This window comes from Streptomyces sp. NPDC002156, from assembly GCF_053593675.1.
This window is the reverse complement of record NZ_JBSFDA010000009.1, coordinates 1-115,343: the sequence shown is the minus strand read 5'-3', so window position 1 is coordinate 115,343 and position 115,343 is coordinate 1. Positions and strand designations below refer to the sequence as shown.

General features: G+C 70.5%; 86 protein-coding genes, 1 tRNA gene, 1 rRNA gene and 1 pseudogene (1 of these 89 running past the window's edge). 31 read left to right on the top strand and 58 right to left on the bottom strand.

Going from position 1 to position 115,343, the window contains the following annotated elements:
- Positions 1-1,182 carry the 5' portion of a M16 family metallopeptidase gene (locus ACWCRB_RS06920; protein WP_450995020.1) on the bottom strand. 213 nt of this gene lie to the left of the window's left edge, so only the first 1,182 of its 1,395 coding nucleotides appear in the window; it begins with the start codon at positions 1,180-1,182; its stop codon lies beyond the left edge, outside the window.
- 314 nt (positions 1,183-1,496) lie between these two features.
- Here ACWCRB_RS06920 and ACWCRB_RS06915 point away from each other — a divergent pair, with 314 nt between their 5' ends.
- A complete protein-coding gene (locus ACWCRB_RS06915; protein WP_450995019.1) occupies positions 1,497-3,953 on the top strand; it encodes a DNA gyrase/topoisomerase IV subunit A in 2,457 nt (818 codons plus the stop codon).
- 16 nt (positions 3,954-3,969) lie between these two features.
- Here ACWCRB_RS06915 and ACWCRB_RS06910 read toward each other — a convergent pair whose 3' ends face one another.
- Entirely contained in the window at positions 3,970-5,067 is a 1,098-nt protein-coding gene (locus ACWCRB_RS06910; RefSeq protein ID WP_450995018.1) for a CobW family GTP-binding protein, read from the bottom strand.
- Between the two features lie 320 nt (positions 5,068-5,387).
- Between ACWCRB_RS06910 and ACWCRB_RS06905 the strand changes: the two genes are divergently transcribed.
- Together ACWCRB_RS06905 and ACWCRB_RS06900 are read left to right on the top strand one after the other, a co-directional pair.
- Positions 5,388-5,951: a DUF6082 family protein gene (locus ACWCRB_RS06905; RefSeq protein WP_369029346.1), complete on the top strand. Its 564-nt coding sequence runs from the start codon at positions 5,388-5,390 to the stop codon at positions 5,949-5,951.
- 224 nt (positions 5,952-6,175) lie between these two features.
- Entirely contained in the window at positions 6,176-6,415 is a 240-nt protein-coding gene (locus ACWCRB_RS06900; RefSeq protein ID WP_235474378.1) for a hypothetical protein, read from the top strand.
- A gap of 56 nt (positions 6,416-6,471) precedes the next feature.
- Here ACWCRB_RS06900 and ACWCRB_RS06895 read toward each other — a convergent pair whose 3' ends face one another.
- Complete coding sequence (locus ACWCRB_RS06895; RefSeq protein ID WP_450995017.1) at positions 6,472-7,647, bottom strand: citrate synthase; 1,176 nt, start codon at positions 7,645-7,647, stop codon at positions 6,472-6,474.
- Positions 7,648-7,745: 98 nt separating this feature from the next.
- On the opposite strand from ACWCRB_RS06895, the gene ACWCRB_RS06890 reads away from it, so the two are divergent.
- From ACWCRB_RS06890 to ACWCRB_RS06870, 5 genes are all read left to right on the top strand, one after another.
- Positions 7,746-9,002 (top strand): citrate synthase, encoded by a 1,257-nt coding sequence (locus tag ACWCRB_RS06890; protein WP_450995016.1) that lies wholly within the window; start codon positions 7,746-7,748, stop codon positions 9,000-9,002.
- A 115-nt stretch (positions 9,003-9,117) separates the two neighbouring features.
- Positions 9,118-10,056 carry a sucrase ferredoxin gene (locus tag ACWCRB_RS06885; RefSeq protein ID WP_450995015.1) on the top strand — a complete coding sequence of 313 codons (939 nt, stop codon included), beginning with the start codon at positions 9,118-9,120 and terminating at the stop codon, positions 10,054-10,056.
- Positions 10,057-10,176: 120 nt separating this feature from the next.
- Positions 10,177-11,892: an ATP-binding protein gene (locus tag ACWCRB_RS06880; protein ID WP_450995014.1), complete on the top strand. Its 1,716-nt coding sequence runs from the start codon at positions 10,177-10,179 to the stop codon at positions 11,890-11,892.
- On the top strand, positions 11,889-12,569 hold the full coding sequence (locus ACWCRB_RS06875; protein ID WP_235474383.1) for a response regulator: 681 nt from the start codon (positions 11,889-11,891) through the stop codon (positions 12,567-12,569). Before ACWCRB_RS06880 ends, ACWCRB_RS06875 begins: the two co-directional genes overlap by 4 nt.
- A 100-nt stretch (positions 12,570-12,669) precedes the next feature.
- On the top strand, positions 12,670-13,362 hold the full coding sequence (locus ACWCRB_RS06870; RefSeq protein WP_450995013.1) for a response regulator: 693 nt from the start codon (positions 12,670-12,672) through the stop codon (positions 13,360-13,362).
- A gap of 67 nt (positions 13,363-13,429) precedes the next feature.
- On the opposite strand, the gene ACWCRB_RS06865 is transcribed toward ACWCRB_RS06870, so the two are convergent.
- The 3 genes from ACWCRB_RS06865 to ACWCRB_RS06855 form a co-directional block, all read right to left on the bottom strand.
- Positions 13,430-15,022 (bottom strand): solute symporter family protein, encoded by a 1,593-nt coding sequence (locus ACWCRB_RS06865; protein WP_450995012.1) that lies wholly within the window; start codon positions 15,020-15,022, stop codon positions 13,430-13,432.
- A complete protein-coding gene (locus ACWCRB_RS06860; protein ID WP_450995011.1) occupies positions 15,019-15,585 on the bottom strand; it encodes a DUF485 domain-containing protein in 567 nt (188 codons plus the stop codon). Before ACWCRB_RS06860 ends, ACWCRB_RS06865 begins: the two co-directional genes overlap by 4 nt.
- Positions 15,586-15,722: 137 nt before the next feature.
- Positions 15,723-17,843 carry a DNA gyrase/topoisomerase IV subunit B gene (locus ACWCRB_RS06855; protein WP_450995010.1) on the bottom strand — a complete coding sequence of 707 codons (2,121 nt, stop codon included), beginning with the start codon at positions 17,841-17,843 and terminating at the stop codon, positions 15,723-15,725.
- 451 nt (positions 17,844-18,294) lie between these two features.
- Here ACWCRB_RS06855 and ACWCRB_RS06850 point away from each other — a divergent pair, with 451 nt between their 5' ends.
- Positions 18,295-18,525, top strand: a complete 231-nt coding sequence (locus tag ACWCRB_RS06850) for a DUF7455 domain-containing protein (protein ID WP_055532400.1) — start codon at positions 18,295-18,297, stop codon at positions 18,523-18,525.
- 183 nt (positions 18,526-18,708) lie between these two features.
- Here the strand turns inward: ACWCRB_RS06850 and ACWCRB_RS06845 are convergent, their stop codons facing one another.
- The 7 genes from ACWCRB_RS06845 to ACWCRB_RS06815 all read right to left on the bottom strand — a co-directional run bounded on the left by ACWCRB_RS06845 (position 18,709) and on the right by ACWCRB_RS06815 (position 30,235).
- A complete protein-coding gene (locus ACWCRB_RS06845) occupies positions 18,709-19,575 on the bottom strand; it encodes a serine protease (protein ID WP_450995009.1) in 867 nt (288 codons plus the stop codon).
- A gap of 224 nt (positions 19,576-19,799) precedes the next feature.
- A complete protein-coding gene (locus ACWCRB_RS06840) occupies positions 19,800-21,335 on the bottom strand; it encodes an RNA polymerase sigma factor (RefSeq protein WP_268828133.1) in 1,536 nt (511 codons plus the stop codon).
- Between the two features lie 556 nt (positions 21,336-21,891).
- Complete coding sequence (locus ACWCRB_RS06835; protein ID WP_235474389.1) at positions 21,892-22,779, bottom strand: FadR/GntR family transcriptional regulator; 888 nt, start codon at positions 22,777-22,779, stop codon at positions 21,892-21,894.
- A 162-nt stretch (positions 22,780-22,941) separates the two neighbouring features.
- On the bottom strand, positions 22,942-24,936 hold the full coding sequence (locus ACWCRB_RS06830) for an ABC transporter ATP-binding protein (RefSeq protein ID WP_450995008.1): 1,995 nt from the start codon (positions 24,934-24,936) through the stop codon (positions 22,942-22,944).
- 81 nt (positions 24,937-25,017) lie between these two features.
- Entirely contained in the window at positions 25,018-25,776 is a 759-nt protein-coding gene (locus tag ACWCRB_RS06825; protein WP_235474391.1) for an NUDIX hydrolase, read from the bottom strand.
- 131 nt (positions 25,777-25,907) lie between these two features.
- On the bottom strand, positions 25,908-28,118 hold the full coding sequence (locus ACWCRB_RS06820) for a glycogen debranching N-terminal domain-containing protein (protein ID WP_450995007.1): 2,211 nt from the start codon (positions 28,116-28,118) through the stop codon (positions 25,908-25,910).
- Between the two features lie 542 nt (positions 28,119-28,660).
- Entirely contained in the window at positions 28,661-30,235 is a 1,575-nt protein-coding gene (locus ACWCRB_RS06815; RefSeq protein ID WP_450995006.1) for a DUF4192 domain-containing protein, read from the bottom strand.
- Positions 30,236-30,467: 232 nt separating this feature from the next.
- Between ACWCRB_RS06815 and ACWCRB_RS06810 the strand changes: the two genes are divergently transcribed.
- Entirely contained in the window at positions 30,468-32,633 is a 2,166-nt protein-coding gene (locus ACWCRB_RS06810; RefSeq protein WP_450995005.1) for a RecQ family ATP-dependent DNA helicase, read from the top strand.
- A 279-nt stretch (positions 32,634-32,912) separates the two neighbouring features.
- Positions 32,913-33,554: a hypothetical protein gene (locus ACWCRB_RS06805; RefSeq protein ID WP_369029330.1), complete on the top strand. Its 642-nt coding sequence runs from the start codon at positions 32,913-32,915 to the stop codon at positions 33,552-33,554.
- 429 nt (positions 33,555-33,983) lie between these two features.
- On the opposite strand, the gene ACWCRB_RS06800 is transcribed toward ACWCRB_RS06805, so the two are convergent.
- The 3 genes from ACWCRB_RS06800 to ACWCRB_RS06790 all read right to left on the bottom strand — a co-directional run bounded on the left by ACWCRB_RS06800 (position 33,984) and on the right by ACWCRB_RS06790 (position 36,127).
- Complete coding sequence (locus ACWCRB_RS06800; protein ID WP_450995004.1) at positions 33,984-34,673, bottom strand: hypothetical protein; 690 nt, start codon at positions 34,671-34,673, stop codon at positions 33,984-33,986.
- 68 nt (positions 34,674-34,741) lie between these two features.
- Positions 34,742-35,443 (bottom strand): ribonuclease HII, encoded by a 702-nt coding sequence (locus tag ACWCRB_RS06795; RefSeq protein ID WP_450995003.1) that lies wholly within the window; start codon positions 35,441-35,443, stop codon positions 34,742-34,744.
- A 60-nt stretch (positions 35,444-35,503) separates the two neighbouring features.
- Positions 35,504-36,127: a TetR/AcrR family transcriptional regulator gene (locus tag ACWCRB_RS06790; protein ID WP_235474398.1), complete on the bottom strand. Its 624-nt coding sequence runs from the start codon at positions 36,125-36,127 to the stop codon at positions 35,504-35,506.
- A 226-nt stretch (positions 36,128-36,353) separates the two neighbouring features.
- On the opposite strand from ACWCRB_RS06790, the gene ACWCRB_RS06785 reads away from it, so the two are divergent.
- Positions 36,354-37,910: an MFS transporter gene (locus ACWCRB_RS06785; RefSeq protein WP_450995002.1), complete on the top strand. Its 1,557-nt coding sequence runs from the start codon at positions 36,354-36,356 to the stop codon at positions 37,908-37,910.
- A gap of 804 nt (positions 37,911-38,714) precedes the next feature.
- On the opposite strand, the gene ACWCRB_RS06780 is transcribed toward ACWCRB_RS06785, so the two are convergent.
- The 3 genes from ACWCRB_RS06780 to ACWCRB_RS06770 form a co-directional block, all read right to left on the bottom strand.
- Positions 38,715-39,644 carry an ADP-ribosylglycohydrolase family protein gene (locus ACWCRB_RS06780; RefSeq protein ID WP_450995001.1) on the bottom strand — a complete coding sequence of 310 codons (930 nt, stop codon included), beginning with the start codon at positions 39,642-39,644 and terminating at the stop codon, positions 38,715-38,717.
- 12 nt (positions 39,645-39,656) lie between these two features.
- Positions 39,657-40,316 carry a histidine phosphatase family protein gene (locus ACWCRB_RS06775; RefSeq protein WP_235474401.1) on the bottom strand — a complete coding sequence of 220 codons (660 nt, stop codon included), beginning with the start codon at positions 40,314-40,316 and terminating at the stop codon, positions 39,657-39,659.
- Between the two features lie 126 nt (positions 40,317-40,442).
- Positions 40,443-41,048 carry a YdbC family protein gene (locus tag ACWCRB_RS06770; RefSeq protein WP_235474402.1) on the bottom strand — a complete coding sequence of 202 codons (606 nt, stop codon included), beginning with the start codon at positions 41,046-41,048 and terminating at the stop codon, positions 40,443-40,445.
- 154 nt (positions 41,049-41,202) lie between these two features.
- On the opposite strand from ACWCRB_RS06770, the gene ACWCRB_RS06765 reads away from it, so the two are divergent.
- Positions 41,203-41,736 carry a TerD family protein gene (locus tag ACWCRB_RS06765; protein WP_450995000.1) on the top strand — a complete coding sequence of 178 codons (534 nt, stop codon included), beginning with the start codon at positions 41,203-41,205 and terminating at the stop codon, positions 41,734-41,736.
- Here the strand turns inward: ACWCRB_RS06765 and ACWCRB_RS06760 are convergent.
- The 3 genes from ACWCRB_RS06760 to nrdR all read right to left on the bottom strand — a co-directional run bounded on the left by ACWCRB_RS06760 (position 41,727) and on the right by nrdR (position 46,045).
- Positions 41,727-42,257: a DUF2785 domain-containing protein gene (locus tag ACWCRB_RS06760; RefSeq protein WP_450994999.1), complete on the bottom strand. Its 531-nt coding sequence runs from the start codon at positions 42,255-42,257 to the stop codon at positions 41,727-41,729. The genes ACWCRB_RS06765 and ACWCRB_RS06760 overlap by 10 nt on opposite strands.
- Before the next feature lie 167 nt (positions 42,258-42,424).
- A complete protein-coding gene (locus tag ACWCRB_RS06755; protein WP_450994998.1) occupies positions 42,425-45,322 on the bottom strand; it encodes a vitamin B12-dependent ribonucleotide reductase in 2,898 nt (965 codons plus the stop codon).
- 171 nt (positions 45,323-45,493) lie between these two features.
- Positions 45,494-46,045 (bottom strand): transcriptional regulator NrdR, encoded by a 552-nt coding sequence (nrdR, locus tag ACWCRB_RS06750; RefSeq protein WP_450994997.1) that lies wholly within the window; start codon positions 46,043-46,045, stop codon positions 45,494-45,496.
- Between the two features lie 510 nt (positions 46,046-46,555).
- Between nrdR and lexA the strand changes: the two genes are divergently transcribed.
- The gene (gene lexA, locus ACWCRB_RS06745) at positions 46,556-47,335 is read left to right on the top strand and encodes a transcriptional repressor LexA (RefSeq protein WP_053743545.1); all 780 of its coding nucleotides are present in this window, start codon (positions 46,556-46,558) and stop codon (positions 47,333-47,335) included.
- A gap of 150 nt (positions 47,336-47,485) precedes the next feature.
- Here lexA and ACWCRB_RS06740 read toward each other — a convergent pair whose 3' ends face one another.
- The 4 genes from ACWCRB_RS06740 to ACWCRB_RS06725 form a co-directional block, all read right to left on the bottom strand.
- Entirely contained in the window at positions 47,486-49,477 is a 1,992-nt protein-coding gene (locus tag ACWCRB_RS06740; protein WP_450994996.1) for an ATP-dependent DNA helicase, read from the bottom strand.
- Between the two features lie 63 nt (positions 49,478-49,540).
- Positions 49,541-50,224 (bottom strand): GNAT family N-acetyltransferase, encoded by a 684-nt coding sequence (locus ACWCRB_RS06735; RefSeq protein WP_450994995.1) that lies wholly within the window; start codon positions 50,222-50,224, stop codon positions 49,541-49,543.
- 73 nt (positions 50,225-50,297) lie between these two features.
- Positions 50,298-52,235, bottom strand: a complete 1,938-nt coding sequence (locus ACWCRB_RS06730; RefSeq protein WP_450994994.1) for an IucA/IucC family protein — start codon at positions 52,233-52,235, stop codon at positions 50,298-50,300.
- A gap of 70 nt (positions 52,236-52,305) precedes the next feature.
- Positions 52,306-53,799: a diaminobutyrate--2-oxoglutarate transaminase family protein gene (locus ACWCRB_RS06725; RefSeq protein WP_450994993.1), complete on the bottom strand. Its 1,494-nt coding sequence runs from the start codon at positions 53,797-53,799 to the stop codon at positions 52,306-52,308.
- A 358-nt stretch (positions 53,800-54,157) separates the two neighbouring features.
- Between ACWCRB_RS06725 and ACWCRB_RS06720 the strand changes: the two genes are divergently transcribed.
- Positions 54,158-55,387, top strand: coding sequence for a trypsin-like serine peptidase (locus ACWCRB_RS06720; protein WP_450994992.1), 1,230 nt, complete (start codon positions 54,158-54,160; stop codon positions 55,385-55,387).
- A gap of 113 nt (positions 55,388-55,500) precedes the next feature.
- Here ACWCRB_RS06720 and hflX read toward each other — a convergent pair whose 3' ends face one another.
- From hflX to miaA, 6 genes are all read right to left on the bottom strand, one after another.
- Positions 55,501-56,997, bottom strand: coding sequence for a GTPase HflX (hflX, locus tag ACWCRB_RS06715; RefSeq protein ID WP_450994991.1), 1,497 nt, complete (start codon positions 56,995-56,997; stop codon positions 55,501-55,503).
- 178 nt (positions 56,998-57,175) lie between these two features.
- Entirely contained in the window at positions 57,176-58,630 is a 1,455-nt protein-coding gene (locus tag ACWCRB_RS06710; protein ID WP_450994990.1) for a M1 family metallopeptidase, read from the bottom strand.
- Positions 58,631-58,699: 69 nt separating this feature from the next.
- A complete protein-coding gene (locus ACWCRB_RS06705; RefSeq protein WP_450994989.1) occupies positions 58,700-60,937 on the bottom strand; it encodes a RelA/SpoT family protein in 2,238 nt (745 codons plus the stop codon).
- Positions 60,938-61,234: 297 nt separating this feature from the next.
- Positions 61,235-62,104 carry a diaminopimelate epimerase gene (dapF, locus tag ACWCRB_RS06700; RefSeq protein WP_450994988.1) on the bottom strand — a complete coding sequence of 290 codons (870 nt, stop codon included), beginning with the start codon at positions 62,102-62,104 and terminating at the stop codon, positions 61,235-61,237.
- Between the two features lie 107 nt (positions 62,105-62,211).
- On the bottom strand, positions 62,212-62,703 hold the full coding sequence (locus ACWCRB_RS06695; RefSeq protein WP_450995028.1) for a hypothetical protein: 492 nt from the start codon (positions 62,701-62,703) through the stop codon (positions 62,212-62,214).
- Between the two features lie 108 nt (positions 62,704-62,811).
- Positions 62,812-63,750 carry a tRNA (adenosine(37)-N6)-dimethylallyltransferase MiaA gene (gene miaA / locus ACWCRB_RS06690; RefSeq protein WP_450994987.1) on the bottom strand — a complete coding sequence of 313 codons (939 nt, stop codon included), beginning with the start codon at positions 63,748-63,750 and terminating at the stop codon, positions 62,812-62,814.
- Positions 63,751-63,931: 181 nt separating this feature from the next.
- On the opposite strand from miaA, the gene ACWCRB_RS06685 reads away from it, so the two are divergent.
- Both ACWCRB_RS06685 and ACWCRB_RS06680 read left to right on the top strand, forming a co-directional pair.
- Entirely contained in the window at positions 63,932-64,207 is a 276-nt protein-coding gene (locus ACWCRB_RS06685; protein ID WP_450994986.1) for a hypothetical protein, read from the top strand.
- A 23-nt stretch (positions 64,208-64,230) separates the two neighbouring features.
- The gene (locus tag ACWCRB_RS06680) at positions 64,231-64,503 is read left to right on the top strand and encodes an antitoxin (RefSeq protein WP_450994985.1); all 273 of its coding nucleotides are present in this window, start codon (positions 64,231-64,233) and stop codon (positions 64,501-64,503) included.
- A gap of 84 nt (positions 64,504-64,587) precedes the next feature.
- Here ACWCRB_RS06680 and ACWCRB_RS06675 read toward each other — a convergent pair whose 3' ends face one another.
- From ACWCRB_RS06675 to ACWCRB_RS06650, 6 genes are all read right to left on the bottom strand, one after another.
- Entirely contained in the window at positions 64,588-65,298 is a 711-nt protein-coding gene (locus ACWCRB_RS06675; RefSeq protein ID WP_450994984.1) for a class III extradiol dioxygenase subunit B-like domain-containing protein, read from the bottom strand.
- A gap of 34 nt (positions 65,299-65,332) precedes the next feature.
- Positions 65,333-65,602 (bottom strand): hypothetical protein, encoded by a 270-nt coding sequence (locus ACWCRB_RS06670; protein WP_235474419.1) that lies wholly within the window; start codon positions 65,600-65,602, stop codon positions 65,333-65,335.
- A gap of 36 nt (positions 65,603-65,638) precedes the next feature.
- Positions 65,639-67,156 carry a tRNA (N6-isopentenyl adenosine(37)-C2)-methylthiotransferase MiaB gene (gene miaB, locus ACWCRB_RS06665; protein ID WP_450994983.1) on the bottom strand — a complete coding sequence of 506 codons (1,518 nt, stop codon included), beginning with the start codon at positions 67,154-67,156 and terminating at the stop codon, positions 65,639-65,641.
- A gap of 40 nt (positions 67,157-67,196) precedes the next feature.
- Positions 67,197-69,440, bottom strand: coding sequence for a protein kinase domain-containing protein (locus tag ACWCRB_RS06660; RefSeq protein ID WP_450994982.1), 2,244 nt, complete (start codon positions 69,438-69,440; stop codon positions 67,197-67,199).
- A 98-nt stretch (positions 69,441-69,538) separates the two neighbouring features.
- On the bottom strand, positions 69,539-71,725 hold the full coding sequence (locus ACWCRB_RS06655) for a protein kinase domain-containing protein (protein ID WP_450994981.1): 2,187 nt from the start codon (positions 71,723-71,725) through the stop codon (positions 69,539-69,541).
- 293 nt (positions 71,726-72,018) lie between these two features.
- Positions 72,019-72,441, bottom strand: coding sequence for a pyrophosphohydrolase domain-containing protein (locus tag ACWCRB_RS06650; RefSeq protein ID WP_450994980.1), 423 nt, complete (start codon positions 72,439-72,441; stop codon positions 72,019-72,021).
- Positions 72,442-72,571: 130 nt separating this feature from the next.
- Here ACWCRB_RS06650 and ACWCRB_RS06645 point away from each other — a divergent pair, with 130 nt between their 5' ends.
- Positions 72,572-73,570 (top strand): TAXI family TRAP transporter solute-binding subunit, encoded by a 999-nt coding sequence (locus ACWCRB_RS06645; RefSeq protein ID WP_450994979.1) that lies wholly within the window; start codon positions 72,572-72,574, stop codon positions 73,568-73,570.
- Positions 73,571-73,610: 40 nt separating this feature from the next.
- Here ACWCRB_RS06645 and ACWCRB_RS06640 read toward each other — a convergent pair whose 3' ends face one another.
- Positions 73,611-75,023: an ATP-binding protein gene (locus ACWCRB_RS06640; RefSeq protein ID WP_450994978.1), complete on the bottom strand. Its 1,413-nt coding sequence runs from the start codon at positions 75,021-75,023 to the stop codon at positions 73,611-73,613.
- 9 nt (positions 75,024-75,032) lie between these two features.
- Positions 75,033-75,719 (bottom strand): response regulator transcription factor, encoded by a 687-nt coding sequence (locus ACWCRB_RS06635; RefSeq protein WP_235474433.1) that lies wholly within the window; start codon positions 75,717-75,719, stop codon positions 75,033-75,035.
- Between the two features lie 292 nt (positions 75,720-76,011).
- Between ACWCRB_RS06635 and ACWCRB_RS06630 the strand changes: the two genes are divergently transcribed.
- From ACWCRB_RS06630 to ACWCRB_RS06595, 8 genes are all read left to right on the top strand, one after another.
- Positions 76,012-76,773 carry an amino acid ABC transporter ATP-binding protein gene (locus ACWCRB_RS06630; protein ID WP_450995027.1) on the top strand — a complete coding sequence of 254 codons (762 nt, stop codon included), beginning with the start codon at positions 76,012-76,014 and terminating at the stop codon, positions 76,771-76,773.
- Between the two features lie 105 nt (positions 76,774-76,878).
- Complete coding sequence (locus ACWCRB_RS06625) at positions 76,879-77,721, top strand: glutamate ABC transporter substrate-binding protein (RefSeq protein WP_450994977.1); 843 nt, start codon at positions 76,879-76,881, stop codon at positions 77,719-77,721.
- Between the two features lie 96 nt (positions 77,722-77,817).
- Positions 77,818-78,492 carry an amino acid ABC transporter permease gene (locus ACWCRB_RS06620; protein WP_450995026.1) on the top strand — a complete coding sequence of 225 codons (675 nt, stop codon included), beginning with the start codon at positions 77,818-77,820 and terminating at the stop codon, positions 78,490-78,492.
- Positions 78,489-79,376 (top strand): amino acid ABC transporter permease, encoded by an 888-nt coding sequence (locus ACWCRB_RS06615; protein WP_450994976.1) that lies wholly within the window; start codon positions 78,489-78,491, stop codon positions 79,374-79,376. The genes ACWCRB_RS06620 and ACWCRB_RS06615 overlap by 4 nt, the downstream gene beginning before the upstream one ends.
- A gap of 198 nt (positions 79,377-79,574) precedes the next feature.
- Positions 79,575-81,311 carry an FAD-dependent monooxygenase gene (locus ACWCRB_RS06610; RefSeq protein WP_450994975.1) on the top strand — a complete coding sequence of 579 codons (1,737 nt, stop codon included), beginning with the start codon at positions 79,575-79,577 and terminating at the stop codon, positions 81,309-81,311.
- 135 nt (positions 81,312-81,446) lie between these two features.
- A complete protein-coding gene (locus tag ACWCRB_RS06605) occupies positions 81,447-81,539 on the top strand; it encodes a putative leader peptide (RefSeq protein ID WP_348640150.1) in 93 nt (30 codons plus the stop codon).
- 79 nt (positions 81,540-81,618) lie between these two features.
- Positions 81,619-82,164 (top strand): cupin domain-containing protein, encoded by a 546-nt coding sequence (locus ACWCRB_RS06600; RefSeq protein WP_369029295.1) that lies wholly within the window; start codon positions 81,619-81,621, stop codon positions 82,162-82,164.
- A complete protein-coding gene (locus ACWCRB_RS06595) occupies positions 82,155-82,553 on the top strand; it encodes a rhodanese-like domain-containing protein (RefSeq protein ID WP_450995025.1) in 399 nt (132 codons plus the stop codon). Before ACWCRB_RS06600 ends, ACWCRB_RS06595 begins: the two co-directional genes overlap by 10 nt.
- A gap of 152 nt (positions 82,554-82,705) precedes the next feature.
- Here ACWCRB_RS06595 and recX read toward each other — a convergent pair whose 3' ends face one another.
- The 4 genes from recX to ACWCRB_RS06575 form a co-directional block, all read right to left on the bottom strand.
- The gene (recX, locus tag ACWCRB_RS06590; protein ID WP_450994974.1) at positions 82,706-83,662 is read right to left on the bottom strand and encodes a recombination regulator RecX; all 957 of its coding nucleotides are present in this window, start codon (positions 83,660-83,662) and stop codon (positions 82,706-82,708) included.
- Between the two features lie 3 nt (positions 83,663-83,665).
- Positions 83,666-84,811, bottom strand: coding sequence for a recombinase RecA (recA, locus tag ACWCRB_RS06585; RefSeq protein WP_369029293.1), 1,146 nt, complete (start codon positions 84,809-84,811; stop codon positions 83,666-83,668).
- 379 nt (positions 84,812-85,190) lie between these two features.
- A complete protein-coding gene (locus ACWCRB_RS06580; protein ID WP_450994973.1) occupies positions 85,191-86,501 on the bottom strand; it encodes an AI-2E family transporter in 1,311 nt (436 codons plus the stop codon).
- An 82-nt stretch (positions 86,502-86,583) separates the two neighbouring features.
- A complete protein-coding gene (locus ACWCRB_RS06575; RefSeq protein ID WP_235474444.1) occupies positions 86,584-86,778 on the bottom strand; it encodes a DUF3046 domain-containing protein in 195 nt (64 codons plus the stop codon).
- Between the two features lie 80 nt (positions 86,779-86,858).
- Here ACWCRB_RS06575 and ACWCRB_RS06570 point away from each other — a divergent pair, with 80 nt between their 5' ends.
- Entirely contained in the window at positions 86,859-87,803 is a 945-nt protein-coding gene (locus ACWCRB_RS06570) for a hypothetical protein (RefSeq protein ID WP_450994972.1), read from the top strand.
- 26 nt (positions 87,804-87,829) lie between these two features.
- On the opposite strand, the gene ACWCRB_RS06565 is transcribed toward ACWCRB_RS06570, so the two are convergent.
- The 3 genes and pseudogenes from ACWCRB_RS06565 to ACWCRB_RS06555 all read right to left on the bottom strand — a co-directional run.
- On the bottom strand, positions 87,830-88,138 hold the full coding sequence (locus ACWCRB_RS06565; protein ID WP_450994971.1) for an AzlD domain-containing protein: 309 nt from the start codon (positions 88,136-88,138) through the stop codon (positions 87,830-87,832).
- Positions 88,135-88,872 (bottom strand): AzlC family ABC transporter permease, encoded by a 738-nt coding sequence (locus ACWCRB_RS06560; RefSeq protein ID WP_450994970.1) that lies wholly within the window; start codon positions 88,870-88,872, stop codon positions 88,135-88,137. The genes ACWCRB_RS06565 and ACWCRB_RS06560 overlap by 4 nt, the downstream gene beginning before the upstream one ends.
- A 65-nt stretch (positions 88,873-88,937) precedes the next feature.
- Positions 88,938-89,735 (bottom strand): annotated as a pseudogene (locus ACWCRB_RS06555) (AraC family ligand binding domain-containing protein); the annotation flags it as partial.
- Between the two features lie 328 nt (positions 89,736-90,063).
- Here ACWCRB_RS06555 and ACWCRB_RS06550 point away from each other — a divergent pair.
- The 3 genes from ACWCRB_RS06550 to ACWCRB_RS06540 all read left to right on the top strand — a co-directional run bounded on the left by ACWCRB_RS06550 (position 90,064) and on the right by ACWCRB_RS06540 (position 96,623).
- Positions 90,064-94,914: an ATP-dependent helicase gene (locus ACWCRB_RS06550; protein ID WP_450994969.1), complete on the top strand. Its 4,851-nt coding sequence runs from the start codon at positions 90,064-90,066 to the stop codon at positions 94,912-94,914.
- Between the two features lie 39 nt (positions 94,915-94,953).
- Positions 94,954-95,793, top strand: a complete 840-nt coding sequence (locus tag ACWCRB_RS06545) for an Fpg/Nei family DNA glycosylase (protein WP_450994968.1) — start codon at positions 94,954-94,956, stop codon at positions 95,791-95,793.
- Between the two features lie 65 nt (positions 95,794-95,858).
- On the top strand, positions 95,859-96,623 hold the full coding sequence (locus tag ACWCRB_RS06540) for an SDR family NAD(P)-dependent oxidoreductase (RefSeq protein WP_450994967.1): 765 nt from the start codon (positions 95,859-95,861) through the stop codon (positions 96,621-96,623).
- 557 nt (positions 96,624-97,180) lie between these two features.
- On the opposite strand, the gene ACWCRB_RS06535 is transcribed toward ACWCRB_RS06540, so the two are convergent.
- The 8 genes from ACWCRB_RS06535 to ACWCRB_RS06500 form a co-directional block, all read right to left on the bottom strand.
- The gene (locus ACWCRB_RS06535) at positions 97,181-97,555 is read right to left on the bottom strand and encodes a helix-turn-helix domain-containing protein (RefSeq protein WP_235474452.1); all 375 of its coding nucleotides are present in this window, start codon (positions 97,553-97,555) and stop codon (positions 97,181-97,183) included.
- 109 nt (positions 97,556-97,664) lie between these two features.
- Positions 97,665-98,210, bottom strand: coding sequence for a CinA family protein (locus ACWCRB_RS06530; RefSeq protein WP_450994966.1), 546 nt, complete (start codon positions 98,208-98,210; stop codon positions 97,665-97,667).
- Positions 98,207-99,049: a CDP-diacylglycerol--glycerol-3-phosphate 3-phosphatidyltransferase gene (gene pgsA, locus ACWCRB_RS06525; RefSeq protein ID WP_450994965.1), complete on the bottom strand. Its 843-nt coding sequence runs from the start codon at positions 99,047-99,049 to the stop codon at positions 98,207-98,209. Before pgsA ends, ACWCRB_RS06530 begins: the two co-directional genes overlap by 4 nt.
- On the bottom strand, positions 99,046-100,605 hold the full coding sequence (rimO, locus tag ACWCRB_RS06520; RefSeq protein ID WP_450994964.1) for a 30S ribosomal protein S12 methylthiotransferase RimO: 1,560 nt from the start codon (positions 100,603-100,605) through the stop codon (positions 99,046-99,048). Before rimO ends, pgsA begins: the two co-directional genes overlap by 4 nt.
- Positions 100,606-100,704: 99 nt before the next feature.
- A complete protein-coding gene (locus ACWCRB_RS06515; RefSeq protein WP_450994963.1) occupies positions 100,705-101,559 on the bottom strand; it encodes a helix-turn-helix domain-containing protein in 855 nt (284 codons plus the stop codon).
- A gap of 269 nt (positions 101,560-101,828) precedes the next feature.
- Positions 101,829-104,552: a DNA translocase FtsK gene (locus tag ACWCRB_RS06510; protein ID WP_450994962.1), complete on the bottom strand. Its 2,724-nt coding sequence runs from the start codon at positions 104,550-104,552 to the stop codon at positions 101,829-101,831.
- A 167-nt stretch (positions 104,553-104,719) separates the two neighbouring features.
- A complete protein-coding gene (locus tag ACWCRB_RS06505) occupies positions 104,720-105,406 on the bottom strand; it encodes a response regulator (RefSeq protein WP_235474458.1) in 687 nt (228 codons plus the stop codon).
- A 307-nt stretch (positions 105,407-105,713) separates the two neighbouring features.
- Complete coding sequence (locus tag ACWCRB_RS06500; RefSeq protein ID WP_450994961.1) at positions 105,714-111,188, bottom strand: HAMP domain-containing protein; 5,475 nt, start codon at positions 111,186-111,188, stop codon at positions 105,714-105,716.
- A gap of 316 nt (positions 111,189-111,504) precedes the next feature.
- Between ACWCRB_RS06500 and ACWCRB_RS06495 the strand changes: the two genes are divergently transcribed.
- Complete coding sequence (locus ACWCRB_RS06495; RefSeq protein WP_450995024.1) at positions 111,505-114,255, top strand: SpoIIE family protein phosphatase; 2,751 nt, start codon at positions 111,505-111,507, stop codon at positions 114,253-114,255.
- A 47-nt stretch (positions 114,256-114,302) separates the two neighbouring features.
- Here the strand turns inward: ACWCRB_RS06495 and ACWCRB_RS06490 are convergent.
- The 3 genes from ACWCRB_RS06490 to rrf all read right to left on the bottom strand — a co-directional run.
- Positions 114,303-114,378, bottom strand: a tRNA-Thr gene (locus ACWCRB_RS06490).
- A gap of 83 nt (positions 114,379-114,461) precedes the next feature.
- Positions 114,462-115,124, bottom strand: a complete 663-nt coding sequence (locus ACWCRB_RS06485; RefSeq protein WP_450995023.1) for a DegT/DnrJ/EryC1/StrS family aminotransferase — start codon at positions 115,122-115,124, stop codon at positions 114,462-114,464.
- A 114-nt stretch (positions 115,125-115,238) separates the two neighbouring features.
- A 5S ribosomal RNA gene (rrf, locus tag ACWCRB_RS06480) occupies positions 115,239-115,343 on the bottom strand; the annotation flags it as partial.

The following is a 115,343-nucleotide window of genomic DNA, read 5'->3' as shown; positions in this document are numbered from 1 at the left end:
CGGGTCGCCGAACAGCACGGCGAAGCGGCACAGTTCGTCGGCGCGGCCCGCGACCGTGCCGAGGCGGTCCAGCCACTCGCGCTCCAACTGGGCCTGGGCGCGCTCCATTTCCTCGGCCGTGGGGCCCTCGGCGGCGAACCGCGCGAGCTCCTCGTCGACGGCGGCCTCGATGACCGGCACCTCGACGTCCGCGGAGGTCTTCACGTCCAGCCAGCCCAGGGAGGGCGCTCCGGCCAGCCGCAGCAGGCCGAAGCCGGCCGCCACCGCCGTACGGTCCCGCCGTACGAGCCGGTTGTAGAGGCGGGAGGACTCGCCGCCGCCGAGGACGGTGAGCGCCAGGTCGGCCGCGTCGCACGCGCGCGTGCCGTCCTCCGGGAGGCGGTAGGCGGCCATCAACGCGCGCGCGGGGACCTCTTCGACGACGACCTCGCGCAGCTGCTCGCCGATGACGTCGGGGAGGGCGCCGGAGCGCGGCGCGGGCTTGCCGTCGTGCCCGGCGATGGAGCCGAAGTACTTCTCGACCCAGGCGAGCGTCTCCTCGGGGTCGATGTCCCCGACGACCGACAGGACGGCGTTGTTGGGCGCGTAGTACGTGCGGAAGAAGGCGCGGGCGTCCTCCAGGGTCGCCGCGTCCAGGTCCGCCATCGAGCCGATCGGCGTGTGGTGGTAGGGGTGGCCCTCCGGGTAGGCGAGGGCGGTCAGCTTCTCGAACGCCGTCCCGTAGGGGACGTTGTCGTAGCGCTGCCGGCGTTCGTTCTTGACGACGTCCCGCTGGTTCTCCATGGACTCGTCGTCGAGGGCCGCGAGCAGCGAGCCCATGCGGTCGGCCTCCAGCCAGAGGGCGAGCTCCAGCTGGTGGGTGGGCATGGTCTCGAAGTAGTTGGTGCGCTCGAAGCTGGTGGTGCCGTTGAGCGAGCCGCCCGCGCCCTGGACCAGTTCGAAGTGGCCGTTGCCCTTCACCTGGCCCGAGCCCTGGAACATCAGGTGCTCGAAAAGGTGAGCCAGGCCCGTACGGCCCTTGACTTCGTGGCGTGACCCGACGTCGTACCAGAGGCACACCGCCGCGACCGGGGTCAGGTGGTCCTCGGAGAGCACCACGCGCAGCCCGTTGGCGAGGCGGTGCTCTGTCGCTGTCAGGCCGCCGGAGCCTGCCTCGGCTGTGGCCGTGTGACCCATGGGCATGTACGTCCCTTCGATCGCGGATGCGGTTGTTGCAACCGCTGATTTCCTGCCGGTCCTGCCACTGTATGCAAGCGTGCGGAGTGCTGGCGAAGTTCCCGGCGGACGTACGCCGACAGCGAGATTCCGCAGCGTCGGGGCGGTACGTTTCAGCAACGGCGCCCACCGCCCAACACCGCCGCAGGGACGGGCCTTGGTCCGCGTTGTCAGTGCGGCAGTCCACAATGGTCCGCGTCAGATCCCGTTCACGTCCCAGCAAGACACCGACTCAAGCACCCCGTAAGCGAACGACCAGGAAACAGAAGGAGCCGGCAGCGATGGCCCGCCGCAGCACGAAGACCCCGCCGCCCGATGACTTCGAGGAGCGGATCCTCGACATCGACGTCGTCGACGAGATGCAGGGCTCCTTCCTCGAGTACGCGTACTCGGTCATCTACTCCCGAGCCCTCCCCGACGCCCGTGACGGCCTCAAACCCGTGCACCGTCGCATCGTCTACCAGATGAACGAGATGGGCCTGCGCCCCGACCGCGGCTATGTGAAGTGCGCCCGTGTCGTCGGCGAGGTCATGGGTAAGCTGCACCCGCACGGCGACTCGTCGATCTACGACGCCCTGGTGCGGCTCGCCCAGCCCTTCTCCATGCGTGTGCCGCTGGTCGACGGCCATGGCAACTTCGGTTCGCTGGGCAACGACGACCCGCCGGCCGCCATGCGGTACACCGAGGCCCGGATGGCCGACGCGACGTCCCTGATGACGGAGTCGATCGAAGAGGACACGGTCGACTTCGCGCCGAACTACGACGGCCAGGAGCAGGAACCGGTGGCGCTGCCCGCCGCCTTCCCGAACCTGCTGGTGAACGGCGCGTCGGGTATCGCGGTCGGTATGGCCACGAACATGCCGCCGCACAACCTGGGCGAGGTCATCTCGGCCGCCCGGCACCTGATCCGCTATCCGAACGCGGACCTCGACACCCTGATGCGGCACGTCCCGGGCCCCGACCTGCCCACCGGCGGCCGGATCGTCGGCCTCGCCGGCATCAGGGACGCGTACGAGACGGGCCGCGGCACGTTCAAGATCCGCGCCACGGTGTCGGTGGAGAACGTGACGCCGCGACGCATGGGCCTGGTCGTCACCGAACTGCCCTTCACCGTCGGCCCGGAGAAGGTGATCGCCAAGATCAAGGACCTGGTCGGCGCGAAGAAGCTCCAGGGCATCGCCGACGTCAAGGACCTCACCGACCGCAACCACGGCCTGCGTCTGGTCATCGAGATCAAGAACGGCTTCGTGCCGGAAGCCGTCCTGGAACAGCTCTACAAGCTGACGCCGATGGAGGAGTCCTTCGGCATCAACAACGTGGCGCTGGTGGACGGCCAGCCCCTAACGCTCGGCCTCAAGGAACTCCTGGAGGTCTATCTCGACCACCGCTTCGAGGTCGTGCGGCGGCGCTCGGAGTTCCGTCGCGGCAAGCGCCGCGACCGGCTGCACCTGGTCGAGGGCCTGCTCACCGCGCTGGTGGACATCGACGAGGTCATCCGGCTGATCCGCTCCAGCGACAACTCCGCACAGGCGAAGGAACGCCTGATGGAGCGCTTCGGCCTGTCCGAGATCCAGACGCAGTACATCCTGGACACCCCGCTGCGCCGGCTGACCCGGTTCGACCGCATCGAGCTGGAGTCCGAGAAGGACCGGCTGGCCGCCGAGATCGCGGAGCTGACCCGGATCCTGGAGTCGGACGCAGAACTCCGCAAGCTGGTCTCGACCGAACTGGCCTCGGTGGCCAAGAAGTTCGGCACCGACCGGCGTACGGTCCTGCTGGAGTCGGCCGGTGCCGCCACCGCCGCCGCGGTTCCGCTCCAGGTGGCCGACGACCCGTGCCGGGTGCTGCTGTCCTCGACGGACCTGCTGGCGCGTACGGCGAACGGCGAGCCGTTCCCGGCGGACGAGGACGGCCGACGGACGAAGCACGACCTGATCGTCTCCGCGGTCCCGGCGACGGCGCGGGGCGAGGTGGGCGCGGTGACGTCGGCCGGCCGCCTGCTGCGCATCAACGTCATCGACCTGCCCCAGCTCCCCGACACGATGTCGGCGCCCAACCTCTCGGGCGGCGCCCCCCTGTCGGAGTTCCTCTCCCTGGAGGACGGCGAGAAGGTGGTCTGTCTGACGACGCTCGACGAGTCGTCCCCGGGCCTCGCGATCGGCACAGAACAGGGCGTCGTCAAGCGGGTGGTCCCCGACTATCCCTCCAACAAGGAGGAGTTGGAGGTCATCACGCTCAAGGAGGGCGACCGGATCGTCGGCGCCGCCGAGCTGCGTACGGGCGAGGAGGACCTGGTCTTCATCACGGACGACGCCCAGTTGCTGCGTTTCCAGGCCGCCCATGTCCGTCCCCAGGGCCGCCCGGCCGGCGGTATGGCCGGCATCAAGCTGACGGACGGCGCCAAGGTGATCTCGTTCACGGCGGTGGACCCGGCGGTGGACGCGGTCGTCTTCACGGTCGCGGGCTCGCGCGGCACGCTGGACGACTCGGTGCAGACGACGGCGAAGCTGACCCCGTTCGACCAGTACCCGCGCAAGGGCCGCGCCACCGGCGGTGTCCGCTGCCAGCGGTTCCTGAAGGGCGAGGACTGTCTGTCCGTGGCCTGGGCGGGCCCGGCACCGGCGCGCGCGTCCCAGAAGAACGGCATGCCGGCGGAACTCCCCGAGATGGACCCGCGCCGCGACGGCTCGGGCGTGTCGCTGCCGAAGACGGTGGGCGTGGTGACGGGCCCGCTGTAGACGGGCCCGGCGCAGGTCAGCCGATCTCTTCGGAGCCTTCCGGGCTCGACTCCTGTACGTATCTCAGGACGCCCCACATGCTGTGTTCGTCGGCATGTGGGGCGTCGTCCATACAGGCCTCCAACTCCTTGCCGAGGGCGGGCAGTCCGATGCCGGACCCGATGAGGACGAGCCGGCTGAGCCGGTCCTCGCCGTCGGCCCAGGGCTCGGGATAGAACCGCAGGAACGGCCCGACGGCGTGCACGGCGTACCGGTTGCGCGGGTCGTGCGGCCCGAAGTCGACGTACCCCTTGATGCGGTAGAGCCCTGCGGGCCGGCTGTCGAGAAACTCCATCAGCCGACGCGGGTCGAGAGGCGCCGAGGAGCTGAAGGAGAGACTGTCGTAGGCGGCGTGCAGATGCCCGGAGTGGCCCTGCTCCTCGTCCTCGCCGTCCTCCCCGTCCTCCCCGTGATCGTGCAGGTCGTCGAAGGACAGCTGCCCGATACGCTCCTCGGTGGGCCGGCAGTCGAAGAGGAACTCGGGGTCCACGCGCCCGTAGTCGGCGGGGACGACAGCGGCGCGGTCGACCAGCCCGCGGACGGTCCTCAAGACCCGCTCGCCGCCGTCGGCGACCTGGCCGACCTTGTTGACGACGACGAGATCGGCGAGGGCGAGATGGCGGTCGATCTCGGGATGCCTCGCCCGCGTGTCGTCGAACTCCACGGCGTCGACGACCTCGACGAGCCCTCCGTACACGACCCGGGGATTCTCACTGGCGAGCACCATGCGCACGAGTTCCTGCGGCTCGGCGAGTCCACTGGCCTCGATGACGATGACGTCGATCCGGGTCGAGGGTTGAGCGAGTCGATCAAGATAGACATCAAGTTCACTCGCATCAACGGCGCAGCACAGACACCCGTTCCCCAGGGAGACGGTGGAGTCCCCCAGGGCCCCCGCGACGGCCATGGCGTCGATCTCGATGGCCCCGAAGTCATTGACGAGGGCCCCGATACGGCTGCCACCGCTGCGGTGCAGGAGGTGGTTGAGGAGGGTGGTCTTGCCGGAGCCGAGGAAGCCGGCGAGAACGATGACGGGGATCTGGTGACTGCTCGGACCCGGACCCGGCTGACTCAATCTGCGACCTCTCTCACGCGGACGCGCACACCGGCTCACGGCCGCGCGCACGTACGGGGAACGAATGCCGCCCCAGGATACGAGCCGGAGGAATCGTCCCTGAGTGAACGATTGTTAGCAGCCGGGGCGGGGCACACGTCTGACATGGCGCCGGAGTGTGCGACCCTCGCTTCCTTCCGTGCGCCTCCTCTCCGCCTCCCCCGCCGATCAGAGCCGCTCGGCACTCTGGAGGCGGCAAGCGCCGCCCATCGCTCGCCGGTCCCCCTCCGTCGACCCGCATTCCGACGACCGGCGGACGGCCGCCTGATTCGGGGGTTGACATGACCATACGGAAGAGCGTGATGCGGGGACTCGGCCCTGCCCTGGCAGCGGGCCTCGGCCTGATGACGGGCGCCCTCGCCACCCTGGCCGCGCAACGTCACGAGCTCGACTCACTGCGCATGCGGCTCGAATCCCTGGAACAGGTGGCGCTCACGCAACGCCACACCAACCTGGCACACCAACAGCGCCTCCACTGGGAACTGCTGAGCAAGGCCATCGACAGTCCCGATCTGGCCGAGGTGCTCGACATCTTCGAAGTACCGGCTTCCCCGCAGAAACGGAAGCAGTACCTCTTCGCCAACGCCCTGTACACCAATGCCCTTTTCTACTACCGCATCGGCAACCTGAGTCGCGAGGAGTTCTTCGGGCACCTACGCGGCCACCTCCAGAACCCCGTATTCAGGGAGTACTGGTACGCCACGCGAGGGCAGCGGGCGACCATCCCGGACGATTCGGACGAGGCCGAGTTGGGGCACATGATCGACGACCTCCTGCGCCAACTGGAGGATGCGGACATCGACGAGTGGTGGGTGGTCGGCGATCCCCCGGGCTCCGACGAGTAGCGCACGCCAGAAATCACACCCACGGGCCATAACGAACGGGTCAAGTTCCCAGTTGTCCCAGGCGGCACTGGGGTTGACTCACACGTGATCGCGCAGGGCAACTCCACAAGACCGTCGCCCACGCCGCCGGATATCGACGCGCACGCCCCACAGGGCCGCCTTCGTCCCGCAGCAGTCGTGCGCAGACTTCTTTCCGCCCGCGAGACGTGAAAAGGAAATCAACAGTGAGCAAGATTGTCCGTCGGATCGGTGTGCCTCCTGTCGACCGGGGGAGTACAGGGGGCGGAAATTGCCCCGATATCTTCGAGTTGTCCGACGGAAGTTTCGCTGTCATCGGCACCGATGCCACCGAATCACTCGACCCCGACCTTCCTTCCGATGCGTCTCGCGCCGACTACGAAAGAATCGTAGTCATTACTCGCGAAACTCTTATTCGCGCCAAGGCCGACATTCCAGATCTCTGAGCACCGACCGGACGAGGTGACCCGGCCCGCTCGACGCGGCGCCGGGTCGCAGGCGTTCAGGCGACGGCCGGCACCGCCACCGGCGCCACAGGCCCCACATACCGCGCCGCCGGCCGAATGATCTTCGAGTCCTCCGCCTGTTCCAGGATGTTGGCGCTCCAGCCCACCACCCGAGCCGCCGCGAACGTCGGCGTGAACATCTCGCGTGGCAGACCGCACAGTTCCATGACCACGCCCGCGTAGAACTCGACGTTCGTGTGCAGTTCCCGGCCCGGCTTCAGTTCGGCCAGGATCGCCTCCACCCGCCGTTCGACCTCGACCGCCAGGTCCACCAGCGGGCCGCCGAACCGCTCGGCGATGCCCCGGAGCATGCGGGATCGGGGGTCCTCGGTGCGGTAGACCGGGTGGCCGAAGCCCATGATGCGGTCACCGACGAGGACCCGTTCGCGGATCCAGCCGTCGATGCGGTCCGCCGTGCCGATCGCGTCCAGGGTGTCCAGCGCACGGCTCGGGGCACCGCCGTGCAGCGGACCCGACAGGGCTCCCACCGCCCCCACCAGAGCCGCCGCCACATCCGCCCCGGTCGACGCGATGACCCTCGCCGTGAATGTTGATGCATTGAATCCGTGATCAATGGTTGAGATCAAGTATTGCTCGATCGCCCTGGCGTGCAACGGGTCCGGCTCCGACCCCGTCAACATGTACAAGTAGTTGGCCGCATACGGGAGGTCGATCCGGGGCTCCACCGGGTCGAGCCCCCGCCCCAGCCGATACAGCGCCGTCAGCACGGTCGGTACGGCTGCCGAGGCGACCAGGGCGTCCGCCCGCCGCTGCTCCGCGTCGATGTCGTACACGGGCCGGAAGCTCTTCGCCGCACCGAGCAGCGACAGCGCCGTACGCATTCCGGCCAGCGGTCCGGACCGGCCGCTCGCCGCCGCGATCGCGGGCAGCGCCGCCCGTACCTCGTCGGGCAGCCGCCGCAGCGCCGCGGTCTCGGCGGTGAAGGCGGCGAGGCGGTCCGCATCCGGCAGATCGCCGTGGACCAGGAGGTGCCAGACGTCCTCGAAGCCGCGGGTCTGCGCAAGTTCGACGGCGGAGTACTCGCGGTAGTGGTAAAAGCCCTCACGCCCCCGGACGTCACCAATTCGAGTGTCGGTGACGACGACGCCCGCGAGCCCTCGCGGTACGTCGACAGCAGTGGTCGCCGCTGCAGCGGCCTGATTGATCGGCATGTTTCCTCCCTGAACTTGATTCGACTGTCCATGATTGACTAAAACGATGTCAATATTGATTGAATCAATGCTCAATCCATACGGATACGGTGACCTTCATGCGCGATCAAGAACCCGCCCCCGACCCCTCCGGCCGGCGGCTGAGCACCAAGGAGACCGCCGAGCTGCTCGGCGTGAAGCCCGAGACCGTGTACGCGTACGTGAGCCGCGGTCAGCTCAGCAGCCGACGTGATCCCAGTGGCCGCGGCAGCACCTTCGACGCCAAGGAGGTGGAGGCGCTCGCCCGTCGCAACAAGCGGGAAAGCGCCGGGAGTTCGGGCTCCGGCGGTGAGCTGTCGGTACGGACCCGGCTCACCCTCATCGACAAGGACCGGTACTACTTCCGGGGCGTCGACGCCGCCGAACTGGCCTCGCGTCACTCCTACGAAGAGGTCGCCGAGTGGCTGTGGACCGGCACCCTGCGCCCCGGGGTCACCTTCACCGCCCCCAAGGCCTCCGTCGCCGCCGCCCGCCGCTCCGTCAACGCGCTGCCCGAGCACAGCGACCCGGTCGACCGGCTCCGCGTCGCCGCGATCGCCGCGGCGGCGGCCGACCCGCTCCGCTTCGACCTCTCCGCGGACACCGTCCTGGGCACCGCCCGCACCCTCATCCCCACCCTGGTCGCCGCCCTGCCGACACTCTCGCCGGGCCACCGCGACGAGGGCCCGCTGGCCCACCGCCTCTGGACCCGGCTCGCCTTCCGGGTCCCCGACGAAGCGTCACTGCGCACCCTGGACACGGCTCTCGGCCTGCTCGTCGACCACGACCTGGCCGCCTCGACCCTCGCCGTGCGCGTCGCCGCGTCCGCCCGCGCGCACCCCTACGCGGCCGTCTCGGCCGGCCTCGGCGTCCTCGAAGGCCCGCTCCACGGCGCCGCCAGCGGCCTGGCCCACAAGATGCTCCTGGCGGTGCTCGACGAGGGCGACGCGGCTCCCGTGGTCGCGGACGAACTGCGCGCGGGCCGCCGCGTCCCCGGGCTCGGCCACCGGCTCTACCCCGGCGAGGACCCACGCGCGCGTGCCCTCTTCACCCTCCTGGAGGAGATGCCCCAGGCCGAGCCCGCTCTTGCCGCCGCCCGCGACGTCGTGACCACCGCCGCCCGCCACACCCCGCTGCACGCCAACGTGGACCTCGCCCTGGCCGTGTTCACGGTCGCCTGCGGCATGGGCGCGTCGGCAGGCGAGACGATCTTCGCCGTGGCCCGTACGGCGGGCTGGATCGCGCACGCCCTGGAGGAGTACGACGAGCGCCCCCTGCGGATGCGCCCGTCCGGAACCTACGTGGGCGAGCGCCCTCCGCAACCGCTCCCGGAGTAGCCCGACCCCGCCCAAAGCCACCCCCAGCCACCGCCAACCACCCTCAACCGCCCTGAACCACCCATTCCGCGCGGCTGGAAGTCGTCCCATTCCAAGTCAGGTTAGGCTCACCTCTGTGAGTAGGTGCACGACCGTCTCCCGGGACCTCGACGAGCCCATCGCGGGAACCGCGGCGACCGCGAGGACGTGGCTGCTGCTGGAGCAGCCCGGCCCCTGGGGTGCCCAGGCGCTCACCATGAGCCACCTGGACCCCGCGCTCGGCCGCGCCCTGGAGCAGGCCGCCGAAGGCACCGGCGTACGGATCGCGCTGATCCGCCGCCCCGGCCGCCACGCCGACTTCGGGACGCCCGCCGTACGGCAGGTGTACGCGGCCCACACCACGCCCGGAAACGCCTGGCTGCACGGCGCCACGACCCGTACCCCCGAACAGCTGCTCGACCTCGACTTCGCCGCGCTCGGCACGGGTGACCCACGGTCCTTCGACGCCGCGCTCCAGGGGCGGCCGCACACCGGCGATCCTCTCGCGCTCGTCTGCACCAACGGCAAGCGCGACCGCTGCTGCGCGTTGCTCGGCCGTCCTCTCGCGGCCGAACTGGCCGCCTCCGGGGTCGAGGGCGCCTGGGAGGTCACGCACCTCGGCGGACATCGTTTCTCCCCGACGCTGCTCGTCCTGCCGTACGGCTACGCCTACGGCCGCGCCCAGGCGCCGCACGTCAAGGAGATCCTCCAGGGCGTGCGCGAAGGGCGGGTCGTCGTGGAGGGCTGCCGCGGCGGCTCCGCCTGGGAGCGGCCCGGACAAGCCGCGGAACTCGCCGTCCGCTCGGCGGCGCGCGAGGACACGGCGGACGCGCTGAGCGTCGTACGGACGGACGGCTCGGCCCCGCGCTGGGACGTGACCGTCGCGCACACGGACGGGCGCCAATGGAGCGTCGCGGTGGCCCAGAGCGCCTCCGCGCCGCCTCGTCCGGAGAGCTGCGGGTCGGCGCTGGGTTCGCCGGCGCGGATGGATGTGGTGTCGGTGCGCGAACTGGAGCCGACGGCTCCCACACGCTGATCGCGCAACGCGGAAGACAGCCGTCGTCCACCCGTCAAGCACCCCGTACACGTATTGATCAAGGGATCCACGTCACACCCCACTACGGCACAGCCCACTCATCCCCGTACCTTCATGGGTATGAGCCCCACTCCCCCCGTACGCCGCCTGCGCCTCGGTCTGCCGCGGCGGATGTTCTCGCAGGTGCTGCTGATGCAGGTGGCGATCGCCGCGGGAGTCGCGGTGCTCGCGACCGGGCTGTTCCTCGCACCGCTCAGTGATCAGCTGGACGACCAGGCGATGCGCCGGGCGCTGGCGATCGCGCAGACCACCGCCGCCCAGCCGCAGATCGCCGAGGATCTCCAAGGCAGCAAGCCGTCGGTCGACGGACCGGTGCAGATCGACGCGGAACGGATCCGGAAAGCCAGCGGGGCCGAGTACGTCGTGGTGATGGACATGCGGGGCGTGCGCTGGTCGCACACGGACCCGGCGGAGATCGGCAAGGTCGTCTCCACCGACCCCCGCGAGGCCCTGGCCGGCAAGGAGGTCATGGAGATCGACAGCGGCACTCTGGGCCGCTCCGCCCGGGGCAAGGTGCCACTGCGCGACACCGACGGCAGGATCGTCGGGGCGGTCTCGGTCGGCATCGAGTACGACAGTGTGCGCGCCCGGCTGATCCACGCGATCCCGGGACTGTTCGCCTACGCGGGCGGCGCCATGGCCGTGGGCGCCCTGGCCGCCTGGGTGATCTCCCGGAGGGTGCACCGGCAGACCCGGGACCTGGCCTTCTCGGACATCGCGGCGCTGCTCGCGGAACGCGAGGCCGTACTGCACGGCATCCGCGAGGGTGTCGTCGCCCTGGACCGCGCGGGCCGCGTCCGGCTCCTCAACGACGAGGCCCAGCGCCTGCTGGGCATCGGCGAGGAGGCCGTCGGCCGATCCCTGGACGAGGCGCTCGGCGCCGGACGTACGACCGATGTGCTGGCCGGCCGGGTGACCGGTACCGACCTGCTCACCGTGCGCGGTCAGCGGGTCCTGGTCGCCAACCGCATGCCCACCGACGACGGGGGCGCCGTCGCCACCCTGCGCGACCGCACCGAACTGGAGCAGCTCGGCCGCGAACTCGACTCCACGCACGGTCTGCTCGATGCCCTGCGCGCCCAGGACCACGAGCACGCCAACCGCATGCACACCCTGCTGGGGCTGCTCGAACTGGAGATGTACGAAGACGCCGTGGAGTTCGTCGGTGAGGTCGTCGGCGACCACCGGGCCACCGCGGAGCAGGTCGCCGAGAAGATCCGCGATCCGCTGCTCGCCGCACTGCTGGTCGGCAAGGCCACCGTGGCGGCGGAGCGCGGTGTCGCCCTGTGGGTCTCGGACCGGACGCTGCTCCCGAACCGGCTGATCGACCCCAGGGAGCTGGTCACGATCGTCGGCAACCTGGTCGACAACGCGCTGGACGCCGTCGCCGGCACTCCGCACGCGCGCGTGGAGGTCGAACTGCGCGCGGAGGGCCGTACCGCGGTCCTCAGAGTGCGCGACACCGGCCCCGGAATCCCGGCGGAACAGCGCGAGTTGATCTTCACGGAGGGATGGTCCACGAAGAAGCCCCCGGCGCACGGCAAGCGCGGAATCGGGCTCCCTCTGGTGCGTCGGCTCGCGGAGCGACAGGGCGGCAGCGCGCGCGTGGCCGACGCCGAGGGCGGGGGCGCGGAGTTCACCGTCGTGCTGCCTGAGGCACTCGCGGAGCCGGACCCGGCGCCGGAACAGGTGCGGGTCCCGGGCACGGAACGGCCCCTGGAACCGGCCGCCAGCACGGCCACCACCGCCCCCGCCGCCGAGGAGGAGTCGAGATGATCGAGGTCCTGGTAGTGGACGACGACATCCGGGTGGCGCGCGTCAACGCCGCCTATGTGGAGAAGGTGCCCGGTTTCCATGTCGCGGGAGAGGCGCACAGCGCGGCCGAGGCACTGCGGCAGCTGGAGGCGCTGCCGCAGCTGGACCTCGTCCTCATGGACCACTACCTGCCGGACGACACGGGCCTTTCGGTCGTCCAGGAGATGCGCCGGCGCGGTCACGAGACCGACGTGATCATGGTGACGGCGGCCCGTGACGTGTCGACCGTGCAGGCGGCGATGCGGCAGGGGGCGCTGCAGTATCTGGTCAAGCCGTTCGCCTTCGCGGGACTGCGCTCCAAGCTGGAGGCGTACGCGGAGCTGCGCCGCACCCTCGACGGCGGCGGCGAGGCCGAACAGGCCGAGGTGGACCGGATCTTCGGCGCCCTGTCCTCCGGCCCCGAGCCCGAACTGCCCAAAGGGCACTCCCCCACCACCGCGGAACTCGTGCGCCGCGCCCTGGTGAACGCCGAAGGCCCCCTGTCCGCCCAGGAGATCGCCGAACGGACAGGGGTGAGCCGCCAGACCGCCCAGCGCTATCTGAAGCTCCTGGAGCGCACGGGACGAGCCAGACTGACCCTCAAGTACGGCGACGCGGGCCGCCCCGAACACCGTTACGTGTGGGCGACCCGCCCCTGAGGAACCCGGAGGACCGACCGCGGAGGACCACAGATGTGGCGCATGCCACAACATCCGCCTTCTGGGCGCAAACCGCTCCTCTGCTTGCAAGAGTGGTCCGATGATTGACGTCCTGGTGGTGGACGACGACCTCCGAGTCGCGGAGATCAACACCAAGTACGTGGAGAAGGTTCCCGGATTCAGAGTCGCCGCCTGTGTCCACAACGCTGCCGAGGCCCTGGCCGCCGTCCAGCGCGGCACCATCGACCTGGTCCTGCTCGACCACTACCTGCCCGACCGGACGGGACTCGAACTGGTCCACCGCATGCGGGAACAGGGCCACTGCACCGATGTCATCATGATCACGGGGGCGAGTGACGTGGTGACCGTACAGACCGCGATGCGCCTGGGCGCACTGCACTACCTGGTCAAGCCGTTCACCTTCACCGCGCTGCGCACCCGCCTGGAGTCCTACGCCGCCCTGCGCCGCACCGTCGACCACGTCGGCGACCGGAACCACACCTGCCAGGAGCAGGTCGACCAGATCTTCGGCGCCCTGCGCACCCCGCCCGCTCCCGCCTCCCCCGGCCTGCCGAGCGGCCACTCGGAACCGACCACGGACCTCATCTGCGGCGTGCTCCACCGCGCCGGCCACGCCCTATCGGCCCACGAGGTGGCCGCCGAGACAGGCCTGAGCCGCTCCACGGCCCAGCGCTACCTCCGCCACCTGGAACAGGCGGGCCGCCTCCGCCTCTCCCTCAAGTACGGCGACACGGGCCGCCCGGAACACCGGTACGCATGGGTGGCCCCCTGAGCGGCTCGCCGCCCGTTCACGGTCGTACGACGGTGAAGAAGCCGTACGACCGTGAAGTCGCCGCCCGCTAGACAGCCCCCGCCCCGGTGAGCGACCGCACCTCGGTCTCCGCGTGCTTGGCCGCGTCCGGCTCCTCCGCGGAGGTGACCGTGCCGAGCCAGCCCGAGAGGAATCCCAGCGGGATCGAGACGAGCCCCGGGTTCTGCAGCGGGAAGTACTGGAAGTCCACGCCGGGGAACAGTGATTCGGGGCTGCCCGACACCACGGGCGACAGCAGCACGAGGACGACGGATGGAACCAGCCCCCCGTACACCGACCACACCGCGCCCCGGGTCGTGAAGCCGCCCCAGAACAGCGAGTAGAGCAGCACCGGCAGATTCGCGGACGCCGCGACGGCGAAGGCGAGGCCCACCAGGAAGGCGACGTTCAGGTCGCGGGCGAGCAGGCCGAGGGCGATCGCGACCACACCGATGCCGACCGCGGCGGTGCGTGCCACAGCCACCTCGCTGTGGGGCTTGGCACGCGGGCGGCGCAGCGACGCGTACAGGTCGTGGGCGACGGACGCCGAGGAGGCGAGCGTGATGCCGGCGACCACGGCGAGAATCGTTGCGAAGGCGATGGCGGCGACGATCGCGAACAGAACCGTTCCGCCTGTGGAGTGCGCGCCACCGCCCAGATCGAGGGCCAGTAGTGGCACCGCCGTGTTCCCGGCCGCGTTCGACCCGCGGACCGCCTCGGGTCCCACGATCGCCGCAGCGCCGAAGCCGAGGACGATCGTCATCAGATAAAAACCGCCGATGAGCCCGATCGACCAGACGACCGAACGGCGGGCGGCACGGGCGGTCGGCACGGTGTAGAAGCGGGACAGGATGTGCGGCAGCCCGGCCGTGCCCAGGACTAGTGCGAGCCCCAGGCTGATGAAGTCGAAACGCGAGGTCCAGTCCCCGCCGTACCTCAACCCGGGGGCGAGGAACGCGTCACCGTGACCGCTGCGCTCGGCCGCCGTGCGCAGCAGCTGGTCGAAGTCGCCGTGGAACCGCACCAGCACCAGCACGGTCAGTGCGATCGCCCCGCCCATCAGCAGGACCGCCTTGACGATCTGGATCCACGTAGTGGCCCGCATCCCTCCCAACGACACATAGATCACCATGAGCGCGCCGACCGCGATCACCGTCCAGGACTGCGCCGCCTCGCTCGTCCCGCCCAGCAGCAGCGCGACCAGGCTGCCCGCCCCGACCATTTGCGCCACCAAATACAGAACGGACACGGTGACCGAAGAAGTTCCCGCCGCGATCCGTACAGGTCGCTCCCGCATCCGCGAGGCGACGACGTCGGCCAGTGTGAACCGCCCGCAGTTGCGCACCAGTTCGGCGACGAGGAACAGCACGACGAGCCAGGCGACCAGGAAGCCCACCGAGTACAGCAGTCCGTCGTAGCCGAAGAGCGCGATGAGGCCGGAGATGCCGAGGAAGGAGGCGGCCGACATGTAGTCGCCCGCGATGGCAAAACCATTCTCCATCGGGGAGAACAGCCGACCGCCCGCGTAGAACTCCTCCGCGGAGCCCTGCCGGTGCCGGCTCACCCAGGTCGTGATGCCCAGCGTGACGGCGACGAACGCGCTGAACAGGACCAGCGCCAGCATCTGGTGATCACCCGTCACGATCCACCGCCCCTGAGGCCCCGTGTCAGTTCCTGGGTGTCCCAGCGCAGATCGAGCGCGGCCCGGTCCCTACGCAGCCGTGCGTGGCGGGCGTACGCCCAGGTGAACAGGAACGTCGTGAGGAACTGTCCGAGTCCCGCGAGCATCGCCACGTTCACTGCGCCCACCACGGGCCGGGCCATGAATCCGGGCGCCATGGTCGCCGTCACGACATAGCCGACGTACCAGGAGAAGAAGACGGCGACGCCGGGGATCACGAACCTCCGGTAGCGACCACGCACCTCCTGGAAGGCCGCGCTGCGCTGCACCTCCAGATAGACGTCGGCCGCGCCGCCGCCCCGGCGCTCCTGCTCCCGGCGTGCGGGTGGGACGACGGCGGCGGGCGCGCCTGTGCCGTCCAACTCGCCCCAGCCGGAGGCGAGCGCGTCGTACCAGGGGTCCTCGAACGGCGTGTCCCCGCTCACCCCCGCGTGGGTGGGGACGACGTCACGACGTGCGTGGGTCTCGGCCGAACTCTCGGGGCCGCCCCCGCGTCTGCGCGGACGACCGGTGCTTGACTGCATGCCCAAGGATGGACAGAACGGGAAGATCCCCGACTCTTCTTCTCCATGGGCTTCACCCCATTAGGTGATTCATCCCGCGAGATCGGTTCGAGGTGGGTCGGGCCTACGCCCCGGGGTGTACACCCGACCCACCGCGGTCACGCGTCGATCCGGGACCTGTCCAGCGTCGCCGCCGAGCTGGAGATGAACTCCTTGCGCGGAGCGACGTCGTTGCCCATCAGGAGGTCGAAGACCTGCTCGGCGGAGTCCAGGTCGGACAGGTTGATCCGGCGCAGGGTGCGGTGGCGGGGATCCATGGTGGTCTCTGCCAGCTGGTCGGCGTCCATTTCGCCGAGACCCTTGTAGCGCTGGATCGAGTCCTTGTGGCGGACGCCCTTGCTCTGGAACTCCTGCAGCTTCTCGCGCAGCTCACGGTCCGAATACGTGTAGACGTACTTGTCCTGGCCCTTCTTCGGCTGGACGAGTTCGATGCGGTGCAGTGGCGGCACCGCGGCGAACACCCGGCCCGCTTCGACCATGGGCCGCATGTAGCGGTGGAACAGCGTCAGCAGCAGGGTGCGGATGTGGGAGCCGTCGACGTCGGCGTCGGTCATCATGATGATCTTGCCGTAGCGGGCCGCGTCGATGTCGAACGTACGACCAGATCCGGCCCCTATGACCTGGATGATCGCACCGCACTCGACGTTCTTGAGCATGTCGGTCACGGACGACTTCTGGACGTTGAGGATCTTGCCCCGGATCGGCAGCAGAGCCTGGAACTCGGAGTTCCGGGCGAGCTTGGCCGTACCGAGCGCGGAGTCGCCCTCGACGATGAACAGCTCGCTGCGCTCGACGTCGTCGCTGCGGCAGTCGGCGAGCTTCGCGGGCAGCGAGGAGGACTCCAGGGCCGTCTTCCGGCGCTGCGCGTCCTTGTGCTGACGGGCCGCGATGCGCGTACGAGCGGCTGCGACGGCCTTCTCCATGACGACGCGGGCCTGCGCGGCGGCGTCCCGCTTGGTGGTGGTCAGGAAGTCCTTGAGCTCCTTGGACACCACGTTCGTCACGATACGGCGGGCCGCCGAGGTACCGAGCACCTCCTTGGTCTGGCCCTCGAACTGCGGTTCGGCGAGACGCACGGTGACGACCGCGGTGAGGCCCTCCAGGGCGTCGTCCTTGACGATGTCGTCCTCGGCGACGCGCAGCAGCTTCTTGGTGCGCAGCACCTCGTTCATCGTCTTCGCGACGGCCTGTTCGAAGCCCGCGACATGGGTGCCGCCCTTGGGGGTGGCGATGATGTTCACGAACGACTTCAGGTTCGCGTCGTAGCCCGTGCCCCAGCGCAGCGCCACGTCGACACCCAGCTCGCGGGTGACCTCGGTGGGCGTCATCTGGCCGTGGTCGTCCAGGACCGGGACCGTCTCCTTGAAGGTGCCCTGCCCGGAGAAGCGGAGGACGTCGCAGACCGGCTTGTCGGAGGCCAGGTACTCGCAGAACTCGCTGATGCCGCCGTCGAAGCGGAAGGACTCCTCGCCCTTGCTGCCGCCCTCGCCGAGCCCGAACTCGTCACGGACGACGATGGTGAGGCCCGGCACCAGGAACGCGGTCTGCCGAGCGCGCTGGTGGAGGTGCTCCAGGGAGAGCTTGGCGTCCTTGAGGAAGATCTGGCGGTCGGCCCAGTAGCGCACGCGCGTGCCGGTGCGGGTCTTGGGGATCCGCTTGGTCTTGCGCAGGCCGCCCGTCTCGAACTTGGCGTCGGGGCCGATCTCGGCGAAGGAGCCGGGCACACCGCGCCGGAAGCTGATCGCGTGGGTGCTGCCCACCCGGTCGACCTCGACGTCCAGGCGCGCCGAGAGCGCGTTCACCACGGAGGCGCCCACGCCGTGCAGACCGCCGGAGGCGGCGTACGAGCCACCGCCGAACTTGCCGCCGGCGTGCAGTTTGGTCATGACGACCTCGACACCGGAGAGGCCGGTCTTGGGTTCGACGTCGACGGGGATGCCCCGGCCGTTGTCCCGCACCTCGACGGAGCCGTCGTCGTGGAGGATGACGTCGATGTGGTCGCAGTAGCCCCCGAGGGCCTCGTCCACGGAGTTGTCGATGATCTCCCAGAGACAGTGCATCAGGCCGCGGCTGTCCGTCGACCCGATGTACATGCCCGGGCGCTTGCGCACGGCTTCGAGCCCCTCAAGGACGAGCAGGTGCCGCGCGGTGTAGTTGGAACCGTCCCGGTCTGCTCCTGCCAGCAACGCTGTGGACGGCACGGACGTATCGGCGGTCACGCGGTTCGCTCCTCGCTGAATTTCAATTGGTGCCCTGGTGGGTAAGGGCCCGGCTTCGGTTGCCGCTCAGAGGGTACCGAGGCCTGGTAGAGCCGATGTAACGCCACCCTCGTCATGAACTCACACTATTCCAGCGTCGCATGCTTGTTCGATCCCTCGATGGAGTGAAGTACATATCACGTTCCCTTCCAGGCATGAACCATTTAGGCTCCGGGCACGTCCTCATGAACAACCGGCAACCCAGCCGGGGGACCCACACACCGACAGACGACAGACAGCGCGAACCCGTACAGACACGAAGACACGCAATACGGCACATTCGCCGCCAACCGGCAGCTGACAGCCGCTTCGAAAAGATTTTTTTCGAGGAAGAGCCGCGAGCGGGAACGTTTTCGGCCTGGTTGGATGTTGACCCTGGTACGACAGCTCGTCGAGCTAGAGAAGAGGCGACGTGACTACTGTTCTGACCCCCGCGAGCCCGCTGACGGCCGCTGATCGCTGCGACCGCTGCGGCGCCCAGGCATACCTTCGCGTTGTCTTGGCGAGCGGCGGAGAACTGCTCTTCTGCGCCCACCACGGCCGCAAGTTCGAGCCGGAACTCAAGAAGATCGCCGCTGAGATACAGGACGAGACGGAGCGCCTGACGACCGTTCCGGCCAGCTCCAACGAAGAAGAACGCTGATACTGCGCTTCGACGACGAGCCAGCTCCGGCCCAGGCCGGTTGATCCGGGCGGCCACTCCTGCAATCAGGAGTGGCCGCCCGCTTCACGCAAGCTCGCTCACGGACCGCGAGACGACCGTTACAGCGTCGTCGCGCCCCAGCTGCGTCCCGAGGGACCCCTCAGGCCGCCGCCCACGGGGGCCTCAGGCGCCGCCACCGGCAGTGGTGGCAGTGTTCCACCCCATCGTCCGTACGACGTCGGAGACCCGCGTGTAGACGCCCGGGCTCCCGGGCCGTCCGCAGCCGCTGCCCCAGGACACCAGCCCGACCAGCCTCCCCTGGGCGACCAGCGGCCCTCCGCTGTCCCCCTGGCAGGCGTCCGGCCCCCCTGCGGCCTCGCCGGCACACAGCATGCTGTCGGCCTTGTAGGTGCCGTCGGCGCTGCCCGGATAGGCCCGCTCACAGAGTGCGTCGGCGAGCACGTGCACGCGTGCGGCCCGCAGACTGCGCGCGTAGTCGGCGCCGCCCGTGATGTCGCCCCAGCCATAGACCGTGGCATTCGTACCGGGCTCGTAGGCCGGGTCGCCGGCAGCCGCCATCCCGATGACCGAGGTCTGCGGGAGCGCCTCGGCGAGGGTGAGCACGGCGAAGTCCCCGGCATTGCTGGTCTTGTCGTAGCCCGGATTGACCCAGGTGTCGCGGACCGCGATCTCCTTGCCCTGAGCCGACGTCAGTTCGGTACGCCCGGTGATGACCTTCAGGTCCTGAACGCGGTCGGGCGGCCCCCCGAGGACGTCCGCGCCCATGCAGTGGGCCGCCGTCAGTACGGTGGTCCGGCCGACGGCCACGCCGCCGCAGAACTGCCCGGCCCGCGTACCCCCGAACCGGTCACGGCTGGACAGGGCCACCGTCCACGGGCCCTCGGACACGTCGACCGGGAATCCGCCGACGACAACGCCGTCGGCGACGACAGGGGCAGCGGACGCCAGCGGTATCACGCCCGCCGAGGCCGCCAGGACCAGCGACCGGGTCAGCGCCCGGGACAGGGCCCGGACAATGGGACGACGCATGCGCGCTCCTCACTCTGGGATGATCACGAGAAACCCAGAGTGATCCAACCCGCCCCGCCCCGCACGCGCGGGCCACGAAAGAGGGACGCCGTCGGCTGAAGCCCGCGCTCCGCACGCGCCGGGCCGCGCTCCCCGCACGCCGGTGCGACGACCCGCGTCCGCACAGCACGAAGGCCCGGCTCCCATCGAGGGAGGCCGGGCCTTTCGTGTCGTACGACCGCGGCCTAGTCGAGGTAGTCGCGCAGCACCTGCGAACGCGACGGGTGGCGCAGCTTCGACATGGTCTTGGACTCGATCTGGCGGATGCGCTCGCGGGTGACCCCGTACACCTTGCCAATCTCGTCGAGGGTCTTCGGCTGACCGTCGGTGAGACCGAAGCGCATCGAGACGACGCCCGCCTCGCGCTCGGACAGGGTGTCCAGGACCGAGTGCAGCTGCTCCTGGAGGAGCGTGAAGCTGACCGCGTCGGCCGGGACGACCGCTTCGGAGTCCTCGATGAGGTCACCGAACTCGCTGTCGCCGTCCTCACCCAGGGGGGTGTGGAGGGAGATCGGCTCACGGCCGTACTTCTGGACCTCGATGACCTTCTCGGGGGTCATGTCGAGTTCCTTGGCCAGCTCCTCCGGGGTGGGCTCGCGGCCCAGGTCCTGGAGCATCTGGCGCTGCACGCGCGCGAGCTTGTTGATGACCTCGACCATGTGCACCGGGATACGGATGGTGCGGGCCTGGTCGGCCATCGCGCGGGTGATCGCCTGACGGATCCACCAGGTGGCGTACGTCGAGAACTTGTAGCCCTTGGTGTAGTCGAACTTCTCCACCGCGCGGATCAGACCGAGGTTGCCCTCCTGGATGAGGTCCAGGAAGAGCATGCCGCGGCCGGTGTAGCGCTTGGCCAGGGAGACCACCAGACGGAGGTTTGCCTCCAGGAGGTGGTTCTTGGCGCGGCGGCCGTCCTCGGCGATGATCTCCAGCTCGCGCTTGAGCTTGGGGGCGAGTTTGTCGGCGTTGGACAGCTTGTCCTCGGCGAACAGACCGGCCTCGATGCGCTTGGCGAGCTCGACCTCCTGCTCGGCGTTGAGCAGCGGGACCTTGCCGATCTGCTTGAGGTAGTCCTTGACCGGGTCGGCGGTGGCACCGGCGACGGCGACCTGCTGGGCCGGCGCGTCGTCCTCGTCGTCGTCGGAGAGGACGAAGCCCTTGTTCTCGGCCCCTTCCTCTTCCTCTTCACCGGGCTTGACGTCCTCGAGGACCTCGTCCTCGGCGACCTCGGCGTCGTCCTTGCCGGCGGTCGTCTTCTTGGCCGCCGTCTTCTTGGCGACGGTCTTCTTCGCGACCGCCTTCTTGGCGGTCGTCGTCTTCTTGGCGGCGGCCTTCTTCACGGGCGCCTCGTCCTCGACGGAGGACTCGGCGGCGGGGGCCGCCGGGGTGGCGGTGGCGGTGGCCTTCTTCGTGGTCACCGTCTTCGCCGCGACCGTCTTGGTGGCGGTGCGCTTGGCCGGACTCTTCGCTGCGACGCTCTTTCGGGTGCGCTTTGGCTCCGCGGCACTGACCATCAGCGTCACACCCTCTTCCTCGAGGATCTGGTTGAGGCTGCGCAGTACGTTCTTCCACTGAGTGGCCGGAATCTGGTCAGCTTCGAAGGCCCGACGCACGTCATCGCCGGCGATCTGCCCCTCAGCCTTTCCCCGCTCGATGAGCGCCATGACAGAGACGGACTCGGCGATCTCCGGCGGGAGCGTACGGGATGTGCTGGCCGACACGAACAACCTCTCGGAACGTTGGAAAACGGCTTCCGGCCCCGTCCACTACGGACAGGAGCCGACGACCGCCGACTGGGGATGGGCCGACGGCGCGGGCGGGGGCCGGGAAGATGCACAGCGCCTTGAACGGCGTCTGTATTCCCTCCTCGGCTGCCACCTCTTAGGTCATCGCGCTGCTTCCACAAGCGTTACGCCCAATCTGCGTGGCCCGAGTCACACCCCGTAAGCGCACAAAAGCGGTCAGATACGGCTAGATGTGGTCAGCCGTGGTGGCGACCAGGTCGCTCCGGCCGATCCGTGCCCGCGTCGACAGACACATCGACAGCCAAAACGACAGTCGCATCCACAGCCGTATCACAGCCGCGGCGGACGCTTCAGGACCGGCCGCCGTCTCTTCGCCCCACCTCGCACCGCGCCACCTGCCCGCCCCGTCTCCGCCGCCGGGCCCCGCCGGGCCCTCTCGGGATCCGACAGGGCCCGGCGGTGACGGTTCGCGAGCCGGGCGAAGTTCCGGGACGGCGACACGGCCCCCGATCCCGCCGCCCTCGGCTCGCGGTCAGTGCTCGCGCGGGGCCGGGACCACGCGCTCGACCTCGGGGTGCACGATGAGGAGCTGCCGCATGGCCGCCTCCGCACCCGCGCCGTCGCCGGCCGCGAGAGCGTCGGCGATCCGGGCGTGGTGCGCGAGGGACGCCTCGGTGGGCCGGTCACAACCGGTGACCGGACCGCCGGACACCTGAAGGGCGGCGGAGACGATCCCGGAGAGGTGCTCCAGCATGCGGTTGCCGGCGAGCTGGATGAGCAGCGAGTGGAACTCGGAGTCGGCACGCGAGAACGTCAGCGCGTCGCCCTGGCTCATGGCGTGGCCCATGATCTCGACCATGTCCACGATCCTCTGCTGGACGTCCTCGCGCCCGTGCCCGGCGGCTAGACGCGCGGCGAGCGGTTCGATCGTCCAGCGCAGCTCGCTCAGCTCGCGGCGCTGATCGTCGCGCTGCGGCCCGAAGGCACGCCACTCGATGATGTCGGGGTCGAGGAGGTTCCAGTCGCTGACGGGACGCACGCGCGTGCCCACGTTCGGCCGGGCGCTCACCAGGCCCTTGGCCTCCAGGACGCGGAGCGACTCACGGACGACGGTGCGGGAGACCTCGAAGCGCTGGCCGATCTCCTCGGGCACGAGGGGACGGTCCGCGCCCAGGTCGCCGGAGACGATCATCTGGCCGAGCTGCTGGACGAGTTGACCGTGCAGCCCGCGGCCGCGGCTGCCCGCGCTGCGGCGGCCGACACGGCCCAGCTCCGGGTCCGCGGCGTCCCAGGAGGGGACTCCGACGCGGTCGGGACCGGGAGCCTCGGCGTAGGGGTAGCGGTCGAGTTCGCCCGGGCCGACGAGACCGGAGTCTGCGGAGCGGGCGGCGGTCATCATGGTGTGCGCAAGGGTACTCACGGATCTTTTGTCGGCTCCGTCTCCAACTCCCTTGAGGTCTTTGGTGAAAAGCACACGAAAGGGTGATCGCTCACCCCGTCGCAATTGACGCCTTATCGGAAAGAAATGGGCGTTCCCCGGGGAGTTGTGCGCAGGGCGGGACCGGAAGGGCGCGGGCGATCGTCATCGGACCCTGCTTCGCAGGGTCGTGAGCAGATACGCGCAGAGCAGGGCAGTCAGCGACAACGCCAGTGCGCCACCGACGGGTTGGGCCATCACCCGCGCCCCGGCGGCCAGGTACCGCTCGCCCCCGAACGGCCACTGCGCCAGGAGCAGCTCGCGCAGCCGCACGGAGAACCCGGCCGCGCTCCGCACGGACGAGCCCTCCAGGACCTTCTGTACGAGAGGCACCATCAGGACGGGTACGGCGACCACCGCCGCGAGCCCGGCGGTGGTGGACCGGAAGATGCCGGCGGCCAGCACCCCGGCCCATGAGCAGCCGATCACGAGCCCGATCCAACTCGCGGTCAGCGCGAGCCAGTCCGCGGGAACCTTCGCCAGCTCCTGTCCGTAGACGAGGTAGAGCACTTCGGCGTCGCAGCCCACGGTGAGGAAGGCCAGCAGCAGCCCGGTGGCCCCAGCGACGAGGAGTTTGGCGGCGAGCAGTCCCAGCCGGCGGGGCACGGTGCCGCGGTCCACCGCCAGGGCGGGGTGGCGGAACTCGTCGCCGAAGGCGATGGCGCCGAGCAGCCCGGCGCCGAGTGCCGCGGGCGGCAGCGGCAGCTCCCGCGGCCAGGCGGCCAGCAGACGGTGCTGCGGAGTGTGCCCGATGCGGGCCAGGAGTACGGCGACGAGCGCGGACGAGACGAGCACGGCGGCCCCGGTCAGAAACCCGGTGCCGACACCGCCGGCCCGGCGCAGCTCGTAGCGGAGGGGGCGCAGCGGACTCGGGGCGGAGCGGACGGAGATGGGGGGTGGCAGCGGGGGCGGGTTGTCGGAGGCGAGGGCGGCGTCGGAGGAACGCGGGTGGGCGGCCCGGGGGCGAGTGGGCGCGGATGCCGCCGGGCCGGGGCCATCCGACGGCTCGGAGACACCGGCGGCTGTCGCCGAGCGGCCGGGGGGCACGTCCGACTCGGGGAGACAGGTCGCAGGGGTGACCTCGGTTGACGCGCCGGGGCCGTGCTCGGCAGAGCCGTGTGCCGCGGAGAGTTCCGGGAGCCTGGCAGCCCCATGACGTACGGCCGCGTCCTCGGGTGTGACCTCGGCAGCCTTCTCCTCACCCCGGTGGGTCGGGTCGCCGCCGGAGGCCATGTCACCGACCTCGTCGGCGAGTTGGTGTACGAGGATGCCGTGTCGGAACGCGGTCTCGCCGATGTCCGCGCAGGTACTGCCGTACACGGCGAGCCGGTTGCCGGACTCCCGTACGACCTCCACAGAGCGATGTGCCGTCCGGGCCTCCTTGGTCAGCAGGGCCGCGAGACGGGTGGCGTGCGGGCTGCGGACGGCGACCCGGGGGCGCAGTCGGGTGCGGGAGAAGTCCGCGGCCTCCTGGTCGGCGACGACCCGGCCCTGTTCGAGGGTGATGATCCGGTCGGCGGTGCGGGCCGCTTCCTTGGGGTCGGTGGTGGTGAACAGGACGGTGCCGCCCTGGGTCGCGTGGGCGCGCAGCATGCCGTGCAGCCAATGGCTTTCGCGGGCGGACAGGCCCTCGGTGAGGGAGTCCAGCACGAGGGTGTGCGGGTCCGCCAGCAGGGCGCAGGCCAGGCCGAGCCGGCGGTCCATGCCGCGCGACAGGGTGCCCAGGCGTTCGTCGCGCAGGCTGACGAGGCCGACCACCTCAAGGACCTCGTCGGCACGGCGGACCGGTACTCCGGCCGCCGCGCACAGCATGCGGAGTTGGCCTCGGACCGTGCGCGCGGGGTGCCCCGGCACATCGCCCAGGAGAACGCCGACCTCACGGGACGGATGGGCGATGCGGTGCAGTGGCCGGCCTCTGAAGTAGGTGATGCCACGGCCCTGTTGGAGTTCGAGCATGAGCCTGAGCACCGCCGTCTTGCCGGCGCCCGGGGTACCGAGGAGTGTGGTGACGCATCCCGCGCGCGCCTCGAAGGAGACGTCGTCGACGGCGGGGGGAAGCTCCTTGCGAGGGTTGCTGGTCAGTCCGAAGGCCTGGATCACCCGTAGCAAGATAGCGCGTTATGTCCGTTTTCTGGGGTGCGGCAGGCCCATGTACGCACATCTGTCCACGGCGTTCGTGTGTCAGACCTCGGGGCGCAGCATCGGAGGGTTGAGCAGTGTGGCGCCGCCGGCTCGGAAGAGCTGGGCCGGGCGGCCACCCTGCCTGGTGGTCGTGCCGCCGGTGGGGACGAGAAAGCCGGGGGTGCCCGTGACCTTGCGGTGGAAGTTGCGGGGGTCGAGGGCCACGCCCCACACCGCCTCGTACACCCGGCGCAACTCGCCGACGGTGAACTCGGTCGGGCAGAACGCGGTGGCCAGCGACGAGTACTCGATCTTGGAGCGGGCGCGCTCCACCCCGTCCGACAGGATCTGGGCGTGGTCGAAGGCGAGCGGTGCCGCCTGTTCGCCGTCGCGGCCGTAGCCGCCCTGCTGCAGCAGTTCCTCGACGGGGGCCCAGCGCGCGCTGTTGGCGTCGCCGCCGGCCCGGGGAGCGGGCAGGTCGGGGGCGAGCGCGAGATGGGCGACGCTGACCACCCGCATCCGGGGGTCGCGCTTGGGGTCGCCGTAGGTCGCGAGCTGTTCCAGGTGGGCGCCGTTGTCCTGGGCCGGGGCGTCCGGGTCGTGGGCGCGCAGACCGGTCTCCTCGGCCAGTTCACGCGCCGCGGCCTGCCCCAGATCCTCGTCGGCCCGCACGAAGCCGCCGGGGAGTGCCCAGCGCCCCTGAAAGGGCGGCTCACCCCTGCGTACCGCCAGCGCGCACAGGGCATGACGACGCACGGTCAGCACGACCAGGTCCACGGTGACGGCGAAGGGCGGAAACGCTGACGGGTCGTAGGGCATGCGGCGATCATAGTCGTCTGCCTGACGATAAACACTCCCCTCTCCAGCCGCGCCCATGACTGATCCACGACGGTCGGACGCGGGCGTCACCGGCCGCCTCCGGACGCCTTCCCTAGGCATGTCGTACGAGGTCATGCCCCCAGTTGCAGCCCAGCGGCGGCCTCCTCGACCATGGCGACGCCGAGACGGCCGACCCGTACGGAGAAGGGCTCTCCAGCGACCCGCAGCCCCGTCAGGCCGATCTCGCCCAGCGGCACACTGCGTACCGGACGGAGCATGACCGTGTTCGCCGGGGCGTCGGGACGGATGCCGGCCAAGGTGGCGAGCAGCAGTACCCCGGAGGCGGCAGCCGTGGCCGACGGCCGGCAGGCCGCCGGGTGGGGCAGCGGGGCGCCTCCTGCTGTGCGCTGCTCCCCCGCGTACATCTCCGGCAGCCGGTGGTCGAAGGCCTCGGCCGCCGCCAGGAGGCCGCGCAGCAGTGAACTCGCCTCCTTCTCGTACCCGGCGGTGGCCAGGCCCGCGACGGCCACCGCGGTCTCCTGGACCCGCACAGCGCCGCTGCGGTGGCCGAACGGGTTGTACCCCGGCTCCTTGACGCCGAGGCCGCGCAGTCCCCAGCCCGAGTCCATGGCCGGGCTGCCGAACAGCCGGGCGAGCTGTTCGGTCTGCACCTTGTCGAGCAGCCCGGGGGCCGACTCGCCCGCGCCCAGCAGACCGGTGTCGAGGAGATGGGCGGCGATGGAGCCGAAGTGCGGCACGATGCGCCCGTCCGGGGTACGGGCGGCCGCCGGTCTGCCGCCGCCCCGGTCCTCGACCCAGAAGTCGTCCCGGAACGCGGTGCGCAGCTTCTGGGCCCACTGCCGCAGCCCGGCACCGCCAGGTCGGCCGTACATGTCGAGGAGATCGGCGCCGAGGAGGGCGGCGCGGTGTGCGTGGGCCTGGGTCTCGCAGCGCAGGGGGCCGCCCGGCTGTGGATCGGGCAGGTAGGTGCCGTCTCCCACGGTCGTGCGCAGCCAGGTCAGACAGCGCTCCGCGGTGGGGAGCAGTTCCTCGGTCGTCTGCTCGGGGAGACCCCAGCGGCGGGCCTCGGCGAGGAGTACGGGGAAGAGCAGGGTGGCCTCCGTACCCGTGCAGCCCGGTGGCAGGTGTGCGCCCGCGTCCCGGCGCGGCCCGGGGAGCATTCCGAACCTCGGGCCCGGTCCCGGGATCTGGGTGCGGGCGAGGGTGCGCAGGGTGCCCGCCGCGAGCCCGGTGCCCAGCGGGAGCGTCATCCGGGCGGCGGCGAGAGCCTCGGCCGGGGCCATGCCGCAGCGCCACGGTGCCCCTGCCGCGAGATGTGTGTCGGAGGGGTGCGCGGAGTCGCGCAGGAGCAGGGCCTGGAGGTCCTCGATGCTGGTGCTGAGGAGCGCCTCGACGCGTGGATCGTCACCGACGGCCCGTGCCGGGGCGAGGGGGCTCGTCGCCACGTGGCCCACGGCTCGGACGGGTCCGGCGCCGTCCTGCCGTATGCGCAGCTCCAGAGTCGTGGAACCGCCCGGGAGCAGGTCGAGTTCCCAGCGCAGCAGGCCCGCGGAGGCCAGTGCGTCGGCGGGCGGCGGGTCGGCCGTGACGGCCGCGCCGCCGGTGGCGCCGGCCCAGCGCAGGCCGAAGGCGTGGACGCTGGCGGGCAGTTCGGGGCCCGCGGTGCCGGAGGCGATCGTGCCCAGGTCGGCCAGGTCGGTCCCGAGTGACACCTCGATCGGCAGACGCAGCGGGCGCGGCGCCGAGCTGTGCAGGGTGATCCGCTCGGTGCCGTCCGCGTGGCGGATGCGCTCGACGACGACGTCCGGGTCCGGCCCGCCGTCCGGAGAGGCGCGGAGTGTCCCCACGAAGCGGGCGCGGTCGGCGGCGGTCATCCGGGCCTGGACCGCGAGCGGTTCACGGCCGGCCACCCGGACCTGGCACCGGGCGAGCAGGCGCCTCCCGCCGCGATAGAAGCCCTCCAGCCCTCGGCCGGTGAGCTGTCCCTGGTCCGTGGAGATCGCGAGCCCTGGGAGGGCGACACAGATCAGGGTGGTGTGGGTCGGGGGCAGTTGGGCGGGACGGCGGGCGCCTGGCGGCGGAGCAAGCGGTGGTCGAGCAGCAGAGGACAGTGACGGCGCGCCTCTTGCCGGGGGTGCGGCAGGGCGTCCGGTGCCAGGAAGTGCGGCAGGGCGTCCGGTGCCCGGGAAAGGCGGCTCCGAGCCGCGCGGGTCGCCTGTGCTCCCGGGTGCTCCGCCGCCACCTCCCCGCGAGGGCGACGCGGGTGTACTCGCGGCACGGCGTTCGTCGTCGGCTGCCGAGGGCGGGGTCGGTGGATGCATGGGCGGCTTCTTCTGCGCTCTGGGCGCCGGGGGCGCGCTCGGCGCCTGGTAGGGGGCTTCGGCGGGGCAGGTGTGGGGCGGCGGCTCGGCCCGTCCAAGGGTTCCGCCACTCAGGTGAACGGACCAGGGCTTCCCCGAGTCACGCCCCCGGCGGGACAAGCCGACCGAATGGCGGTGCGGCGGGGCCGGTGTCCGACCGGTGCCGTGACAACCGCACCGGCTGTGCGCCGCGGTCGGGATGGTGGGGTGTCCGTCAGCTGTCCTGGCGCCGGTCAGTTGTACGTGGGACGCAGCGCCGTTGCTCAATCGTCGGTTGCGCGTGGCAGCCTGGCCGAACCGTCCGCCGCCCATCACGCGCTCGCCGGTATGCCTGTGCCCTGTCCCGTTGTTGACGAGTCGCTCCTCGGGCCTCCCCTCGCTGCGCAGCCATCGGCCGCCGATCCCGCCACCGTTCAGCCGCCGGTCGGCTGCCCCGCCCTTGTCGATCCGCCCGACCGGTGTCCAGCCGCTGCCCCGGCGCCCGTGGACTGCCCTACCCCCGTTCACGCATCGTCCCCCTTCGCCCTGTGACCGCGGGGTGCGGCCTCCCCCGCGCCCGGGCTGCGACGACGTACGGCGGGCTTGCCCAAGGGCTGGGGACGGGTCCCGCCCGTTCCCCTGGCCCGCGGCCGGGTCTCGGCGCCGTCCGGCGGGCCTACCCGACGTCGACGCCTCGTGGCCGACTCCAGCGCCCGCGTGGCGCCACTGACCGATGTCGAGCAGGACGGGGGACCCCCGACCTCGTCGTGCGAAGGCGTGGCTTCGGTGCCGTCGAACCGGCCGTCGCTCTCGGTCCCCTGCACGCCATCGATACCGCTCGTCCCCTCGAACCCGTCCATGGCCTCGAGCCCTTCGGCGTCCTCGCCCCAGCCGAGGCCCATGCCCTCGCCCTCCTCGCTGTCGTCGTCCTCGATCCACCCGGTGTCCGGCATCGTCCGGGGCGGCCCGGCAGGCACACCTGCCCGGCCGCCGCGCTCCGCGCGCAGACAGCGGCGGATCGACTCCGGGTCCAGGCCCTCGTTGCAGGCCTGGTGCAGCAGGCGGGCGAACAGATAGCCGGGGTCGGCGCCGAGTGCCATGGCCAGAGCCTCCCTGGCCTCCAGATCGTCGCCGGTCGACCAGGCGACCCAGCCGGCGAGTGTCAGCGGAGCCGCCGCGTGCTCCCGGTAGGACCCGACGCAGCGGCGGGCTAGGGCTCGCCAGAGACGCAGAGCCGGTGCCGCCTCGTCGCCCTCCATCCATTCCGCCGCCCGGTCGCGGGTCGTGCGGTCCTGCAGGCCCAGAATCAGCGCGGCGGCCTCGTCGTGGGAGAGCAGTTCGTCGTCGCGGAGGTCCGACAGGAGCGTGCCGGACACGGCGGGAGCCTCGGCGAACCGGTCCCTGACCCTGCGTGCCTCTCGCAGGGTCTCCTCGGCGATGTCCGCGCGGCTCGCGTCGTCGAGGATTCGCGGCACCAGACGGGCGTTCACGGTGTGGAGCACGCGTTCCTGTTCCAGCGCCGCAGCGGTCTCCCAGGGCTGGAGCCTGGCCCGCAACTCACGCAGGGTGCCCCGCACTTGCAGGCCGGCGTAGGTCGCGGCGGCGGCCAGCACCGAGGTGCCGGGCAGGCCCATGGGCACTCCGTCGTCGGGACAGCACTCGGGCGTCACACAGCAGTAGGACCAGAAGCGGTTGTCGGAAATGCACAGCGCCTCGACCACGGGGACGTCGAGACGGCCGCACTCGGTGCGCAGCAACTGGGCGAGCGGGCGCAGCCGTTCCCGCACCTGGTGCCGTGCCTCGCCCTCCGCCGGTTCCTGGCAGAGATACACGACCATGCTCTCGGGCCGTGCGCCTCTGCGCTCGCTTCCGGTCACCAGACCGTGCGTCAACTGCTGTGCCACGGCGGGCCAGTCGTCCGGGTTCGTGGGAATTCCGAGCCGGGCCCGGCCGCCGAACCGGCCGCGTCCGTCCCTGTCGTGCAGTGCGACCAGGACGATGCTGTCCTCGGGGTGGTAGCCGAGCAGATACGGCAGGGCGTCGGCCAGTTCGGCCGGGGTGCGCAGGGTGACCTGATGCGTTTCGCTGTGATTCGTCATGCGGTGACGATCTCGCGGATCTCCGGATTCCGTTTGAGCCTGTGGATAACCCCAATCAGGGACACGCCAAGGTGGCGCCAGGCAGGGCGAGCATGTGTTCGGGCGCGGGGAACGGACACCGGCGCCCGAACATGTCCGCCCACGCCCGCACGCATACGCGCGCGCCCGAGAGGTGGCCGTGATGCGCCGTCCCACGTCCCGGATGTCAGTGGCGTCCTGTTGTATGGGGTGCATGGAGCACACGAGCAACGCGGATCTCCGGGCGGCGGCCGACACGGTCCTCGCCCGCCTCGTCGGGGACGCCACAGGCGCCGCCCGGCTGCGCGAGGACCAGTGGCGGGCGATCGAGGCGCTGGTCGCCGACAAGCGCCGGGCCCTGGTCGTACAGCGCACGGGGTGGGGCAAGTCCGCGGTGTACTTCGTGGCGACCTCGCTGCTGCGGGCGCAGGGCAGTGGGCCGACGGTGATCGTCTCGCCGCTGCTCGCGCTGATGCGCAACCAGGTGGACGCCGCGGCCCGGGCGGGCATCCACGCGCGGACGATCAACTCCTCGAACACCGAGGAATGGGACACGGTCCAGGAGGAGATCGCGGCGGGCACGGTCGACGTCCTGCTGGTCAGCCCCGAACGCCTCAACAACCCCGACTTCCGCGACCAGGTGCTGCCCAAGCTCGCCTCCGCGACGGGCCTGCTCGTGGTGGACGAGGCGCACTGCATCTCCGACTGGGGCCATGACTTCCGCCCCGACTACCGCCGGCTGCGCACGATGCTCACCGACCTCGCGCCGGGCGTGCCCGTCCTGGCGACCACCGCCACGGCCAACGCGCGCGTGACCGCCGACGTGGCCGAACAGCTGGGCACCGGCGGCGCCTCGGACGCGCTGGTGCTGCGCGGCCCCCTGGACCGGGAGAGCCTGAGCCTGGGTGTGCTGCGGCTGCCGGACGCGGCGCACCGGATGGCGTGGCTCGCCGACCACCTGTCCGAACTGCCGGGCTCCGGGATCATCTACACGCTCACGGTGGCCGCCGCCGAGGAGGTCAGGGCCTTCCTCCGGCAGCGCGGGCACACCGTGGCCTCGTACACGGGGAAGACGGAGAACGCCGACCGGCAGCAGGCCGAGGACGACCTGCTAGGCAACAAGGTGAAGGCCCTGGTGGCGACGTCCGCGCTCGGTATGGGCTTCGACAAACCGGACCTCGGCTTCGTCGTGCACCTCGGTTCGCCCTCCTCGCCGATCGCCTACTACCAGCAGGTCGGTCGCGCCGGACGCGGTGTCGAGCACGCGGAGGTGCTGCTGCTCCCGGGCAAGGAGGACGAGGCGATCTGGGAGTACTTCGCCTCGCTCGCCTTCCCTCCGGAGGAGCTGGTGCGCCGCACGCTCGATGTCCTCGCGCGCGCGGAGCGACCGTTGTCGCTGCCCGCCCTGGAACCCCTGGTGGAGCTGCGCCGCTCCCGCCTGGAGAGCATGCTCAAGGTTCTCGACGTCGACGGGGCCGTCAACCGGGTCAAGGGCGGCTGGGTCTCCACGGGCCGGCCCTGGACGTACGAGACTGAGCGGTACGAGTGGGTGGCGCGCCAGCGGAAGGCCGAGCAGGAGGCGATGCGCGCGTACGCGTCGACGACGGACTGCCGGATGGAGTTCCTGCAGCGCCAGTTGGACGACGAGGGCGCCAAGCCCTGTGGCCGCTGCGACAACTGCGCGGGGGCCCGGTTCGCCCCCGACGCCTCCACGAAGGCGGTGGACGCCGCGCGCGCGGATCTGGGCCGGGCCGGTGTCGAGGTCGAGCCCCGGCGCATGTGGCCGACCGGGCTGCCGGCGATCGGAGTCGAGCTGAAGGGACGTATTCCGGCCGGTGAACAGGCCTCCACGGGGCGCGCGTTGGGCCGGTTGTCGGACATCGGCTGGGGCAACCGGCTGCGCCCGATGTTCTCGCCGCAGGCCCCGGACGGACCGGTGCCGGACGATGTGGCCAAGGCTGTCGTCGGAGTACTGGTCGACTGGGCGAAGGGACCCGACGGCTGGGCCTCTGGAGCCGCGGCGGCCCAGCCGCGTCCGGTCGGCATCGTCACCGTCGCCTCGCGCACCCGCCCGCAGCTGATCGCGTCCCTGGGCGCGCGCATCGCGGAGATCGGCCGGCTGCCGCTGCTGGGCAGCCTGGAGTACGCCGGTGACGCCCCGCCCGTGTCCCGCAGCAACAGCGCCCAGCGGCTGAAAGCGCTCGACGGGGCCCTGATCGTGCCGCCCGCGCTGGCCGCCGCCCTCGTCGATGCGCAGGGGCCAGTCCTCCTTTTGGACGACTTCACGGAGACCGGGTGGACCCTCGCGGTGGCGGCCCGGATGCTCCGCCGGGCCGGTGCTCGGGGGGTCTTGCCACTGGTCCTCGCCCTGCAGGGCTGATGACGCGTAGATGAACCGAGGTGGACACCCGGACCAACGGCACGTTCCCGGCCACCCCAGGCATCTACAAATGACACACCCGGCAGGGATATAATCCACAGATCACCAGAAGACGGTCGGTGGCCCCATTTGCTCGTTGCCGCAACCCAGTTCGACCGCAAGAATTGGAGTCCGCTCCCCGCACGGCATGTCCGTGGTCCGGCAGGGCTTCGCTGCGGTGTGCGCTCCCCCAAGTCCGATCTCCGCCCGCAGTGTGGGCGCGTAGCCGAAGGGAGGACCGTGACCTTCGGATTCGCTCCGTCTACCGCGGCATCCATGTCGACGTCTGCCGACCTGTCCGCCGCTTCCACCAACTCAGCAGCCCGCATGCTCGAACCCTCGGAGTGGGCCGCAGCCGGGATCCCCCTGCTGCGTAATCCGCGCGAGGTCGTCAGCGGACTGCACTCCAGGCACAGCCCCAGACCCGCGACCGCGATCGTGGCCGTCCTCGACACGGATGAGCGGGTACGGGCGAGCGCCTCGTTCACCCGTCGCTCGGCGCCGGCCGACGGCTGGATGTTCCGCAACTCGCTGCTCGCGCAGCTGCGCCGGGTCATCCCGCACGACCTGCGTCGCCGTACGCCGGTGCGTACGGCCGTCCTGCTCTACTGCCGTGACGGCGACGCCCGTTGGACGGAGGAGGACGGTGCGTGGATGTGGGGTCTGCGTGACGCGTGCACCCTGCACGGGCTGCGCTGCGGCGCGTACATCACGCTGACCCATGACGGCTGGCAGGTGCTGGGCGAGGGCCGCGGCGGGCGACGCCCGAACGCGGACTCGCCCCCGGAGCCCTTCGCCATGTCCGAGGCACCGCCACCGCTGCCGATGCCCCGCACCGGAGGCGCCGCCTCGGACATCCTGCGCCGCGCGGCGGCCCGCTGACCCCGGCGTCCGACAGGGCCGCGCCCGGCGGCCCCGGGTGACGTCCACGTCGTACAGGAACAGCCACCGCGGACAACGGCGTCCGCCTGGCACGACGTACGAAGCCGCACCAGAGCATGTGGCAGCACACCAGGACATGCGGCAGCGATCAACCCGCGCGCGTGCACGACGGATCCAGACCCAGACGCGCAAGCGCACGACAGCACGGCACACGGCGACTCGCCCGTACGGCATCCACAGCACACGACGGGCGCACGCGCACGCGTGCCCCCGTCGACCGTACGACCTCGCCCTGTTGCCCGGGCCATGACATCACCGACGCATGATCACCCGGACGCGGCGAAGCACGTCAGGGCACGTCGAACCGACCACTGTGCGAATACCGCTTCAGCGGCCCTCCGTCAGCCGGTCCGATGGCGCTGGACCGGCTCAGACCCCCGCGCCCAGCACCGAGTTGATCTGCTGCGGGTCGCCGCAGACGATCAGCAGGGCGCCGGCCCGACCGAGGGCCAGGGGAAGGGCAGCGGCTGCCGTGGCGTCGGCGCCGCCGTTGACGGCGACCACGACCACGGGACGGGAGCCGGCACGGCTCACAGCGGCGGCGTCGGCATAGAAGACGTCGTCGCCCGCGTCGTGCTGCGCCCAGTACGGGGCCTCACCGAAGGACAGCTCGTGCGCGGCCCACGGGTGCGGATCACCGGTGGTGATCACCAGCACCTCGCCGGGGGCACGACCCGACTCCAGGAGCAGATCGACGGCTTCCTCGGCAGCGTCCAGCGCACCCTCGGCCGAGGCCGGGATCAGCTGGATCTGCGGGGCCGCCGAAGCCGCGGAGGCAGGGGCAGAGGGGATGGAAGGGGCAGGGGCGGCCGCAGCCGCGGACGGCCCGGGCTTGACCGCGCCCGCGGTCGCGGCCACGGCGGTCGCCGGCGCTTCGTGCGGTGCGCGCTGGACCGGCGCCGTGGGCCGGAAAGGCCCCGGACGGCCGGGACGCGGCGCGGCCGCGGGGCGGGGACCGGGTACGGGACGGGGGGTCGGCGCGGTGCGGCCACTGGCCGGAGTGACGCGGGGACCCTGGGCACTCTCGTGAATCTGAGGCTCCTCGGGAATGAGAGGCATGACCTGATATTTATCAAACGCCGGTGCGACTCGCGTCGGCGGGTGGCACATGAGTGCGAACGGAACCGTCAGAAGTCGAAGCCGAGCTGGCCCTCGATCTCCGGAGCGTTCCCGTTCGCCCAACTGCGGGCCTTCTTGAGGTGCCGCCACTGGGGCAGCGCATCAAGGTAAGCCCACGACAGCCGGTGGTACGGGGTCGGGCCCCGCTCCTCCAGCGCGGCCTTGTGCACGGGAGACGGATACCCGGCATTGGCCGCAAAACCGAAGTCTGCATGGTCGATGCCCAGTTCGGCCATCATTTTGTCGCGCTGAACCTTGGCGATCACGGACGCCGCCGCGACCGCCACGCACGACTGGTCACCCTTGATCACCGTGCGGACCTGCCACGGCGATCCCAGGTAGTCGTGCTTGCCATCGAGGATGACCGCGTCGGGGCGGACGGGCAAGGCCTCCAGCGCGCGCACCGCGGCGAGCCGCAGCGCGGCCGTCATCCCCAGATCGTCGATCTCCTCCGGGGAGGCGTGCCCCAACGCGTACGACGTGACCCATTTCCGCAGTTCTTCCGCAAGTGGGGCACGCCGCTTGACCGCGATGAGCTTGGAGTCGGTGAGCCCCTCAGGGGGCCGCCGGAGACCGGTGACCGCCGCGCAGACGGTGACGGGGCCAGCCCACGCGCCCCGGCCCACCTCGTCGACGCCGGCGATGACCTTCGCTCCGGTCGTGGCGCGCAGGGAGCGCTCGACTGTGTGGGTGGGTGCTTCGTACGGCATGGCGGTCTCAGCCTACGCCGCCCGGAACCCCACGCGACACCCTGGTTCCCTCAAGCGACTTCAGGCACTTCCCGCCCGCAGCAGCGGAACCATCAACTGGTCGATCATCTCTTCGATGTCCGGCTCATGCCATTCACTCGCGCACATCTTCGAGCGGTACATCATCATCGCCGGAATGGCGTCGAGGACATAGCCGTTGGCGGCGTCGGGACGGGTCTCCCCCCGCGCGATTCCGCGGTCGATGATCTCCCGGAGGAGCCTTACCGTCGGCTCGACAAGCCCTCCGAAGATCACGCCCTGAAAGCGTTCCGCCTGTGGGCTGTCGCATTCGTGAATCACCGAGCGCAGCGCGAACCCGGGGCGCGAGAACATCGCCTCACGCACCTGACGGCACAGTTCGACGAGGTCGTCCCGCACGTTCCCGAGGTCGGGCGCCAGGTCGAAGCGCGGCAGCCCGGACTGGAGCGCGTCCGCGACGAGGTCCTCCTTCGAGGGCCAGCGTCTGTAGACGGCGGCCTTGCCGGTCTGGGCGCCTGCGGCGACGCCCTCCATCGTGAGGCCGTTCCAGCCGACCGTACTGAGCTGCTCCAGCGCGGCGTCGAGAATCGCGCGTTCGAGTACGGCGCCGCGCCGGCGAGGGGAGGCCGTCTGAGCGGGGGCGGCCGTCCAGCGCGAAGTAACCATCTGATGCGTCTCCAGCGGGCAGGGGTGAGCGGGCGGTGCGAGGATTATGAAGATTGTCGGTATTGAGGGGATCGCCGACCAGGTGAATCGCAGAGATTACCCGGGCGACCGGAGTGCGACACGGTGGCGACTTCAGTGAACGCTTGCGTTCACTGTCGGGGACTCACTACCGTTCGACGCAACAGTGAACGCGAGCGTTCACTAGTGCTCTTATGGGGGACCCATAGTGACTACCTCTTCATTGATGAAGGACCAGAAACCAGGTGCGGCCCGCCGGGAGGGGCATCCCGGCATAGCGCTCACCGTCATCGCGGCCTGCCAACTCATGGTGGTACTCGACGCGACGATTGTGAACATCGCGCTGCCGCACATTCAAGACGCTCTCAAGTTCAGTACCACCGACCTCACCTGGGTGGTCAGCGCCTACACGCTCACCTTCGGCGGTCTCCTGCTGCTCGGTGGCCGGGCGGGCGACATCCTCGGCCGCCGCCGGGTCTTCCTGACCGGCATCCTGGTGTTCATCGCCGCCTCGCTGCTGGGCGGACTCGCCCAGGAACCCTGGCAGTTGCTGGCCGCACGCGCCCTCCAGGGCGTGGGTGGCGCGATCGCGTCGCCCACCTCGCTGGCGCTCATCACCACCACGTTCGCCGAAGGCCCGGAGCGGAACCGGGCGTTCGGGGTCTTCGCCGCCGTCTCGGCGGGCGGCGGCGCCGTCGGTCTGCTGGCCGGCGGCATGCTCACGGAGTGGCTCGACTGGCGCTGGGTGCTCTTCGTCAACGTACCGATCGGCGTCCTGATCGCCGTGCTCACGCCGTTGTACATCAGTGAGTCCGAACGCCATCCCGGCCGCTTCGACCTCGTGGGCGCGCTGACCTCGACGCTGGGCATGGCGGCCCTCGTCTACGGCTTCATCCGCGCGGCGGAGGAGGGCTGGCGGGACAGTCTCACCCTCGCGTCGTTCGGCACGGCGGTGATCCTGCTGGCCGCCTTCGTGTTCGTGGAGATGCGCGCCAAGGAGCCGATCACCCCGCTGAAGATGTTCGCCGACCGCAACCGCTCGGGCACGTACGTGATCATGCTGAGCCTGGCCGCGGCGATGTTCGGCATGTTCTTCTTCATCGTCCTCTTCGTGCAGAACGTGCTGCTGTACACGCCGATCGAGGCGGGCCTCGCCTTCCTGCCGGTGACCTTCGCCATCGCCATCGGCGCGGGCCTGTCGCAGAGGTTCCTGCCGGTCCTCGGGCCCAAGCCGTTCATGGTGGTCGGATCGGCACTGGCCACTCTCGGCCTTATCTGGCAGGCCTTCATCACCCCCGACAGCTCGTACGTCAGCGGGGTGCTCGGACCGATGGTGGTGTTCGGGTTCGGCATGGGCCTGAACTTCGTGACGCTGACCCTGACAGCTGTCTCCGGGGTCGCCGCGCACGAGGCGGGCGCGGCGTCCGGGCTGCTCAACGTCACGCAGCAGGTGGGCGGTTCGCTCGGCCTCTCCATCCTGACGACGGTGTTCGGCGCGGCCAGCCGCAACGAGGCCGCGGAACAGGTGCCCAAGTTCCTCGCCGAGGCATCTCCGGAGCAGAAGGCGGAGTTCGCCAGGACCAATCAGCTCCCCGCTCCCTGGAGTCACGAGGTACTGGCCCACGGCATCTCCACGGCCTTCATCCCGGCCGCCGCGATGGCCGTACTGGCCCTCGCCACGGCCTGGTTCGTCATCCGCGTCCGCAAGAGCGACCTGGAGGCCCTGGCAGGCACGGCGAGCACCGCGGGTCCGGCGGGCGGCTGATCTCCCGGCAGCGGGCCCGCAGGCGCCGCCTGCGGGGTCGCGGTGCACGACGGCAGCCGTACGTCGCTCCGGACGCCGGAGCGACGTACGGCTGTGTGGCCCTCACCAGGCCGTCGCCCGCGCGGACGGTATCCGGTGCCCTGCGGGCACGCCGCCGGCAACGCGTACGTCACTTCGCGCGCCGCGTCAGCAGCGGCGCTGCGGGCCGTGCCCAGGCATCGCCCACGCGGACGGCGTCCCGCGGCCTGGCGACGCCCCGGCAGCGCCCCGCGCCACCGGCGCCCACCGAGGCAGCCACGACTGCGCGGCACCTCGCCGGGCTCGCCCTCGCCCGCCCCTGGTGCGCACTCCTGGACGTGCACGCACGCGCGCGCCGCACACCGTCGAGGCCCCGGTCGACACGACGATCGACTTGAGTGCCCCACGCGCGCGTGTACCGGCGCCACGGGTGACCGTCCCGCCAACGATGAGGTGTTCCACGCCGTACGCGCGCGTGTGCGGCACCGCCCCTCTTCGGCCGCAGCGACGTCTCCGCACGCGCGGCACTCCCACCCGGCCGCGCACCCCCGGCCCAAGGCCTGGTGCACGCGTGCGGCACGCCGACGACCGCTCGGCCGAAGTGCGGCTCACACGACTACGCCGCGCCGCGCACGGAACGGGCCGCCGCACGCCCGGCCGCTCCACAGGACGCGAGTGCTCTCCCCATCCCACGCGTGTGCGTGGCCGCACCTCTAACGTCGGCCCCCGGCACCAAACCGGCTCACTGCCCGAGCCCACCGTCCCAGGGCCCCGCACCCAGCAGGGCTACGCCCCCGCAGGCGCCCACTCCGGCAGCTTTTCCGTCCGCTCCAGCCACGCCTGTGGCGGTGCCCCCGCCTTCCCCGCGGCGAGTACGCCGCCCACGATGGCGCAGTTCGTGTCCACGTCGCCGCCCGCCTGGGCCGTGGCCCAGAAGGCCTCTTCGTAGTCGCCGAGGGCGCGCGCGGCGGACCAGAGCGCGAACGGCACGGTGTCGTGCGCCGTCGTACGCCGGCCACAGCCCAGTACGGCCGCGACCGTGCCCGCGTCGGCGTAGTCGAGCATGTCCCGGGCGCGCCGCAGCCCTGCGGCGACGGCGCTGCGCGGGACGAGCGCGATGACGCCGTCAAGGAGCGCACCGGGGCTCGGCGGGCCGTCCGGGGAGGCTGCCAGGGCGGCTGCCGCGGCGACGGCCATGGCGCCGACCACGGCCTCGCGGTGCTGGTGCGTGGGGTAGGCCGAGATCTCCGCCTGGTGGGTCGCCTGCTCCGGATCGTCCGCGTACCAGGCGCCCAGAGGCGCGATGCGCATGGCCGCGCCGTTGCCCCACGACCCCTGCCCGTTGAACAGGGCGGACGCCAGCTCGCGCCAGTCGCCGCCCTCCCGGACCAGCCGCAGGAGCCGGTTCACCGCGGGGCCGTACCCGCGGTCGAAGTCGTGGTGCTCGGCGAAGGAGTGGGCCAGCGCGTCCTGGTCGATGCGGCGGTGGGCGGCCAACACGGCCACCACGGAGCACGCCATCTCCGTGTCGTCGGTCCACTGCCAGGGCCCGGGCGGCAGCTCGCGGAGCCCCAGCAGCCGGTGGTTCACGGGTACGAAGAACTGCGACCCCAGCGCGTCCCCCACCGCGAGCCCGCGCAGGCTGGCCAGGGCGCGCTCCAGGCGCTCGTGCGAAGCGGAAGCGGGAGGGGAAGCAGGAGGGGAGTCAACTGTCATCGCCCTGCCACCCTAACCACTCACTCCATACGATTCCGGATCACGCCAGCGCTCGAACGGCCGGTCAAGCGTGTACCTGCCGTCACTCCCGAGAACGAGCATCCGCATCTCCGCGTTCCCCGGATTCGACAGCGACTCGAATTCCGCGACCGTCCAGTGGAACCAGCGCATACAGAACAGCCGCATGGCCAGACCGTGGGTCACCAGCAGCACATTGGGCGGATGGTCGGGTGCCTCGAAACTCCGGTAGAGGCTCTCCAGGAAGCCGCCGACCCGGTCGTACACATCGGCGCCGGACTCCCCCTGGGCGAAGCGATAGAAGAAGTGCCCGTACGCGTCCCGGTACGCCTTCTGCAGCTGTACGTCGTCCCGGTCCTGCCAGTTGCCCCAGTCCTGCTCGCGCAGCCGGGGCTCCTCGCGTACGCGTATGAGGTCGGGGTTCAGGCTGAACGCGCGCAGGGTCTCGTGGGTACGGCGGTACGGGGAGACGTACACGCTGACCTGCTCCTGCCCGAACACCTCGCGCAGCCGTTTGCCTGTCTCCTCCGCCTGCCGCCAGCCGCGTTCGGTGAGGGCCAGGGCATGGTCGGGTTCACGTTCGTAGACGGTGTCATCGGCATTGCCCATTGACTCGCCGTGCCGGACAAGGACGATGCGCCGTGGTCTTACCATGCCAAAACCCTAGATCGGGTCGGCGTCGAGCGGGCACTCGCACGGTCTCTATACGGCGTATGTCACACATGTCGTGCGCGTTGGAGCACTCAGAGTGCTGATCCCATGCGGATCTGATGCCGATCTTCAGACTATCCAGCTCGGTTCCAGCTCGACGATGTCGCCGGCGAGAGCCGCGACATCCGCCTCCAGCTGTGCCCGCAGTGCCAGCCGCTCCACGCGTTCGGCTCGGTACTTGCCGTGCTCGGCGGCCGACTGCCACATCGACAGGATCAGGAACTCGCTCCCCGGCGCCTCGCCGAACAGTCCGCGCACCATGCCGGGCGAGCCCGCCATCGCGGGGTTCCAGACCTTCTCCTGCATCAACGCGAAGTGCTCGGCGCGCTCCTCGTGGACACGGCAGTGCGCGACCCGTACCAGGTCGGAGTCCGTGAAGCGCGGCTCGAAGCCGGTCTTCACGTCGAACCGGTGGTCGAAGAGCTTGACCTGCTGTTCCTTGAAGGTGCCCGACTGAGTGGTGGCGAGCCGGTCATGGGACCGGGCCATGAAGGAGTCGTAGAAGGCACGGCTCTCCCAGAAGGCGAAGACGTGTGCCACACCGGGACGCCCCCGGCTCCAGCCCCCGCCCTGCCCCCGGAATCCCGGCTCCCCCAGAAGTCCCGCCCACTTTCGCTGCCCCCGTTCGAAACCGCGGCGGTCCACCACGGTGCAGCGAATCCACTTGACCAGCACCGCGCCATCGTAAGGCCACGGAGCGTGGCGCCGGTCACGCTCGGGCGGACTGCAACCGCGCGAGCGCCCCCGCGCACGTGGCACGATGGACAACCAGCTGTGATGTACCGGCAGTTGGAACATCCGCACACGGCGAACGGGGAAGGGAAGTCTGGTGAAGGCCCTCAACAAGGGGATCCGCAAGGCCGAAGTCTCACTGAAGTGGGATCCGAGTCCGGCGGGGCAGCCGCCCACCGATCTCGACATCGTCGCCGCGACCTACCCGGCGACCGATCCGTACGGCGATCCCGCCTATGTGGTGCACTTCGACAGCCGCTCCCCGGACGGCACGATCACCCTCAACCGGGACAGCAAGGACGGCAAGGGCTTCGGCTGGGACGAGGTCATGACGCTGGAGTTCGACCGCCTGGCCGCGCAGTACGCGCGCGTGGTGGTCGGTGTCATCATCCAACAGCGCTCCACGCACCGGACGTTCGTCAGCGTCGTCAAGCCCGGCCTGCGCATCCGCGAGGGCTACAGCGTCCTGGCCGAGGACGACTTCGGCGGCGTCCTCGGGTCTACGGCGGCCACGGTCGCGGAGTTCGTCCGCGACGAGACCGGGTCGTGGGACTTCCACTCCGGCGTCCAGGGCTTCGAGGACGACCCGGCGACGTTCACCAGGACGATGGGCCGCACCCGTCAGACCTGATCCCTCCCCGAAGGGGAGGGCAGACAAGGGGTGACGATCGCGAGGGTGGCGGCCAGGGCATCGAGTACGGCCTCCCGATGGGTGACCGTGCTCGGCGGGCCGTCCCCTCCCGGCGCCAGCAGTCCGCGGTCCGTCAGCAGGTTCGGCCACCCCGATCCCCGGCCGGCACAGAACCTGGGCAGCGCACGGGCGATCCGGTCGTCCTCCTGAGCGTCGAGGACATGATCGGTGTCGGCCAGCAGCCGTGCGACGGCCAGTTCGATCAGCGGTGCGGGCTCCTGCTGCGGGCGCCGTGCGAGAGCCGCCAGCAGATCGGCGCCGTGCGCGGCGGCGTACACCCAGCCGAGCGTGGTGTCGTACCCGCGCAGATCGGCCTCCCCCGGGTACCACCCGGCGAACGCCTCCCACCACTCCTGCCGCCAGTCCCCGCGTCGACGATCCGGGCGAGGACAAGGGGAGCGAACGCACGCGCCTGAACGCCGGGATCGTCGAACAGCCCGGCCGTCCGGTCCCCGAGCCACCGCCGCTCCGCCGCGTCGAGAGCGGCTGCCCGAGCAGCCGCCGAGAGCTCACCGACCTCACCGTCGTGACGCTGCGACTTGTCATCCATGGACGGAGGTTACGTGGCCCACGACACGACGACGGAGGGGCCCCGGCGCGAAGCCGGTGCCCCTCCCTCACTCACTGATCAGCTGCAACCGCTGGTCGACCCGCAGCCCTCGCAGATGTAGCAGGACCCGGCCCGCTGCATCTTCGTGCCGCAGGAGAAGCACAGCGGAGCGTCCGCCTGGATGCCCAGCTGCATCTCCACCAGTTCGGCGCTGGTGTGCACCTGCTGCAGAACCGGCTGGACCGCTTCCGCGGCGGCCTTCGGGGTCGCCACGGCCTTCAGCTCCTGCGCGCGGGGCGCCGACTGGGCCAGGCCCTCGATGTCGACCTCGTCGTCCGTCGGCTCGTAGGAACCCGTCTCCAGGTGACGCTGGCGCTCGTCGGCGGAGTGGATGCCGAGGGCGGAACGCGTCTCGAAGGGAAGGAAGTCCAGCGCGAGGCGGCGGAAGATGTAGTCGACGATCGACTGGGCCATGCGGACGTCGGGGTCGTCCGTCATACCGGCCGGCTCGAAGCGCATGTTCGTGAACTTCGAGACGTACGTCTCCAGCGGCACGCCGTACTGCAGACCCACCGAGATGGCGATCGAGAAGGCGTCCATCATGCCCGCGAGGGTCGAGCCCTGCTTGGACATCTTAAGGAAGACCTCGCCGAGACCGTCGTCCGGGTAGGAGTTGGCGGTCATGTAGCCCTCGGCGCCGCCGACCGTGAAGGACGTCGTGATGCCGGGGCGGCCCTTGGGAAGGCGCTTGCGGACCGGGCGGTACTCGACGACCTTCTCGACGGCCTCACGGATCGTCGCCTCGGCCTTCGCGGTCACCTCGGTCTTCTCGTCCTCCTTCTTCTTGACGGAGAGCGGCTGACCGACCTTGCAGTTGTCGCGGTAGATCGCGAGCGCCTTGACGCCCATCTTCCAGGCCTCGAAGTAGATCTCCTCGACCTCCTCGACGGTCGCCGTCTCCGGCATGTTGACCGTCTTGGACAGGGCGCCGGAGATCCAGGGCTGGATCGCGGCCATCATGCGGACGTGGCCCATCGCGGAGATGGTCCGCTCGCCCATGGCGCAGTCGAACACCTCGTAGTGCTCGTGCTTGAGGCTCGGGGCGTCGATCACATGGCCGTGCTCGGCGATGTGGGCGACGATCGCCTCGATCTGCTCCTCCTGGTAGCCCAGGCGGCGCAGGGCCTGCGGGACCGTGCCGTTGACGATCTGCATCGAGCCGCCGCCGACGAGCTTCTTGAACTTGACCAGCGCGAGGTCGGGCTCAAGACCCGTGGTGTCGCAGGACATCGCGAGACCGATGGTGCCGGTCGGGGCGATGACGGACGCCTGCGCGTTACGGAAACCGTTCTTCTCGCCGATGCGGACGACGTCCTGCCAGGCCTCCGTGGCGGCGGCCCAGATCGGGGTGTCCAGGTCGTCGATCCGGACGGCCTTGTCGTTCTCGTCGGCGTGCTGCTTCATGACCCGCAGGTGCGGCTGCGCGTTGCGGGCGTAGCCGTCGTACGGGCCGACGACCGCGGCGAGTTCGGCGGAGCGGCGGTACGAGGTACCGGTCATCAGGGAGGTGATGGCACCGGCCAGGGCACGGCCGCCCTCGGAGTCGTACGCGTGACCGGTCGCCATCAGCAGGGCGCCGAGGTTGGCGTAGCCGATGCCGAGCTGGCGGAACGCGCGCGTGTTCTCGCCGATCTTCTGGGTCGGGAAGTCCGCGAAGCAGATGGAGATGTCCATCGCGGTGATGACCAGCTCGACGACCTTCGCGAAGCGGTCGATCTCGAAGGACTGGCGGCCCTTGCCGTCGTCCTTGAGGAACTTCATCAGGTTCAGCGAGGCGAGGTTGCAGGACGTGTTGTCCAGGTGCATGTACTCGCTGCACGGGTTCGAGCCGTTGATACGGCCGGACTCCGGGCAGGTGTGCCAGCGGTTGATCGTGTCGTCGTACTGGATGCCCGGGTCGGCGCAGGCCCAGGCCGCGACGGCCATCTTGCGGAAGAGCTCCTTGGCGTCGACCTCCTCGATGACCTCGCCGGTCATCCGGGAGGTGAGCCCGAACTTGCCGCCCGCCTCGACCGCCTTCATGAACGTGTCGTTCACACGGACCGAGTTGTTGGCGTTCTGGTACTGGACGGACGTGATGTCGTCGCCGCCCAGGTCCATGTCGAAGCCCGCGTCGCGCAGGGCGCGGATCTTCTCCTCTTCCTTCACCTTGGTCTCGATGAAGTCCTCGATGTCGGGGTGGTCGACGTCGAGGATGACCATCTTGGCCGCACGGCGGGTGGCGCCGCCCGACTTGATCGTTCCTGCCGACGCGTCCGCGCCACGCATGAAGGAGACCGGGCCCGAGGCGTTGCCGCCGGAGGAGAGCAGTTCCTTGGAGGAGCGGATCCGGGAGAGGTTCAGGCCGGCGCCGGAGCCGCCCTTGAAGATCATGCCCTCTTCCTTGTACCAGTCGAGGATCGACTCCATGGAGTCGTCGACGGCCAGGATGAAGCAGGCCGAGACCTGCTGGGGCTGCGGGGTCCCGACGTTGAACCAGACGGGGCTGTTGAAGCTGAAGATCTGGTGCAGGAGGGCGTACGCCAGCTCGTGCTCGAAGATCTCGGCGTCGGCCGGGGAGGCGAAGTACTTGTACTCCTCTCCGGCCTTCGTGTACGTCTTCACGATGCGGTCGATGAGCTGCTTGAGGCTCACCTCGCGCTGCGGGGTGCCGACCGCACCGCGGAAGTACTTGCTGGTGACGATGTTGACCGCGTTCACCGCCCACTCGGCGGGGAACTCGACGCCACGCTGCTCGAAATTGACCGAGCCGTCGCGCCAGTTGGTCATGACGACGTCACGGCTCGCCCACTCGACCTCGTCGTACGGATGCACGCCGGGGGTGGTGTGGATGCGCTCGATGCGCAGCCCCTTGCTCGCCTTGGTGCTGCCCTTGGCGCGGGAACTCCGTGCCGGACCGCTCGCCGTCTCTGTCATGCCGCCTCCCTGTATCGGGCAAAACGCCCAGAAGTGTCACGTTGTTCCCATGACACGGTGTTGTTTCTCGTGCTGCGGGCACCCTTCGACGCCGCCCGCAGCAGGTCCTTGGATCGCCGTCACCCGGCCGGGGCCGAACTCCGAACACACCGTCCGGGTCCGGCCCGCCGGTCAGTCGGCGGCGTTGGCGGGCACGGGGACCTGAGCGGCCCCTCCGCTCCCGCGGTCGTCTCCCTGGCGCCCCACATCCGGGTCTTCTTCGTCCTCGGCGGGGCGGCGCGATGTTTCCCTGAGTTCCGCGACGGCGGCCTCGAAGTCGTCCAGCGAGTCGAACGCCCGGTAGACGGACGCGAATCGCAGGTAGGCGACGAGGTCGAGTTCCTGCAGCGGACCGAGTATGGCCAGCCCCACGTCGTGGGTGGTCAGCTCGGCGCTTCCGGTGGCCCGCACCGCTTCCTCGACCCGCTGGCCGAGTTGGGCGAGTGCATCCTCGGTGACAGGTCGTCCCTGGCATGCCTTGCGCACACCGTTGATGACCTTCGTACGACTGAAAGGCTCGGTGACTCCGGACCGCTTGACCACCATGAGCGAGCACGTCTCGACGGTCGTGAACCGGCGAGTGCAGTCGGGACACTGGCGGCGCCTGCGGATCGACGTGCCGTCGTCGGTCGTACGACTGTCGACGACGCGGCTGTCGGGGTGCCTGCAGAAGGGGCAGTGCATGGTCTCCAACCCTCCCTCACAGCAGACTCAATGGCCTCTCGGAACCCCTCGGGCCCCTCGAAGCAGCCCCCAGCATAGGCGATGCCCGAGGGACCGAAGACCCGGGGGACCACAACTTCTGGGCTACTGCCGCAATCCAACCACTAGATGTGGGGATTGGCCCGTACATCCATCGCGTATGCGCGTGTCGCACCCGTATTGGCATGTGCCGTACGGCCATACCGCTCGCGAACATGCGGAGATACGGTGAGAACCGCGTGCGACAGGGGGCGAATCCCGGTTGACGGGCTCCCGGGTGGCAGACTTGGGCACCGGCCCACGAGGTCGTCACCCCGGCGGTGAAGGGTACAACAATGAGCCCTTTTGTCCGCCCGGCACGGCATGAGCCATACACCCAAACATCTGATCGCGGCAGGCCATCCTCAATTTTTCACTCGAACGTGTGTTTGGCGCAACCTTTCGAAAGCAACTACCGTTGCACTGCACGGGAGACCATCGAGAGGGGCCGACGTGACCACCACCGCAGACAGTGCCACCATCACTGCCCAGGACCGCTCCCAGGGCCGACTCGAGCCGGTGCATGCGATGAACGAAGCCACGAATCCCGAGGGACACAAGCGGTCCCTCCCTGGGCGACCTCCAGGAATCCGAGCGGACAGCTCGGGACTCACCGACCGGCAACGGCGCGTGATCGAGGTCATCAGGGACTCCGTGCAGCGACGCGGTTACCCGCCGTCGATGCGCGAGATCGGGCAGGCAGTCGGCCTCTCCAGTACCTCATCGGTCGCACACCAGCTCATGGCCCTGGAGCGCAAGGGATTCCTGCGCCGCGATCCACACCGCCCGCGCGCCTACGAGGTGCGCGGTTCCGACCAAGGGGCTTCCGTGCAGCCCACGGACACCGCGGGCAAACCCGCGGCGTCCTATGTCCCACTTGTGGGACGGATCGCCGCCGGCGGTCCCATCCTCGCCGAGGAATCGGTCGAGGACGTGTTCCCGCTCCCCCGCCAACTGGTGGGCGACGGCGAACTGTTCGTCCTGAAGGTCGTCGGTGACTCGATGATCGAGGCCGCGATCTGCGACGGCGACTGGGTCACCGTCCGCCGCCAGCCGGTCGCGGAGAACGGCGACATCGTGGCCGCGATGCTGGAGGGCGAGGCCACGGTCAAGCGCTTCAAGCGCGAGGACGGCCATGTCTGGCTCCTCCCGCACAACTCCGCGTACCAGCCGATCCCCGGCGACGAGGCGACGATCCTCGGCAAGGTGGTGGCGGTGCTCCGCCGCGTGTGAGTGCTGCGGGAGGCGGCGGGTCTTCGGGACCCGCCCCCGACCGGGCCCCGGAACCCCTGCGCCGGTTCCGGGGCCCTGTGCTGTCCCCGTGTGTGCAGGTGCGTGACTGTGCGGGCCACCGACTTCAGTCGGTGGCCCGCACAGTGATGTCTACGCCTCGGCCGGCTCGGCGTCTTCCGTCTGCTTCGCCGCCGCGTCGATCGCGGCCAGTGAGCGCCGGACCACATTGCGGTCCGTGGTGTACCAGAAGTCCGGCAGGGACGCCTTCAGATAGCTGCCGTAGCGGGCCGTGGCCAGCCGCTGGTCCAGTACGGCGACCACACCGCGGTCCCCCGTCGCCCGTACGAGGCGGCCGGCGCCCTGGGCCATGAGCAGTGCCGCGTGGGTGGCGGCGACGGCCATGAAGCCGTTGCCCCCGGCGTCCTCGACGGCCTTCTGGCGGGCGCTCATCAGCGGGTCGTCCGGGCGCGGGAACGGGATCTTGTCCATGACGACCAGCTGGCAGCTGGCGCCCGGGACGTCGACGCCCTGCCAGAGCGACAGCGTGCCGAACAGACAGGTCTTCGGGTCGGCCGCGAAGTTCTTGATCAGCTCGCCGAGCGTCTCCTCGCCCTGGAGGAGGATCGGGAACTCGGGGATACGGGACCGCAGTTCCTCCGCCGCGAGCTGGGCCGCCCGCATCGAGGAGAACAGGCCGAGCGTACGCCCGCCCGCCGCCTGGATCAGCTCCGTCAGCTCGTCGAGCATGTCCCCGCGGTCGCCGTCGCGCGCGGGGCGCGCCAGATGCTTGGCGACGTACAGGATGCCCTGCTTCGGGTAGTCGAAGGGCGAGCCGACGTCGACGCCCTTCCACTGCGGGAGGTCGTCGCCCGCCGTGCCCTCCGGGGCGAGGCCCAGGGAGGCCCCGACGCCGTTGAAGTCGCCGCCGAGTTTGAGGGTCGCCGAGGTCAGGACCACGGAGCGGTCCGTGAAGAGCTTCTCCCTGAGGAGGCCCGACACCGACATGGGGGCGACCCGCAGGGAGGCACCGAAGCGGTCGTGCCGCTCGTACCAGACGACGTCCCACTCGGAGCCGTTCGCGATCCGCTCCGCGACGTCGTGCACGCTCTCCACCGAGGCCAGCGCCTGTTTGCGGACCGCGTCCTCGTCCTGGACCGACTTGTCGCGGGTCGCGCCGATCCCGGAGATCACCGTGCGGGCGGCGTCCCGCAGCGCCATCAGGGCGTACCCGAGATCTTCCGGGACCTCCTCCAAGCGGCCCGGCAGGGCCAGCTCCATCACCCGCTCGAAGCCCTCGGCCGCGGTCTGGAGCTGGTCGGCGGCCTTCTCGTTGACGAGCTTCGCCGCGCGGCGCACGGCACGGTTGACCTGGCCGGGAGTGAGTTCGCCGGTGGCCACTCCGGTGACCCGGGAGACCAGTTCGTGCGCCTCGTCGACGATCAGCACCTCGTGCTGCGGGAGGACGGGCGCGCCCTCGATGGCGTCGATCGCGAGCAGCGCATGGTTCGTAACGATCACCTCTGCGAGCTTGGCCCGCTCCCTGGCCATCTCGGCGAAGCACTCGGCTCCGTACGCGCACTTCGTGGCGCCCAGGCACTCGCGGGAGGAGACGGAGACCTGTGCCCAGGCCCGGTCGGAGACTCCGGGGGTGAGGCCGTCGCGGTCGCCGGTCTCGGTCTCGTCGGACCACTCGCGCAGGCGCAGCAGGTCCTGGCCCAGCTTGCTGGTGGGCGCCGCCGCCTCGAACTGGTCGAAGAGGCCCTCGTCCTCCTCCTGCGGCACGCCTTCGTGGAGGCGGTGCAGGCACAGGTAGTTCGATCTCCCCTTGAGCATCGCGAACTCGGGGCGGCGGCGCAGCACGGGATGCAGTGCGTCGACCGTGCGCGGCAGGTCGCGCTCCACGAGCTGGCGCTGCAGGGCGAGGGTCGCCGTCGCGACGACGACTCGCTCCCCGTGTGCGAGCGCGGGCACGAGGTAGCCGAGCGACTTTCCGGTGCCGGTGCCTGCCTGCACCAGCAGATGGGATCCGTCGTCGATCGCCTCCGCGACGGATTCGGCCATGGTCACCTGGCCGGGGCGCTCCGTACCGCCGACAGCGGTGACGGCAGCATGCAGGAGTTCAGGGAGTGAGGGCTTCGTCATAGCCCGACCACCCTACGGGGCGGCACTGACAATCGGGTGATCAAGGCGGGAGAAGCGACGGCGCTACAACGCATCGCGCACGCCTCGGTCCCGGACCATGAGTGCGGCCCTCTTCGCGGGCAGGTCCAGCTCGGCGGAGAACCGGAATCCGGCGGTGAGAAAGGCCGACACGGAGGGGGTGTTGCGCAGGTCGGGTTCCGCGACGACGCGTGCGCAGGCAGGGCGATGGTCGAGTACGAGATCGGCGACGGCTCTGAGCAGGATGCTGCCCAGCCCGCGCCCGCGATCGGCGACACCGCCGAGCAGGAGGTGCACCCCCGTGTCGTGCGGACGGGCGGGGTAGTGCAGGGCCAGTGGGTCGAGGTCGGCCCGGTAGATCTCCCAGTAGCTCATCGGAGTGCCCTCCAGCACGCCGAGACAGGGGACGCTGCGTCCGTCCCCGTCGAGCTGGGACCGCAGATGGGCCTCGGTCACGCACTCGGTGCCGGCGAGATCCCAGAAGGTGGCCACGGTGGGGTCGTTTATCCAGCGGCCGATCAACGGGAGATCGCGCTCGACCTCGACGGGAACGAGCTGGAACGAGCCCGCGGGCGTAAGGCTCGACCCCCAGTCCCCGATGCGATCGAGGAGATCGTCGGCGTACATCGCGACGAACTCGTCGGGCAGGCGCAGCTCCAGCGTGTCCTCGCTGTCGCCCCCGGTGCGGAAGGCGGCGGGCGGGGCGGTACGGGCGTCGGCAGGGGGCACGGGACGCTCCTCTCAAGAGATGGGGTGTGGCGTGTTCCTCAGGGGTGAAAAGGGGTTTTCGGTGTCGGGGGCGTCAGGAATGCAGGGGGTTGGCGATGGTCACGTAGACGGACTGCGTGTCGACCGGGCCGACCAGTTCGTCGAGTCCGTGCAGCCGGGTGAGCAGGTTGGCCTTGCAGCGCAGGACGGGTGAGTCCAGCAGCCGGCCGGGCAGGGACGTACGCAGCCGGGCGGGACCCGAGGCGATGTCGCCGAGGAAGCGCCGGAAGGCGGCGAGCAGCAGCTGTTCGTCGGCGAGGCGCTGGGAGCCGAACGCGCCGATGAGGCCGAGGACGTTGTTGATGCCGAGGTAGTAGGCGAAGCGTTCGTCGGTGACCTCGTCGGTGACGAAGGTGTCGCTCTGTTCGCCGATGCCCGGCAGCCGGGAGTCGAGTTCGGCGCGCCGGGACTCGCGGAAGTAGTACCCCTGATTGTCGCGGTAGCGGCCTCCCCTGGGCCAGCCGTCGCCGTCCAGCAGGAGCAGGGTGTTCTGCTGGTGGGCCTCCAGGGCGATCCCGGCCTCGCTGTCCAGCCAGAGCACGGGCCGGACGACCTGCTCCAGGTAGCGCAGGAACCACTCGGTGGCGACGGCACCGCGCGGACGGCCGGTTCGTCCGGCGAGCCGCGTGATGACGGCGGCGAGCCGGGACCGCGGGGCCGGGTCCTCCAGGTGGGCATGCGGCCGGGGCGAGACCAGTCCCGCGATGCAGGCCACGTCGTCCGCCGGGTGGAACGGGTTGTGCCGGATCACCACGTCGAGGCCGGTGACGGGGCTGCCGTCCGGGTCGTCGACGGCGAGCCATGCCGGGTCGCGGACGATGTCGAAGCCCGGGTGCGCGGACTGCCACTGCTTGGCCAGCCCGCCGCGCAGCAGCCGGTGCACTTCGACGCCCCGGTGGAGTTCCTTGCGGAGGTTCTCGCGCCGGGAGTTGGTGATGCGCAGCCCCAGCGAGAGCTTCAGCATCGCGGGAGCGCCCGAACGATGGACGGTGCGTACGGACGAGGTGGGGTACCAGGGGGAGCCATGAGCGCAGAGGTCGCGCAGCAGACCGGCCTCGAACAGGGCCGCGGTCTGCGGGCGGTGCCGGGTCTCGCGGACCTGCCAGGGATGCAGGGGCAGGGCCGCGTAGCCGTCGGGCAGCGGGAGCGGCAGTGCGGCCCCGATGAGCTGTGCGGTGAGCTGCTCGGCGCGGATGGGCCGCCCGCGCTCGGTCCAGGCGGAGTCCGTGGCGAGTACAGATGGGGCCACCGCAAGCCAGTGCAGCGGGAAGGAGCCGCGCAACTCCGGTGAGTAGAGCCGGGCTTCGGCCTCGGCGAGCCCTTCGCGGCTCTTCGGGGTCGGATGCAGCGGGTGGCCGAGCAGCAGCGCCTGTTCGGCGGCGAGGAAGAGATCGGGCCCGTCGGCCGGCTGAGCCCGCCGGTCGCTGATGAAGGTGGCGGTACGGCGGACCGAGTCGGCGACACGTGCGACCAGGTCGACGGCGTCGGGGGGCAGGACGGAGGGGGCGGGAGAGGGTGCGCGAGAGGGGGCGGCATCGCTTCCCGGACCGCTGTCCGTCCCCGCCGCCTTCGGGCCGTCGTACGCCTCTCTCGCGAGCAGTGTCGCGACGGTGACCGCGTCGGCGGCCGGGGCTCCTGCGGGGGCGTCGGCCAGGTGGGGGAGGCCGAAGCGGTGCCAGCCGGTCGGGGACCAGTAGTGGACCGGGGCCAACAGGGCGGTGCCGCTGGTGGGAAGGGGGATGCGGAGGGTGCCGTCGGTGGGGGCGGTGAGGTTGTTCTCCCGTACCCAGCAGCGCAGCAGGTTCTCGGTGGCGGCGGCCTGGGCCGCGGTGTGGGGGTCGAGGTGCTCCAGGAGGTCGGCCGTGGCACCGCGCGCCCACTGGGCGCTCCCGGCGGCGGCCTTCTGCCGGGGCACCGTGTCCCTCGCGGGGGTCGGGTGGGAACGGCCTTCGGGTACGGGGGTGCTGTTCAAGACGGTTCCTCGTGGGGGTTGGTCGAGTACACGTGCAGGGAGGGGCGGTACGAGCGGGCGTCGGGCCTGGCTACCCCGCTCGCTCGGAGTGGGTGTCGACGGGGCGTCCTTCGGTGTGGCCGCGCGCCACCGCCGCCACGGCGTCGGCCAGTCGGTCGAGTACCGCGTCGGCCTGCTCGTCGCTGATGGTCAGCGGCGGCAGCAGACGGACGACGCTCGCCTGACGCCCGCCGAGTTCGACGATCAGCCCCCGGCGCAGGCACTCCCGCTGTACGGCGGCGGCCAGTTGGGGCGCTGCGGGGCGCGGACCTCCTCCGGCGGGGCGGGGAAACACCTCCGGATCGGCACCTGGGTGACCAGTGGCCAGCGCGTGCCTCTCCTCCCCCGGCCCGACCAGTTCGACCCCGATCATCAGTCCCCGGCCGCGTACATCGCCGATGATCGGGAACTCCGCTGCCAGCTTCCGGAGTTGGGCGAGGATCCGGGGGCCCAGGGTGGCCGCGCGTTCGGCGAGGCCGTGTTCGCGGACGTACGTCAGAGTGGCCGTGCCCGCTGCCATGGCGAGCTGGTTGCCGCGGAACGTGCCCGCGTGGGCGCCGGGTTCCCAGACGTCGAGGTCGTCGCGGTAGACCACGACGGCCAGTGGCAGGCTGCCGCCGATGGCCTTGGACAGCACCATCACGTCAGGCGTGACCCCGCTGTGCTCCACCGCCCAGAAGGCGCCGGTGCGGCCGACTCCCGTCTGGATCTCGTCGGCGATCAGCGGGATCGAGCGGTCCTCGGTGATCCGTCGCATACGCCGCATCCAGGCGTCCGGCGCGGGAATCACCCCGCCCTCGCCCTGGACGGGTTCGAGGATCATCCCGGCGGGCAGGGGCACGCCCGACTTGGTGTCGTCGAGGACGGACTCGGTCCAGCGGGCGGCGAGTTCGGCGCCCCGGTCGCCACCCATCCCGAAGGGGCAGCGGTAGTCCTGGGGGAAGGGCAGCCGGGCGACGCGTACGTCGGCCGCGTGGCCGGAGGCGTCCAGCGAACCGGCGGTCATGCCGTGGTAGGCGCCGGTGAAGGCGAGCATGCCGGTGCGGCCGGTCGCGGCGCGTACGAGCTTGAAGGCGGCCTCCACCGCGTCCGTCCCGGCCGGTCCGCAGAACTGCACGCGCGCGTGGTCGGCGAGTCCGGGCGGCAGCGTGCGGAACAGCTCCGTGATGAAGGCGTCCTTGACGGGGGTCGCCAGATCGAGGACGTGCAGCGGCGCCCCCGAGTCGAGCACCTTGCGGATCGCCTCCAGCACGACGGGGTGGTTGTGCCCGAGGGCCAGGGTCCCCGCACCCGAGAGGCAGTCGAGGTAGCGGCGGCCGTCGGCGCCCTCGATCGTCAGCCCGCGTGCCCGTACGGGGACGATCGGGAGGGCGCGCGCATAGGTGCGTGCCGACGATTCACGCGCCGACTGGCGCCGCAGAATCCCCTCGTGCGCCCCGCGCGCGCCGGCGCACACTTCGACATCCACGTCGGCTTCCACCGGCGCCCGGGATTCCCGTGCCCCTGTGCGCTCCCCCGTCTCCATGGACTCCCGTAGCCCCAACGCCCCAACTCCCCGCTGCTCCACTGCTCTGCCGCCCCGGCGGCCGCCAACTCACCGAGACACTCCTCCCGTTACCAACACCCGCCGTGCCACAGGAGTCACGGGTCACCTCAAGATCCTTGCCGGGACGGAACAGTTGCCGGTGCGGCGCGGCTCCCCCGGCACTCCGGAAGCAGCTGTGACAAGGCGTCACATCGGCGCCAAGCCGGACGTTTGGCAGCCCGGACCGCCTGTAGCGAAACAGTTGCCGTTCCATCGGATGGCCCCCACAGGGACCGCATAGTGTGTGATGCCGTGCAGGGACAGCACACGGTCCGACCACGCCAGGGGGAGACAGATCATGCGACCCATACGCCCGCCCTTCGTCGGCCGCCGTGGGAGGGGCGCGCGTCGCGGAGCCTCCCCCGTGCCGGCCGCCGTCGGCCTCGCGGTGGCGCTCGCGCTCACCGCCACCGCCTGCGGATCCGACTCCGGCGACTCCGACGCGGGCGGACAGTCCTCCGCCTCCGCCGCTGACGACGGGGCCGGGAAGATCACGATCCCGGACGGGCTCAAGGACAAGCTCAAAGAGCACGGGATCGACATCGACAAGTGGAAGAACGGCGCCTGGAAGAACTGGGACAAGGACGACTGGCTGCGCGAGGCCGAGGACTACGTCAACCCCATCATCGAGGGCCTCTGGGACACGGACCGCATGCGCGAGGCCGACGACCCGGAGAAGAGCGTCGACGAGACCGACCTCGCGGGCGACCAGGGCGTCACCGACCCGACGCCGAAGGCCGTGGCCGCGAAGGCCGTACCGCCCGCCTACCACGCCAACGCGCCAGAGGCGGGCAAGGTGTTCTTCGACGGGCCCGAGGGCACGATGGTCTGCTCGGCGACCGTCGTCGAGGACCCCGCCCACCCCGGGAAGTCGAACCTCGTCTGGACGGCGGGCCACTGCGTGCACGCCGGCAAGAACGGCGGCTGGTACCGCAACATCGCCTTCGTGCCGTCGTACAACAACGCGGCCAGGTCGAGCGCCGAGGTGGAGAACGCCCCGCGCGCGGAGATCGCTCCCTACGGCGTCTGGTGGGGTGAATGGGCGCAGACCTCGGACCAGTGGATCGAGCAAGGGGGTGCGACGGGCGGGGACGGGGCACCGTACGACTTCGCGGTCATCCATGTGACCCCGGAGAAGGGCGGCAGCGGCAAGTCGCTGGAGGAGACGGTCGGTTCGGCCCTTCCGGTGGACTTCGACGCGCCCGCCGTCACGCAGGTGGAGAGCATCACGGCGACCGGGTATCCGGCGGCGGAGCCCTTCGACGGCGAGACGATGTACCAGTGCGAGGACCGGCCGGGCCGACTGTCGATCGTCGAGGCGGACCCGACGATGTACCGGATCGGCTGCACCATGACCGGCGGTTCCTCCGGCGGCGGCTGGGTCACCACAGGCGCGGACGGCAACCCGGCCCTGATCTCCAACACCTCGATCGGCCCAGTCAGCTCAGGCTGGCTGGCAGGCCCAAGGCTGGGCAAGGTGGCAAAGGGCGTGTACGACGAGGTGAGCGCGAAGTTCGCCGACCAGTGACATGACGAAAGGCCCCCCATGCCGTAGGCATGGGGGGCCTTTCCAGGGGCGCGGGGAACTGCGCGAACAACCCCCACGCACCCGCAGACGACAACGCACCCGCCCGGCGGAGCCTAAAGCACCGCAGCCGCCGGAACATACGGCGACAGATCCGCCGCCAATTCCTCATGCACCCGCGCCTTGAGCAACGTGCCCTCCCCGGTGTGCTCCTCGGAGATCACCTCGCCCTCGGTGTGGGCACGGGCGACCAGCCCGCCGTGCGTGTACGGCACGAGCGCCTCGATCTCGACCGAGGGCCGGGGCAACTCGTTGTCGATCAGCGCGAGCAGTTCGTCGATGCCCTGACCGGTACGGGCGGACACCGCGATCGAACGCGTCTCCATCCGCATCAGCCGCTGAAGCATCAACGGGTCCGCCGCGTCCGCCTTGTTGATCACGACGATCTCGGGTACGCCGGTGGCACCGACGTCCCTGATCACCTCGCGCACGGCGGCCAACTGCTCCTCCGGCGCCGGATGCGAGCCGTCGACCACGTGCAGGATCAGGTCGGAATCGCCGACCTCCTCCATCGTGGAGCGGAACGCCTCGACGAGGTGGTGCGGCAGGTGCCGTACGAAACCGACGGTGTCGGCCAGTGTGTAGAGGCGCCCGCCAGGGGTCTCGGTCCGGCGCACGGTCGGGTCGAGGGTCGCGAACAGGGAGTTCTCGACCAGCACGCCCGCGCCCGTGAGGCGGTTGAGCAGCGAGGACTTGCCCGCGTTGGTGTAGCCGGCGATGGCGACCGAGGGCACCTTGTTGCGCCGGCGCACCTGACGCTGGATGTCGCGGCCGGTCTTCATCTCCGCGATCTCCCGGCGCATCTTCGCCATCTTCTCGCGGATCCGGCGCCGGTCCGTCTCGATCTTGGTCTCACCGGGACCACGGGTGGCGAGCCCGCCGCCCTTGCCGCCGCCCATCTGACGGGACAGCGACTGACCCCAGCCTCGCAGCCTCGGCAGCATGTACTGCATCTGCGCGAGCGCGACCTGCGCCTTGCCCTCTCGGGACTTGGCGTGCTGGGCGAAGATGTCGAGGATCAGGGCCGTACGGTCGATGACCTTGACCTTGACGACGTCTTCGAGGTGGATCAGTTGGCCCGGGCTCAGCTCACCGTCGCAGATGACGGTGTCGGCGCCCGTCTCGATGACGATGTCCCGCAGCTCGTTGGCCTTGCCGGAGCCGATGTAGGTGGCCGCGTCGGGCTTGTCGCGGCGCTGGACGACGCCGTCGAGCACGAGCGCGCCCGCGGTCTCCGCGAGGGCGGCCAGTTCGGCGAGGGAGTTGTCCGCGTCCTTGATGGTTCCCGTAGTCCACACACCGACGAGCACGACCCGCTCCAGACGGAGCTGGCGGTACTCGACCTCGGTGACGTCCTCGAGTTCGGTGGAGAGGCCTGCCACGCGGCGCAGGGCCGCGCGCTCGGAGCGGTCGAACTGGTCGCCGTCCCGGTCTCCGTCGATCTCGTGGCTCCAGGCGACGTCCTCTTCCATCAGGGCATCGGCCCGAAGACCTTCGGGGTAGGTGTGCGCGAAGCGCTCAGTGTCCTGGGAAGGGGAAGAAGAGGAGGTCATTGGGTCCTTACGTCGTTGGGGATTCGGTTGCGGCGACGGATTGCGCGTCGTCACTGCTCACAACGCACGAGCGTCCCGGGAGATTCCCGGAACCCGTCCCGTGAGGCCGGGGGCAGCGCCGCCGACCCGACGATGGTCGCACGGCACGCCCCGTCTCGTCACGGTGTTATTTCGCGGGCTATGTCGCGGGCGCGACGGACTTCCAGTCCGGGTGGCCGGGCATCGGCGGCGTTTTCTCGGCGTACAGCCAGGCCTGGAAGAACGCGCCCAGGTCCCGCCCGGCGATGTCGGAGGCGAGGCGCTCGAAGTCGGCGGTGCCCGCGATGCCGTCCTTGTGGAGGCCGACCCATGCCTCCTCGACGCGCTCGAACGCGGGGCGGCCGATCTCCTGGCGCAGGGCGTAGAGGGCGAGGGCGGCGCCGTCGTAGACGTTCGGGCGGAAGATGCCGATCTTCTGGCCGGGCTTGGGCGCCTTGGGGGCGGCGGGCGGCCCGCCGGCGGCGCGCCAGCGGTCGGAGGAGCCGTAGGCCGCCTTCATGCGGTCCGCCAGCTTCCGGCCCGCCTTCTCCTCCGCGTACAGGGCCTCGTACCAGGTGGCGTGTCCTTCGTTGAGCCACAGGTCGGACCAGGTGCGCGGGCTGACACTGTCGCCGAACCACTGGTGGGCCAGTTCGTGCACCATGATCGAGTCGACGTACCACTCGGGGAAGGCAGGCTCGGTGAACAGGTCTCTCTCGAAGAGAGAGAGGGTCTGTGTCTCCAGCTCGAAGCCGGTCGACGCCTCGGCGATGAGCACCCCGTACGTCTCGAACGGGTAGCGGCCGGCCTTGCTCTCCATCCACTCGATCTGCGCGGGCGTCTTCTTCAGCCACCGCTCCAGGAGCACCCGGTCCTTGGTGGGCACGACATCGCGTACGGGCAGACCGTGCGGCCCGGTGCGGTGCAGCACGGTGGAGCGGCCGATGGACACCTGGGCCAGTTCGGTGGCCATGGGGTGCTGGGTGCGATACGTCCAGGTCGTCGCCTTGCCGACCCGGTCGACGCCTGCGGGCAGCCCGTTGGCGACCGCCGTGTAGCCGTTCGGAGCGGTGACCCTGATGGTGAACATCGCCTTGTCGGAGGGGTGGTCGTTGCACGGGAACACCAGGTGCGCGACATCGGCCTGGTTGGCCATCGCGAGCCCGTCCTTGGTGCGGACCCAGCCCCCGTCCCGGTCGGGCGCGGACACGGGATCACTGGTGTGCCGCACGGTGATCCGCATCCAGCTCCCGGCGGGCAGCGCCGCCCGGGGAGTCACCACCAGGTCCTCGCCCGCACTGGTGAACGACGCGGGTTCACCGTCGACCTCGACCGCCTCGACCTTCCCGTGGGAGAAGTCGAGGTTGACCTGTTCGAGCGGGGTGGTCGTCCAGGCGTCGATGGTCGTGACGGCGGACAGCGGCTTGCTGTTGGTTCCGGGGTAGCTGAAGGCCAGGTCGTACGACGCCACGTCGTACCCGGGGTTGCCCAGGTGCGGGAAGAGGCGGTCGCCGACGCCCAAGGGTGCCGCGGGGGCACTCGCGGCGACGAGGCAGACGGAGACGGCGGAGGCGAGCAGCGCCGACGTGAACCAGGTACGGGGGTTGAGCAGCATGCACCACGGCTACCAGCGACCGCCCGCCGGACGACGGCGACTCGCGACGGTCCCACCCGAACGGGTACCTCAGGGAACCGCCACGTGATGCTGCGCCCGGCTCACGTCGTACACGCCCGGCACATTGCGCATGGCCCGCATGAGGGCGGGAAGGTGCGCCGCGTCCGGGAGTTGGAGCGTGTAGGTGTGGCGTACGCGCTGCTGGCTGGGGGGTTCGACGGTCGCCGAGACGATCGCGACGCCCTCCAGGGCGATGGCCTCGGTGAGGTCGGCGAGCAGATGGGGCCGCCCGAACGATTCGGCGACCAGGGTGACCCGGGCCTCGGTGGTGTCCCCCCAGTGCACACCGACCTCCGCGCGCCCCGTGCTCTTCATGCGCGCCACCCCGGCGCACTCCACGCGGTGGACGGTCACCACTCCCCCGCGTACGGCGAAGCCGGTGACCTCGTCGGGCGGTACGGGCGTACAGCAGCCGGCGAGGCGTACGGTCGCGCCGGGCTGGTCGACGACGGCTGTCGCGGCGGCAGGGGAGGTGGCGGAGCCGTCCTGGGCGGGACGGGCGCCGGCGGCCTCACGGGCGGGCTCCGCGGGGGTCTCCTCGGCCTCCGGGAGGTCGCCGGAGGTCTCCGGACCGTCCGTCGGTTCGTCGTGTGTCGGATGGGCGGCGAGCCAGCGCTGGATGGCGATCCTGGCGACGGGGGTGTGCGCGTGCTCCAGCCACTCCCTGGAGGGTTCGGAGGCCGGGTCCTGCCCCATGAGGAGCTGGACCGTGTCGCCGTCCCGCAGAACCGTGCTCAGCGTCGCCAGCCGGCCGTTGACCCGGGCGCCGATACAGGCGTGCGCGTCCTCGCCGTACTGCGCGTAGGCCGCGTCCACGCAGCTCGCGCCCTCGGGGAGCCCGAGCGAGCCCCCGTCGGCCCGGAAGACGGTGATCTCGCGGTCCTGGGCGAGGTCCTCGCGCAGGGTGGACCAGAAGGTGTCGGGGTCGGGCGCGGCCTCCTGCCAGTCGAGCAGCCTGGAGAGCCAGCCGGGCCTGGTGGGGTCGATGCGCTCGCCGTCGCCTGCGAGGTCGGCCCGCGCCCCGTCGCCGTCGGTCTGCTCCTCCGAAGGAGGAGCGTAGGGATTGCCGAGCGCGATCACGCCGGCCTCGGCGGCCTTGTGCATCTGGTGCGTACGGATGAGGACTTCGGCGACCTGACCGTCCTTGCGGGCGACGGCCGTGTGCAGCGACTGGTACAGGTTGAACTTGGGGACGGCGATGAAGTCCTTGAACTCCGAGACCACGGGCGTCATGCACGTGTGCAGCTCGCCCAGTACGCCGTAGCAGTCGGCGTCCTCGTTGACGAGCACCAGGACCCGTCCGAAGTCGGAGCCGCGCAGTGTGCCGCGTTTGCGCGCCGTCCGGTGCAGGGACACGAAGTGCCGTGGCCGGATGAGGACTTCGGCCTGGATTCCCGAATCGCGCAGTACCGCGCGCACCTCGTCGGCGATCTCGGCGAGCGGGTCGTCCGCGCGGGAGGCGTTGTTGACGATCAGCTCCCGGGTGTGCTGGTACTCCTCGGGGTGCAGGATCGCGAAGACGAGGTCTTCCAGTTCGGTCTTGAGCGCCTGGACGCCGAGCCGTTCGGCGAGCGGGATGAGCACGTCCCGGGTGACCTTGGCGATGCGTTCCTGCTTCTCGGGGCGCATCACGCCCAGGGTGCGCATGTTGTGCAGCCGGTCGGCGAGTTTGATCGACATCACGCGGACGTCGTTCCCGGTGGCGACGAGCATCTTGCGGAAGGTCTCGGGCTCGGCGGCGGCGCCGTAGTCGACCTTCTCCAGCTTCGTCACACCGTCGACGATGAAGCGGACCTCGGCGCCGAACTCCTCGCCGACCTGATCCAGCGTCACATCGGTGTCCTCGACGGTGTCGTGGAGCAGAGACGCCGTCAAGGTCGTGGTCTCCGCGCCGAGTTCGGCGAGGATCAGCGTCACGGCGAGCGGGTGCGTGATGTACGGCTCGCCGCTCTTGCGCATCTGGCCGCGGTGCGAGGACTCGGCCAGGACGTAGGCCCGGCGCAGCGGATCCAGGTCGGCGTCGGGGTGGTGGGCGCGGTGCGCCTCGGCGACGTGGCCGATGGCGTCGGGCAGCCGGTCACGGGTGGCGGAGCCGAGGAAGGCCGCTCTGCCCAGCCGACGCAGGTCGATCCGGGGGCGGGCCCGTCGGCGGGGCGCGGGAGTCCCCCCTTGCTCCAGCGAGACCGCGAGCTTGGGCGAGGACGTCACAGCACCTGGGCTCGCGGGATTCGTGGCCTCCGCACTCATGGGCACCTCCGGCTACCTGGACCGGCGGACGGGATGCCCCATGGCGGACGGCGGCTCAGGGGATGACGTTGTTCCCCCGTCCGGGCCGGTGCTTGATGCTACCGAGCCCACCACGCGCGACTGACCACCTCTCGTCGAGCGTGAAACGGATCACCCATTCGAGCGACGGTTCGAGGGCCTGTGCATTCGAGCCACCCGACCTGTGATCGACGTCGTTTCCGAGCCGCGCAGGGCAAGAGAACTACGGTTCCATGGCTCACAGGACCCATGGGCTGCAATGACCGACCGTCACCCGCTTCACTTCACCGCAGTTTCCAGCCACTCCGCATCGATCTCGCCCTCGGCGACGATCACCGCGGGACCGGTCATCTCGATCTCGCCGTCGGCCCGCTCGGTGATCACCAGGCGCCCGCCGGGCACATCGACGGTGTACGTCACCGGAGTCCCGGTCACGGCCGGGTCCGCGCCGTCGCGCCGAGCGGCGGCCACGGCGACGGCACACGCGCCCGTGCCGCACGAGCGGGTCTCACCGGCCCCACGCTCGTGCACGCGGAACGCGACATGACGCGGGCCGCGGTCGACCACGAACTCGACGTTGACCCCGTCCGGGTAGACGGAGGCGGGGCTGAACGGCGGCGCGGTGAACAGGTTCCCCGCGTGCGCGAGATCGTCCACGAAGGCGACCGCGTGCGGGTTGCCCATGTTGACGTTCCGCGCGGGCCAGGCGTGCTCCCCCACCCGTACAGTGACCTCCCCTTCGAGGAGGAGGGCCTTGCCCATACCGACGGTGACGTCGCCCTCCTTGGCGAGGTGCACGCTCTTCACTCCCCCGCGCGTCGCGATGGCGATGTCCCCTTCGGTGACATGTCCGGCCCGCTGCAGATAGCGCGCGAAGACCCGCACCCCGTTGCCGCACATCTCGGCGATCGAGCCGTCGCCGTTGCGGTAGTCCATGAACCACTCCGCCTCGCCCGCCATGCCCCTGGCCTCAGGATGCGCGGCGGACCGCACGACGTGCAGCAGCCCGTCACCCCCGATGCCCGCACGCCGGTCGCACAGGGCGGCGACGGCGGCCGGGGAGAGGTCGATGAGGTTCTCGGGGTCGGGGACGATCACGAAGTCGTTCTCGGTCCCATGACCCTTGAGGAAGGCGATGCGCGTGCTCATCCCTCGATCGTACGGCGTAGGAGCGCCCCAAAGGGGCGCGGGACTGTGCCGATATGCGGCTCCGCCGCGCGGGCGCGACAAGCCACGACGGCGCCGCAGCCGAACTGCTAGCGCAACCGGGCCACTCGCCACACGGCGAGCACGATCACGACGGACACCATCACGACGTACGCCAGCACGACCCGCCAGTCCCGCCGGCGGCCGTCACCCAGCCCGGGTGCCGTGTAGCCCACCCGGCGGGCGGCCATCATGCCCCAGCCCGCCGCGCAGGAGCAGATGAGCAGCCCCAGCATGGCGATGACCGCTCCACTGTCGCCGAAGTCGAACGCCAGCGGGAAGGCGAACATCAGGGAGCCGAGCGCAGCCAGGACCACGATCGGGGCGAGCTGCCAGATGCGCAGTCGGCGCTGCGGGCGCAGCTCGACCTCGACCTCGGGCCCGAGGAACATCTCGTCCGGTTCGGGTCCGTCGGCGGTCACGCCGCCCTGGGTGTCGTCGGGCCCGTCCGGGCTCAGACGGTCCTCGCCCTGTTCCGTTTCGCCACCGTCACCGGTGACGTGTCCCGCGCCTTGTGCGGTGTCGCGAGGGCCGGCCTCCATCGCCACGCGCCCTCCCAACTCGGACTCCACTTGGTCGATCGAAGCTCGATGATGGCACGGCGCCGGAGGCCTGGATGACGGCCGGAGCGTCCCGATGCCATGACGTGATCAGGCTGTGACCGGTCGTTCGAGCAACGCCAGTGCGAGGCGCGGAAGTTCTGTGAGATCCGCCGCAGCCCCACTGAGCCAGTGCACCCGGGGATCGCGTCTGAACCATGAATCCTGACGGCGCGCGAAGCGTTTGGTGGCGCGTACGGTCTCCGCACGCGCGTCGCCCTCGCCGTACTCCCCCGCGAGCGCCGCGAGCACCTGCTGGTAGCCCAGCGCGCGCGATGCCGTGAGCCCCTGGCGCAGGCCGTGCGCCTCCAGCGCGCGTACCTCCTCCACGAGCCCCGCCGCCCACATCCGGTCGACGCGGCGCGCGATGCGCTCGTCCAGCTCGGGGCGGGACACGTCGACGCCGATCTGGACGGTGTCGTACACGGAGTCGTGGCCCGGAAGGTTGGCAGTGAAGGGCTTGCCGGTGATCTCGATGACCTCCAGGGCCCGGACGATACGGCGGCCGTTGCTGGGCAGGATCGCGAGCGCGGCCTCGGGGTCGGCGGCGGCCAGCCGGGCGTGCAGGGCGCCGGAGCCGCGCAGGGCCAGCTCCTCCTCCAGGCGGGCCCTGACCTCGGGATCGGTGCCGGGGAACTCCAGGTTGTCGACGGCTCCACGGACGTACAGACCGGAGCCGCCGACCAGGATCGGCCAGCGTCCCTCGGCGAGCAGTGCGTCGATCCGCTCGCGCGCGAGGCGCTGGTACTCGGCGACGCTGGCCGCGACGGTCACGTCCCAGATGTCCAGGAGGTGGTGCGGGACGCCTCCGCGCTCCTCGGGCGTCAGCTTGGCGGTACCGATGTCCATCCCTCGGTAGAGCTGCATCGAGTCGGCGTTGACGACCTCCCCGCCGAGACGCTGGGCCAGGAAGACGCCCAGATCGGACTTTCCGGCCGCGGTGGGGCCGACGACGGCGATGACTCGGGGGGAGGGGGGTGTGCTGCTCACTGCCCCAGTCTCCCAAACCCGGGACCCCTCCTCGAACGAGTTACGTGACGGTGGGTGTCCGGGGTCGTTGCCAGTTGCGAGGTTCGCGCCGCCGGATTCGGGAGGCGGTGACGGGGGCGACGCAAACGGACGCACCGGGCGACGCGGGATTTCGCCCGCACGAGTAACGTATGGAGTGGATATGGGCGTTTTTGCACGGTTTCTTGGACGGTCGAAGACCGCGGAGGAGGCGTCGGCCGCCGAGGAGCAGTCCGTCGCAGTGACGGACGAGTCCGCGGCGGAGGAGACGGAAGCGGCGACGGGGTCGCCCGAGGCCGGCAGCGGTGCCGGGACGGAGAGTACGGCGGAGAAGCCGGAAGCCGTGGCCGTGGCCGCCACCGAGGGCGTCGAGATCCCCAAGCAGCAGTCCGCCGAGGAGGCCGCCGACAGCGAGGCCGGTGAGGGCGCCCGCAAGTGACTGCCCGCGAGGGAAGGTGAACCATGGGTCTGCTGGACAGTTTGAAGGCGAAGCTCGCCCCGGCCAAGGACAAGATCTCCGACCTCGCGCAGCAGCACGGGGGCAAGATCGAACGGGGTCTCGACAAGGCCGCGAAGGTGGTCGACGACAAGACCAAGGGCAAGTACAGCGACAAGATCCATACGGGCACCGACAAGGCGAAGGGCGCCGTGGACCGCATCGCGCACAAGGACGGTGACACCACCCGGGACGACACGTTCACGCCGCCCCCGGACGCGCCACCGCCGGCTTCCTGACCGGCACCAACAGCACCACCGCACCACATCGGCGGACGGCCGCGGAGCAGACGCTCCCGGCCGTCCGCCGCGTCCGTACGCCCTCTACGACCAGGCCGCGACCACGTACCCCACGCCGTACGGCGCGTCCTCGTACAGCAGCGCGCCCGCGAGGCCGGCGTCCTCGGCCGCGCCCGCGAGGACCTGCCAGGGGGCGCGGCCCGAACACTTCAGTTCGTACGCCAGTTCCGCGTCCAGCGTCTTCAGCGCCGCCACGTCCGCCGTGCCCAGCGCCCGTCCGACCTCCTCGTCGAACCCGGCGGCCCGCTCGTCCAGATAGCCCGGCGCCTTGAGCGTGCGGCAGGCGCTGGCGTCGCCCATCACCAGCAGGGCCAGCCGCTCCGGCCGCCCGCCGATGTCCCGGCCGGCCTCGAAGCATCGCTCGGGCGCGAGCGGTTCGCCCACGCCCAGGCCTTCGACGGGCGCCACGGACCAGCCGGTGCGCTCCAACAGCCAGGCGGCGACGGCGAGCGACGACGGCAGCTCCCCTTGCGCCTCTGCGCCTCCGGTGCCCAGGCGTACGTCGACGTCCACGCCGAAGCCGCGGAACGAGCCGCGGGTGCCCTCCGGGTGCGGTCCGCGCCCGCTCTCCCCCGCCGGCCCGACGACCAGCAGGCGGTCGGGACGGGAGGCCGCGAGGAGGCCCAGCGCGTCCGTACAGGCGGTGCGGGCGGCGTCCAGCTCGGGAGCGGCGCCCGCGGCCACCTCGGGCACGAGGAGGGGCGGACAGGGGCAGATGGCGGCGACGACAAGCATGATCGGGAGGGTAACCCCGGAGGACGGCCCGGTGTCATTCCTCGAAGAGCACGTCCGTCAGGTCGATGACCGTGAGCACGAGCACCACGAGTTTGCCCTCACTGATCACGTACTCGATGAAGAGATTGCGCGACAGGGCGAGTCCACGGGTGGACTCGTCGCCGAGGACGGAATGGGAGAGCTTGTGCCGCGGGTCGGTCGCCAGTATGGCCAGGCCACGCTCCAGCAGGTCACGCCTGTCGGCGGTCAGGCTGTCGCGCACTTTGGCGGCCTGTTCGGTGAACGCAACGCTGTACGGCAACATGTGATGCTCCTTCCCTGTCCGCATTGTGCCAGGACGTCAGTCGCAGCCGCAGCCGCTCCCCGTGGCCACCGGCAGCGGAGCCGGCGCCCCGATCTTCGGCAGGCCGAGCATCACGCCCGCCGGCTTCGCGGCCTCCGCGGTGTTGCGCTTCTCCCAGGCGTCACCCGCGCGCGTGGGACGCACGTTCAGGACGGCGCCCTCCGCGAGGAGGTGGTGCGGGGCGGCGTACGTGATCTCGACCGTGACCACGTCCCCGGGGCGTACCCCGGTGTCCGGCTTGGTGAAGTGGACCAAGCGGTTGTCGGGGGCGCGGCCGGAGAGGCGGTGGGTGGCGCCGTCCTTGCGGCCCTCGCCCTCGGCGACCATCAGCTCCAGGGTGCGGCCGATCTGCTTCTTGTTCTCCTCCCAGGAGATCTCCTCCTGGAGGGCGGCGAGACGCAGGTAACGCGCCTGGACGACCTCCTTGGGGATCTGGTTCTCCATGGTGGCGGCGGGCGTGCCGGGCCGCTTGGAGTACTGGAAGGTGAACGCCTGCGCGAACCGCGCCTCGCGGACCGCGTGCATCGTCTGCTCGAAGTCCTCCTCGGTCTCCCCGGGGAAGCCGACGATGATGTCGGTGGTGATCGCCGCGTGCGGGATGGCGGCCCGCACCTTCTCGATGATCCCCAGGTAGCGCTCCTGGCGGTACGAGCGGCGCATCGCCTTGAGGATCGTGTCCGAGCCGGACTGCATGGGCATGTGGAGCTGCGGCATCACGTTCGGTGTCTCGGCCATGGCGGCGATGACGTCGTCGGTGAAGTCGCGCGGGTGCGGGGAGGTGAAGCGCACGCGCTCCAGGCCGTCGATCTTCCCGCAGGCCCGCAGCAGTTTGCCGAAGGCCTCGCGGTCGCCGATGTCGGAGCCGTACGCGTTGACGTTCTGGCCGAGCAGGGTGATCTCGGAGACGCCCTCACCGACCAGCGCCTCGATCTCGGCGAGGATGTCGCCGGTGCGCCGGTCCTTCTCCTTGCCGCGCAGGGCCGGGACGATGCAGAAGGTGCAGGTGTTGTTGCAGCCGACGGAGATCGACACCCAGGCCGCGTACGCGCTCTCGCGGCGGGTAGGCAGCGTCGACGGGAACGCCTCCAGCGACTCGGCGATCTCGACCTGCGCCTCTTCCTGCACGCGCGCGCGTTCGAGCAGGACGGGCAGCTTGCCGATGTTGTGCGTACCGAAGACGACGTCCACCCAGGGCGCCTTCTTCACGATGGTGTCGCGGTCCTTCTGCGCGAGACAGCCGCCCACCGCGATCTGCATCCCGGGGCGCTTGGTCTTCATCGGGGCGAGCCGGCCGAGGTTGCCGTACAGCCGGTTGTCTGCGTTCTCACGCACGGCGCAGGTGTTGAAGACGACGACGTCCGCGTCTCCGTCCGCATCCTTGGGGGCACGCACATAACCGGCGTTTTCGAGCAGGCCGGACAATCGCTCGGAATCATGGACGTTCATCTGGCACCCATAGGTGCGCACTTCGTAGGTCTTGACGTCCACTGCCGGGCTCCGGTCGTTGCTGCTCATGCGACAAGGGTAGGCGGTCGTGAACGGAGTCCCGGTCGGGTCATCGGTTGACCGCCATCACGGTCTTGCGGCCCGCGCAGGCGTACCAGCCGTGGGCATCGGCCGTGAGGGCGGTGACGGGGGCGGGAGCTGTGCGGGTGTGTGTCTCGGTGAGGCCCTTCGCGGTCGTCCGCAGTGCCGCGCAGGCGCGGCCCGCCGCCGCGTACACCGTGGTGCCGTCCGGTGCGACGGCGGGTGGGCACTGGGCGGGGCCGGTGCCCTCGAACTGTCTCGCCCGGCCGCGGGACCGGCCCGTGCGTGGATCGAGAGCGGTGAGGGTATGGCCGTCCTTCCAGTTCAGCAGCAGCCCGCCGGCGACGACGGGGACGTGGACGCCACCGGGGCGCCGGGTCCAGCAGGCGTCGAGGCCGAGCGCGGGCGTGCTCCAGATCGGGCGGGCGTCGTCGAGGCCGAAGCCGTGCAGGGTGGAGCCGGTCAGGAGGAGGCCGACGGTGCCGGTGCGGGCGAGAGCCGTGGCACCGCGCGCGATGTCGGTCTTCAGCGCGCGGGCGACCGTACGGTCTCCGCTGCGGGCGTCGACGACATGCAGCACGCCCTTCTCGGTGAGCAGGGCGAACCGGTCCGGCGGCAGGGCGCCCACGGCCGTCACCGTGTCGCCCTTGCCCAGCTCCCGGTAGGTCCACAGCTCTTCGCCGTTCCTCGCGTCCACGCAGGTCGGACGGGCCAACTCGTCGGTGAGCAGAACTGCGTCGCCGACGACGGCGGGACGGCGCCACTCCGTGTCGGTGGGCTCTTTGCGGCGCCAGAGTTCGGTGCCCGAGGTGAGCGAGACGGCTCGCAGCACGAACATGTCACTGAGGACCATGGCGGTGCCGGCGACCGCGTACCACCGCTGGGTGGCGTCCGGCACGGACGCCTGGGCGAGGGACTTGCCGGTGCTGATGACGGTGGGGGTGAGGCGGATGCCGCCCGCGAGGAGCACCCCGTCGTCGGTGACACCCCAGTCGTCCGGTACGTCACCGTGGGTCTCGGCCGCCCAGCGGAGGCCGCCCGTCGAGGCGGTACGCAGCTGGACCGCCCCGGCACTGGTGCCCGGTCCCTCGATCCCGTGCAGGACGAGCCCGGCCGGGGTGGCGAGCAGGGCGTCCACGCGGCCGTCGCCGGGGCTCAACCGCCAGCGGACCACGCCGGAGCCGGCCGTTCCTCCGGTCACCTGCCAGGCGTCCGGATCGTCCTCCTGGTCACCGGCACCACCGCCCCGCACCACCGAGTAACCGAACAGACCGACGAAGGCGGCGCCGCCCGCCGCGAGGGCGGCTCGGCGGGACATCTCGCGCCACCGCCGGGAGGGGGTCGCCGGGCCCGGCAGCCGGACGGTAGGAGCCGGTATCGGTTCCGGGCCGGGCCGCGGAGTCGCCTCGGCGTCGGCCACCAGGGACCGCAGCGGTTCCTCACGCCACCAGGCCGACAGAGCGGGGGTGACGACGCGGTGGAGTATCGCGGCGGCGTCGGGGCGGTTGCCGGGGGGCTTGTCGAGGCAGGCGTCGATCAGGTCCTTCAGGCCCAGTTCCACGGGTACGCCGTCGAGTTCGGGCTCTTCGTGGACGATCCGGTAGAGCAGTGCGGGCACGGAGGCCGCGCCGAACGCGTTCCGGCCCGTCGCCGCGAACGCGAGCACCGCGCCCAGCGCGAAGATGTCCGTCGCCGCGGTGACCGCCGGGCCGTCGAGAATCTGCTCCGGGGACATGTACCCGGGGGTGCCGATCATCCCGCCGGTCTCCGTCAGGGCCCGGTCGTCCTGGGCGCGGGCGATGCCGAAGTCGATCACACGGGGGCCGTCCCGGGTGACCAGGATGTTCGACGGCTTCAGATCACGGTGGACGAGGCCGGCCGCGTGGATGTCGCGCAACGCCTCGGCGAGGGCGGCGGCGAGGGCGCACACGGCCGATGCGGGCAGGGGGCCGGTCTTGGCGACGGCACTGCTCAGCGTCACTCCGGGCAGGAAGGCGGTGGCCAGCCAGGGAAGCCGGGCGTCGGGGTCGGCGTCCAGGACGGGGGCCGTGTAGGCGCCGGTGACCCGGCGGGCGGCGGTCGCCTCGCGCCGGAACCGTTCCCTGTAGTGCGGGTCCGTGGCCAGGTGCTCGTGGATGGTCTTGACGGCGGTGAGACGGCCGCCCGGCGAGCGGGCGAGGTAGACCTGGCCCATGCCGCCGGCGCCGAGCCGGGCGATCAGGTGGTGCCGGCCCAGCTGTCTGGGGTCCTCGGGGTGAAGGGCGGTGGTCATGCGCGGGGCCTCCTGTGAGCCTTTCCTTCGTCGTCGGGGGTGATGGTCGGTGTGCGGGTGCTCCTCCCGTCGTGCCCGCTCGCGCGGACCGGCCCGGCTCACGGGCCCCGGAACGTCTGCAGCGTCGTACTGGTGCACACATGGATCAGACCGTCGCCCGCCGCCCCGTACGACAACCTGGTCAGACCGTCCACCGGGACCGCCCAGAGCAGCCTGCCCGTGTCGGCCGCGAGGACGTGGATGCCCCACACGGACGTGCCCTCGGACACGGGGGAGTCGCCGGGGCGGGGGCCCGTCGCGTAGACCGCCGTGGCGTCCGCCAGGGGGCGGCCGTCGGTCGTGGTGAGCGTGCGGACGTCGTCACGCCACCAGCGCCGGTCGCCGCCGGCCGCGTCCAGGGCGCCCAGGCCGTCGGCCGTGGCGGCCACGACGAGTTCGCCGCCGGCCAGTGGTGCCACCCGCGCGTACTCCAGGGGCCGGGTCCAGCTCGCCTTCCCGGTGGCCAGGTTCACCCGGCGCACGGACGTCCGCGTCGCGTAGTAGTGGGTTCCCCGCGCCCCCGGATGCACCTCGGGTGTGGCGGAGCCGTCGGAGATGCTGGACTCCTCCTCGCCCGAGCGCTCGTGGAGCACGTACAGGGGACCGTATGTCTCGGTCGCCGAGGCCAGGGCGAACCGGCCGCCCGCCGCGTTCAGCGCCGTCACCTGTGCCGCCGTACCCCACCTGAACCACAGCGGGGCACCCGTCGGCAGGTCGAAGCCGTACGCCCGCCAGCTCTTCCCCTGGTTCGTGCGCCGTGCCCACGACGTGTCGTACTCGGCGAACGTGACCAGGCATGCCGTGCGCCGCGTGACGGCGAGCAGCGTCGAGTCGCCGTCGGGCGAGTAGACACCGTAGGGCCGGTACGGGTTCGACTCCAGGGCGCCCGTACGCCACCGCTGCGTGCCTTTCGCCGCGTCGAGCGCCACGACCTCGGGGGAGGATCCGCCCGGTCCGCGGCGGGTGACGTACGCCGTCTCGCCGGAAGGCAGGACGTCGGACGCGTCCTCCAGCTCCCAGGCCACCGCACCGGTGTTCGGATCGAGTCGGCGGGCCGTGCCGTCGATGACCACGTAGAGGGCGTCGGCCGTACGGGTCAGCGCGCCGCCGTATTCGAGGTCACCCACCTCGCGGGTCCACAGCGGGGTGCCGGTGCGCCAGGACACGGTGACCGACTGCCGCCGTGTGCCCTCGGGCTCGTCGTCGCCCAGGAGGGCGATCGCCGTCGGCACCGCCGCCGCAGCCGTGGCGGCGACGCCCGCCCACGCGAACAGGCGCCTGCGCGACGGACCCGCGGGGGCCGGTGGCGGGCCGACACGGGTGGCGCCATCCCCGTCGGCGTCGGCCGCCACGGCGATCCGGCGCGCGACCGCCTTCTCGTGGCCCTCGATCAGGGCGGTCACCTCCGGCCGCTCCCACCACGGCCGTTCGCCCGCGCGGGCGGCACACCAGTCCAGGGCCTCCGCCACCGTGGGGCGCTCGTCCGGCCGCTTCGACAGACAGCGGGTCAGGAAGGCGGCCCAGTCCCCGTCCGGCACGCCGGCGAGGTCCGGCTCCTCGTGCAGCGTCCGGTACACGATCTGCGGGGCCGAACCCCCGCCGTGCGGTCTGCGGCCCGTCGCCGCCAGCGCGAGCAGCGCCCCGAGTGCGAACACGTCGCAGGAGGCCGCGGGTTCGGTGGCGTACGTGATCTGCTCGGGTGCCATGAAGCCGGTGGAGCCGAGCATCTCGCCGCTCTCCGTCAGGGCCTCGTCCGACGGTCCCGAGGCGGGTCCGGCACCGAGAACCTTCGCGATACCGAAGTCGATGACGCGCGGGCCCTCCCCGGTGACCAGGACGTTCGCCGGTTTCAGGTCGCGGTGCGCCAGGCCCGCCGCGTGGATCGCGGTGAGCGCCTCGGCGAGGGCGGCGCCGAGCGAGGCGAGGTCACCGGCCGCCAGTGGTCCGCACCCGGCCACGGCCTCCGACAGGGTGGGGCCCGCGCAGTACTCGACGGCCAGCCACGGCAACGGGTCCTGCGTCCCCGCGTCGAGCACGGCCGCGGTGAACGGGCCAGTCACGGCACGCGCCGCCAGCACCTCACGCCGCAGCCGCTCCCGGTACATCGGCTCGGCGGCGAGGTGCGCGTGCATCACCTTGACCACGACGAGCCGTCCCGAGGCCGAACGGGCCAGATACGCCCGGCCCATCCCACCCGCCCCGAGCAGCGCGAGCGTCCGGTACTCCCCGAACTCGAACCGCCCCATCGGATCCCCCTGTACGCCTTCGCGCGCCGATGGTCCATGCGACGCCTGTACGAGCACCAGAGGTTCCCGGGAAACTCGAACCGCTCGACGGACGGATCCGGCGGCGGTGCGCCGTGTACACGTCTCCGGCCCGGCCCTGCCGCAGGCCCTCACTGCCGGGGCGAGACCCTGACCGGCCGCTTCCGCGACCACGACGCGTTCCTGGCCCACCCGCGTCCGGTGCTCGACCCGCTCGGCGTCGCCCCGGGCCGGCACACCTAGGGCAGGCGGTACGTGGAGCAGAGCCGTACGGGTTACCGCTCGTCCGCGTTCCAGCCCTGGCGGCGCAGCACGGCCCCCACGTCGGGGGCCCGGTAGTGGTCGCCCTTGAGCACCTTGCCGTCGGCCCTGCGGGCGACCAGGCCGTCCGGGCCCAGCTTCGTCATGTTGGCGCGGTGGATCTCCGCGATCACCGCGTCGAGGTCGATCCCGTGGACCAGGGCGGTGCCGTACGCGACGTACACGACGTCGGCCAGCTCGTGCGCCAGCCGGTCCAGAGGGCCCGCGACCGCGACCTCGGCGACCTCCGCGGCCTCCTCCGCGAGCAGCTCGCCCCGGTGCGCCGCGAGTTCCGGGGAGACCTCGGTGGGCGTACTGCGGGCGGCGAGTCCGAAGGCGAGGTGGAACTCCCGGACGAGGTCGGCGGGCGACGAGGCGGGGGCGTCAGTGGGGCGCATGCGGTGACTCTAGCGATCTCGCGGCGGCCCTCCAGGGGCCGGTCCGATCGTCGTACGGCCGACAACCCCGCCCCGTGCCAGCTCCCGCTCCCCTGGCCAGTACCGGTGCCGTACTGGCAGGATCGCGCGCATGTTCAAGGTGCTCCCCCGGATCCGCAGGCGTCAGGCCCTGATGGGCTCGGCCGCCGGTTTCGTGGTCTTCGGGCTGCTGCTGTGGTGGCTGCTGCCGCTGGACGAGGAGCCTCCGGACGGGACGATCACGTTCAGCACCGGGACCCAGGCCGGCGTCTACCAGCAGTACGGCTCGCGGCTCAGCAAGGCCTTCGCCAAGGACATGCCCAAGCTCGAGGTACGGCTGCTGACCAGCCAGGGATCGCAGGAGAACGTCGAGCGGGTGGCCACGGGCAACGCCGACTTCACCATCGCGGCGGCCGACGCGGTGGAGACGTACAAGCTGACGAATCGACCGGGGGCGAGTTCGCTGCGCGGGGTCGCGCGTCTCTACGACGACTACCTTCAGCTCGTCGTACCCCGCGACTCCAAGATCTCGACCGTGCGGGACCTGAAGGGCAAGCGGGTGTCCATAGGGCCGGAGAACTCCGGCGTACGGCTGATCGCGAACCGGGTGCTGACCGCCGCGGGGCTCGACCCGGCCAAGGACATCAAGCCCTTCGCCGACGGCATCGACACCGGTCCCGGGCGGCTCCGGCAGGACCAGATCGACGCCTTCTTCTGGTCGGGCGGGCTCCCGACGAACGGTCTGGTGAAGCTGGCGAAGGACTTCTCCTTCCGCTTCGTGCCGATCGACGCGGACCTGGTCGCCAAGCTGCACGAGACGGGCGCCGCCTCCCGCTACTACCGGGCCGCCGACATGCCCGAGTCGGCCTACCCGACCGTCCAGAACGGCGAGACCGTGGCGACGCTCGCGGTGTCCAACCTGCTCATCACCCGCGAGGACGTGGACCCGAGGCTCACCGAGTGGCTGACCCGGTCGGTGATCAACAGCCGGGACGGCATCGGCGCCCATGTGCACTCGGCGCAGCTCGTGGATCTGCGGACCGCCATCTACACCGACCCGCTGACCCTGCACGAGGGCGCCCGGCGCTACTACCGCTCGGTCAAGCCGTAGGGTCCTTCAGGACATAAGCCCCTTCAGGACATAAGCCCCTTCAGGACGCCGGACCCGACCTGGGCACCCGGACGGTCACCTTCAGGCCGTGCGGTTCGTGATGGTCGTACGAGATGGTGCCGCCGCCCGCCGCCAGCAGGACCCGGGAGATGGACAGGCCCAGACCCGACCCCTTGACGTTCTGATGCCGGCCGCTGCGCCAGAAGCGGTCGCCGATCCGGACGAGTTCCTCGTCGGTGAGGCCCGGGCCGCCGTCGGTGACCACGACCGTCGAGGTCTCGCCGTTCGACGCGACCGACACCTGCACGCGTTCGTCCTCGGGGGTGAACTTCACCGCGTTGTCGATCACCGCGTCCAGGGCGCTGGACAGCGTGACCGGGTCGGCCCACGCGGTGGTGGCCGGGCAGTCACCGACCAGGCGCACACCCTTGGCCTCGGCGAGCGGGGTCCAGGCCGCGACACGCTCGGCCGTCAGCGCGCCGATGTCGGTGAGGGCGAGGTCCGCCTCGGCGTGCTCGGCCAGCGCCAGGTCGAGGAGGTCGTCCAGGACCTCGGCCAGGCGCTTGCCCTCGGTACGGACCGAGGCGATCTCCTCGTTGTCCTCCGGCAGTTCGAGTGCGAGCAGTTCGATCCGCAGCAGCAGCGCCGAGAGCGGGTTGCGCAGCTGGTGCGAGGCGTCGGCGACGAAGGCACGCTGCTGCTCCAGCACGTCCTCGACGTTGTCCGCCATCTCGTTGAACGACCGGGCCAGCCGTCTGAGTTCCGGCGGCCCGCCGGCCACCGCGACCCGGGACTTCAGGCTCCCGGTCGCGATGCGGTGCGTCACGGCGTCGAGTACGCGTACGGGCCTGAGCACCCAGCCGGTGAGGCGCAGCGCGGCGCCCACGGCGAGCAGCATCGCCGCGATCTCACCGGCGCCGATGACGATCCAGCCGTGCAGTGTCTCCGAACGCATGTGCCCGGTGGGCGAGTCGGTGACCACGACGGCCACGACGTCGCCGTCCCGGATGACCGGCGACGCGACGACGAGCCGGTTCCGCTGCCAGGGCCAGACCTGTTGCGGATCGTGGCTGCGGCGCGAGAGGAGCGCTTCGGCGAACGCGTCGCGCACCTCGCCCGTTTCCGGCAGGTACCAGTCGGCCGGCGCGTTCGCCATGGGGACGTCGTTGCGGTAGAAGACGCCGGCACGGATGCCGTAGACGTCGTAGTAGCTCTCGAGTTCCCGCTGGAGGGTCTCGCCGCGCTCGTCGGTGGCCGTGTCCTTGACGCGGGACCCGGTGGGCCGGTCGGTGACGAACTGGGCGAGCGCCGCGAAGCGCGCGGTGTCGTCGATCCGGTCGATGACGACGGTCTGCTGCTGGGCTGCGGCAACGCTGACGGCGAGCGGGATGCCGAGCGCGAGCAGCACGGCCGCCATCAGGACGATGAGCAGCGGGAGAAGACGTGTGCGCACCCGTCCCCGCTACGGCGTCGGGGCGACGAGCCGGTAGCCCACGCCGCGGACGGTCTCGATCAGCGCCGGCATGCGCAACTTGGCGCGCAGGGACGCGACATGCACCTCCAGGGTACGGCCGGTCCCCTCCCAGCTGGTGCGCCAGACCTCGCTGATGATCTGTTCGCGGCGGAACACCACCCCGGGACGCTGTGCGAGGAGGGCGAGCAGATCGAACTCCTTGCGGGTCAGCTGGACGACCGAGCCGTCCACGAGTACCTGCCGGGTGGACAGTTCGATCCGCAGGGACCCCAGAAGCAGCGCGTTGTCACCGGCGTCGCCGGCGTCCTCGTGGAGGGTGCGGCGGCTGACGGCGTGGATCCGGGCGAGCAGTTCCCCGGTGTCGTAGGGCTTCACCACGTAGTCGTCGGCGCCGAGGTTGAGGCCGTGGATGCGGGAGCGGACGTCGGAGCGCGCGGTGACCATGATCACGGGGGTACTGGTGCGCTTGCGGATCTTGCCGCACACCTCGTAGCCGTCCTGGTCGGGCAGGCCCAGGTCGAGCAGCACCACACCGAAGCCGTTGCCCTCCGGGACGAGCGCCTGGAGGGCCTCCTCGCCGCTGCGGGCGTGCGTGACATCGAATCCGTGCCGCGCCAGGACCGCGGAGAGCGCGGCGGCGACATGGTTGTCGTCCTCGACCAGGAGCAGTCGCATCGCGGCCCCCTTCGGTTCATCGGCCGTACCGCTTCGACTTGTACACCACGGGCGGTGCACGAGCGGAGTACACCATGTGGACACACGCACGCGCGTGCCTGGTTCCGGCTCCGGACCGCTTCCGTTATCCAGCCGGTACACCTCTTTCGAGGGGCGCTACAAAGCGTGTTGACCTGACATCGGATCGTTATCCTCAATTCTCGCTCAGATGTAATGACGTTGGTCTCACAGGGTCACTACTGTCCTCCGAAACCGAGCAGGACGGAGCCAGTCAACGATGACCGAAGTATCGATGACCAAGGACGACGTGGCCGCGACCGGCGATCTGGTCGTCCTGAAGAGCGTCAACAAGCACTTCGGCGCGTTGCATGTTCTCCAGGACATCGACCTGACCATCGCCCGCGGCGAGGTGGTCGTGGTCATCGGACCCTCCGGGTCCGGTAAGTCCACCCTGTGCCGCGCCATCAACCGGCTGGAGACGATCGACTCCGGCGACATCGCCATCGACGGCAAGCCGCTGGCCCAGGAGGGCAAGGAGCTGGCTCGGCTGCGCGCCGACGTCGGCATGGTGTTCCAGTCCTTCAACCTGTTCGCGCACAAGACCGTGCTCGAGAACGTGATGCTGGGCCAGATCAAGGTCCGCAAGGCCGACAAGAAGGTGGCCGAGGAGAAGGCCCGCGCCCTGCTCGACCGGGTGGGCGTGGCCACGCAGGCCGACAAGTACCCCGCACAGCTCTCCGGCGGCCAGCAGCAGCGTGTCGCCATCGCACGCGCCCTGGCCATGGACCCCAAGGTCATGCTCTTCGACGAGCCCACGTCGGCGCTCGACCCGGAGATGATCAACGAGGTCCTCGAGGTCATGCAGCAACTCGCCCGCGAGGGCATGACCATGATCGTCGTCACCCACGAAATGGGGTTCGCCCGTTCGGCTGCGAACCGAGTGGTGTTCATGGCCGACGGCCGCATCGTCGAAGAGGCTGTGCCGGACCAGTTCTTCAGCAACCCGCGCAGCGACCGCGCAAAGGACTTCCTGTCCAAGATCCTCCACCACTGACGATCTGCACCACTGACGATCTGCGCGTCTCCGACAAGCCTCGTCCGTCAGGCCCCGCACGGCACCGACGGCCCGCGTCTCTCCATCAGCCAAAGGATGTTCACCATGAAGCTCCGCAAGGTCACCGCGGCCTCGGCCGCCGCCCTCGTACTCGCGCTCACCGCCACCGCCTGCGGAGGCGACGACAGCGGCAGCAGCGACACCGGCTCGGGTTCCGGCGACAAGATCAAGGTCGGCATCAAGTACGACCAGCCCGGGCTCGGCCTGAAGGAGCCCGACGGGTCCTTCTCCGGCTTCGACGTGGACGTGGCCACCTACGTGGCCAAGGAACTCGGCTACGAGCCCGACCAGATCGAGTTCGTCGAGACCAAGAGCGCCGACCGTGAGAACGCGCTCGCCCGCGGCGATGTGAAGTTCATCGCGGCCACCTACTCGATCAACGACGAGCGCGCCAAGAAGGTCGACTTCGCCGGCCCGTACCTGCTGGCCCACCAGGACCTGCTGGTCAAGGCCGACTCGGACATCGCCGAGGGCACCGACCTCAACGGCAAGAACCTGTGCTCGGTGACCGGCTCCACCTCGGCGCAGAACGTCAAGGACGAGATCGCCCCGAAGGCCAACCTGAAGGAGCTCAGCGGCTACTCGGAGTGCGTCTCCGGCCTGCAGAGCGGCTCCGTGGACGCGCTGACCACGGACGACTCGATCCTCGCGGGCTTCGCCGCGCAGGAGCAGTACAAGGGCCAGTTCAAGCTCGCCGGCCTCAAGCTCAGCAACGAGAACTACGGCATCGGTGTGAAGAAGGGCGACACCGAGACGGTGAACAAGATCAACGACGCTCTCGAGAAGATGGTCAGCGACGGCTCGTGGGACACGGCGGTCAAGAACAACTTCGGTCCGGCCAACTACAAGAACGAGCCCGCGCCGAAGATCGGCAACATCGTCAAGTAGAGCGATGGTTCGCAGGCGTGCCGTCGCCGATTCCGACCAAGGCGGCGGCGCGCCGTGTTGTTCACGTACGCCACCCACCCGGAAGCGCGGGAGATCGTGTTCGACTTTCTTTCAGACTATGACGACCCGAGCATTTGGGGCGCCTTCTGGATGACGGTGAAGCTCACCGCCCTATCCGGTGTCGGCTCCCTGGTCTGGGGCACCCTGCTGGCCGCGATGCGGGTCAGCCCCGTCCCGCTCATGCGCGGGTTCGGCACCGCCTACGTCAACATCGTCCGGAACATCCCCCTGACGGTCATCATCCTCTTCGCCTCGCTCGGTCTCGCCGACATCTTCGGCGTGACAATGGGTTCCTCCGACTTCAAGGTCCAGGGCTTCCGGCTGGCGGTGCTCGGTCTCGTCGCCTACACCGCGGCGTTCGTCTGCGAGGCGATCCGCTCCGGCATCAACACCGTGCCGCTCGGCCAGGCCGAGGCGGCACGCGCCATCGGACTGAGCTTCAGCCAGACCCTGTCGCTGATCATCCTGCCGCAGGCCTTCCGCTCGGTCATCGGCCCACTGGCCAACGTACTGATCGCGTTGACCAAGAACACCACTGTGGCCGCCGCGATCGGCGTGGCCGAGGCTGCCTACCTGATGAAGGGAATGATCGAGAACGAGGCCCAGACGCTGCTCATCGGCGCCGTCTTCGCATTCGGGTTCGTGGTCCTGACTCTCCCGACCGGCCTCATCCTGGGCTGGCTGAGCAAGCGACTGGCGGTGAAGCGATGAGTTCCGTCCTCTATGACGCCCCAGGGCCCCGCGCCAAGCGGCGCAACGTCCTCCTCTCGGTGGTCTTCTTCATCCTGCTGGTCCTGGCCCTGTGGTGGATCTGGCAGACCATGGACGACAAGAACCAGCTGAACTGGGCCTTGTGGAAACCGTTCACCGAGTCGCAGGCCTGGACGACGTATCTGCTGCCGGGACTGGCCGACACGCTGAAAGCGGCCGCTCTCGCCATGGTGATCGCCCTTCCTCTGGGCGCGGTCTTCGGCATCGCCCGCCTCTCCGACCACCGTTGGGTGAGGGTTCCGGCCGGTGCGGTGGTCGAGTTCTTCCGGTCCATCCCTGTGCTGCTGCTGATGCTGTTCGCCAACGAGTTCTACGCCCGCTACACGGGGGTCGGCACTGAGCAACGGCCCCTGTACGCGGTGGTCACCGGCCTCGTGCTCTACAACGCGTCTGTCCTCGCCGAGATCGTCCGAGCCGGCATCCTGTCCCTGCCGAAGGGACAGTCGGAGGCGGCGATGGCGATCGGTCTGCGCAAGGGGCAGACGATGGCCAACGTCCTGCTGCCACAGGCCGTCACCGTGATGCTGCCGGCCATCGTCAGCCAGATGGTGGTCATCGTGAAGGACACCGCACTGGGCGGCGTGATGATCGGGTTCACCGAGTTGCTCAACACACGCAGCACACTCGCGGCCGTCTACGCCAACGTCATCCCCAGCTTCATCGTGGTGGCGGTCATCTACATCGTGCTCAACTTCATCCTCACCAGCTTCGCGAGCTGGCTGGAGAAGAGGCTGCGCCAAGGCAAGAAGTCGACCGGTGTGGTGCTCGGACCGGCGACAGTGGAGGGCACTGCGGCAACCGGCGCGGGTGGCGGCGGCATCTGACGGACGGTCAACTCGTATGACCTGCCCGGAGGCAGTGGCATGACCGACACGGAGGCAGTGGCGCGTTCGCCACTGCCTCCGTCACTTGACGCAAGCACTGGCAATCTGTTGCATACGTTCTGTGATCGTGCACCCTGCTCAAACTTCCTGTTCACTTACGTCAAAGAAGACGTCGCTCTGGGCAGGGGGCGCCGCGCCATGGACCCGGTGATCATCGTCGGAGCGGGGCCGGTCGGGCTCACGCTGGCGCTTGCGCTGGCGCGCCAGGAGGTCCCCTCGGTCGTCCTCGACGAGGGTCCGGGCAAGGACGACCAGCGCCCCGCGCGCACGGTCGTGCTGCGCGAGGACACCGCCGCGCTCCTGGAGCGGCTGACCGGTGCGCCGATCACGGAGGCCGGTCTCCACTGGGCCGGATGGCGGTCGATGCGGCGCAAGCAGGTGATGCGCCAGATCTCTTTCGGGGCCGAGGAACCCGAAGAGCCGACCGACGCGCTCCCCTCGGGTCCCGGACCGGAGCCCTTCACTGAGTCCGACATCCCCCTGCACGTCGCCCAGCACGTACTGACCGGCGCCCTGCGGACCGCCATCGCGCGCGAGCGGCTCGTCAAGGTCGCCGTCAACAGCCGCCTCGACTCGATCGAGCAGGAGCCCTCCGGCGTCACGGCACACACCCGCGGCCCGGGCGGCACCTGGTGGCGCGGCAGTTACCTGATCGGCTGCGACGGCCCGCGCTCCACCGTCCGCAAACTCCAGGACATCCGCTTCCCCGGACGTACGGCCGTGGAACGACACGCCGTTGCGGCGCTGCGTACGGAACTTCCGTGGCCCGGTGAGGCGTTGTTGCACCGGATGCCGCCGTGGCGGACATCGGGGCCGTCGGCCGGGGAGATCACCGCGCGCCCCCTCCCCGACGGCGTGTGGCGCCTGGACTGGCTGCTGCCGCCCGGCAAGGACCTGGTCACGCCCGAACTCCTGGTGACCCGCATCCGGGAGACCCTCGCGGGCTGGAGCGGCGGGACGACACCGCCGTACGACCTGCTCGACACGGGCGTCCACATCGTCCACCACCGGCTCGCCCGGCGCTGGCGGGCCGGCCGGGTCTTCCTCGCCGGGGACGCCGCGCATCTGCTCGGCGCGCTCGGCACACAGGGGCTGGACGAGGGGCTGCGGGACGCCGACAACCTCGCCTGGAAGCTGGCCCTGGCCTGGCACCACGGCCCGCACGAGGCACTGCTGGACAGCTATCAGACCGAGCGGCGCGCCGCCGTCTCCGCCCGGCTGCGCGCCGCCGACCAGACGCTGCCGCTGCTGCGCGGCGGCGGAGGGCTGCGGTCGTACGTCCCCGGGTCGGCCCGCGGACACGACGCGCTGCTCACAGACGGTCACTTGGGGCGCGGCATCCTGGGCGCGCCGGGGGCGTACGCCCAGTCGCCGCTCGCGCCTCAGCACATCGAGGCAGAGACCCCGGTGGAGACCCCGCCGGGCGCACAGGTGACGGACGTGCAGGTCACCGCGGAGGACGGTTCCTTCGTGGGGCTGCGCGAGCGGCTGGGCCGCGGCGCGCTCCTGGTGGTACTGATCGCGCCGGGTACGGGTGTGTGGGAGCGCAAGCACTGGGTGAGCGCCGGGCTCATGCCCCGGCTCGCGGCCGCGGTGGCCGCGCTGCCGCACCCCGCCGAACTGCTGGTCACCGAGAGCTACCCGGGCGCCGCCGCCCACACGGTGCTGCTGATCCGCCCGGACGGACACCTGGTCACGGCGCTGAGCGGGGTACGCCCGGCCGACCTGTACACGGCGGCCGAGGCGACGCTCGGCGGTCCCGCGCGGGACCGCACGGACGACACCACGGACAAGGCGGGCAGGGCGGGCGGGACCGGCAAGACAGGCGAGTCGAACACATCGGCGAACACCGAGGCCGCGGCGAGCACGCGCTGACGCCTCCCGGCAGCCCCGCCCGTCGGCCGCCTCCGCTTACCGTCAGCCCCGTGCTGTCCGCCGCCTCCCACCAGCATCCGTCCACATGGTGACAACGAGTTGACCACTCCGCACCGTCATGCTGTACTCCGGAACGTGACCGATGCCGACACCGATGTGCGCCTGTGGCGGAGGGTCCATATGGACCTCGTCCGCTACGCGGGCTGCGTGTGTCGTCCGTCCTGCTGAATTCGCATCCCCCTGATTCCCGCGCGCGCCGGTCTCCGGCGTTCCCGCGCTCCCGCGAACGTTCACCAGGACGGTATCCGTGTCCGTGTCACCCTCCGTTTCCGCCCCCGCTCAGGTCTCCGGGACCCCGAAGACCCCGACGCAGGCCGATCTCCTCGACTTCGTACGACGTACGGCCGCCGACGCCGAGCTGATCGCCTCCCTGCCGCTCGACCCCGAGGGCCGCACCTGGGTGCGCCTCGAGGGCCCCGGTGGCAGTGAGGCCTGGCTGATCGGCTGGCCGCCCGGCACCGGTACCGGCTGGCACGACCACGCCGAGTCGGTCGGTGCCTTCATCACGGCGACCGGCGAACTCAAGGAGCACTCGCTCGCCGCCCGGCTGCCCGCCGACGGCTGGAAGACCCTCGAACTCACCGAGGGCGTCGACCGCGAGCGGCGACTGCCGGCCGGCCAGGGCCGGGCCTTCGGCCGCCACCATGTGCACGAGGTGCTCAACGAGTCCCGCGACCAGCACGCGATCTCGGTCCACGCCTACTACCCGCCGCTGCCCCAGATCCGCCGCTACAGCCGCACGGGCCAGGTGCTGCGCCTGGAGCACGTCGAGCGCCCGCAGGACTGGCAGTGAGTGAACAGCCCGTCGGTATCGACGAGTTGCTGGACCGCGTACGCGACACCTACGCACGTGTGGAGACACACGAGGCATACGAGGCCGCACAGGTCGGCGAGGCGCTGCTGGTCGACATCCGGTACGCGGCCCTGCGGGAGCAGGACGGTCTGATCCCCGGCGCGCTCGTGGTCGAGCGCAACGAGCTGGAGTGGCGCCTGGATCCCCGGGGCAGCCATCGCGCGTCTCAGGCGACCGGCCACGACCTGCGGATCGTGGTGATCTGCAACGAGGGGTACGCGTCGAGCCTCGCGGTCGCGTCCCTGCACCAGTTGGGGCTGCACCGGGCGACCGACCTGGTCGGCGGGTTCCAGGCCTGGCGAGCGGCGGGGCTTCCGGTCACACCGTAGGCCCGCTGCCTGTACGAAGCAGTCGTACCGTCCGCCCGGCCCTGAACGCGATCGGCGCCCCCGCGCGTCCATCGTGTCCAGGGCCGTGGACGTAGACCTCCCGAGCGGTCAACTGCCTCTCGGGACGGCCGGATCTCGGCTCGACGGCGGGCTCAGTACCCGTCGTCCGCGAGGAACTCGGTGTCCTCGCCCTCTTCCTCCAGTGCCTGCCGGACCACCCTCAGGGCCATGCCCTGGGAGTAGCCCTTGCGGGCGAGCATGCCCGCGAGCCGCCGAATCCGCTTGTCGCGGTCGAGGCCGCGGGTCGCCCGCAGCTTGCGTGCGACGAGTTCACGCGCGGTCGTCTCCTCCTGCTCGGAGTCGAGCTGCCCGACGGCCTCGTCGATGAGCGTCGCGTCCACACCCTTGGTGCGCAGTTCCTGGACGAGCGCCCGCCGGGCCAGTCCCCGGCCGTGGTGCCGGGACTCGACCCAGGCGTCCGCGAACGCGCTGTCGTTGATCAGTCCGACTTCCTCGAACCGCGACAGCACCTCCTCGGCGACCTCGTCCGGGATCTCGCGCTTGTGCAGGGCGTCCGCGAGCTGCTTCCTCGTGCGCGGGGTCCCGGTGAGCAGGCGCAGGCAGATACCCCGCGCCCGCTCAGCCGGGTCCCCTGGGGGCTCCGCCGTCTCGGCCCTCGACGAGGAGACGGAACCTCCGTCTTGTGGGTCGCCGCCCTGCTCGCCGAAGCCGCGCTGCCGACGACGACCACGTCCACCACGCGGGCCCTCACCACGTGAGCCGCCCGCTCCGTACGAGCTGCCTTCGCCGTACGAACTGCTTTCGCCGTTCAGGCCACCACCGCCACGGCGCCGTCTGCCCCCCGGAGAACCGTCGCCCCGACGCGAACCGTCCCCCGACGGCCCCTCACCGCGACGCGGTCCGGCACCGGGGCCTCCGTCGCCCTCGTACCACCCGTCACCCTCGTGGGTCCCGTGGCCACCCCCGTATGGCCCGGCGTCCCCATCGGCACTGTCACCACGCCCGACGGAGCCCTCGCGGCCCCCGTCGCCGCGGTCCTCCGAGGCAGCGGGGTATGCGTACTCGGCCCAGTCGGTTCGTCGTGTCATCGGTCAGCTCTTGGCCGCCGTGGCCTTGGCCTTGGTGGTCTTGGCCGCCGACGCGGGAGCCGGGACCGTCTTGCCGGCCTCGTCCGTGGTCGCGCCCGGGGCCGTCGAGACCGCCGCGTCCGCACCCGGCTCGGCGGTCGGCTTCTCGGGCCGTACGCCGACGCCCAGCTTCTCCAGGATCTTCTTCTCGATCTCGTTGGCGAGGTCGGGGTTGTCCTTCAGGAAGTTACGGGCGTTCTCCTTGCCCTGGCCGAGCTGGTCGCCCTCGTACGTGTACCAGGCGCCGGCCTTGCGGACGAAGCCGTTCTCCACGCCCATGTCGATCAGGCCGCCCTCGCGACTGATGCCCTGCCCATAGAGGATGTCGAACTCGGCCTGCTTGAAGGGCGGGGCGACCTTGTTCTTGACGACCTTGACGCGGGTGCGGTTGCCGACCGCGTCGGTGCCGTCCTTCAGCGTCTCGATGCGGCGGATGTCGAGTCGCACCGAGGCGTAGAACTTCAGCGCCCGGCCACCGGTCGTGGTCTCCGGGGAGCCGAACATGACACCGATCTTCTCGCGGAGCTGGTTGATGAAGATCGCGGTGGTCTTGGACTGGTTGAGCGCGCTGGTGATCTTCCGCAGGGCCTGGCTCATCAGACGGGCCTGGAGACCGACGTGGCTGTCACCCATCTCGCCCTCGATCTCCGCGCGCGGGACGAGCGCCGCGACGGAGTCGATCACGATGAGGTCCAGGGCACCGGAGCGGACCAGCATGTCCACGATCTCCAGGGCCTGCTCGCCGTTGTCCGGCTGCGACAGGATCAGGTTGTCGATGTCGACGCCGAGCTTCTTCGCGTACTCGGGGTCGAGGGCGTGCTCCGCGTCGATGAAGGCCACCTGGCCGCCGGCCTTCTGCGCGTTCGCCACCGCGTGCAGGGTCAGGGTCGTCTTGCCGGAGGACTCCGGGCCGTACACCTCGACCACTCGGCCGCGCGGCAGACCGCCGACGCCGAGGGCGACATCGAGTGCGGTCGACCCGGTGTGGATGACCTCGATGGGCTCGTTCGGCCGCTCGCCGAGGCGCATCACCGCGCCCTTCCCGAACTGCCGTTCAATCTGTGCGAGAGCGGCGTCGAGCGCCTTCTCGCGGTCAGTACCTGCTGCCATGGGTTCCACCCGATTTGCTTGAGTCGATCGCTTCACGTCAAAGACGCTAACGCCTGCCACTGACAATGCGCCCCGACGCCCGTCCGGCCTGTGGATAACTCGGGCACATCTCCATGAAAACCCTGACGAAATCCCCGTCGAGAGCCTCGCCGGAATCTCCATCAGAATGGATGTTCGATTTTCGTGTCAAGCGTGACACCCGGCACCTCCGAGACTACGTTCGCGGTCCGGCAACGGGCCGGATGCCGGGTGCGACACCCCAGGAGTGCATGACGTGGGGTGACCCTCGACCGGGCAGGACGGTGCCGAGCACCCCTGTCACACGGTTGGTGGTGGGGCTACGCGGCGTCCGTCACCGGCGCTGCGGCCCGGGCGCCGCTCACGCGGGCGCGGAGCCCTTCCCGGAGCCGGATTCCGGCGGCCCGGATTCCGGCGCCCCCGCAGAGTCCGCCGAGTCCTCGGGGCCGGCTGCCCGCCGCCCCTCCAGCAGACTCCGCACCCGGGTGACGAGGCTCGCGCCCCGGCCCCGTCCGCGGTGCCCGTGGACACGGGGGTCGTCCGTGACGTCGTACCGCTTCACGTACGCCCCCAGGAACGCCTGGAGCGTGGCGACCGCCGGGATGGCGATCAGCGCGCCGACGGCGCCGAGGAGCGCGGTGCCGGCGACGACCGAGCCGAAGGCGACCGCGGGGTGGATGTCGACGGTCTTCGCGGTCAGCTTGGGCTGCAGCACGTAGTTCTCGAACTGCTGGTAGACCACGACGAAGACCAGCACCCACAGCGCGTACCAGGGATCGACGGTGAACGCGATCAGCATCGGCAGGGCGCCCGCGAGATAGGTGCCGATGGTCGGGAGGAACTGCGAGACGAGCCCCACCCAGACGGCCAGCACGGGCGCGTACGGCACGTCCAGGAACTCCAGCAGGACGTAGTGGGCCACCCCGGAGATGAGCGCCATCAGACCGCGCGAGTACAGATAGCCGCCGGTCTTGTCGACGGCGATCTCCCAGGCGCGCAGGACCTCGGCCTGTCGGGCGGGCGGCAGTACGGAGCACAGCGCGCGGCGCAGTCTCGGCCCGTCGGCGGCGAAGTAGAACGAGAACAGGGTGATCGTCAGCAGCTGGAAGAGACCGCCGAGGACCTGGGCGGAGACGTCCAGGACGCCGGTGGCGCTGTTCTGGACGTAACTGCGCAGCCAGTCGGAGCGGAGCAGCCCCTCCTGGACGTCCACGCGCTTCAGGTCGGTGTTGAAGTGCGCGTTGATCCAGCTGATGACGGAGTCGAGATAGGCCGGGAAGTCCTCGACGATCTTGATGATCTGGCCCGCGAGCATGGAGCCGAGCAGGGTGATGAATCCGGCGATGGCGATGAGCAGGCCGATGAAGACCAGGAAGGTGGCCAGGCCCCGGCGCATCCCGCGCGCGGCCATCCGGCTCACCGCGGGTTCGATCGCGAGCGCGGCGAAGAACGCGATGAGGACGTTGATCAACAGGCCCGTGAGCTGGTGGAAGGCCCAACTGCCCAGCTGGAACAGGCCGACGAGGGCGAGGGCCAGCATCATGGCGCGCGGCAGCCAGCGCGGCATGCGCGCGCCCTGCCCGGCGGCGTTCCCGGCCGGGGGTGTGGGCGGCGTCGTGCCGAACGGGGACGCCTGCTGTCCGAGCTGCCCGGTCTCGTCTGTGGATGCCACGGAGCAAGTCTCGCCCACGCCGCCGACAATCGGTCGCCGCCCTACGATCTTCGCGGCCGACCGACGTCGTTTCAGTGCGATTTCACCGGTTTTCCGCCGGAACGTTCATGGCCGTGCACACCACACGCCACACGTCCTTCGCCTCCCAGCCGGCGTCCAAGGCCTCGTGGACGGTCCGTCCGCCTAGTTCCGTCATCACGTGATCGCGCGCGAAGGTGTCGGCGTACCCCGAGCCGAAGTGATCCGCCATCCGCTGCCAGAAGACCGTCAACCGCATGACGTCAGTATCCCGCCCCTGAGGGTGGGCCCGTGCCGGGACCGCTCACCGGGACCGCTTCGCGCCCTACGGTCAGACGCATGGCCGAAACAGGAGCAGCCCCACTCCCCCCGACGCCCCCGGCGCGTTCCCCGCTCTTCCGCGCCGAGCACTTCGTGTGGCTCACCGCGCGCGTGCTGGAACAGCGCCGCTTCGCGTATCACTTCCTGAACGGGGGCGCCGACGCGGTGGAGACCGCGCTGGACGCCTACCGCAACGAGGACGGCGGATACGGCCACGCGCTGGAACCCGATCTGCGCGGCCCCGTCAGCCAGCCCCTGCACACCGGGCACGCGCTGCGGGTCCTGGACGCCATCGGGCGCTGCGGCGGGCAGCGGGTGGAGCGCGTGTGCCGCTATCTGACCTCCGTCTCCACGCCGGACGGCGCGCTGCCGGCGGTCCATCCCAGCCAGCGCGGCTATCCGGCGGCGCCGTTCGTGCAGGTCGTGGCCGAACCGCCGAGCGAACTCCTCGCCACCGGCCCGGTGGTGGGCCTGCTGCACCGCAACGAGGTGTGGCACGCCTGGCTGTTCCGGGCCACGGACTTCTGCTGGCAGGCGGTCGCGTCGCTGGAGAAGTCCCATCCGTACGAGGTGCAGGCCGCCGTGGCCTTCCTGGACTCGGTTCCGGACCGCTCACGCGCACAGGCGGCGGCCGACCGGCTGGGCCGCCTGGTACGCGAGCACCGGCTCGTGGCCCTCGACCCGGAGCGCGTCGACGCCCACCCGGTGGCGCCCGGCTACGCGGCGGGCGAGCACCACTTCCCGTACGACTACGCGAGGACGCCGGGCTCCCTCGCGCGCGCGTGGTTCACGGACGAGGAGATGACCCGTTCCCTGGACTTCCTCGCAGGCGAGCAGCGCGAGGACGGCGGCTGGCCCGTCCGCCGGCGCACGTGGGCACCGGGCACCGCCCTGGAGGCACGCCCCATGGCGACGGTCGAGGCACTGCGCACCCTGAAGGCGTACGGCCGCCCAGTCGGCTGAACCGAGAACGCGCAAGCGGCCGACACTCAGCCGGTCATCGCCCGGACCCCCGCCGTCACCACCACGGCCGCCGCGACGACGAGCAGGAAGGGAGCACGCAGCACCAGCGCCACGGCGGCTGCGGCGAGCCCTGCGGCCTTCGCGTCCAGGACGAGCACCCGCCCGTCGGCGAAGGCCTGCTGGGCCGTGAGAGCGGCGAGGAGGGCAACGGGCAGCAGGGCGGCCAGCCGCCTGACGAGCGGACGTTCCAGGACACCGGCAGGCACGAGGAGCCCGACGAGCTTGACGATGTAACAGCCAAGAGCCGTCACGCCGATCGCGATCCAGACGTTCAACGGTCCTCACCCTTCCCGTCCCACGCCCCACGACGACCCTGTACGTACAGCACGGCGGGCGCCGCGAGCGCGGCCACCAGAACCGGCACACCGCCCGGCAGCACGGGCAGCAGCCCAAGCCCCAGCACCACGGCCAGGCCCGCGACAGCACGCTCCACACCGGACTTCAGCATCGGTGCGAGCAGCGCCAGGAAGACGGCAGGCCCGGCGGCGTCCAGACCCCAGGCGTCGGTGTCCCCGATGGCCTCGGCCCCCAGCCCGCCGAGCAGGGTCGTGAGGTTCCACAGCACGTACAGGGTGAGCCCGGTGACGGCGAACCCGATACGGGCACTGCGCCGCGTGGGCTGCGCCAGGGCGACCACCGTGGTCTCGTCGATGACCCATTGGGCGGCGAACGGACGCACCGCGCGCGGGAGGGCCAGCAACTGCGACAGCCGCAGCCCGTAGAAGGCGTTGCGCACTCCCAGGAAGAAGGCGCCCGCCGCTGCCGTGAGCGGATTGCCGCCGGCCGCGAGCGCGCCGACGAGCGCGAACTGGGAGGCCCCGGTGAACACCAGGAGGCTGAGCGCGCAGGTCTGCAGCAGCGTGAGCCCGCTGCCGACCGAGGTCACCCCGAAGGCGAAACCGGACAGTCCGACGGCGACCCCGACTCCGAGGGCGTCTCGTACGACGGCGGCGTCCGGTTTGCCTCCGTCGTCGGTACGTGTGTCTGCGAGAGCTGTCTGTTCTGCCACCCGTCGGACGATAGGAGCAGCTGCCCCGACGGGTCTTGTACGTTCTTGCGCTCACGCTGGTACGCCCCGGGAGGCACGCCCACGATCCGGGCGAAGTGCCGGTTGAGATGTGGCTGATCAGTAAACCCGACCGCAACAGCCACGTCGGCGGGCGCGGTACCCGCGTCCAGCAGCCGCCGAGCCCGCCGCACCCGCGCGTCCGTCAGCCAGGCGTGCGGCGGCAACCCATATGTGTCCCGGAATGCCCGGAGCAGCGCGAAGGGGCTGGTACCCAGATCCTTGGCAAGCCTCTCCAGGGTCGGCGGCTCGGCCATCGTCTCCTCCAGCACAGCACGCGCGCGTGCCGCGATCCGCCCACCCGCCGTACGCACCGCCCGCTCCTGAAGGACCCCGCCGTTGAGCCGGAGCAACCGGGTCACCGCGACCCGCAGCAACGTGTCGGCGGCCAACGCGTTGCCCTCCTCGGCCGCACGCAGCACCTCATGAACAAGAGTGACCGAGTACGGATCATCGAACACGGGAGCGACAAATCCAGGCGTCCTCCGAATCGCCGTGGTCTCCGCAGCGATCTCCGCGACCACCTCGGGCGCCGGGTAGACAGCCCCGTACCGCCACCCCTCGGGAACCCCCGCACGCCCCGTGTGCGGCGTATCGGGATTGACCAGAGCGAGCGCCCCCGACCCCGCGTACTGATCGACCCCCCGATGACGGAAGACCTCCACCCCTTCGGTGATGGCGGCGATGACGAAGTTCTCATGGGTGTGCCGAACAAAGGTCTTCTGGATGTACCGAGCACGCAGAAGATCGACACCAGGCAACTCCACGTACTGCCAGTGCCGAGCCAGCTCCCCCGAACCTGCCATACCTACATTCTCCCCGAGGGCGACCGAGCCGCCGAGGCGCGCCCCACACACCCGCAGCCGCGTACGGCGAGCAGGGGACGTGTCGGGGGGTGTCCGCCCGCAGCGGCGGGCGTCCATCACCGAGCACATCCAAATCAGGCAGCACCGCCCGACCGAGGACGGACACCCCCCGGCGCGGCCCCGACCCACCACCCAACCGAAGGCGCGACCACCGACCGGGAGTCGGCACACAACCGCACCCACAGACCACCGCACCGCACCTGCCCCACCGCCGGAGGCAAACCCGCAGGTCAGCCCGATTGTCAGTGCCGAGGTGCAGGATGTACGCATGGTCAGCTCCACGCACCGAGCCCTGGACGGCTTCTCCCCCGCGACCCGCGGCTGGTTCACGGGGGCCTTCTCCGCGCCCACCGCGGCCCAGGCGGGCGCGTGGCAGGCCATCGGCGAGGGCTCGGACGTACTGGTGGTGGCCCCGACCGGCTCCGGCAAGACCCTGGCCGCGTTCCTGGCCGCACTGGACCAGCTCACCTCGACGCCCCCGCCGGCCGACCCCCACAAACGCTGCCGCGTGCTCTATGTGTCACCGCTCAAGGCCCTCGCGGTCGACGTGGAACGCAACCTGCGCAGCCCCCTCACGGGCATCCGCCAGGAATCCGTACGTCTGGGCCTGCCCGAGCCCGAGGTCAAGGTGGGCATCCGCTCCGGCGACACCCCGCCCGCCGAGCGCCGCGCCCTGGCCACCCGGCCGCCGGACATCCTGATCACCACCCCGGAGTCGCTGTTCCTGATGCTCACGTCGGCCACGCGCGACGCGCTGACGGGCGTGGAGACGGTGATCCTGGACGAGGTGCACGCGGTCGCGGGCACCAAGCGCGGCGCGCATCTCGCGCTTTCCCTGGAGCGGCTGGACGAGCTGCTGCCGAGGCCCGCCCGGCGCATCGGCCTCTCCGCGACCGTCCGCCCGGTCGACGAGATCGCGCGTTACCTCTCCCCCCAGCGCAAGGTGGAGATCGTCCAGCCCAAGTCCGGCAAGGAGTTCGACCTCTCGGTCGTCGTCCCCGTGGAGGACCTGGGCGAGCTGGGCGGCTCCCCGGTCGCCGACGGGAACGACGGCGCCGAACGCCCGTCCATCTGGCCGCACGTCGAGGAGCGGATCGCCGATCTCGTCCAGGCACACCGCTCGACGATCGTGTTCGCCAACTCCCGCCGCCTCGCGGAGCGCCTGTGCAACCGGCTCAACGAGATCGCGTACGAGCGGGCCACCGGTGAGCCCCTCGCCGAGCACCACGCGCCCGCGGAGCTGATGGGCGGCTCGGGCGCGGCCCAGGGCGCACCGCCGGTCATCGCCCGGGCCCACCACGGCTCGGTCTCCAAGGAACAGCGCGCACTGGTCGAGGAGGACCTCAAGGCGGGCCGACTGCCCGCCGTGGTGGCCACCTCCAGCCTCGAACTGGGCATCGACATGGGCGCCGTGGACCTGGTCATCCAGGTCGAGTCACCCCCGTCCGTGGCCTCCGGACTGCAGCGCGTCGGCCGCGCCGGACACCAGGTGGGAGCGGTCTCCACCGGCGTCGTCTTCCCCAAGTACCGAGGGGACCTCGTCCAGGCGGCCGTGGTCACCGAGCGCATGCGCACCGGTTCCATCGAGTCCCTGCGGGTCCCCGCCAACCCCCTGGACGTCCTCGCCCAGCAACTCGTCGCGATGGTGGCGCTGGACACGTGGCAGGTCGACGACCTGCTGGCCACGGTCCGCCGCGCGGCCCCCTTCGCCGCCCTCCCGGAGTCGGCGTTCACCGCGGTCCTGGACATGCTCGCGGGCCGCTATCCGTCCGACGCGTTCGCGGAGCTGCGCCCGCGCGTGGTGTGGGACCGCGTCGTCGGCACGGTGACCGGCCGCCCGGGCGCACAGCGCCTCGCCGTCACCTCCGGGGGCACGATTCCCGACCGCGGGCTCTTCGGGGTCTTCCTCGCCGGTGCCGACCCCAAGAAGGGCGGCGGCCGGGTCGGCGAGCTGGACGAGGAGATGGTGTACGAGTCCCGAGTGGGCGACGTCTTCACGCTCGGTACGAGTTCCTGGCGCATCGAGGACATCACCCGGGACCGCGTCCTGGTGTCCCCCGCTCCCGGGGTCCCCGGCCGTCTCCCCTTCTGGAAGGGCGACCAGCTGGGCCGCCCGCTGGAGCTGGGCCGCGCGGTGGGCGCGTTCCTGCGCGAGGTCGGCTCACTGCCCGAGGAGGCCGCCCGCAGCCGCCTGCTCGCCGCCGGACTCGACACCTGGGCCGCGGGCAACGTCCTGTCCTACCTGGCCGAACAGCGCGAGGCCTGCGGCCACATCCCGGACGACCGGACCATCGTCGTGGAGCAGTTCCGCGACGAACTCGGCGACTGGCGGGTCGTCGTCCACTCGCCCTTCGGCGCCCAGGTCCACGCCCCGTGGGCACTCGCGCTGGGCGCCAAGCTCTCCGAGCGGTACGGCATGGACGCCCAGGTCATGCACGCCGACGACGGCATCGTGCTGCGCCTGCCGGACGCCGATCTGATGAGCCTGGACCTGCTCGACCAGGAACCGATGAAGTCCGGCACGGAGTACGACGCGGAGCAGGCCCCCGTGGGCGCGGCGGACGTGACCTTCGACAAGGGCGAGGTCGACCGGATCGTCACCGACGAGGTGGGCGGCTCGGCCCTGTTCGCGGCCCGCTTCCGCGAGTGCGCCGCGCGCGCCCTGCTGCTCCCCCGGCGCAGCCCCGGCAAGCGCACCCCACTGTGGCAGCAGCGCCAGCGGGCCTCCCAACTGCTCCAGGTGGCAAGCGAGTTCGGTTCGTTCCCCATCGTCCTCGAAGCGGTCCGCGAATGCCTCCAGGACGTCTTCGACGTGCCCGGGCTCGTCGAGCTGATGGGCGACATCGAGTCCCGCAAGGTCCGCCTGGTCGAGGTCACCACCCCGGAGCCCTCCCCCTTCGCCCGTTCCCTCCTCTTCGGGTACGTCGCCCAGTTCCTGTACGAGGGCGACTCCCCGCTGGCCGAGCGGCGCGCCGCCGCCCTGTCGCTGGACTCGCGGCTGCTGGCCGAGCTGCTGGGCCAGGCGGAGCTGCGCGAGCTGCTGGACGCGGAGGTGCTGACGGAGCTGGAGCGGGAACTCCAGTGGCTCACCGAGGACCGACGCGTGAAGGACGCCGAAGGCGTCGCGGACCTGCTGCGCATGCTGGGCCCGCTCACCGATGCCGAACTGGCCGAGCGCGGCGCCGACCCGCAGTGGGCCCCGGAGCTGGCCGGCGCCCGCCGCGCGATCCGGGTCCGCATCGGCGGCGCCGACCACTGGGCGGCGATCGAGGACGCGGGCCGGCTGCGGGACGCACTCGGTACGGCACTGCCGGTCGGCGTCCCGGAGGCCTTCACCGAGCCGGTCAAGGATCCGCTCGGCGACCTCCTCGCCCGGCACGCCCGCACCCACGGCCCGTTCACCTCGGCCACGGCGGCGGCCAGGTTCGGCCTGGGCGTGGCGGTCACCGAGGGCGCGCTCCAGCGGCTGGCGGCGAACGGCCGTGTCGTACAGGGGGAGTTCCACCCGGCGGGCATCGGCCAGGAGTGGTGCGACGCGACGGTCCTGCGCCGCCTGCGACGCCGTTCACTGGCCGCCCTGCGGCACGAACTGGAACCGGTGCCGCCCGCGGCGCTCGCGCAGTTCCTGCCGCAGTGGCAGCACATCGGGAAGGGCCACGGGCTGCGCGGCATCGACGGACTGGTGCGGGCGGTCGAGCAGTTGCAGGGCGCATCCGTGCCGGCGTCCGCCCTGGAGAAGCTGGTCCTGCCGTCCCGGGTGGCGAACTACGCCCCGGCGATGCTCGACGAACTCACGGCAGCCGGGGAGATCGTCTGGGCCGGAGCGGGCTCGCTCCCCGGCAAGGACGGCTGGGTGTCCCTGTACCTCGCGGACGCGGCCCCGCTGCTCCTGCCTCCGCCCCACCCCCTGGAACCCACCGCACCCCACCAGTCCGTCCTCGACACCCTCACCGGGGGCTACGGGCTCTTCTTCCGCCAGATCGCCGACCAGGTCCGCGCCACCACGCACCCGGACGCCACGGACCCCCAACTGGCCGACGCCGTCTGGGACCTGGCCTGGTCGGGCCGGCTCACGAACGACACGCTCGCCCCGATGCGCTCCCTCCTCGGCTCGGGCCGCACGGCGGGCTCGACGGCACACCGGGCGAAACGCGCCGTCCCACGCGGCCGGTACGGCTCACTGACGGCCGCCGCACGCCCCGCCTCACGCACCGGCCCCCCGACCGTGGCGGGCCGCTGGTCCCTGCTCCCCGCCCATGAACCCGACCTCACCGTCCGCGCCCACGCCCTGGCCCGCACCCTGCTCGACCGCCACGGCGTGGTGACCCGGGGAGCCGTCGCCGCAGAAGGCGTGGAGGGCGGCTTCTCGGCCGTGTACCGCATCCTCTCCGCCTTCGAGGACAGCGGTCAGGCCCGTCGCGGCTACGTGGTGGAGGGCCTCGGCGCCGCCCAGTTCGCCATGGACGGCGCGGTGGACCGCCTCCGAGCGACAGCGAACGCCCGAGACCGCGGCGACTACCGGCCCACCCCCAGCTCCGGCACGACCGACGCACACGACGCCGCCACCCCCGCAGACCACGCCTTCGTAGAAGACCTCGACTTCGACTTCGGGCCCGATTCCCCCAGCACCCCCACCGCCCGGAACACCCGCGCCTCCGCCCACGGTTTCGCCGAGACCGCCCTGCCCCGCCCCTACTCCCCCGGCTCCTCACCCACCTCCTCCGGAGCCACCCGTGCCGTAGTACTCGCAGCCGCAGATCCGGCGAACGCGTACGGCGCCGCGCTCCCCTGGCCCGAGCCCCCGACCGGCGCCGGTCACAAGGCGGGCCGCAAGGCCGGTTCGCTGGTGGTCCTGGTCGACGGAGAGCTGACGCTCTACATGGAACGCGGCGGCAAAACACTGCTGGCCTGGCCCTCCGAACCGGACGTCCACCCCACAGAGGACCCCCGTCTGCGCGCGGCGGCGGAAGCCCTGGCCGCAGCGGCCCGCGCAGGCTCCCTCGGCACGGTCACGGTGGAGCGGGTCAACGGCGCCGCAGCCCTGACCTCCCCCTTCGGCACGCTGCTGGAAGGAGCGGGCTTCATCGCGACCCCGCGTGGCCTGCGCCTACGCGCATGATCAACCAAAGCCCCCACCCCGACATGCCACCCTGGTCCCATGCCCGAAGGTGACACTGTCTGGCAGGCCGCGACGAGACTGCACACCGCGCTCGCCGGGAAGGTGCTGACCCGCTCCGACCTCCGCGTGCCCAAGTACGCCATTGCCGACCTCACCGGCCGCACCGTCCTGGAGGTCACCCCGCGCGGCAAGCACCTCCTCACCCGTGTCGAGGGCGGCCTGACCCTCCACTCGCATCTGCGGATGGACGGCTCCTGGAAGGTGTACGAGAACGGCAGTCGCTGGAGCGGCGGCCCCTCGCACCAGATCCGGGCGATCCTCGGCACCGCGGACCGCACCGCCGTCGGCTACCGCCTTCCCGTACTCGAACTCCTCCGCACCACCGACGAACACCGCGCCGTCGGCCACCTCGGCCCCGACCTTCTGGGCCCCGACTGGGACCCCGACCAGGCCCTCGCCAACCTCCTCGCGGCCCCCGCCCGCCCCCTCGGCGAGGCCCTGCTCGACCAGCGCAATCTCGCCGGCATCGGCAACGTCTACAAGAGCGAGCTGTGCTTCCTCCTGGGCGTCACCCCATGGCTCCCCCTCGGCGACCTGCCCGCCGACCGCACCTCGAAGCTGCCCGCGCTCGCGAAGAAACTCCTCGAAGCCAACCGGGACCGCCCGGTCCGCAGTACGACGGGCCTGCGCGGCCAGGACCTCTTCGTGTACGGCCGCGCACCCCGCCCCTGTCTGCGCTGCCGCACCCCGATCCGCGTCGCCGACCAGGGCGACGGCTCCCGCGAACGCCCTACCTACTGGTGCCCGACCTGCCAACCGGGCCCGGCCCCAGCCCCCGGCACCGCGCGAGCCCGGCGCAAGTCACCCCCGTACAACTGACCCGTACACCTGACACCACACACAACTAGTTGACGACCCGTCAGAAACCCTCGTACCGTCCCAGCATGCCCGTACAGGCGTACGACCTCACCGGACGCACCGCATTCGTCACCGGGGCCGCCAGCGGCATCGGACGCGCATCCGCCGTACTGCTCGCCGAAGCGGGCGCCATGGTGCACTGCGCCGACCGGGACGCGCAGGGGCTGCACGAGACGGCGACCCTGATCAAGGGCATGGGCGGCACGGCCCGTACCCACCACCTGGACGTCACCGACCGGGCCCAGGTCCGGCAGGCCGTGGCCGCGTGCGAGCAACTGGACGTCATGGCGGCGGTCGCCGGGATCATGCACAGCAGCCCCGTACTGGAGACCCGCGACGAGGATCTGGACCGGGTCCTGGGCGTCAACTTCAAGGGCGTGCTGTACGCCTGCCAGGAGGCGGCCCGCCTGATGATCGCCCGGAACACCAGGGGCAGCATCGTCACCATGGCCTCGGGCGCCGTCGACACCGGCAACCCCGGCCTGCTCTGCTACGGCGTGGCGAAGGCGGCGGTCGTCCAGCTGACGAAGACGCTGGCCGCCGAGATCGGACGCCACGGCATCCGCGTCAACGCCGTCGCGCCCGGCTGGATCCGTACGCCGATGACCGACCGCCACGACGGCGAGGCACAGGCGCACACCGAGGCGCTGATGTCCCGGATGGCCCCGCTGGGCCGGGTCGGCGAACCGGAGGAGGTCGCCCACGCGGTGCTGCACCTGGCGTCCGACGCGTCGGCGTTCACGACGGGCCAGATCCTCCGCCCGAATGGCGGCGTAGCGATGCCGTGGTAGAACCGGCTTCCCCACCGGCGCTCCGGCCGACACCCCCGTCAGCCCGCCCCGCAATCGCCACTGCGACACCCGCGGCCCCCGCCCCGCGCACCGCCCGCCCCACCCGCGCCTTCGGCACACAGTGCACCGGCAACAGACTCAGCCCCCACCCCCCGGCCGCGACCGCCCCCTCCAGCACCCCCGCCCCGGGTGCCAGCGCGAGCCGCAGTACGGCCCACCACCACACGGCACCGAGCCCCAGCAGCGCCCCCCAGCGAACTATCCGCACCGCCATGGCTCACCTCCAGCCTCACGCTAGAACGCCACGCTCACCCGCAAACAGGGCGCATCACCGGCACAGAGGCGCACCGCAATCCCAGCCGCGACAGTCCGGGACCCCGGACGCGCCCGCCTCCTCCCCACCATGACGGCCCCACGACACACCGGCAAACGCACCCATGTGGACAGCCCCCGAGAGTCCGCACAACGCGAAAACCCCGACCGCGCTCTCCCGGGTCTCCCCGGAGAAACCCCGGCCGGGGCTCTCACACACTCACTGGTCGTGCTGTTCGTGCACCTCAGGCGGCGACGACATCCACCGCCTCGGCGGGCGCCTTGATGGTCACCCGTTCCGGTGGCACACCGGCCACCGAGACGGAACCGAGCATTGGACGCACCGGCGTGGGTACAGGCTCGTTGGCCGCAGCAGACTGGGCCAGCTCGGCGAGGGCGAGCTCATCGCTCACTTCCCGCATGAGCTCGGACATCCGTACGTCCAGCGCGTCGCAGATCGCGGACAGCAGCTCGGAGGATGCCTCCTTCTGCCCCCGCTCCACCTCGGAGAGATAGCCGAGTGAGACTCGGGCGGACGAGGAGACTTCGCGCAGAGTACGGCCCTGGCGCTGGCGCTGCCGACGCAGCACGTCACCCAACAGGCGACGGAGCAGAATCATCGGTGGCTCCCTCCTCGGACCGTGTAGCCGCATCCTTCACGCCCCACCGTACCGCCTTGCGCCGCGGCCGTGCGGGGAGCGATGTCGTGTTCACTCAGGGCTGCAAACATCAGGTCCCCCCGTTCTGTTCCGTATCCTGTGCCCGCTCGTTCCCGGTCTGTTCGCCCGCAATCCCCTCCAGGAGGAGTGCGAGTACGCTCCGTACACTCTCCATACGAATTTCCGCCCGGGAGCCGTTCAACCGCAGGGACGCCACTTTTCCGCCACCTTCGGCGCCGGAGTCCGCTCCGAAAGGGCCGTCCACGGCCACGAAAACCGTCCCGACGGGCTGCCCGTCCTGAGGTTCCGGGCCGGCCACACCGGTCGTCGCGATGCCCCAGTCGGCGCCGAGAACCCTGCGGACTCCGGCCGCCATCTGGGCCGCGACCTGCGGATCCACCGCTCCTCGGGTGGCCAGCAGGGTGGCGTCGACATCGAGCACCCGGTGCTTCAGTTCGGTCGCGTACGCCGTCACCGCGCCCCGGAACGCCTTGGAGGCTCCGGGCACCGATGTGATCTCCGCCGCAACGAGACCGCCCGTGAGGGACTCCGCGACAGCGAGCGTCTCACCCCTCACCGTCAGTAGTCTCACCACGTCGGCGGCCACGGAACTCACCGTTCCGCCTCCACCGACGCGGCCTCGCGCTCGGCGATTCCCTGCCTGCGCAGCACAATGGCCTGTCTTACATAGTCGAGCCCGGTCACCACGGTCAGCACGACCGCCGCGGCCATCACCCAGAACCTCAGTGTCGCCAGCGGACCCGTCAGCGCCAGGACGTACATCCCGACGGCCACGCCCTGCGTGAGCGTCTTGACCTTGCCGCCGCGGCTCGCGGGGATCACCCCGTACCGGATCACGACGAAGCGCAGCAGGGTGATCCCGAGTTCACGCCCGAGGATCACACCGGTCACCCACCACGGCAGATCACCGAGCGCGGAGAGACAGATCAGCGCCGCGCCCATGATCGCCTTGTCGGCGATGGGGTCGGCGATCTTCCCGAAGTCGGTGACGAGGTCGTACGTACGTGCCAGATGGCCGTCGAAGATGTCGGTGATCATGGCGACGGCGAAGGCCGCCCAGGCGAGCGAGCGCCACGCCGGGTCGTACCCACCGTCGGCCAGCATCAGGGCGACGAAGCCCGGCACAAGGAGCAGCCGGATCATCGTAAGAATGTTCGCGATGTTCCAGAGGCTGGCCTGATTGACGGCCGCGGCGCCCAGCTTCCCGCCGCGCACTGCCTTCACACCCCCCTGAGCACCGGAATCCCCGGAGTCGAGGGAGGGCGCCCCTGCCGCCGCAGGGCCGACAGCGGACCCGACGGGCCCAGAGGCGACCGAGGAACCGGAGACCCCGGTGGCACCCAACGCGCCCGGCACACCCACCGCTCCCGGCACGCCCTTGGCGTTCCGCGCGCTGGAGGAGCCGCCCGCTGCGGATGCCGGGACTCCGGTCATCTGGCCGCCTCCTCTGACTCCGAACACGCGAGCGAGCCGAGCGAGCCCGGGAGCAGCTCGGCCACCAGGTCGACACCTTCCGTACCGACCACCTTGGCCTCGACGATACGGCCGACGCTCAGGCCTTCGCCGCCCGTGAGGCCCTCGAAGTCCGCGAAGTTGGTGAACAGCACCTGGCCGTCCGTCTCCGGCGCCTGGTGCTCACCACGGCCGTACGCGCCCTCCTCGCCGCCGACCGATTCGACCAGCACCCGCAAGGTCTCGCCGACGCGCTCCTCGGCGCGCTGCGAGACCAGCTCCTCGGCCAGCCGGGAGACCCGGGCGAGCCGAGCCGCGACGACGTCCTCGTCCAGCTTGTTCTCGTACGTCGCCGCTTCCGTGCCGTCCTCGTCGGAGTAGCCGAAGACACCGATGGCGTCCAGGCGCGCGTTGTTCAGGAACCGCTCCAGCTCCGCCAGGTCGGCCTCGGTCTCACCGGGGAAGCCCACGATGAAGTTGGACCGCACGCCGGCCTGCGGGGCCTTGCTCCGGATGGTGTCGAGCAGCTCCAGGAAACGGTCGGTGTCACCGAAGCGCCGCATCGCGCGCAGCACGTCGGGCGCGGAGTGCTGGAAGGAGAGGTCGAAGTAGGGGGCGATCTTCGGGGTCGAGGTCAGTACGTCGATGAGCCCCGGGCGCATCTCGGCGGGCTGGAGGTAGCTCACGCGCACGCGCTCGATGCCGTCGACGTCCGCCAGCTCGGGCAGCAGCGACTCCAGGAGACGGATGTCGCCCAGGTCCTTGCCGTACGAGGTGTTGTTCTCGGAGACGAGCATGACCTCCTTGACGCCCTGCTCGGCGAGCCACCTGGTCTCGTTCAGCACGTCGCTCGGGCGGCGCGAGATGAAGGAGCCGCGGAAGGACGGGATGGCGCAGAAGGAGCAGCGCCGGTCGCAGCCGGAGGCGAGCTTCACCGAGGCGACGGGCGCGCCGTCGAGCCGCCGGCGCAGCGGCGCACGCGGTCCGGAGACCGGGGCGACACCTTCGGGAAGGTCGGCGGGGGCCTCGACGGGCTCCACCGGTGCGGCGTCAGCGTCCGTGGCTGTGCCGTGCCCCGGAAGAGCGACCCCCGCACCCGCGCTCTGCCGCGCCGCCGGGCTGATCGGCAGCAGCTTGCGCCGGTCGCGCGGGGTGTGCGAGGCGTGGATGCCGCCGTTCAGGATGGTCTGCAGGCGGTCGGAGATGTCGGCGTAGTCGTCGAAGCCGAGCACGCCGTCGGCCTCGGGGAGGGCCTCGGCGAGTTCCTTGCCGTACCGCTCGGCCATGCAGCCCACCGCCACGACGGCCTGGGTTCTGCCGTGCCCCTTGAGGTCGTTGGCCTCCAGGAGGGCGTCGACGGAGTCCTTCTTGGCGGCCTCGACGAAGCCACAGGTGTTGACGACAGCGACGTCCGCGTCCTCGGCGTCCTCCACGAGTTGCCAGCCGTCCGCCTCCAAGCGGCCTGCGAGCTCCTCCGAGTCCACCTCGTTACGGGCGCAGCCAAGGGTGACGAGTGCGACGGTACGGCGTTCAGGCATGGGCTCAAGACTACTTCGTCCCACTGACACCCCACGTCGACGGGGCTGGCCCCGTCTGGGCCAGCCCCGTACCTGTGAACCGTGTAAGCGCGCTGTCGCTCAGCCGACCTCGGGGTCGCCCTTCGTGTAGGTGAGCCGCTCGACGGCTCCCGGCTGGAACTCGTCCTCGATCTTCTTGCCGTTCACGTACAGCTGGATCGCGCCCGCGTCGCCCAGGACGAGGTTGATCTCCTCGTTGTCCTGGAAGGTCTGGGACTGACCCTGCTTGAGCAGGCCGTCGAAGAGCAGCCGGCCGTTGTGGTCCTTGGCGGAGATCCAGCTGCGCCCGTCCGCGGCGCTCACCTGGACGGTCACCTTGTCGCGCGGGGCCGCCGCGATCGCGCTGTCCGACGGGTCCGGTTTCGGGTCGGCGGGCTTGTCCTTCTTGGGTGTGGGCGAGGCCGATTGGCTGGCCGTGGGCGTGGTGCCCTCGGCGACGCCTGCCTGCGTGCCCTCGTTGTCGTCGCCCCCGTTGACCAGGGTGAAGCCGACGAAGCCGATCACGGCGACGATCGCGGCGACCATCGCCGCGGTCCAGTTCGGACCGCGCCGCTCGGGGCGGATGCGTTCCGCCTCGAACAGGGGTGCGGCCGGGGTCGGCGCCGGACGCCCGCCGCGGGCGTCGGCGAACTCCGCGAGCAGCGGTTCGGGATCGAGGTGGACGGCGCGAGCGAGAGTTCGGATGTGCCCGCGCGCGTAGACGTCTCCGCCGCAGGCGTCGAAGTCGTCCTGTTCGATCGCGTGCACGATGGCGATCCGGACCCGGGTGGCGGAGCTGACGTCGTCGACGGTCAGCCCGGCCGCGATACGGGCCTGCTGGAGGGCGCGACCGATCGAGGGGCGGGCTGCTTCCTCGCGGTCGTCGCGGTCTTCTTCGAACGGACGCTCGCCTTGTGGAGAGTTGCCGATGGACACGGGGGCGCCTTTCGAGCGTTTAGCCACCTGTGCTGGAGGTTCAGTTTAGGGGGGTTCGGAAAGGGTGGGGCAACTGGGCGGAGGGACTTTGTACGCCATCGGAATGGCCAGGACACGCCGATGGTCAGGTCATGGTGAGGCAACGGTCTGCCGCCTCCCTCAACTTGACGTACGCGGAAGGGAAACGGTTGCCCAATGATCCCTTACGAGTGAGTCACGATCGACCACCCGGTTGCCGCACACACGGACGCCGCACACCGGGCGAGTCCCTAGGACTCAGTCTCCCCACGAATCACCGCGAGCATCTCGTCCAGACCGTCAGCCTTCACAAGAACGTCACGCGCCTTGGAGCCCTCGCTCGGCCCGACGATCCCCCGCGTCTCCATGAGGTCCATCAGCCGCCCCGCCTTGGCGAATCCGACCCGCAGCTTGCGCTGGAGCATCGACGTGGATCCGAACTGGCTGCTGACGACGAGTTCGGCCGCTGCGCACAGCAGTTCGAGGTCGTCGCCGATCTCCTCGTCGATCTCCTTCTTCTGCTTGGTGCCCACGGTGACGTCGTCCCGGAAGACCGGCGCCATCTGGTCCTTGCAGTGCTGGACGACGACCGCGACCTCGTCCTCGGTCACGAAGGCGCCCTGCATACGGGTGGGCTTGTTGGCGCCCATCGGCAGGAACAGCCCGTCGCCCTTGCCGATCAGCTTCTCGGCGCCGGGCTGGTCCAGGATGACCCGGGAGTCGGCCAGGGAGGAGGTGGCGAAGGCGAGCCTCGACGGCACGTTCGCCTTGATCAACCCGGTCACCACATCAACAGAGGGCCGCTGCGTGGCGAGGACCAGGTGGATGCCGGCCGCGCGCGCGAGCTGCGTGATGCGCACGATGGCGTCCTCGACGTCCCTGGGGGCCACCATCATCAGGTCGGCCAGCTCGTCGACGATCACCAGCAGGTACGGGTACGGCGACAGCTCGCGCTCACTGCCCTCGGGCAGCTTCACCTTGCCGTTCCTAATGGCCTCGTTGAAGTCGTCGATGTGCCGGAATCCGAACGCGGCCAGATCGTCGTACCGCAGATCCATTTCCCGTACGACCCACTGCAGCGCCTCCGCAGCCCGCTTCGGGTTGGTGATGATCGGCGTGATCAGGTGCGGGATGCCCTCGTACGCGGTCAGCTCGACGCGCTTCGGGTCGACGAGGACCATGCGGACGTCCTCAGGGGTCGCCCGGACCATGATCGATGTGATCAGGCAGTTGATGCAGGACGATTTGCCGGAACCGGTCGCACCTGCGACGAGCATGTGCGGCATCTTGGCGAGGTTGGCCATCACATAGCCGCCCTCGACGTCCTTGCCGAGCGCGACCAGCATCGGGTGGTCGTCCTCGGCAGCGTCGGCCAGCCGGAGCACGTCCCCCAGGTTGACCATCTCGCGGTCGGTGTTGGGGATCTCGATGCCGACCGCCGACTTGCCGGGGATCGGGCTGATGATCCGCACGTCGGGGCTTGCGACGGCGTACGCGATGTTCTTGGCGAGGGCGGTGATCCGCTCGACCTTCACCGCGGGGCCCAGTTCGACCTCGTACCGCGTGACCGTCGGACCGCGGGTGAAGCCGGTGACCGCGGCGTCGACCTTGAACTCCATGAAGACGTTCGTGAGGGAGGCGACCACCGCATCGTTCGCCGCGCTGCGGGTCTTGCCGGGCCCGCCGCGCTCCAGGAGGTCGAGCGAGGGCAGCGAGTAGGTGATGTCCCCGGAGAGCTGGAGCTGTTCGGCGCGCGGCGGCAGGTCGCGCATCTCCTCCGGCGGCGCCTTCGTGAGGTCCGCGACCGCGGCCTTGACCGGCTCCGCCTTGAGCTTCTCCTGCTTGGGCCGCGCCGCCGGTACGGGAGTGGGTGTCGGGGTCGTCTCCTCGCGGTCGCCGCCCGCGCTCACCCCCTGGGTGAGGTCGGCGACGATCGGCGAGGGCGGCATGCCGTGCAGAACGGCCCCGTCGAGGGCTGCGGCGGCCGCTGCGGCGACGTCCACGGCGTCCATCGGCCGCCCGGGGTCGGGCTGCCGTACGGAGCGCCTGGGGCGGCTCCGGCGCTTGGAGAGCGCGTCCTGCTCGGCGCTGTCGGGGTCGTACGCCTCGGGGGCGGACCCGCGCCTGCGGGAGCGCGCGGGCAGCGACTCGCGCCACTGGTCCTCGTACTGCTCGTCGTCCTCGGAGAACGCGTCGTCCTCGGGGTCGTGGAGGATGCCGAGCCGAACCCCGAGTTGCCGCAGCCGCTGCGGAATCGCGTTGACGGGCGTCGCGGTGACCACGAGCAGCCCGAACACGGTGAGCAGCACCAGCAGCGGTACGGCGAGGACCTGGCCCATGGTGTACGTCAGCGGGGTGGCCGCTCCCCAGCCGATGAGCCCGCCGGCGTCCCTTATCGCCTGCATGCCCTCGCTGCGCGCGGGGGCACCGCAAGCGATGTGGACCTGCCCGAGCACACCGATGACGAGCGCGGAAAGCCCGATGACGATCCGGCCGTTGGCCTCGGGCTTCTCGGGGTGCCGGATGAACCGTACGGCGATGACCGCCAGCAGTATCGGCACCAGCAGGTCGAGCCGGCCGAACGCGCCGGTGACCAGCATCTCGACGAGGTCACCGACGGGACCGCGCAGGTTGGACCAGGTGCCCGCGGCGACGATCAGCGCGAGGGCGAGCAACAGCAGTGCCACGCCGTCCTTCCGGTGTGCCGGGTCGAGGTTCTTCGCGCCCTGCCCTATCCCGCGGAACACGGCACCGACGGCGTGCGCGATACCGAGCCACAGGGCGCGTACGAGGCGGTAGACGCCCCCGGTCGGGCTGGGCGCCGGAGCGGGGGCGGCCTTCTTCGCCGCTGTCTTCTTGGCGGGCGCCCTCTTCGCGGGGGCTTTTTTCGCCGCGGCCTTCTTCGCCGGAGCCTTCGCGGACGCGGCTGCCTTCTTCGCGGGCGGCTTCTTGGCTGCGGAAGGACGTGGGGCCATGTGTGTGAGGTTACCGGTGGAGGCGACAGCCGACACGTGTGTAACTGCTTCACCCGTTCGTGTCGCCCTGGCGTGAGCGCGAAACTGACGCGCGCTCACGCGCAACTACGCCCACGCACGGGTGAGTTCGACGACTTCGGTGCGGGAAGTGACGACCCGTGTACGGGTCAGTTCTGCGACGGCACCGAGGGTGCCCCGCTCCCGGTTCCCGGTTCGAGCGCGTCCAGAGCCCGGCGCAGGCCGGTCAGTTTGCGTTCGAGATGGGCCGCCGTGGCCACCGCCGCCGCGTCCGCCGACTCGTCGTCGAGCTGTTTGGACAGCGCCTCGGCCTGTTCCTCGACGGCTGCGAGCCGCGCGGACAGTTCGGCGAGCAGCCCCGCCGGCTCCTTGGCCGCACCGACCGCCGCCTTGCCGCCACCGCCCTCCAGCTGGAGCCGCAACAGGGCGGCCTGCTCACGGAGTTGGCAGTTCTTCATGTACAGCTCGACGAACACCGAGACCTTCGCCCGCAGCACCCATGGGTCGAACGGCTTGGAGATGTAGTCCACCGCACCCGCCGCGTATCCCCGGAAGGTGTGGTGCGGACCGTGGTTGATCGCGGTGAGGAAGATGATCGGGATGTCCCGGGTCCGCTCCCGCCGCTTGATGTGCGCGGCCGTTTCGAAGCCGTCCATGCCCGGCATCTGGACGTCCAGCAGAATGACCGCGAAGTCGTCCGTCAGAAGTGCCTTGAGCGCTTCCTCCCCGGACGATGCCCGCACCAGTGTCTGATCCAACGCAGAGAGGATGGCCTCCAGCGCCAGCAGATTCTCCGGCCGGTCATCGACCAGGAGGATCTTGGCCTTCTGCACCATGGCCCGCCCTCCTCGCCCCGGCTTGGGGCCTCCCCTGTCCTCAGGACTTGGGGCGGCACCACCGCGCGCCGCCCCAGGGGACGGCTCCCTTGCGCCGCCCGTCCTCGTGCCGGTCATGGTAGCCGCACCCCGCCTGTCGCCACACCCTGTCACCGCGATGTCACTGTGCACGTAGCAGAAACGTAGCGGGAGACCAGAAGGTTCCCCGAATCCCGTACTTCTACACGGCTTCGGCCACACTGAGTCAGCAACTCCGGGTGAACACCGGAGGTTCCCGCCCTCGCGTCGGAAACACCCAGCTCAGCCGTCACTCCTCCCGCATCCACTGCTCCATCACCGACAGCAGGTGATCGGGGTCGACGGGCTTGGTCACATAGTCCGAGGCCCCCGACTCGATCGCCTTCTCCCGGTCGCCCTTCATCGCCTTCGCGGTCAGCGCGATGATCGGCAGCCCGGCGAACTGCGGCATCCTGCGGATCGCCGTGGTCGTCGCGTATCCATCCATCTCCGGCATCATGATGTCCATCAGTACGACTGTCACATCGTCGTGCTGTTCCAGGACTTCGATGCCTTCCCGGCCGTTCTCGGCGTACAGCACCGACAGCCCGTGCTGCTCCAGGACGCTCGTCAGCGCGAACACGTTGCGGATGTCGTCGTCGACGATGAGCACCTTCTCGCCGTCGAAGTGGATGCCCCGGCGCGGCTGTTGCGCCGCCTCCTGCTCCCCCGCTGCCGCCCAATGGCCGTTCGCCCTGGAGGAGGCGTTCAGTTCGGCCACCGACACTGCCCTGCGGCGCCGCCTGAAGAGCGCTGCGGGCCCGTTCTGCGCCTCCTGGTACGACTTCACCTCGGCCGGCGTCTCGATGTCCGCGCCGGCCAGCTCCGCCTCGGAGGCCAGCAGTTCGCCGACCTCCAGGGAGGGCGTCAGCTGCGCGTAGCCCTGCGGGGGCAGTTCACTCGGGTGCAGCGGCAAATACAGCGTGAACGTCGAGCCGCGGCCCGGCTCGCTCTGCGCGTGGATCTCGCCGCCGAGCAGCCGCGCGATCTCCCGCGAGATGGACAGCCCCAGCCCCGTACCGCCGTACTTGCGACTGGTCGTGCCGTCCGCCTGCTTGAACGCCTCGAAGATCACCCGCATCTTGCTGGCCGCGATACCGATGCCGGTGTCGGTCACCGAGAACGCGATCATGTCGGCGTCCGCGTCCCGCAGCGAGCCCGCCTCCAGCAACTGCTCCCGGATGGCCACCGGCACCTCCGCACCGGCCGGCCGGATGACGAGTTCGACCGCTCCCGTATCGGTGAACTTCACCGCGTTGGACAGCAGGTTGCGCAGCACCTGGAGCAGCCGCTGTTCGTCGGTGTGCAGCGTGGCGGGCAGGTCGGGCGAGACCCGTACGGAGAAGTCGAGACGCTTCTCCGCGGTCAGCGGCCGGAACGTGGCCTCCACGTAGTCGACGAGCTGCACGAGCGCGATGCGCGTCGGGGAGACGTCCATCTTGCCCGCCTCGACCTTCGACAGGTCGAGGATGTCGTTGATCAGCTGCAGCAGGTCCGAGCCCGCCCCGTGGATCGTCTCGGCGAACTCGACCTGCTTCGGGGTGAGGTTGGTGTCCGCGTTGTCGGCGAGCAGCTTGGCCAGGATCAGTAGCGAGTTGAGCGGCGTACGCAGCTCGTGCGACATGTTGGCGAGGAACTCGCTCTTGTAGCGCATCGACACGGCGAGTTGCTCGGCGCGCTCCTCCAGGACCTGCCGTGCCTCCTCGATCTCCGTGTTCTTGACCTCGATGTCGCGGTTCTGCTGGGCCAGCAGCTCGGCCTTCTCCTCCAGCTCCGCGTTGGACGACTGGAGGGCCTTCTGCCGGTTCTCCAACTCGGCCGAACGCTCCCTCAACTGCTCGGTCAGCTCCTGCGACTGCTTCAGCAGCACCTCCGTCTTGGTGTTGACGGAGATGGTGTTGACGCTCGTCGCGATCATCTCGGCGATCTGGTTGAGGAAGTCCTTCTGGATCTGCGTGAACGGCGTGAACGACGCCAGTTCGATGACCCCGAGCACCTTCCCCTCGAACAGCAGCGGCAGCACGATCACCTGCGCGGGCGGCGCCTCGCCGAGCCCCGAGGAGATCTTCAGATAGCCGCTCGGCGCGTTCTCCACGAGGATCGTGCGCTTCTCCTGGGCGGCTGTTCCGACCAGTGCCTCACCAGGCCGGAACGAGGTCGGCATGGAGCCCATGGAGTAGCCGTACGAGCCGAGCATGCGCAGTTCGTACGCGTTCTCCGGGACGCCTCCCGGGTCCTTGGCGTCGACCGTCTGCATCGCCAGGAAGAACGCGCCGTGCTGGGCGGTGACCACCGGCGTCAGCTCGCTCATGATCAGCGAAGCCACGTCGTCGAGGTCCCGGCGGCCCTGCATCAGGGCGGAGATCCGGGCCAGGTTGCCCTTGAGCCAGTCCTGTTCCTTGTTGGCGATCGTGGTGTCGCGCAGGTTGGCGATCATCTTGTTGATGTAGTCCTGAAGTTCCTGGATCTCGCCGGAGGCGTCCACGTCGATCTTCAGGTTGAGGTCGCCGCGGGTCACCGCGGTCGCCACGCGCGCGATGGCACGCACCTGCCGGGTCAGGTTCCCGGCCATCTCGTTCACCGACTCGGTGAGGTCGCGCCAGGTGCCGTCGACGTCACGCACGCGTGCCTGACCGCCGAGCTGGCCCTCTGTACCCACCTCGCGGGCGACTCGGGTGACCTCCTCGGCGAAGGACGACAGTTGATCAACCATGGTGTTGATCGTCGTCTTGAGCTCAAGGATCTCGCCGCGAGCGTCAATGTCGATCTTCTTCGTCAAGTCACCCTTGGCGATGGCCGTCGTGACCATCGCGATGTTGCGCACCTGCCCGGTCAGGTTGGACGCCATCCCGTTCACCGACTCGGTGAGGTCCTTCCACGTACCCGACACACCCGGTACGCGCGCCTGCCCGCCCAGGATGCCGTCCGTACCCACCTCACGGGCCACCTTGGTGACCTGGTCGGCGAACGAACTCAGCGTCTTCACCATGGTGTTGAAGGTGTCGGCGAGCTGCGCGACCTCGCCGCGCGCCTCGATCGTCACCGTCCTCGTCAGGTCGCCGTTGGCGACGGCCGCCGCGACCTGGGAGATGTTCCGCACCTGCACGGTCAGGTTGTTGGCCATCAGGTTGACGTTGTCGGTGAGGTCCTTCCAGATGCCCGTGACACCCGACGCGTGGGCCTGGCCACCGAGGATGCCCTCCGTGCCCACCTCGCGCGCGACCCGCGTCACCTGCTCGGCGAACGACGACAGTTGATCAACCATGGTGTTGACCGTCGTGACGAGCTCAAGAATCTCGCCCTTCGCGTCAACAGTGATCTTCTTCGACAGATCGCCCTTGGCGACCGCGGTCGTCACCTCGGCGATGTTGCGCACCTGGATCGTCAGGTTGTTCGCCATGAAGTTCACGGACTGCGTGAGGTCCTTCCAGGTGCCGGAGACACCCTGCACCTCGGCCTGACCGCCGAGCATGCCCTCCGTACCCACCTCACGGGCCACACGCGTGACCTCCTGGGCGAACGACGACAGCTGGTCGACCATCGTGTTCAGGGTGTTCTTCAGCTCCAGGATCTCCCCGCGCGCGTCCACGGTGATCTTCTGGGACAGGTCACCCCGGGCCACCGCGGTCGCCACCTGCGCGATGTTGCGCACCTGGGCGGTGAGGTTGCCGGCCATGCCGTTCACGGAGTCGGTGAGGTCGCGCCACACACCGGCGACACCGGGCACCTGCGCCTGACCGCCGAGGCGGCCCTCCGTACCCACATCACGGGCGACCCGGGTCACCTGGTCGGCGAAGGCCGAGAGTTGATCAACCATGGTGTTGATCGTGTTCTTCAACTCGAGGATCTCGCCGCGAGCGTCGACATCGATCTTCTGGGACAGGTCACCCCGGGCCACGGCCGTCGTCACCTGGGCGATCTGCCGCACCTGAGAAGTCAGGTTGCCACCCATGAAGTTGACGGAGTCGGTGAGTTCCTTCCACGTACCGGACACACCGTCCACACGTGCCTGACCGCCGAGGCGACCCTCCGTACCCACGTCACGGGCCATCCGCGTCACCTGGTCGGCGAAGCTCGACAGCTGGTCCACCATCGTGTTCACGGTGTTCTTCAGCTGGAGCATCTCGCCGGACACATCGACGGTGACCTTCTGGGACAGGTCGCCATTGGCCACCGCCGTCGTCACCTGGGCGATGTTCCTCACCTGTCCGGTGAGGTTCCTGAACGCCGTGTTGACGGAGTCCGTCAGGTCCTTCCACGTACCGGCGGCGCCGGGCACCTCGGCCTGGCCGCCCAGCTCGCCCTCGACGCCGATCTCCCGCGCCACCCGGGTCACCTCGGCACCGAACGCGGACAGTTGGTCAACCATCCCGTTGACGGTGTTCTTCAGCTCCAGCATCTCGCCGGCGACCTCGACGCTGACCTTCTGCGACAGGTCACCGCTGGCCACAGCCGTCGTCACGGCGGCGATGTCCCGCACCTGGGTGGTGAGGTTCCGGAAGACCGTGTTGACGGAGTCCGTCAGGTCCTTCCATGTCCCCGCAGCGCCCGGCACGTTCGCCTGCCCGCCGAGCCGCCCCTCGCCACCGACCTCGTTGGCGACGCGCGTGACCTCGTCCGCGAACGTCCGCAGCGTCTCCGTCATCTGGTTGATCGTCTCGGCAAGCTGGGCGACCTCACCGCGCGCCGAAACCGTCACCTTCTGTGACAGATCACCATTGGCGACCGCGGTCGTCACCTGCGCGATCCCGCGCACCTGGGCCGTCAGGTTGCCGGCCATAAGATTCACCGAATCGGTGAGGTCTTTCCACACTCCCGCCACACCAGGCACCTGCGCCTGGCCGCCCAGCTCGCCCTCGGTACCCACCTCGCGCGCGACTCGCGTCACCTCGGAGGAGAAGGACGACAGCTGATCGACCATCGTGTTGACGGTGTTCTTCAGCTCCAGCATCTCGCCGGCGACGTGAACCGTGACCTTCCGGGACAAGTCACCCTTCGCGACCGCCGTCGTCACCAGCGCGATGTCCCGCACCTGCGCCGTCAGCCGGTACGCCATCGTGTTGACCGAGTCCGTGAGGTCCCGCCACGAACCGGACATCCCGCGCACCTGGGCCTGACCGCCCAGCTTGCCCTCCGTACCGACCTCGCTGGCCACGCGCGTGACCTCGTCGGTGAACGTCGACAACTGGTCGACAAGGTTGTTGACCGTGCGCCCGACCTTGAGGAACTCCCCGCGCAGCGGATGCCCGTTGCCGTCGGCGGCCTGCGCCCGCAGCTCCATCCGGGGCGACAGATCGCCCTCCGCGACCGCGCTGAGCACCCGGCCGACCTCGGAGACCGGACGTACCAGATCGTCGACAAGAGCGTTCGAGGCATCGATGGCGGCGGCCCACGAGCCCTCGCTCGCCCCCGACTCCAGCCGCTCGGTCAGCTTGCCCTCGCGCCCCACCATGCGCCGTACGCGCGACAATTCACCCGTCAAGTGCAGATTACGGTCGGCCACCTCATTGAAAACGGCCGCGATCTCCGACATGACACCGTCGCCGGACACCGTGAGCCGCTTGCGGAAGTTGCCGTCACGCATCGATTCCAGGGCCGACAGGAGCCGGTCCAGGGCAGCCGTGTCCACCTCGGTCGTGCCGTTGCGCGGTTTGCGCCGGTTGCTCAGGGACTGTCCGCCTTTCGCGCGCGTCTTAGTGCCCCGCGTCGCTGCGCCAGACTCCACTGTGTCCCTCCCGAAGGGGTCGACCGTTTCTGCTCTGCGTGCTCTGCCATCACTCGGGCGTACCCGGATACTGCCTGCCGTGCGTAGACCTTCTCCTGGAGCCTGCCCAGTGTTTCACCCAGTCCGAACCCGGCCATAACAGTTCGGCAGCTTCGCACACCGTCCGCACACTCTGGGGACGTAAACACTGCAGACCTGCATCCGCATGGACCGCGAAGGTAAGTAACCTTGCATGCGGCTGTCCAGCCACACCGGTCCGTCCGGTCTGGGCGGTGGCACGACCACGAGCGGGCAGGCATCGGAGGGGCACCGCACCATGACCACCGGACTGCATCCCGGGGAAGCACCCCAGGATCCCCGGCCGACGGGGAACCAGACCCTGCCCCGGCAGGAGCGGATCGGCCCCGGCACGCCGCACTCCGACAACCGGACGAGGAGTTCTGTGATCACCGCGCGCGCGGCAGCCACCTTCGACCCGGTCGGGCGATCGGTCGCGACCGCCCGATCATTCGTCCGCGACACCCTCCAGGGCTGGGGCTTCGCGGACATCGTCGACGACGCCGTGGTCCTCACGAGCGAACTGGTCACCAACGCCGTGATCCACGCGGGCACCTCCGCGGACGTCCTGTGTCTACGCAGTGACGACGGCGTACGTATCGAGGTGGCCGACCGCTACCCGGAGCGCGAGATCCCCCTCCAGGGCTCGCCCGTCAACATGGGCAGCCCCGACCGGGAGGGAGGCCGCGGTCTCCAGTTGTGCGCGGCGCTGGCCGGCCGCTGGGGCGTCGAATACACGCCCACACAGAAACAGGTCTGGTTCCAACTCGAACTCCCCCACCGGGCGGTGGGCACCCGCTCCGCGGGCCCGCCCCTCCCCGCCGACCTCCTCCCGCTGGCCGACGGCCGCGTCCGGGTCGCGGTCATCCAGATCGACCGCGCCGGATCCATCGCCGCGTGGAACGAGGACTCCGAGGAACTCTTCGGCTACGCACCCGAGTCGGTCATCGGCAAACCCCTCACCGACCTCGCCGCCTGGCCGCACACCCCCGGCACCAGCACCGGCATCGTCGAGGCCCTCCAACTCTCCCGCTGGGAAGGCAGTTACGGCATAAGGGGCGCCAACGGCCGCGTCACCGCGGTGTACGCCTCCCACCTCCGCGTCCGCGACACGGACGGCGAGCCCTCGACGGTCTGCCTCCTTGTCCGCGACCACGAACGGGCGGTCCTGCAGACCCCGTTGCGCGGCAGCTCGTCCGACTCGACGTCGTCCTCCGAGGGCCCGAACACGGACCCCTTCGAGGTGTTCATCGGCTCCCCGGCCCCGGACGACCTCGACGGCCTCCTCCAGCGCACGGTGGAACGCGCCCGCGACATGCTCGACGCCGACTCCGCCTTCCTGCTCCTGGCCACGGACGACGAAACGGAGTTGGAGGTACGGGCCTCGACCGGCCTCCCCTCCGCCCGCCAGCGCTTCGCCCGCGTCCCGGTCGAGGCCGGCCCCGGCCGCTACGGCTCGGCCCGTATGCCGGCCGTCCACGACGACCTCTCGGCCGTCCCCGGAGCCGTCCCCCTCCTCAGCGGCACAGGCATGCGCTCGGTCGTCACGGTCCCCCTGAAGGTGGAGGGCCGCCTCACCGGCTCCCTCGGCGTCGCGGCGGAGTCCCCGGGCCGCTATACGAACGAAGAGGCGCTGCGCCTCCAATTCGCCGCCGACCGCATCGCGTTGGCGGTGGAGTCGGCCCGCCTCGGCGAACTGGAACGCCTGCGCCGAGGCTCCCTGAGCTTCCTGGTGGAGGCCTCCGACCTCCTCGCGGGAACGCTCGACCGCGACCAGACCCTCGCCCTCATGGCCCAGATGACGGTCCCGACCCTGGCCACCTGGTGCGCGGTCTACACAATCGCCGACCAGGCTTCGGATCCGTACCTCTCGTACGTCCTGCACGAGGACGAGGACCGCATCGACGGCCTCAAGGCCCTTCTCTCGAAGATCTCCCCGCCGGACCCGGTACCCACGCCCGGCGCCCGCGTGTGGTCTGCCCCCGCGGAGGCGGCCCACCAGGCGGCCCTGCGCACCTCCATGCGCAGCCTGGGCCTCAACGCGCCCACCACCACGGTCAGCTCGGGCATCGGCACAACTCTCGCGACGGCGGCGGCAGTCGGCGGCGAGACGGTCGTCCTCCCGCTGGTCGCGCGCAACCGCGTGATCGGCATGCTCACCCTCGGCAAGCCGACGGACGAACACTTCCGCCAGGAAATCCTGGAACTGGCCGAGGACCTGAGCCGCCGCGCCGCCCTTGCCCTGGACAACGCCCGCCTCTACTCGGAACGCACCGCCATCAGCCAGTCCCTCCAACGCAGCCTCCTCCCCCCGGAGTTGCCGGAGATCGACGGCGTCGAGGTGGAGGTCATCTACCGCGCGGCCGGCGAGGGCAACGAGGTCGGCGGCGACTTCTACGACCTCTTCCCCATCCGCGACGGCGCCTACGGCTTCGCCATCGGCGACGTCTGCGGTACGGGCCCGGAGGCCGCCGCGGTGACGGGCCTGGCCCGCCACGCCCTCCGCCTGCTGGCGAGAGAGGGCTTCGGCGGCCCCGCGGTCCTGGAGCGCCTCAACTCCGCGATCCTCGACGAGGGCGCCCGCAGCCGCTTCCTGACCCTCCTCTACGGCGAGTTGTGGCCGCAGGAGGACGGCAGCGCCGTACTGAAGGTCGTCTGCGCCGGCCACCCCCTCCCGCTCCGCCTGCGCCAGGACGGCACGGTGGAACCGGCAGCGGAGCCCCAGCCCCTCCTGGGCGTCCTGGAGGACCTGGAGCTGTACGAGCAGACGATCACCCTCGACCCCGGCGACGTCCTCCTCTGCGTCACGGACGGCGTCACGGAACGCCGCGAGGGCACCCGCATGCTGGGCGACGACGGCCTGACGGACGTCCTCAAGACCTGCACGGGCCTGACGGCCGGCGCGGTGGCGGCCCGCATCATGCGCGCGGTCGAACGCTTCGCCTCCGACGCCCCGTCCGACGACATGGCGATCCTCGCGATGCGCGTGCCGGGCCTCCAGAAGAACTGACGGCAGACATGAGAAAGGCCCCGCCCAATTGGGCGGGGCCTTCTACGTGGAGCCCCCCAACGGAATCGAACCGTTGACCTTCTCCTTACCATGGAGACGCTCTGCCGACTGAGCTAGGGGGGCCAGTTACTTTTCGAGGTCTCCCTCGCGGCAACGAAATAGATCATACCCCGAACAGTCCCGTGCTCCCAACTACGCCCGCACGATCAGTACGCGGGCTGCAACAGCCCCCCGAGCGAGTTGCACGCGGACACGATCCGCTGCATGTCCCGCTTGGTCAACGAGGCGTCCACCGGCAGCGCCAACGTCTCGAAGGCAGCCAGCTCGGTCTCGGGCAGCGACACACAACGCCGGAACGCGGGCATGCGATGCACCGGCGCCTTCACCGGCACCCGGCAGTCAACTCCCCTGGCCCGCAAGGCCCGAGCGAAGGCATCCCGATCGGGCCGCCCATTGCCGGGCACCCGCACGACGTACTGCTGATAGGTGTGCCCGTCGCCGTCGTCGGGCGTCCGCACACCCCTCAACTTGAGATCGAGAAACGCCGCACGCTGCCGCCGCTGAGCGATCTCGTCGTACGGTGCCTCGGACTCCCCGTGCTGCAGCACCAACAGCCCGTGCCGCTGCCCGACCTCAAGCATCCGCCCCATGTCGGCCGGCCGCCCGAAGCGGTGTACGACAACGACAGCCGCCGTCCGAGGAGTTGTGGCCGCCTCGACAGCCGACGGATCGAGGCAGTACGTCACCGGATCTATGTCGACGAACACCGGCAGCCCACCGGCCTGGATCACGGCCTCGGCGACTTCCACGTTCCCGAAGGCCGGCACGACGACCTCGTCACCGACTCCGACGCCGGCAGCCCTGAGCATTGCTGCAGTACCCATGCTCTGGATGGTTGCCGCGCGACGTGAACGTCAAGTGACACACAACAAAAAAGGGTTGGACCCCGAACCGAAGTTCAGGATCCAACCCTTTCAATATTTGTTCGGCGGTGTCCTACTCTCCCACAGGGTCCCCCCTGCAGTACCATCGGCGCTGTAAGGCTTAGCTTCCGGGTTCGGAATGTAACCGGGCGTTTCCCTCACGCT

Excerpts from the sequence above, each read along its gene's own strand:
- ACWCRB_RS06915 (WP_450995019.1), top strand. The coding sequence starts at position 1,497 with ATGGCCCGCCGCAGCACGAAGACCCCGCCGCCCGATGACTTCGAGGAG.
- ACWCRB_RS06905 (WP_369029346.1), top strand. The coding sequence starts at position 5,388 with ATGACCATACGGAAGAGCGTGATGCGGGGACTCGGCCCTGCCCTGGCA.
- ACWCRB_RS06895 (WP_450995017.1), bottom strand. The coding sequence starts at position 7,647 with ATGCCGATCAATCAGGCCGCTGCAGCGGCGACCACTGCTGTCGACGTA.
- ACWCRB_RS06890 (WP_450995016.1), top strand. The coding sequence starts at position 7,746 with ATGCGCGATCAAGAACCCGCCCCCGACCCCTCCGGCCGGCGGCTGAGC.
- ACWCRB_RS06880 (WP_450995014.1), top strand. The coding sequence starts at position 10,177 with ATGAGCCCCACTCCCCCCGTACGCCGCCTGCGCCTCGGTCTGCCGCGG.
- ACWCRB_RS06875 (WP_235474383.1), top strand. The coding sequence starts at position 11,889 with ATGATCGAGGTCCTGGTAGTGGACGACGACATCCGGGTGGCGCGCGTC.
- ACWCRB_RS06870 (WP_450995013.1), top strand. The coding sequence starts at position 12,670 with ATGATTGACGTCCTGGTGGTGGACGACGACCTCCGAGTCGCGGAGATC.
- ACWCRB_RS06860 (WP_450995011.1), bottom strand. The coding sequence starts at position 15,585 with ATGCAGTCAAGCACCGGTCGTCCGCGCAGACGCGGGGGCGGCCCCGAG.
- ACWCRB_RS06845 (WP_450995009.1), bottom strand. The coding sequence starts at position 19,575 with ATGCGTCGTCCCATTGTCCGGGCCCTGTCCCGGGCGCTGACCCGGTCG.
- ACWCRB_RS06825 (WP_235474391.1), bottom strand. The coding sequence starts at position 25,776 with ATGCCCTACGACCCGTCAGCGTTTCCGCCCTTCGCCGTCACCGTGGAC.
- ACWCRB_RS06820 (WP_450995007.1), bottom strand. The coding sequence starts at position 28,118 with ATGCATCCACCGACCCCGCCCTCGGCAGCCGACGACGAACGCCGTGCC.
- ACWCRB_RS06815 (WP_450995006.1), bottom strand. The coding sequence starts at position 30,235 with ATGACGAATCACAGCGAAACGCATCAGGTCACCCTGCGCACCCCGGCC.
- ACWCRB_RS06810 (WP_450995005.1), top strand. The coding sequence starts at position 30,468 with ATGGAGCACACGAGCAACGCGGATCTCCGGGCGGCGGCCGACACGGTC.
- ACWCRB_RS06800 (WP_450995004.1), bottom strand. The coding sequence starts at position 34,673 with ATGCCTCTCATTCCCGAGGAGCCTCAGATTCACGAGAGTGCCCAGGGT.
- ACWCRB_RS06795 (WP_450995003.1), bottom strand. The coding sequence starts at position 35,443 with ATGCCGTACGAAGCACCCACCCACACAGTCGAGCGCTCCCTGCGCGCC.
- ACWCRB_RS06790 (WP_235474398.1), bottom strand. The coding sequence starts at position 36,127 with ATGGTTACTTCGCGCTGGACGGCCGCCCCCGCTCAGACGGCCTCCCCT.
- ACWCRB_RS06780 (WP_450995001.1), bottom strand. The coding sequence starts at position 39,644 with ATGACAGTTGACTCCCCTCCTGCTTCCCCTCCCGCTTCCGCTTCGCAC.
- ACWCRB_RS06775 (WP_235474401.1), bottom strand. The coding sequence starts at position 40,316 with ATGGTAAGACCACGGCGCATCGTCCTTGTCCGGCACGGCGAGTCAATG.
- ACWCRB_RS06755 (WP_450994998.1), bottom strand. The coding sequence starts at position 45,322 with ATGACAGAGACGGCGAGCGGTCCGGCACGGAGTTCCCGCGCCAAGGGC.
- nrdR (WP_450994997.1), bottom strand. The coding sequence starts at position 46,045 with ATGCACTGCCCCTTCTGCAGGCACCCCGACAGCCGCGTCGTCGACAGT.
- ACWCRB_RS06740 (WP_450994996.1), bottom strand. The coding sequence starts at position 49,477 with ATGACGAAGCCCTCACTCCCTGAACTCCTGCATGCTGCCGTCACCGCT.
- ACWCRB_RS06725 (WP_450994993.1), bottom strand. The coding sequence starts at position 53,799 with ATGGAGACGGGGGAGCGCACAGGGGCACGGGAATCCCGGGCGCCGGTG.
- ACWCRB_RS06720 (WP_450994992.1), top strand. The coding sequence starts at position 54,158 with ATGCGACCCATACGCCCGCCCTTCGTCGGCCGCCGTGGGAGGGGCGCG.
- hflX (WP_450994991.1), bottom strand. The coding sequence starts at position 56,997 with ATGACCTCCTCTTCTTCCCCTTCCCAGGACACTGAGCGCTTCGCGCAC.
- ACWCRB_RS06710 (WP_450994990.1), bottom strand. The coding sequence starts at position 58,630 with ATGCTGCTCAACCCCCGTACCTGGTTCACGTCGGCGCTGCTCGCCTCC.
- ACWCRB_RS06705 (WP_450994989.1), bottom strand. The coding sequence starts at position 60,937 with ATGAGTGCGGAGGCCACGAATCCCGCGAGCCCAGGTGCTGTGACGTCC.
- dapF (WP_450994988.1), bottom strand. The coding sequence starts at position 62,104 with ATGAGCACGCGCATCGCCTTCCTCAAGGGTCATGGGACCGAGAACGAC.
- ACWCRB_RS06695 (WP_450995028.1), bottom strand. The coding sequence starts at position 62,703 with ATGGAGGCCGGCCCTCGCGACACCGCACAAGGCGCGGGACACGTCACC.
- ACWCRB_RS06685 (WP_450994986.1), top strand. The coding sequence starts at position 63,932 with ATGGGCGTTTTTGCACGGTTTCTTGGACGGTCGAAGACCGCGGAGGAG.
- ACWCRB_RS06680 (WP_450994985.1), top strand. The coding sequence starts at position 64,231 with ATGGGTCTGCTGGACAGTTTGAAGGCGAAGCTCGCCCCGGCCAAGGAC.
- ACWCRB_RS06675 (WP_450994984.1), bottom strand. The coding sequence starts at position 65,298 with ATGCTTGTCGTCGCCGCCATCTGCCCCTGTCCGCCCCTCCTCGTGCCC.
- ACWCRB_RS06670 (WP_235474419.1), bottom strand. The coding sequence starts at position 65,602 with ATGTTGCCGTACAGCGTTGCGTTCACCGAACAGGCCGCCAAAGTGCGC.
- miaB (WP_450994983.1), bottom strand. The coding sequence starts at position 67,156 with ATGAGCAGCAACGACCGGAGCCCGGCAGTGGACGTCAAGACCTACGAA.
- ACWCRB_RS06660 (WP_450994982.1), bottom strand. The coding sequence starts at position 69,440 with ATGACCACCGCCCTTCACCCCGAGGACCCCAGACAGCTGGGCCGGCAC.
- ACWCRB_RS06655 (WP_450994981.1), bottom strand. The coding sequence starts at position 71,725 with ATGGGGCGGTTCGAGTTCGGGGAGTACCGGACGCTCGCGCTGCTCGGG.
- ACWCRB_RS06650 (WP_450994980.1), bottom strand. The coding sequence starts at position 72,441 with ATGCGCCCCACTGACGCCCCCGCCTCGTCGCCCGCCGACCTCGTCCGG.
- ACWCRB_RS06645 (WP_450994979.1), top strand. The coding sequence starts at position 72,572 with ATGTTCAAGGTGCTCCCCCGGATCCGCAGGCGTCAGGCCCTGATGGGC.
- ACWCRB_RS06635 (WP_235474433.1), bottom strand. The coding sequence starts at position 75,719 with ATGCGACTGCTCCTGGTCGAGGACGACAACCATGTCGCCGCCGCGCTC.
- ACWCRB_RS06630 (WP_450995027.1), top strand. The coding sequence starts at position 76,012 with ATGACCAAGGACGACGTGGCCGCGACCGGCGATCTGGTCGTCCTGAAG.
- ACWCRB_RS06625 (WP_450994977.1), top strand. The coding sequence starts at position 76,879 with ATGAAGCTCCGCAAGGTCACCGCGGCCTCGGCCGCCGCCCTCGTACTC.
- ACWCRB_RS06615 (WP_450994976.1), top strand. The coding sequence starts at position 78,489 with ATGAGTTCCGTCCTCTATGACGCCCCAGGGCCCCGCGCCAAGCGGCGC.
- ACWCRB_RS06610 (WP_450994975.1), top strand. The coding sequence starts at position 79,575 with ATGGACCCGGTGATCATCGTCGGAGCGGGGCCGGTCGGGCTCACGCTG.
- recX (WP_450994974.1), bottom strand. The coding sequence starts at position 83,662 with ATGACACGACGAACCGACTGGGCCGAGTACGCATACCCCGCTGCCTCG.
- recA (WP_369029293.1), bottom strand. The coding sequence starts at position 84,811 with ATGGCAGCAGGTACTGACCGCGAGAAGGCGCTCGACGCCGCTCTCGCA.
- ACWCRB_RS06575 (WP_235474444.1), bottom strand. The coding sequence starts at position 86,778 with ATGCGGTTGACGGTCTTCTGGCAGCGGATGGCGGATCACTTCGGCTCG.
- ACWCRB_RS06570 (WP_450994972.1), top strand. The coding sequence starts at position 86,859 with ATGGCCGAAACAGGAGCAGCCCCACTCCCCCCGACGCCCCCGGCGCGT.
- ACWCRB_RS06550 (WP_450994969.1), top strand. The coding sequence starts at position 90,064 with ATGGTCAGCTCCACGCACCGAGCCCTGGACGGCTTCTCCCCCGCGACC.
- ACWCRB_RS06545 (WP_450994968.1), top strand. The coding sequence starts at position 94,954 with ATGCCCGAAGGTGACACTGTCTGGCAGGCCGCGACGAGACTGCACACC.
- ACWCRB_RS06540 (WP_450994967.1), top strand. The coding sequence starts at position 95,859 with ATGCCCGTACAGGCGTACGACCTCACCGGACGCACCGCATTCGTCACC.
- ACWCRB_RS06535 (WP_235474452.1), bottom strand. The coding sequence starts at position 97,555 with ATGATTCTGCTCCGTCGCCTGTTGGGTGACGTGCTGCGTCGGCAGCGC.
- pgsA (WP_450994965.1), bottom strand. The coding sequence starts at position 99,049 with ATGACCGGAGTCCCGGCATCCGCAGCGGGCGGCTCCTCCAGCGCGCGG.
- rimO (WP_450994964.1), bottom strand. The coding sequence starts at position 100,605 with ATGCCTGAACGCCGTACCGTCGCACTCGTCACCCTTGGCTGCGCCCGT.
- ACWCRB_RS06510 (WP_450994962.1), bottom strand. The coding sequence starts at position 104,552 with ATGGCCCCACGTCCTTCCGCAGCCAAGAAGCCGCCCGCGAAGAAGGCA.
- ACWCRB_RS06505 (WP_235474458.1), bottom strand. The coding sequence starts at position 105,406 with ATGGTGCAGAAGGCCAAGATCCTCCTGGTCGATGACCGGCCGGAGAAT.
- ACWCRB_RS06495 (WP_450995024.1), top strand. The coding sequence starts at position 111,505 with ATGACCACCGGACTGCATCCCGGGGAAGCACCCCAGGATCCCCGGCCG.
- ACWCRB_RS06485 (WP_450995023.1), bottom strand. The coding sequence starts at position 115,124 with ATGCTCAGGGCTGCCGGCGTCGGAGTCGGTGACGAGGTCGTCGTGCCG.